The 115343-nt window shown below is 45.6% G+C and carries 121 protein-coding genes (2 of these 121 running past the window's edge); 39 read left to right on the top strand and 82 right to left on the bottom strand.

Annotated elements, in window-relative coordinates; genetic code table 11:
- A protein-coding gene (locus tag L4C42_RS04470; RefSeq protein WP_429759508.1) for a bifunctional NUDIX hydrolase/phosphatase PAP2 family protein crosses the window boundary here: on the bottom strand, positions 1 to 192 show its 5' end (the start). Its footprint begins 1350 nt before the window's first position; only the first 192 of its 1542 coding nucleotides appear in the window; it begins with the start codon at positions 190 to 192; its stop codon lies off the left edge, out of view.
- Positions 193 to 205: 13 nt separating this feature from the next.
- Positions 206 to 724: a GNAT family N-acetyltransferase gene (locus L4C42_RS04465; RefSeq protein WP_418642195.1), complete on the bottom strand. Its 519-nt coding sequence runs from the start codon at positions 722 to 724 to the stop codon at positions 206 to 208.
- Positions 725 to 894: 170 nt separating this feature from the next.
- Here L4C42_RS04465 and L4C42_RS04460 point away from each other — a divergent pair, with 170 nt between their 5' ends.
- Entirely contained in the window at positions 895 to 1230 is a 336-nt protein-coding gene (locus tag L4C42_RS04460; RefSeq protein ID WP_353496262.1) for a hypothetical protein, read from the top strand.
- A 24-nt stretch (positions 1231 to 1254) separates the two neighbouring features.
- Here the strand turns inward: L4C42_RS04460 and L4C42_RS04455 are convergent, their stop codons facing one another.
- The 6 genes from L4C42_RS04455 to L4C42_RS04430 form a co-directional block, all read right to left on the bottom strand.
- Complete coding sequence (locus L4C42_RS04455) at positions 1255 to 3135, bottom strand: propionyl-CoA synthetase (RefSeq protein WP_353496263.1); 1881 nt, start codon at positions 3133 to 3135, stop codon at positions 1255 to 1257.
- Positions 3136 to 3175: 40 nt separating this feature from the next.
- Positions 3176 to 4369: a 2-methylaconitate cis-trans isomerase PrpF gene (prpF, locus tag L4C42_RS04450; protein WP_429759505.1), complete on the bottom strand. Its 1194-nt coding sequence runs from the start codon at positions 4367 to 4369 to the stop codon at positions 3176 to 3178.
- An 11-nt stretch (positions 4370 to 4380) separates the two neighbouring features.
- Complete coding sequence (gene acnD / locus L4C42_RS04445; protein ID WP_353496265.1) at positions 4381 to 6975, bottom strand: Fe/S-dependent 2-methylisocitrate dehydratase AcnD; 2595 nt, start codon at positions 6973 to 6975, stop codon at positions 4381 to 4383.
- A gap of 20 nt (positions 6976 to 6995) precedes the next feature.
- Positions 6996 to 8126 (bottom strand): bifunctional 2-methylcitrate synthase/citrate synthase, encoded by a 1131-nt coding sequence (gene prpC, locus L4C42_RS04440; RefSeq protein ID WP_429759503.1) that lies wholly within the window; start codon positions 8124 to 8126, stop codon positions 6996 to 6998.
- Between the two features lie 112 nt (positions 8127 to 8238).
- Positions 8239 to 9156 (bottom strand): methylisocitrate lyase, encoded by a 918-nt coding sequence (gene prpB / locus L4C42_RS04435; RefSeq protein ID WP_353496267.1) that lies wholly within the window; start codon positions 9154 to 9156, stop codon positions 8239 to 8241.
- 67 nt (positions 9157 to 9223) lie between these two features.
- Positions 9224 to 9916: a GntR family transcriptional regulator gene (locus L4C42_RS04430; RefSeq protein ID WP_353496268.1), complete on the bottom strand. Its 693-nt coding sequence runs from the start codon at positions 9914 to 9916 to the stop codon at positions 9224 to 9226.
- A 295-nt stretch (positions 9917 to 10211) separates the two neighbouring features.
- Here L4C42_RS04430 and L4C42_RS04425 point away from each other — a divergent pair, with 295 nt between their 5' ends.
- From L4C42_RS04425 to L4C42_RS04415, 3 genes are all read left to right on the top strand, one after another.
- The gene (locus L4C42_RS04425; protein ID WP_353496269.1) at positions 10212 to 11186 is read left to right on the top strand and encodes a tripartite tricarboxylate transporter substrate binding protein; all 975 of its coding nucleotides are present in this window, start codon (positions 10212 to 10214) and stop codon (positions 11184 to 11186) included.
- A gap of 258 nt (positions 11187 to 11444) precedes the next feature.
- Positions 11445 to 11942 (top strand): tripartite tricarboxylate transporter TctB family protein, encoded by a 498-nt coding sequence (locus tag L4C42_RS04420; RefSeq protein WP_353496270.1) that lies wholly within the window; start codon positions 11445 to 11447, stop codon positions 11940 to 11942.
- Between the two features lie 9 nt (positions 11943 to 11951).
- Entirely contained in the window at positions 11952 to 13478 is a 1527-nt protein-coding gene (locus L4C42_RS04415; protein WP_353496271.1) for a tripartite tricarboxylate transporter permease, read from the top strand.
- A gap of 231 nt (positions 13479 to 13709) precedes the next feature.
- Here the strand turns inward: L4C42_RS04415 and L4C42_RS04410 are convergent, their stop codons facing one another.
- Together L4C42_RS04410 and L4C42_RS04405 are read right to left on the bottom strand one after the other, a co-directional pair.
- Positions 13710 to 14396, bottom strand: coding sequence for a DUF977 family protein (locus L4C42_RS04410; protein ID WP_429759500.1), 687 nt, complete (start codon positions 14394 to 14396; stop codon positions 13710 to 13712).
- A complete protein-coding gene (locus L4C42_RS04405) occupies positions 14393 to 16012 on the bottom strand; it encodes an ATP-binding protein (RefSeq protein WP_353496273.1) in 1620 nt (539 codons plus the stop codon). Before L4C42_RS04405 ends, L4C42_RS04410 begins: the two co-directional genes overlap by 4 nt.
- 383 nt (positions 16013 to 16395) lie before the next feature.
- Between L4C42_RS04405 and L4C42_RS04400 the strand changes: the two genes are divergently transcribed.
- The 5 genes from L4C42_RS04400 to L4C42_RS04380 all read left to right on the top strand — a co-directional run bounded on the left by L4C42_RS04400 (position 16396) and on the right by L4C42_RS04380 (position 21629).
- A complete protein-coding gene (locus L4C42_RS04400; RefSeq protein ID WP_429759498.1) occupies positions 16396 to 16635 on the top strand; it encodes a cation transporter in 240 nt (79 codons plus the stop codon).
- Between the two features lie 254 nt (positions 16636 to 16889).
- Positions 16890 to 18287 carry a TolC family protein gene (locus L4C42_RS04395; protein ID WP_418642278.1) on the top strand — a complete coding sequence of 466 codons (1398 nt, stop codon included), beginning with the start codon at positions 16890 to 16892 and terminating at the stop codon, positions 18285 to 18287.
- Complete coding sequence (locus tag L4C42_RS04390) at positions 18284 to 19255, top strand: HlyD family secretion protein (RefSeq protein ID WP_429759496.1); 972 nt, start codon at positions 18284 to 18286, stop codon at positions 19253 to 19255. The genes L4C42_RS04395 and L4C42_RS04390 overlap by 4 nt, the downstream gene beginning before the upstream one ends.
- An 8-nt stretch (positions 19256 to 19263) precedes the next feature.
- Positions 19264 to 20493, top strand: a complete 1230-nt coding sequence (locus L4C42_RS04385) for an ABC transporter permease (RefSeq protein WP_429759494.1) — start codon at positions 19264 to 19266, stop codon at positions 20491 to 20493.
- The gene (locus L4C42_RS04380; protein WP_353496278.1) at positions 20490 to 21629 is read left to right on the top strand and encodes an ABC transporter permease; all 1140 of its coding nucleotides are present in this window, start codon (positions 20490 to 20492) and stop codon (positions 21627 to 21629) included. Before L4C42_RS04385 ends, L4C42_RS04380 begins: the two co-directional genes overlap by 4 nt.
- A gap of 100 nt (positions 21630 to 21729) precedes the next feature.
- Here L4C42_RS04380 and L4C42_RS04375 read toward each other — a convergent pair whose 3' ends face one another.
- From L4C42_RS04375 to L4C42_RS04345, 7 genes are all read right to left on the bottom strand, one after another.
- Positions 21730 to 23031: a dicarboxylate/amino acid:cation symporter gene (locus L4C42_RS04375; protein WP_042499845.1), complete on the bottom strand. Its 1302-nt coding sequence runs from the start codon at positions 23029 to 23031 to the stop codon at positions 21730 to 21732.
- A 343-nt stretch (positions 23032 to 23374) separates the two neighbouring features.
- Positions 23375 to 23992 carry an FKBP-type peptidyl-prolyl cis-trans isomerase N-terminal domain-containing protein gene (locus L4C42_RS04370; protein ID WP_429759491.1) on the bottom strand — a complete coding sequence of 206 codons (618 nt, stop codon included), beginning with the start codon at positions 23990 to 23992 and terminating at the stop codon, positions 23375 to 23377.
- A 120-nt stretch (positions 23993 to 24112) separates the two neighbouring features.
- Complete coding sequence (gene phaC, locus L4C42_RS04365) at positions 24113 to 25939, bottom strand: class I poly(R)-hydroxyalkanoic acid synthase (protein WP_353496280.1); 1827 nt, start codon at positions 25937 to 25939, stop codon at positions 24113 to 24115.
- A gap of 98 nt (positions 25940 to 26037) precedes the next feature.
- Positions 26038 to 26385, bottom strand: coding sequence for a phasin family protein (locus tag L4C42_RS04360; protein WP_418642189.1), 348 nt, complete (start codon positions 26383 to 26385; stop codon positions 26038 to 26040).
- 78 nt (positions 26386 to 26463) lie between these two features.
- Positions 26464 to 27669 carry an acetyl-CoA C-acetyltransferase gene (locus L4C42_RS04355; RefSeq protein WP_353496282.1) on the bottom strand — a complete coding sequence of 402 codons (1206 nt, stop codon included), beginning with the start codon at positions 27667 to 27669 and terminating at the stop codon, positions 26464 to 26466.
- Positions 27670 to 27687: 18 nt separating this feature from the next.
- On the bottom strand, positions 27688 to 28428 hold the full coding sequence (locus tag L4C42_RS04350; RefSeq protein WP_112460850.1) for an SDR family oxidoreductase: 741 nt from the start codon (positions 28426 to 28428) through the stop codon (positions 27688 to 27690).
- 1024 nt (positions 28429 to 29452) lie between these two features.
- Positions 29453 to 31096 carry a methyl-accepting chemotaxis protein gene (locus tag L4C42_RS04345; RefSeq protein ID WP_429759487.1) on the bottom strand — a complete coding sequence of 548 codons (1644 nt, stop codon included), beginning with the start codon at positions 31094 to 31096 and terminating at the stop codon, positions 29453 to 29455.
- Positions 31097 to 31340: 244 nt separating this feature from the next.
- Between L4C42_RS04345 and L4C42_RS04340 the strand changes: the two genes are divergently transcribed.
- Positions 31341 to 33851 (top strand): ATP-binding protein, encoded by a 2511-nt coding sequence (locus L4C42_RS04340; protein ID WP_429759485.1) that lies wholly within the window; start codon positions 31341 to 31343, stop codon positions 33849 to 33851.
- Positions 33852 to 33948: 97 nt separating this feature from the next.
- Here L4C42_RS04340 and L4C42_RS04335 read toward each other — a convergent pair whose 3' ends face one another.
- Positions 33949 to 35769, bottom strand: coding sequence for a PhoX family protein (locus L4C42_RS04335; RefSeq protein WP_429759585.1), 1821 nt, complete (start codon positions 35767 to 35769; stop codon positions 33949 to 33951).
- A 252-nt stretch (positions 35770 to 36021) separates the two neighbouring features.
- Between L4C42_RS04335 and ggt the strand changes: the two genes are divergently transcribed.
- Positions 36022 to 37779 carry a gamma-glutamyltransferase gene (ggt, locus tag L4C42_RS04330; RefSeq protein WP_429759483.1) on the top strand — a complete coding sequence of 586 codons (1758 nt, stop codon included), beginning with the start codon at positions 36022 to 36024 and terminating at the stop codon, positions 37777 to 37779.
- A 16-nt stretch (positions 37780 to 37795) separates the two neighbouring features.
- Here ggt and L4C42_RS04325 read toward each other — a convergent pair whose 3' ends face one another.
- Both L4C42_RS04325 and L4C42_RS04320 read right to left on the bottom strand, forming a co-directional pair.
- Positions 37796 to 38329 carry a GNAT family N-acetyltransferase gene (locus L4C42_RS04325; RefSeq protein ID WP_429759481.1) on the bottom strand — a complete coding sequence of 178 codons (534 nt, stop codon included), beginning with the start codon at positions 38327 to 38329 and terminating at the stop codon, positions 37796 to 37798.
- A gap of 52 nt (positions 38330 to 38381) precedes the next feature.
- Positions 38382 to 38720, bottom strand: coding sequence for a zinc ribbon domain-containing protein YjdM (locus L4C42_RS04320; RefSeq protein ID WP_112460837.1), 339 nt, complete (start codon positions 38718 to 38720; stop codon positions 38382 to 38384).
- A gap of 247 nt (positions 38721 to 38967) precedes the next feature.
- Here L4C42_RS04320 and L4C42_RS04315 point away from each other — a divergent pair, with 247 nt between their 5' ends.
- On the top strand, positions 38968 to 39441 hold the full coding sequence (locus L4C42_RS04315; protein WP_353496287.1) for a peroxiredoxin: 474 nt from the start codon (positions 38968 to 38970) through the stop codon (positions 39439 to 39441).
- Positions 39442 to 39484: 43 nt separating this feature from the next.
- Here the strand turns inward: L4C42_RS04315 and L4C42_RS04310 are convergent, their stop codons facing one another.
- From L4C42_RS04310 to L4C42_RS04215, 20 genes are all read right to left on the bottom strand, one after another.
- A complete protein-coding gene (locus L4C42_RS04310) occupies positions 39485 to 39634 on the bottom strand; it encodes a hypothetical protein (RefSeq protein WP_429759479.1) in 150 nt (49 codons plus the stop codon).
- 70 nt (positions 39635 to 39704) lie between these two features.
- On the bottom strand, positions 39705 to 40259 hold the full coding sequence (locus L4C42_RS04305) for a nucleotidyltransferase family protein (RefSeq protein ID WP_429759477.1): 555 nt from the start codon (positions 40257 to 40259) through the stop codon (positions 39705 to 39707).
- Between the two features lie 29 nt (positions 40260 to 40288).
- Complete coding sequence (locus tag L4C42_RS04300) at positions 40289 to 40894, bottom strand: LysE family translocator (protein WP_429759475.1); 606 nt, start codon at positions 40892 to 40894, stop codon at positions 40289 to 40291.
- Positions 40891 to 41430, bottom strand: a complete 540-nt coding sequence (locus tag L4C42_RS04295; RefSeq protein ID WP_429759473.1) for a DinB family protein — start codon at positions 41428 to 41430, stop codon at positions 40891 to 40893. Before L4C42_RS04295 ends, L4C42_RS04300 begins: the two co-directional genes overlap by 4 nt.
- A 27-nt stretch (positions 41431 to 41457) precedes the next feature.
- Entirely contained in the window at positions 41458 to 42057 is a 600-nt protein-coding gene (locus tag L4C42_RS04290) for an HAD family hydrolase (protein ID WP_429759471.1), read from the bottom strand.
- A gap of 3 nt (positions 42058 to 42060) precedes the next feature.
- Positions 42061 to 42474, bottom strand: a complete 414-nt coding sequence (locus tag L4C42_RS04285) for a GNAT family N-acetyltransferase (RefSeq protein ID WP_429759469.1) — start codon at positions 42472 to 42474, stop codon at positions 42061 to 42063.
- Between the two features lie 113 nt (positions 42475 to 42587).
- Entirely contained in the window at positions 42588 to 43049 is a 462-nt protein-coding gene (locus L4C42_RS04280) for a RidA family protein (RefSeq protein ID WP_429759467.1), read from the bottom strand.
- A 22-nt stretch (positions 43050 to 43071) separates the two neighbouring features.
- Positions 43072 to 43635 (bottom strand): pyridoxamine 5'-phosphate oxidase family protein, encoded by a 564-nt coding sequence (locus tag L4C42_RS04275; RefSeq protein ID WP_429759465.1) that lies wholly within the window; start codon positions 43633 to 43635, stop codon positions 43072 to 43074.
- A gap of 244 nt (positions 43636 to 43879) precedes the next feature.
- Positions 43880 to 44629, bottom strand: a complete 750-nt coding sequence (locus tag L4C42_RS04270; protein WP_429759463.1) for a class I SAM-dependent methyltransferase — start codon at positions 44627 to 44629, stop codon at positions 43880 to 43882.
- On the bottom strand, positions 44610 to 45215 hold the full coding sequence (locus tag L4C42_RS04265; RefSeq protein ID WP_429759461.1) for a hypothetical protein: 606 nt from the start codon (positions 45213 to 45215) through the stop codon (positions 44610 to 44612). Before L4C42_RS04265 ends, L4C42_RS04270 begins: the two co-directional genes overlap by 20 nt.
- 283 nt (positions 45216 to 45498) lie before the next feature.
- A complete protein-coding gene (locus L4C42_RS04260) occupies positions 45499 to 45738 on the bottom strand; it encodes a hypothetical protein (protein WP_429759459.1) in 240 nt (79 codons plus the stop codon).
- 174 nt (positions 45739 to 45912) lie between these two features.
- On the bottom strand, positions 45913 to 46155 hold the full coding sequence (locus tag L4C42_RS04255; RefSeq protein ID WP_353496297.1) for a hypothetical protein: 243 nt from the start codon (positions 46153 to 46155) through the stop codon (positions 45913 to 45915).
- Between the two features lie 86 nt (positions 46156 to 46241).
- A complete protein-coding gene (locus L4C42_RS04250; protein WP_429759583.1) occupies positions 46242 to 47024 on the bottom strand; it encodes an aminoglycoside phosphotransferase family protein in 783 nt (260 codons plus the stop codon).
- A 53-nt stretch (positions 47025 to 47077) separates the two neighbouring features.
- Positions 47078 to 47305, bottom strand: coding sequence for a hypothetical protein (locus L4C42_RS04245; RefSeq protein WP_429759457.1), 228 nt, complete (start codon positions 47303 to 47305; stop codon positions 47078 to 47080).
- A 123-nt stretch (positions 47306 to 47428) separates the two neighbouring features.
- Positions 47429 to 47920 (bottom strand): GNAT family N-acetyltransferase, encoded by a 492-nt coding sequence (locus tag L4C42_RS04240; RefSeq protein WP_353496299.1) that lies wholly within the window; start codon positions 47918 to 47920, stop codon positions 47429 to 47431.
- 25 nt (positions 47921 to 47945) lie between these two features.
- Positions 47946 to 48278, bottom strand: coding sequence for a GNAT family N-acetyltransferase (locus L4C42_RS04235; protein WP_429759454.1), 333 nt, complete (start codon positions 48276 to 48278; stop codon positions 47946 to 47948).
- Between the two features lie 21 nt (positions 48279 to 48299).
- Positions 48300 to 48713, bottom strand: coding sequence for a GNAT family N-acetyltransferase (locus L4C42_RS04230; protein WP_429759452.1), 414 nt, complete (start codon positions 48711 to 48713; stop codon positions 48300 to 48302).
- 225 nt (positions 48714 to 48938) lie between these two features.
- Entirely contained in the window at positions 48939 to 49361 is a 423-nt protein-coding gene (locus L4C42_RS04225; protein ID WP_353496302.1) for a GNAT family N-acetyltransferase, read from the bottom strand.
- Positions 49362 to 49430: 69 nt separating this feature from the next.
- Complete coding sequence (locus L4C42_RS04220) at positions 49431 to 49904, bottom strand: GNAT family N-acetyltransferase (RefSeq protein WP_353496303.1); 474 nt, start codon at positions 49902 to 49904, stop codon at positions 49431 to 49433.
- Positions 49905 to 49955: 51 nt separating this feature from the next.
- The gene (locus L4C42_RS04215) at positions 49956 to 50342 is read right to left on the bottom strand and encodes a VOC family protein (protein ID WP_429759449.1); all 387 of its coding nucleotides are present in this window, start codon (positions 50340 to 50342) and stop codon (positions 49956 to 49958) included.
- A 218-nt stretch (positions 50343 to 50560) separates the two neighbouring features.
- On the opposite strand from L4C42_RS04215, the gene L4C42_RS04210 reads away from it, so the two are divergent.
- Positions 50561 to 50839, top strand: a complete 279-nt coding sequence (locus L4C42_RS04210) for a type II toxin-antitoxin system RelE/ParE family toxin (protein ID WP_353496305.1) — start codon at positions 50561 to 50563, stop codon at positions 50837 to 50839.
- 132 nt (positions 50840 to 50971) lie between these two features.
- Here the strand turns inward: L4C42_RS04210 and L4C42_RS04205 are convergent, their stop codons facing one another.
- The 4 genes from L4C42_RS04205 to L4C42_RS04190 all read right to left on the bottom strand — a co-directional run bounded on the left by L4C42_RS04205 (position 50972) and on the right by L4C42_RS04190 (position 54060).
- Positions 50972 to 51451: a hypothetical protein gene (locus L4C42_RS04205; RefSeq protein ID WP_429759447.1), complete on the bottom strand. Its 480-nt coding sequence runs from the start codon at positions 51449 to 51451 to the stop codon at positions 50972 to 50974.
- Positions 51452 to 51610: 159 nt separating this feature from the next.
- Positions 51611 to 51964, bottom strand: coding sequence for a DUF6404 family protein (locus L4C42_RS04200; protein WP_005448142.1), 354 nt, complete (start codon positions 51962 to 51964; stop codon positions 51611 to 51613).
- Positions 51965 to 52118: 154 nt separating this feature from the next.
- On the bottom strand, positions 52119 to 52265 hold the full coding sequence (locus L4C42_RS04195) for a hypothetical protein (protein ID WP_429759444.1): 147 nt from the start codon (positions 52263 to 52265) through the stop codon (positions 52119 to 52121).
- Positions 52266 to 53394: 1129 nt separating this feature from the next.
- Positions 53395 to 54060, bottom strand: a complete 666-nt coding sequence (locus L4C42_RS04190; RefSeq protein WP_429759442.1) for a M15 family metallopeptidase — start codon at positions 54058 to 54060, stop codon at positions 53395 to 53397.
- Positions 54061 to 54275: 215 nt separating this feature from the next.
- On the opposite strand from L4C42_RS04190, the gene L4C42_RS04185 reads away from it, so the two are divergent.
- Both L4C42_RS04185 and L4C42_RS04180 read left to right on the top strand, forming a co-directional pair.
- Positions 54276 to 54524, top strand: a complete 249-nt coding sequence (locus L4C42_RS04185; RefSeq protein WP_429759440.1) for a type II toxin-antitoxin system Phd/YefM family antitoxin — start codon at positions 54276 to 54278, stop codon at positions 54522 to 54524.
- A complete protein-coding gene (locus L4C42_RS04180; protein ID WP_005377002.1) occupies positions 54514 to 54804 on the top strand; it encodes a type II toxin-antitoxin system RelE family toxin in 291 nt (96 codons plus the stop codon). Before L4C42_RS04185 ends, L4C42_RS04180 begins: the two co-directional genes overlap by 11 nt.
- Positions 54805 to 54926: 122 nt before the next feature.
- Here L4C42_RS04180 and L4C42_RS04175 read toward each other — a convergent pair whose 3' ends face one another.
- The 7 genes from L4C42_RS04175 to L4C42_RS04145 all read right to left on the bottom strand — a co-directional run bounded on the left by L4C42_RS04175 (position 54927) and on the right by L4C42_RS04145 (position 59709).
- On the bottom strand, positions 54927 to 55214 hold the full coding sequence (locus L4C42_RS04175; RefSeq protein ID WP_418642181.1) for a hypothetical protein: 288 nt from the start codon (positions 55212 to 55214) through the stop codon (positions 54927 to 54929).
- A 564-nt stretch (positions 55215 to 55778) separates the two neighbouring features.
- A complete protein-coding gene (locus tag L4C42_RS04170) occupies positions 55779 to 56654 on the bottom strand; it encodes a toll/interleukin-1 receptor domain-containing protein (RefSeq protein WP_429759429.1) in 876 nt (291 codons plus the stop codon).
- 171 nt (positions 56655 to 56825) lie between these two features.
- The gene (locus L4C42_RS04165; protein WP_429759427.1) at positions 56826 to 57044 is read right to left on the bottom strand and encodes a DUF6500 family protein; all 219 of its coding nucleotides are present in this window, start codon (positions 57042 to 57044) and stop codon (positions 56826 to 56828) included.
- Positions 57045 to 57250: 206 nt separating this feature from the next.
- Positions 57251 to 57616 carry a GFA family protein gene (locus L4C42_RS04160; RefSeq protein ID WP_489686897.1) on the bottom strand — a complete coding sequence of 122 codons (366 nt, stop codon included), beginning with the start codon at positions 57614 to 57616 and terminating at the stop codon, positions 57251 to 57253.
- Between the two features lie 145 nt (positions 57617 to 57761).
- A complete protein-coding gene (locus L4C42_RS04155) occupies positions 57762 to 58295 on the bottom strand; it encodes a GNAT family N-acetyltransferase (protein WP_112462965.1) in 534 nt (177 codons plus the stop codon).
- 143 nt (positions 58296 to 58438) lie between these two features.
- The gene (locus L4C42_RS04150) at positions 58439 to 58984 is read right to left on the bottom strand and encodes a GNAT family N-acetyltransferase (RefSeq protein ID WP_429759579.1); all 546 of its coding nucleotides are present in this window, start codon (positions 58982 to 58984) and stop codon (positions 58439 to 58441) included.
- An 83-nt stretch (positions 58985 to 59067) separates the two neighbouring features.
- Positions 59068 to 59709 (bottom strand): hypothetical protein, encoded by a 642-nt coding sequence (locus tag L4C42_RS04145; protein WP_429759425.1) that lies wholly within the window; start codon positions 59707 to 59709, stop codon positions 59068 to 59070.
- 1112 nt (positions 59710 to 60821) lie between these two features.
- On the opposite strand from L4C42_RS04145, the gene L4C42_RS04140 reads away from it, so the two are divergent.
- Positions 60822 to 61787, top strand: a complete 966-nt coding sequence (locus L4C42_RS04140) for an integron integrase (RefSeq protein ID WP_429759423.1) — start codon at positions 60822 to 60824, stop codon at positions 61785 to 61787.
- A gap of 54 nt (positions 61788 to 61841) precedes the next feature.
- On the opposite strand, the gene rplT is transcribed toward L4C42_RS04140, so the two are convergent.
- From rplT to L4C42_RS04090, 10 genes are all read right to left on the bottom strand, one after another.
- A complete protein-coding gene (rplT, locus tag L4C42_RS04135) occupies positions 61842 to 62195 on the bottom strand; it encodes a 50S ribosomal protein L20 (RefSeq protein ID WP_004401084.1) in 354 nt (117 codons plus the stop codon).
- Between the two features lie 41 nt (positions 62196 to 62236).
- Positions 62237 to 62431 carry a 50S ribosomal protein L35 gene (gene rpmI, locus L4C42_RS04130; RefSeq protein ID WP_019275792.1) on the bottom strand — a complete coding sequence of 65 codons (195 nt, stop codon included), beginning with the start codon at positions 62429 to 62431 and terminating at the stop codon, positions 62237 to 62239.
- Between the two features lie 104 nt (positions 62432 to 62535).
- Entirely contained in the window at positions 62536 to 63087 is a 552-nt protein-coding gene (gene infC, locus L4C42_RS04125) for a translation initiation factor IF-3 (protein ID WP_103879584.1), read from the bottom strand.
- Positions 63088 to 63090: 3 nt separating this feature from the next.
- Positions 63091 to 65016 (bottom strand): threonine--tRNA ligase, encoded by a 1926-nt coding sequence (gene thrS, locus L4C42_RS04120; RefSeq protein WP_353496329.1) that lies wholly within the window; start codon positions 65014 to 65016, stop codon positions 63091 to 63093.
- A 196-nt stretch (positions 65017 to 65212) separates the two neighbouring features.
- Complete coding sequence (locus tag L4C42_RS04115; RefSeq protein WP_418642168.1) at positions 65213 to 65647, bottom strand: ATP-binding protein; 435 nt, start codon at positions 65645 to 65647, stop codon at positions 65213 to 65215.
- Positions 65640 to 66845, bottom strand: a complete 1206-nt coding sequence (locus L4C42_RS04110) for a PP2C family protein-serine/threonine phosphatase (RefSeq protein ID WP_353496331.1) — start codon at positions 66843 to 66845, stop codon at positions 65640 to 65642. The genes L4C42_RS04115 and L4C42_RS04110 overlap by 8 nt, the downstream gene beginning before the upstream one ends.
- A gap of 149 nt (positions 66846 to 66994) precedes the next feature.
- Positions 66995 to 67492: a hypothetical protein gene (locus L4C42_RS04105; RefSeq protein ID WP_353496332.1), complete on the bottom strand. Its 498-nt coding sequence runs from the start codon at positions 67490 to 67492 to the stop codon at positions 66995 to 66997.
- A 157-nt stretch (positions 67493 to 67649) separates the two neighbouring features.
- Positions 67650 to 68819 carry a phosphoglycerate dehydrogenase gene (locus L4C42_RS04100; protein ID WP_429759416.1) on the bottom strand — a complete coding sequence of 390 codons (1170 nt, stop codon included), beginning with the start codon at positions 68817 to 68819 and terminating at the stop codon, positions 67650 to 67652.
- 124 nt (positions 68820 to 68943) lie between these two features.
- Complete coding sequence (locus L4C42_RS04095; protein WP_353496334.1) at positions 68944 to 70059, bottom strand: phosphoserine transaminase; 1116 nt, start codon at positions 70057 to 70059, stop codon at positions 68944 to 68946.
- 170 nt (positions 70060 to 70229) lie between these two features.
- Positions 70230 to 71462, bottom strand: coding sequence for a DUF819 family protein (locus L4C42_RS04090; RefSeq protein ID WP_429759414.1), 1233 nt, complete (start codon positions 71460 to 71462; stop codon positions 70230 to 70232).
- A gap of 562 nt (positions 71463 to 72024) precedes the next feature.
- Between L4C42_RS04090 and L4C42_RS04085 the strand changes: the two genes are divergently transcribed.
- From L4C42_RS04085 to L4C42_RS04055, 7 genes are all read left to right on the top strand, one after another.
- A complete protein-coding gene (locus L4C42_RS04085; protein ID WP_418642160.1) occupies positions 72025 to 72213 on the top strand; it encodes a hypothetical protein in 189 nt (62 codons plus the stop codon).
- 190 nt (positions 72214 to 72403) lie between these two features.
- Entirely contained in the window at positions 72404 to 73141 is a 738-nt protein-coding gene (locus L4C42_RS04080; RefSeq protein ID WP_418642159.1) for a GntR family transcriptional regulator, read from the top strand.
- A gap of 355 nt (positions 73142 to 73496) precedes the next feature.
- On the top strand, positions 73497 to 74885 hold the full coding sequence (gene xdhA, locus L4C42_RS04075; RefSeq protein WP_418642276.1) for a xanthine dehydrogenase small subunit: 1389 nt from the start codon (positions 73497 to 73499) through the stop codon (positions 74883 to 74885).
- Entirely contained in the window at positions 74878 to 77268 is a 2391-nt protein-coding gene (xdhB, locus tag L4C42_RS04070) for a xanthine dehydrogenase molybdopterin binding subunit (protein ID WP_353496339.1), read from the top strand. Before xdhA ends, xdhB begins: the two co-directional genes overlap by 8 nt.
- A 12-nt stretch (positions 77269 to 77280) precedes the next feature.
- Positions 77281 to 78123: a xanthine dehydrogenase accessory protein XdhC gene (xdhC, locus tag L4C42_RS04065; protein ID WP_353496340.1), complete on the top strand. Its 843-nt coding sequence runs from the start codon at positions 77281 to 77283 to the stop codon at positions 78121 to 78123.
- A gap of 64 nt (positions 78124 to 78187) precedes the next feature.
- Positions 78188 to 79522 (top strand): guanine deaminase, encoded by a 1335-nt coding sequence (gene guaD / locus L4C42_RS04060; RefSeq protein WP_418642158.1) that lies wholly within the window; start codon positions 78188 to 78190, stop codon positions 79520 to 79522.
- Between the two features lie 546 nt (positions 79523 to 80068).
- A complete protein-coding gene (locus tag L4C42_RS04055; protein WP_353496341.1) occupies positions 80069 to 80431 on the top strand; it encodes a YgiW/YdeI family stress tolerance OB fold protein in 363 nt (120 codons plus the stop codon).
- Between the two features lie 13 nt (positions 80432 to 80444).
- On the opposite strand, the gene L4C42_RS04050 is transcribed toward L4C42_RS04055, so the two are convergent.
- Positions 80445 to 80915: a DMT family transporter gene (locus tag L4C42_RS04050; protein WP_353496342.1), complete on the bottom strand. Its 471-nt coding sequence runs from the start codon at positions 80913 to 80915 to the stop codon at positions 80445 to 80447.
- A 101-nt stretch (positions 80916 to 81016) separates the two neighbouring features.
- Here L4C42_RS04050 and L4C42_RS04045 point away from each other — a divergent pair, with 101 nt between their 5' ends.
- Positions 81017 to 81955 carry a 2-dehydropantoate 2-reductase gene (locus L4C42_RS04045; RefSeq protein WP_429759409.1) on the top strand — a complete coding sequence of 313 codons (939 nt, stop codon included), beginning with the start codon at positions 81017 to 81019 and terminating at the stop codon, positions 81953 to 81955.
- A 64-nt stretch (positions 81956 to 82019) separates the two neighbouring features.
- Here the strand turns inward: L4C42_RS04045 and L4C42_RS04040 are convergent, their stop codons facing one another.
- The 5 genes from L4C42_RS04040 to puuE all read right to left on the bottom strand — a co-directional run bounded on the left by L4C42_RS04040 (position 82020) and on the right by puuE (position 86410).
- Positions 82020 to 83288, bottom strand: coding sequence for a urate hydroxylase PuuD (locus L4C42_RS04040; protein WP_353496344.1), 1269 nt, complete (start codon positions 83286 to 83288; stop codon positions 82020 to 82022).
- A 21-nt stretch (positions 83289 to 83309) separates the two neighbouring features.
- Positions 83310 to 83879, bottom strand: coding sequence for an ureidoglycolate lyase (locus L4C42_RS04035; RefSeq protein WP_429759407.1), 570 nt, complete (start codon positions 83877 to 83879; stop codon positions 83310 to 83312).
- 20 nt (positions 83880 to 83899) lie between these two features.
- Positions 83900 to 84886, bottom strand: a complete 987-nt coding sequence (gene alc / locus L4C42_RS04030) for an allantoicase (RefSeq protein WP_418642156.1) — start codon at positions 84884 to 84886, stop codon at positions 83900 to 83902.
- Positions 84887 to 84953: 67 nt separating this feature from the next.
- Complete coding sequence (uraD, locus tag L4C42_RS04025) at positions 84954 to 85469, bottom strand: 2-oxo-4-hydroxy-4-carboxy-5-ureidoimidazoline decarboxylase (RefSeq protein WP_353496346.1); 516 nt, start codon at positions 85467 to 85469, stop codon at positions 84954 to 84956.
- Positions 85470 to 85492: 23 nt separating this feature from the next.
- Complete coding sequence (gene puuE, locus L4C42_RS04020) at positions 85493 to 86410, bottom strand: allantoinase PuuE (RefSeq protein WP_353496347.1); 918 nt, start codon at positions 86408 to 86410, stop codon at positions 85493 to 85495.
- A gap of 357 nt (positions 86411 to 86767) precedes the next feature.
- Between puuE and uraH the strand changes: the two genes are divergently transcribed.
- Together uraH and L4C42_RS04010 are read left to right on the top strand one after the other, a co-directional pair.
- Positions 86768 to 87121 (top strand): hydroxyisourate hydrolase, encoded by a 354-nt coding sequence (uraH, locus tag L4C42_RS04015; RefSeq protein ID WP_353496348.1) that lies wholly within the window; start codon positions 86768 to 86770, stop codon positions 87119 to 87121.
- 233 nt (positions 87122 to 87354) lie between these two features.
- On the top strand, positions 87355 to 88698 hold the full coding sequence (locus L4C42_RS04010) for an NCS2 family permease (protein WP_353496349.1): 1344 nt from the start codon (positions 87355 to 87357) through the stop codon (positions 88696 to 88698).
- 145 nt (positions 88699 to 88843) lie between these two features.
- On the opposite strand, the gene L4C42_RS04005 is transcribed toward L4C42_RS04010, so the two are convergent.
- The 4 genes from L4C42_RS04005 to gcl all read right to left on the bottom strand — a co-directional run bounded on the left by L4C42_RS04005 (position 88844) and on the right by gcl (position 93237).
- Positions 88844 to 89455 (bottom strand): TetR/AcrR family transcriptional regulator, encoded by a 612-nt coding sequence (locus tag L4C42_RS04005; RefSeq protein ID WP_353496350.1) that lies wholly within the window; start codon positions 89453 to 89455, stop codon positions 88844 to 88846.
- 266 nt (positions 89456 to 89721) lie between these two features.
- Positions 89722 to 90615 (bottom strand): 2-hydroxy-3-oxopropionate reductase, encoded by an 894-nt coding sequence (locus L4C42_RS04000; protein WP_353496351.1) that lies wholly within the window; start codon positions 90613 to 90615, stop codon positions 89722 to 89724.
- A gap of 22 nt (positions 90616 to 90637) precedes the next feature.
- Positions 90638 to 91417 carry a hydroxypyruvate isomerase gene (hyi, locus tag L4C42_RS03995; protein WP_353496352.1) on the bottom strand — a complete coding sequence of 260 codons (780 nt, stop codon included), beginning with the start codon at positions 91415 to 91417 and terminating at the stop codon, positions 90638 to 90640.
- Between the two features lie 35 nt (positions 91418 to 91452).
- A complete protein-coding gene (gene gcl / locus L4C42_RS03990) occupies positions 91453 to 93237 on the bottom strand; it encodes a glyoxylate carboligase (RefSeq protein ID WP_353496353.1) in 1785 nt (594 codons plus the stop codon).
- A gap of 329 nt (positions 93238 to 93566) precedes the next feature.
- Here gcl and aceB point away from each other — a divergent pair, with 329 nt between their 5' ends.
- Both aceB and L4C42_RS03980 read left to right on the top strand, forming a co-directional pair.
- On the top strand, positions 93567 to 95165 hold the full coding sequence (gene aceB / locus L4C42_RS03985; protein WP_429759576.1) for a malate synthase A: 1599 nt from the start codon (positions 93567 to 93569) through the stop codon (positions 95163 to 95165).
- A gap of 83 nt (positions 95166 to 95248) precedes the next feature.
- Positions 95249 to 95686: a GlcG/HbpS family heme-binding protein gene (locus L4C42_RS03980; protein ID WP_353496354.1), complete on the top strand. Its 438-nt coding sequence runs from the start codon at positions 95249 to 95251 to the stop codon at positions 95684 to 95686.
- A 72-nt stretch (positions 95687 to 95758) separates the two neighbouring features.
- Here the strand turns inward: L4C42_RS03980 and L4C42_RS03975 are convergent, their stop codons facing one another.
- A complete protein-coding gene (locus tag L4C42_RS03975) occupies positions 95759 to 96241 on the bottom strand; it encodes a MarR family winged helix-turn-helix transcriptional regulator (RefSeq protein WP_042499692.1) in 483 nt (160 codons plus the stop codon).
- A gap of 131 nt (positions 96242 to 96372) precedes the next feature.
- Between L4C42_RS03975 and L4C42_RS03970 the strand changes: the two genes are divergently transcribed.
- From L4C42_RS03970 to L4C42_RS03960, 3 genes are all read left to right on the top strand, one after another.
- A complete protein-coding gene (locus L4C42_RS03970; protein ID WP_353496355.1) occupies positions 96373 to 97269 on the top strand; it encodes a DMT family transporter in 897 nt (298 codons plus the stop codon).
- Positions 97270 to 97354: 85 nt separating this feature from the next.
- A complete protein-coding gene (locus L4C42_RS03965) occupies positions 97355 to 97585 on the top strand; it encodes a glutaredoxin family protein (protein ID WP_353496356.1) in 231 nt (76 codons plus the stop codon).
- Between the two features lie 62 nt (positions 97586 to 97647).
- Positions 97648 to 98394 (top strand): hypothetical protein, encoded by a 747-nt coding sequence (locus L4C42_RS03960; protein ID WP_429759401.1) that lies wholly within the window; start codon positions 97648 to 97650, stop codon positions 98392 to 98394.
- Here the strand turns inward: L4C42_RS03960 and L4C42_RS03955 are convergent.
- On the bottom strand, positions 98363 to 99247 hold the full coding sequence (locus L4C42_RS03955) for a LysR family transcriptional regulator (RefSeq protein WP_353498700.1): 885 nt from the start codon (positions 99245 to 99247) through the stop codon (positions 98363 to 98365). The genes L4C42_RS03960 and L4C42_RS03955 overlap by 32 nt on opposite strands.
- A 105-nt stretch (positions 99248 to 99352) precedes the next feature.
- Here L4C42_RS03955 and L4C42_RS03950 point away from each other — a divergent pair, with 105 nt between their 5' ends.
- From L4C42_RS03950 to L4C42_RS03930, 5 genes are all read left to right on the top strand, one after another.
- Positions 99353 to 100567 (top strand): MFS transporter, encoded by a 1215-nt coding sequence (locus L4C42_RS03950; RefSeq protein ID WP_429759399.1) that lies wholly within the window; start codon positions 99353 to 99355, stop codon positions 100565 to 100567.
- A 90-nt stretch (positions 100568 to 100657) separates the two neighbouring features.
- A complete protein-coding gene (locus L4C42_RS03945; RefSeq protein WP_353496359.1) occupies positions 100658 to 101218 on the top strand; it encodes a DUF1415 domain-containing protein in 561 nt (186 codons plus the stop codon).
- A gap of 123 nt (positions 101219 to 101341) precedes the next feature.
- Positions 101342 to 101491: a hypothetical protein gene (locus L4C42_RS03940; RefSeq protein ID WP_353496360.1), complete on the top strand. Its 150-nt coding sequence runs from the start codon at positions 101342 to 101344 to the stop codon at positions 101489 to 101491.
- Between the two features lie 191 nt (positions 101492 to 101682).
- The gene (locus tag L4C42_RS03935) at positions 101683 to 101943 is read left to right on the top strand and encodes a hypothetical protein (protein ID WP_353496361.1); all 261 of its coding nucleotides are present in this window, start codon (positions 101683 to 101685) and stop codon (positions 101941 to 101943) included.
- A 351-nt stretch (positions 101944 to 102294) separates the two neighbouring features.
- Positions 102295 to 102867, top strand: coding sequence for a nucleoside triphosphate pyrophosphohydrolase family protein (locus tag L4C42_RS03930; protein WP_429759396.1), 573 nt, complete (start codon positions 102295 to 102297; stop codon positions 102865 to 102867).
- 74 nt (positions 102868 to 102941) lie between these two features.
- Here L4C42_RS03930 and btuD read toward each other — a convergent pair whose 3' ends face one another.
- The 9 genes from btuD to L4C42_RS03885 all read right to left on the bottom strand — a co-directional run bounded on the left by btuD (position 102942) and on the right by L4C42_RS03885 (position 111494).
- Positions 102942 to 103715 (bottom strand): vitamin B12 ABC transporter ATP-binding protein BtuD, encoded by a 774-nt coding sequence (gene btuD, locus L4C42_RS03925; protein WP_418642154.1) that lies wholly within the window; start codon positions 103713 to 103715, stop codon positions 102942 to 102944.
- Positions 103699 to 104697, bottom strand: a complete 999-nt coding sequence (gene btuC / locus L4C42_RS03920) for a vitamin B12 ABC transporter permease BtuC (RefSeq protein WP_353496363.1) — start codon at positions 104695 to 104697, stop codon at positions 103699 to 103701. Before btuC ends, btuD begins: the two co-directional genes overlap by 17 nt.
- A gap of 45 nt (positions 104698 to 104742) precedes the next feature.
- Positions 104743 to 105771, bottom strand: coding sequence for a succinylglutamate desuccinylase (locus L4C42_RS03915; protein WP_353496364.1), 1029 nt, complete (start codon positions 105769 to 105771; stop codon positions 104743 to 104745).
- 194 nt (positions 105772 to 105965) lie between these two features.
- A complete protein-coding gene (locus tag L4C42_RS03910; protein WP_353496365.1) occupies positions 105966 to 107762 on the bottom strand; it encodes a M3 family oligoendopeptidase in 1797 nt (598 codons plus the stop codon).
- 146 nt (positions 107763 to 107908) lie between these two features.
- The gene (locus L4C42_RS03905) at positions 107909 to 108532 is read right to left on the bottom strand and encodes a histidine phosphatase family protein (RefSeq protein WP_353496366.1); all 624 of its coding nucleotides are present in this window, start codon (positions 108530 to 108532) and stop codon (positions 107909 to 107911) included.
- Positions 108529 to 109095: a bifunctional adenosylcobinamide kinase/adenosylcobinamide-phosphate guanylyltransferase gene (gene cobU, locus L4C42_RS03900; RefSeq protein ID WP_353496367.1), complete on the bottom strand. Its 567-nt coding sequence runs from the start codon at positions 109093 to 109095 to the stop codon at positions 108529 to 108531. Before cobU ends, L4C42_RS03905 begins: the two co-directional genes overlap by 4 nt.
- A 10-nt stretch (positions 109096 to 109105) precedes the next feature.
- Positions 109106 to 109888, bottom strand: coding sequence for an adenosylcobinamide-GDP ribazoletransferase (locus tag L4C42_RS03895; RefSeq protein ID WP_353496368.1), 783 nt, complete (start codon positions 109886 to 109888; stop codon positions 109106 to 109108).
- The gene (gene cobT, locus L4C42_RS03890; RefSeq protein WP_418642274.1) at positions 109885 to 110913 is read right to left on the bottom strand and encodes a nicotinate-nucleotide--dimethylbenzimidazole phosphoribosyltransferase; all 1029 of its coding nucleotides are present in this window, start codon (positions 110911 to 110913) and stop codon (positions 109885 to 109887) included. Before cobT ends, L4C42_RS03895 begins: the two co-directional genes overlap by 4 nt.
- A gap of 290 nt (positions 110914 to 111203) precedes the next feature.
- Positions 111204 to 111494: a hypothetical protein gene (locus tag L4C42_RS03885; protein ID WP_353496369.1), complete on the bottom strand. Its 291-nt coding sequence runs from the start codon at positions 111492 to 111494 to the stop codon at positions 111204 to 111206.
- Between the two features lie 727 nt (positions 111495 to 112221).
- Between L4C42_RS03885 and L4C42_RS03880 the strand changes: the two genes are divergently transcribed.
- The 3 genes from L4C42_RS03880 to L4C42_RS03870 all read left to right on the top strand — a co-directional run.
- On the top strand, positions 112222 to 113106 hold the full coding sequence (locus tag L4C42_RS03880) for a sigma-70 family RNA polymerase sigma factor (protein ID WP_429759391.1): 885 nt from the start codon (positions 112222 to 112224) through the stop codon (positions 113104 to 113106).
- Between the two features lie 85 nt (positions 113107 to 113191).
- On the top strand, positions 113192 to 113875 hold the full coding sequence (locus L4C42_RS03875) for a Rossmann-fold NAD(P)-binding domain-containing protein (RefSeq protein ID WP_353496371.1): 684 nt from the start codon (positions 113192 to 113194) through the stop codon (positions 113873 to 113875).
- Between the two features lie 167 nt (positions 113876 to 114042).
- Positions 114043 to 115343, top strand: the 5' portion of a protein-coding gene (locus L4C42_RS03870) for an L-cystine transporter (RefSeq protein ID WP_353496372.1). Its footprint extends 67 nt past the window's final position; 1301 of the gene's 1368 nt are visible here — the first part of the coding sequence; the start codon lies at positions 114043 to 114045; the stop codon falls past the right edge of the window.

Below are 115343 nucleotides of genomic sequence, written 5' to 3'. Positions count from 1 at the left end.
CAAAGACCCGCGAATAGAAGGTGCAAGTGGTGCTAGCGGCAATGGGTTTTGACTGGCTTTAGGTACGGCTTGCCCTATCGCTCCCTTAGTAGATAGCTCGGGAGATGATACTGAAGATGCAGCGAAACTCAGATTTGCAGTAAAAAGCGCAAGCAAGCACAAAAAAAACCAATGGCTCAACAATTGAGTCACGAATAATCCTAATTTATATTTTTTTTCTAAGACAATGAATATGAGGGAAAAATCCCTGCTTTTTATAGAGATTCAACGCTGACTGATTGAAATCCCACACTTCAACCATAAGCTGCGTTGCACCGAGCTGTTCTAGGCGTATTTGCGCCTCGATAAGTAACGCCTCAGCGATACCGTGTTGTCTCCACGATGGCGTCACAAACAGCTCATCGATATTGCCGACGAAACACGGCTTGCTAATGGGTGAAGTCAGTTCACAAAATTGAGCGGTAACGAAGCCGACAATCTTTGGGTCGTCACTTTTAGTTATAGAGGATGCAGCAACAATATTTTTTGCGGTTGCAACCAACACCAAGCAATCGGGTGAATCCAAATAGCGAGCGATACTTTTTTCTTGTTGCACTTCATCCGCGGATTTGAAGTCTGTCGGTACCGCACTATGGTGGTGATTATGTAATTCAAACATTAAATCATTAAGAATATCGAGATCTTGAATAGTCGCAGAACGAAGTGAGATGCGAGGTGAAGTCATCGGTATACGCTCGATTTAGTGGTTAAACAAACAGGTCACAAATGTGCGCATAGTGTGAGGGTTTTGTCAGGGATGTGCAAATAAAAAAACCTAACAATTGGGCGCGCCCGTCAAGCTTAGGGAAATTCTCACTATACTTGGGTATATATATAAAATTAAAAGGATTGGTTATGACACTTTCTCGTTTTTGGTTACTTGCCGCTATGCTTCCCACCGCAACCCTGAGCGCTGAACTACCGTTAAAATGCCATTTAGACACATCGGCTGATCAGTTTTGGTTCTACCAAGACCAGCTCGTCTTCAAGAGTAACCAATTTATTATTTTTCAGAACTTCAAAGGCCGTGTAGTCACTCAAGTAGACGTTAAAACTGGAAAGTTCAGCCGTACCACCCACATTGGCGAACCTTTTGTCCCAAAGTATCAAATGTTATTTGGCACATGCGAAGAACCGAACCATGTCCTAAAAATGTGGCACATGAGTTCGGTTCAAATGGATGAGAGGTAGTTTCCTAGCTCTCTAATTTACTGATTAACTCGGATGAAGCGCTTTTTCAATCTCAGATAGGCTCGAAGGATCATCTATCGTTGAAGGCACCGTGTAGGTTTCACCATCAGCGATTTGCCTAATAACGCGACGTAAGATCTTACCTGAGCGTGTTTTTGGCAGTCTGTCGACAACCAGTGCATGTTTAAAGCACGCTACAGCACCGATTTCGGAACGCACTTTACCAACAAGCTCATTTTCAAGCGCCCCACTGTCCACTTTCACGCCGTCTTTAAGCACCACAAGACCCAGTGGTAGCTGACCTTTTAAGTCATCATGGACACCGACAACGGCACATTCGGCAATCGCTGGATGACCACCAACAATCTCTTCCATTTCGCCGGTTGAGAGGCGATGCCCTGCCACATTAATCACATCATCTACCCTACCCATGATAAACAAGTAACCATCTTCATCGAGATAGCCGCCGTCACCCGAGACGTAGTAACCTTCAAATTGACTTAGGTAACCAGAATCAAATCTATCGTGATTGCGCCATACCGTGGTTAGACAGCTTGGTGGAAGTGGGCGTTTTAGTGACACAAAACCTTGCTGATTGGCACCAACAGGCTCTCCTAACTCATTCAAGATTTCGACTTTAAAACCAGGACTTGGCATGGTTGAAGAGCCTGCTTTAATTGGCATGGACTCGAGCCCCACAGGATTCGATGAGATTGCCCATCCTGTTTCTGTCTGCCACCAGTGGTCAATCACAGGTTTGTTGGTGTGGCTTTGTACCCACTCTAAGGTTGGAGGATCGAGTCGCTCGCCAGCCATAAAGATGCTGTCTAAGGTGCTTAAATCATACTTATTTAGCTCTAGGCCTTCAGAGTCTTCTTTTTTAATCGCTCGAAACGCAGTCGGAGCAGAAAACAGCACCTTCACCTGATACTCTTCACAAACGCGCCAAAACGCACCCGGATCTGGTGTTCGTACCGGTTTGCCTTCAAACAAGATTGACGTACAGCCATGAATCAGCGGCGCATAAACAATGTAAGAGTGCCCCACTACCCAACCAACATCGGATGCTGCCCAAAACACCCCATCAGTTGGCATGTTGTAGATGGCATTCATGGAGTATTTCATCGCCACAGCATGACCGCCATTATCGCGTACCACTCCTTTCGGTTTACCCGTTGTGCCAGAGGTATACAGTATATAAAGGGGATCGGTAGCTAATACAGGGACACAAGCATGAGGTAGAGCGCGTTCATATTGCTCTGCCCAATCAAGATCGCGCTCTTGGTTTAGCTCAGCTAAGCACTGCGGTCGTTGTAGCACCAGTACCTTATCTGGTTTCCAGCGGCTATCCATTATGGCCTGATCCACCAGCGGTTTGTATGGCAAAACCTTGTTGATCTCGATGCCACAAGACGCGGTCATAATGACCTTAGGCTCGGCATCTTCAATTCGAACTGCCAGTTCGTTGGGTGCAAAACCGCCAAATACCACAGAGTGAATGGCACCAAGACGGGCACACGCTAGCATTGCCATCGCCGCCTCTGGGATCATCGGCATATAGATAATGACCCTATCGCCTTTCATCACGCCTTGCGATGCAAGCATTCCTGCAATCTTCGCCACCTTGTCACGCATTACATTGTAGCTATAACGCTCTTTAATCCCTGTAACAGGTGAGTCATAAATCAGCGCGGTATTGTCACCTCGGCCTTGTTCACAGTGATAATCCAAAGCTAGCCATGCGGTATTCATGACGCCATCAGGAAACCAGCGTTCAATGCCGTTGTCGTCTTTCGCTAAGATGGTTTTCGGCGCTTCAAACCAATCAATCTTTTCCGCTTGATGCTGCCAGAAGGATTCCGGTTGTTGCTCTGCCCATTGGTACTCTTTTTGATATGCAGACATAATGCGTCCTCCAATATGTCTTAAATAGTTTGAAACGTCGTTAACTCGCTATTTCATCGTTGAGCAAGGTATCCGACGGTACACGCACCCAGCCTTCCATAAGGATCCGCGCACTTCGACTCATAATGGCTCTTTCGACCGTCCAGCCTTGCTCAGACTGGGAAGCCACAGCACCCACCTTGAGCGTTCCCGACGGGTGCCCAAAGGTCACTCCTTCACGAGCGCCACCGCCCGCGGCCATATTGACCACCGTACCTTCTACGCTCGAAGCGCATGCGATAGCAACGGCTGCCGTTCCCATCATGGCGTGATGAAGCTTACCCATCGACATTGCTCTTACTAATAGGTCAACGTCTGCTGTCTCGATAGTTTTGTTGCTTGAAGAGCGATAAGGTTTAGGTTTAGAAACAAAGGCAACTTTGGGGGTGTGCTGGCGAGTTGCCGCTTGCTCAATATCGTCAATTAATCCCATTTTTAATGCCCCATGAGCACGAATGGTTTCGAACTTTTCAAGCCAGTCAGCATCACTATTGATGTCTTCTTGCAGCTCAGTACCTTCCAGACCAAGTTCGGCAGCATCGATAAAGATCGTTGGAATGCCCGCGTTGATCATCGTGGCATTGAACACGCCAACGTCCGGCACATGAAGGTCATCGACCAAGTTCCCCGTTGGAAACATCGAGCCTCCACTGCTGCTCGGGTCAACAAACTCCACTGCAATTTCAGCCGCAGGAAATGTGACGCCGTCGAGAAGGAAATCGCCAAGCTCTTGGACTTCTCCATCCACCATCAGCACTTTAGCCACAATGGTTTTCTCGATGTTGGCTTGCCAGATCTTAATCTCTGCTATGCCATTTTCAGGCAGCACGCTTGGATCAATTAAGCCACTATGAATGGCAAACGGCGCTACTGCAGCTGATAGGTTTCCGCAGTTGCCGCTCCAATCGACAAACGCCTTATCAATGGCGACTTGACCGAATAAGTAATCGATGTGATGGTCAGGGCGGCTACTTGTCGACACAATCACCGTTTTACTGGTGCTCGATGTTGCCCCTCCCATACCATCAATCTGCTTGGCATAGGGATCAGGGCTGCCGATGACACGCATCAACAGTTGGTCACGAACTACGCCGGGCTGCTTTGCTGCTTCTGGCAAATCTTCGAGGCTAAAGAACACTCCTTTACTCGTCCCACCGCGCATATAACTGGCAGGCACCTTGATTTGTTTGCTCATGCTACGTCCCCCTATTTCGCGAGAAAGTCTTGTGCGAATCGCTGCAGTACACCGCCAGAAGAATAAACGGCAACCTCGTCTTCAGTGTCTAGTCGGCAAGTCACCGCAATATCGAGCTTCTCACCATTGGCGCGCGTGACCACTAGGGCTAAATCACAGCCGGGGGCAATATCGCCCACGACATCGTAAGTTTCAGTGCCATCTAGACCTAAGATGTTTCTATCGGTGCCGGCTTTGAATTGCAGTGGTAATACACCCATACCAACGAGATTCGTCCTGTGTATTCGCTCGAATCCCTCGGCAACGATTGCCTCGACACCCGCTAGGCGAACCCCCTTAGCTGCCCAATCTCGTGAAGAGCCTTGTCCATAATCCGCACCAGCGACAATGATCAAAGGCTGCTGACGCTGCATGTAGGTTTCAATCGCTTCCCACATGCGCGTGACCTTGCCTTCTGGTTCAATTCGAGCCAATGAGCCTTGAACAACATTGCCATTTTCCGTGACCATTTCATTGAACAGTTTGGGGTTGGCAAAGGTTGCTCGCTGAGCAGTTAAGTGATCCCCGCGATGGGTCGCATAGGAGTTGTAGTCTTCCTCGGGTACGCCCATGCTAGTGAGGTACTCCCCTGCGGCACTGGACGCTAAGATAGCGTTAGATGGCGACAAATGGTCAGTGGTAATGTTATCTCCGAGAATGGCTAGCGGTCTCATGCCGCTCAGTGTTCGAGGCTTAGCCAGCGCTCCTTCCCAATATGGTGGTCTGCGAATGTAGGTGCTCATCTCACGCCAATCATAGAGTGGACTGGAGCTTACTGCTTCATCGTTTAGCTTGAACATTTGCAGGTAGACTTGATTGAACTGTTCTGGCTTAACGTGCGCATTAACGACCGCATCGATTTCTTCATCGCTTGGCCAGATATCATTGAGGTAGATAGGCTTGCCTTCGGCATCAACACCCAGCGAATCTCGCTCGATATCAAAACGAATCGTTCCCGCTATCGCATAAGCAACCACTAGAGGTGGTGATGCTAGAAATGCTTGCTTCGCATAAGGGTGAATACGTCCGTCAAAGTTACGGTTGCCTGATAACACTGCGGTTGTATACAAGTCGTTGTCGATGATTTCTTTTTGGATCTCAGGGTCAAGCGCACCACTCATGCCGTTACAGGTCGTGCACGCGTACGCAACAATGCCAAAGCCAAGCTTCTCGAGTTCTGGCAGCAATCCCGACTCTTGCAAGTAGAGCTTGGCAACCTTAGAACCCGGCGCAAACGAGGATTTCACCCAAGGCTTGCGCACCAAACCTAACTCGTTAGCTTTTTTGGCAATCAATCCAGCAGCTACCACATTTCGCGGGTTACTGGTATTGGTACAGGATGTGATAGCGGCAATGATTACTGCGCCATCCGGCATGGTGTCAGATTTTTGCTCCCACGTACCAGCAATGCCCTGCTCGCTAAGCTGCGCGGTGGGTAATCGGCGATGAGGGTTAGACGGCCCGGCCAAGGTGCGCTCAACGCTTGATAAATCAAACTCCAGCACGCGTTCGTATTCTGCGTTAACCAACTCATCAGCCCAAAGCCCGGTTTGTTTGGCGTATTGTTCCACCAATCTAACTTGTACATCCTCGCGGCCAGTGAGTTTTAGGTAGTTGATGGTCTGCTCGTCGATGTAAAACATACCCGCCGATGCGCCGTATTCAGGCGTCATGTTCGAGATTGTTGCACGGTCACCAATGGTTAGCTGTTTGGTGCCCTCGCCAAAAAATTCCAGATAACTAGACACCACTTTTTGACTGCGCAAAAACTCGGTTAATGCGAGCACAATATCGGTCGCGGTAATACCCGGTTGACGCTCTCCTGTGAGCTTAACACCGACAATATCCGGTAAGCGCATCATTGAGGGTCTACCCAGCATGACCGTTTCTGCCTCAAGACCACCGACACCAATGGCTATCACGCCTAGCGCATCTACATGAGGCGTATGGCTGTCCGTGCCGACACAGGTATCAGGAAACGCGACGCCGTTTTTCACTTGTACCACTGGGGATAATTTCTCAAGGTTGATCTGGTGCATAATGCCGTTACCAGCCGGCACCACACTGACATTCTCGAACGCGGTTTTACACCACTCAATAAAGTGGAAACGGTCTTCATTACGGCGCTCTTCAACGGCGCGGTTTTTTTCAAAAGCATCCGGGTCAAAGCCAGCATGCTCAACAGCGAGGGAGTGATCAACAATTAGCTGAGTCTCTACCACTGGGTTTACCGCAGCCGGATCGCCCCCTTGCAGTGCGATAGCATCACGTAGACCCGCTAAGTCTACCAATGCGGTCTGTCCCAAAATATCGTGGCATACCACGCGCGCTGGGTACCAAGGGAAATCTTTATCACGTTTTCGATAAATCAGCTGAGACAAGCACGCTTCTAGCTCAGACGGCTCGCAGCGGTGCACTAAGTTCTCAGCCAGTACTTTCGCCGTGTAAGGCAAGCGCTCAAAAGCGCCTGGCTCAATATCATTAACGGCCGCTTGCGCATCAAAGTAATCAAGCTGAGTGCCAAGAAGCGGTTTGCGATATTGATAATTCATAGTGTTATTCGACATATTCACATCCTTCCCTAGCACTAATCACGCGCTTCGATCGGCGTCCACTCTCTAGCCTCAGAACCATCATAATCAGCACTAGGGCGAATGATGCGGTTGTTAGCACGCTGCTCATAAACGTGTGCAGCCCAGCCTGTTAAACGGCTCATTACAAAAATGGGGGTAAATAGCTTAGTTGGGATATCCATGAAGTGATAAGCAGAGGCGTGGAAGAAGTCCGCATTACAGAACAGCCCCTTTTCACGCTTCATTACCGATTCAACACGCACAGAAACGTCATAGAGGTAAGTATCACCGACCGTCTCAGACAGCTCTTTTGACCAGCGCTTAATCAGCGCGTTACGCGGATCGCTTTCCCTATAGATGGCATGACCAAAGCCCATGATTTTGTCTTTATTCGCAAGCATCTGCATGATGTTCGCCTCTGCTTCATCGGCAGTTCTCCAATCTTGGATCATGTCCATTGCTGCTTCGTTAGCACCACCGTGAAGTGGTCCTCGAAGCGTACCGATAGCGGCAGTGATACACGAATGAATGTCGGATAGTGTGGAAGCGCAGACTCGCGCTGCAAAGGTAGAGGCATTAAACTCATGCTCGGCGTAAAGAATGAGTGAGCAATGCATGACTTGCTTGTGAAGTGCAGATGGTGCTTTATCGGTAAGCATTTTCAAAAAGTAGCCACCGATGCAATCTTCACTTTGATCTTCGGTATCGATGCGCACGCCATCATGACTAAATCGATACCAATAACAGATGATCGCCGGAAACAACGCAAGCATTCGCTCTGTCGCTTGTTGTTGCTGGGAAAAGTCCAGCTCTTGTTCAAGATTACCCAATACCGAACAGCCAGTTCGCATCACATCCATTGGATGCGCATCGGCTGGGATTAACTCAAGCGCTTGTTTCAGCGCCTCAGGCAGACCGCGAAGCCCGACAAGGATTGTTTTGTAATCATCCAACTCCTTTTGATTGGGTAGATGTCCACGCAGCAGCAAATGCGCGACTTCTTCGAACTGGGCATTGTTTGCCAGATCGGTAATGTCATAACCTCGATAGGTTAACCCGGTTCCAGATTGACCTACAGTACATAGCGATGTGGTACCTGCACTTTGGCCTCGTAGACCTGCTCCACCAATGGCTGAATTTGGCATATTGAACTCCTTTTCCCGCATGTCGCCCTTTCTGGGTCTTTTATAGCGGCGTTTCGTTATTGGATTAAATGTGTCTTTCTAATTTTTGGCGTTTCGATTTTTAACGGACAAATCAAGATTTGTTGTCAGCAAACAGCTGATCCAATTTGTCTTCGTAACTGTGATAATTCAGATGCTCATAGAGCTCTGCGCGGGTTTGCATTTGCGATGTCAACGCTTCTTGATTGCCCTCGGTGAGCAAGTGCTGGTAAACGTTCTCTGCAGCTTTGTTCATCGCTCTAAAGGCTGATAATGGGTAGAGAACCATATCCACACCGACACGGGCGAGTTCTTCGCAACCAAATAATGGCGTCTGCCCAAACTCAGTGATGTTGGCAAGAATAGGTACATCTTTGCCCGTCGCGCTTGAAAGTGCTGATTTGAACTGTTTGTAGTGGTCTAGCGAAGTCATCGCTTCAGGGAAGATCATATCTGCACCCGCTTCCACACACGCAATAGCGCGCTCAATGGCGTTATCCATCCCCTCTACGGCAAGTGCATCCGTACGCGCCATGATGACAAAGCTTGGATCGGTTTTGGCATCTACAGCGGCTTTTACGCGATCAACCATCTCTTGTTGAGTAACAATCGCTTTATTGGGTCTGTGGCCGCAGCGTTTTTGAGCTACTTGGTCTTCAATATGAACAGCGGCAGCACCTGCTTTTTCCATCGCTTTGATAGTGCGTGCAATGTTGAAAGCACCGCCAAAGCCTGTGTCAATATCCACCAGCAATGGCAAATCACAAGCGTTAGTAATCCTCTCTACATCCACTAACACATCGTTGAGCGTTGTAATGCCAAGATCTGGTAGACCGTAAGATGCGTTGGCAATGCCGCCACCAGAAAGATAGATAGCTTGATGGCCGACATTCTTCGCCATCATCGCGCAGTACGGATTAACCGTGCCCACAACTTGAAGCGGACTGCCATTAGTGACCGCGTCACGAAATCGTTGCCCTGGGGATAATAGTTGAACTGGTGAAGATGACATACGTGTCTCCTTGTCCGTTTGTTTTTGTGTGCTCATGGCTTGCTATGAAACTCAGGCACATCGATATTCACGTCATTGAATTAAGATTTTGTTCTATCAGGGCTTTGCTTCTTGAAATGTGTCTTCTCATCAATAGCTCGGCCAATTCCTGGTCACGATTTTTAATCGCATCCAAGATAAATAAGTGTTCTTTCAGCGCAGCCTCTGGTCTTGATTGGGTTCGTGGCGACTGATAACGGTACATGCGTAGCAAGTGGTAAAGTTCATTGCAAAGCAAATGAACCAGTTGGCTATTTTGACTCGCTTTAATAATTCGATAATGAAAGTCAAAATCACCGTGCTGATGAAAGTAAGAGGCGCCAGCGACTTCATCAATATGCTCGGAGTGGCGAGCCAATAAGCCTTCTAGCTCCGCTAGTTCTTCATCACTAATATGTGCAGCTGCTAGGCGAGCCGCCATACCTTCCAACGCTTCTCGAACCGAATACAGCTCAACGAGTTTTTGCTGACTCAGTGTGATAACTCGCGCTCCTACATGAGGGATTCGCTCAATCAGCCCCAACCCTTCGAGTCTCATGATCGCTTCTCTAAGCGGGCCTCGGCTGACCTCAAATCGCTTAGCAAGCTCTGGCTCAGAGATCTTACTGCCAGACTCAATTCGCCCTTCGACGATTTCCTCTATTAGTTGCTCTGTTAAATTTTCGGATTTCGTTGCCTCTTTAGAAGCGGCCACATCACCGATCGCAAACTCTACACTCATCTCTACACTTACCCACTCGCTCAACAATATTGTTGACAATAAATAGTAACTGATGACTATTTAAGCAACTCAGCGTCTAAATATCAATCATATTGTCGACAATGTAGACTAATGTCTAACGTTAACGTCAAGCTGTGAACTTTATGAACAAAATTGAGCTAATGCACTTTATCCTCAATATCGACGCTTTATTGAAGAGTCATTAACAATTACGTAACCTTTCGACTAACCCAAAGAGGTCACGCCAGATCCCTCCAAGCTGGCAGACAATAAAGTCAACATAAGGAACGTGAACATGTTTAACGCATTGAAACCTACCCTCGCGGCGTCTATCGTCGCTGCTACTCTCTCTTTTGGCAGCTATGCTGCGGATCTGGATAAGATTCACTTCTTGATCCCTGGCGGCGCTGGTGGTGGTTGGGATATGACCGCACGTGGCACGGGTGATGTGTTAGTGAAAGCAGAGATTGTCGACAATGTCTCTTTCCAAAACTTATCCGGTGGTGGCGGCGGCAAAGCCATTGCTCACTTAATTGAAACTGCAGAGCGTCAAGAAGATACCTTGATGGTTAATTCCACCCCGATTGTGGTTCGCTCACTCACTGGTGTATTCCCACAGTCTTTCCGCGATCTAACACCTGTTGCTGCGACTATTGCTGACTACGGTGCGATTGTCGCGCATGCGGATTCTCCCTATAACACGTGGGAAGATGTGGTCGCTGACTTCAAAGAAAACCCACGTAAAGTCAAAATCGCTGGTGGCTCGGCACGAGGTAGTATGGATCACTTAGTTGTCGCTGCTGCGTTTAAAGGCGAAGGTTTTGATGCTAAGAAAGTTCGTTACATCGCTTATGATGCAGGTGGCAAAGCCATGGCTGCGCTACTTTCTGGTGAAACACAGTTGTTGTCGACCGGTCTTGGTGAAGTGCTTGAGATGTCTAAGTCTGGACAAGTAAAGGTACTTGCCGTTACTGCTCCCAAACGCCTTGAAGCCGCTCCACACATTCCAACGCTAACGGAATATGGTAACGAAACCGTATTTGCTAACTGGCGTGGTTTCTTCGCCGCACCTGGCGCAAGTGAAGAAAAAGTCAAAGAGTGGAACGCTGCGCTGACCAAAATGTACAGCACCGATGAGTGGGCAGTAGTACGTGACCGCAATGGTTGGATTGACAACTACAAACCTGATCAAGACTTCTACAAATTCCTAGAAGACCAAGAGAAGCAAATGGGTGCGCTCATGACTGAGCTTGGTTTCCTTAATAACTAACAGTAACGGAGGGGTTCGCCCCTCCTCGATTCAAATACGTTACGTATATTCAACGTACACCAATTTTCGCCGTATATAAGCGACAATCTCGACTCCTTCAATTCTGGATTGTTCACGTTAGTAGTACTGACCCCTTAATCTCCTGGGGAAAGATTTATTCGGGTAAACGCTCTTTGTCCTGAGGCAATTTGCCCACTTGGTCGCCGCTCATCGACCCTTATATACGGTCTTTTCTTTATTCACTATTTGGAGTGAGTTATGTCCAATTTCACCTCTAAGCTGTTCACGAAAGAGAACTTGCTGTCTCGTGATCGTGTAGGTGCAATGATATTTTTGATCCTGTGTTTGTGCTACGGCTACCAAACATCGCTGATCCCAATGTTTCCAGGTGACGAATACGAACCCTTCACCGCACGTACCTTGCCTACTATCTTAACGTTTGTCGGCGTTGGCCTCTCTATTTTACTGCTGATTACCGGCCAGCCAGACAAAAAAAATGCTGACGAGCAACGCTTCAACTGGAAACTACTCATTGGCTTTTTAGTCTTGATGGCTGGATACGGGTTGGGATTAACCTATCTGGGATTTGTACTCGCGACAAGCTTCTTCCTTTTGGCAGGGTTCTATCTGTTGGGCGAGCGTCGCAAAGCAGTATTGTTTGGCGCTTCATTCCCTTTTGTTATCGCATTTTATCTATTACTCACTCAAGGTTTGGAAATCTACCTTGAGCCCGGGCTCATCTTTACGATCTGGTAGGACACCATTATGTTAGACGGAATTTTACAAGGCCTTTCCACGGCCGTGATGCCAATGAACATCATGATGGTGATCGTTGGCTGTTTTGTCGGTACCTTTATCGGCATGCTCCCAGGACTCGGCCCGATTTCAGCTATCGCGCTGATGATCCCTATCACATACGGACTTGACCCTTCATCGGGACTCATTCTCATGGCAGGCGTGTATTATGGCGCCGTTTTTGGCGGTTCAACCTCCTCCATTTTGATTAATGCCCCTGGCTGTTCGTCGACAGTGGTCACTGCTTTCGATGGCTATCCTATGGCGCAAAAAGGTCAAGCGGGTAAAGCATTGGCGCTTGCTGCTTACTCCTCATTCACGGGTGGTACATTATCCGCCATTATGTTGCTGTTTGCTGCTCCAGCATTGGCAAAAGTCTCTCTGAGTTTTCAGTCTTCCGACTATTTTGCACTGATGCTGCTTGGTCTATCTGCCGTTGCAGCGTTCGCTGGCAAAGGCCAAGTGCTGAAAGCTTGGATGATGGTGGTACTCGGACTGATGCTGTCTACAGTGGGGATCGACAAAGGCGTTGGCGTTGAGCGTTTTACCTTTGGTCTGACTGATCTTATGGATGGTTTTAGCTTCCTGTTGCTCGCAATGGCGACATTTGCGCTTGGCGAAACCTTGATGGGTATCCTAAAGCCAGAACAAGATACACGCCAAGATGAACAGAATAAGCTCAGTGACATCGGTAGCATGAAAATTACCAAAGAAGAGGTCAAAGAAGTCGCGCCTGTTTCTATTCGCTCATCTATTCTTGGCTTCTTTACAGGCGTCCTTCCGGGTGCTGGTGCAACAATCGCTGCGTTTCTCTCATACGGTATGGAGCGTAACCTTGCGCCAAAAGAGAAACGTGAAGAGTTTGGTAAAGGCAGTATTCGCGGCTTAGTCGCTCCCGAATCGGCCAACAATGCTGCGTCTAGTGGCTCATTCGTTCCACTGCTAACACTCGGTATTCCGGGTTCAGGTACAACCGCAATTATGCTGGGTGCACTGATCGCTTATGGTATTCAACCTGGCCCACGATTGTTTGTAGAACACCCCGATGTCTTCTGGTCAGTCATCATTTCGATGTACTTTGGTAACATTGTGCTAGTGATTTTGAATCTACCTTTGATTCCTTATATCTCTAAGCTGTTAGCGGTTCCAAGAACCGTGCTGCTTCCAATGATTTTATTCTTCTCTATCACTGGTGTTTATCTCGTTTCATTCAACACTATGGATGTCTTTATCATGCTGTTGATTGCAATGGGTGCGATAGCACTAAGACTGGCTAACTTCCCGCTTGCCCCGCTACTACTCGGCTTTATACTTGGTGGCTTGATGGAAGAGAACCTTCGACGTGCGCTTATGATTAGTGATGGTGAACTAAGCTTCTTATGGGAGCGCCCTATTACGCTTACCTTTACTGTGTTGGCTGTGCTGGTGTTAATCGGGCCGTCCATTTTCTCGTTGATGAAGAAGTGGTTCCATCAGCCGAAGAAGGTTGAGTCTTAATAGTACGCTTCGCCAATGGAAACATAAGCGATGCGTAGCAAGCCCTTAGCTCCTCCCCTTTATAAGGGGAGGCTGGGAGGGGTGCTCTTTTGCTCTATAGCCTTTTTAAGTTACTAGTAAAGAGTCAAGAGCACCCCCTCTAACTCCCCCTTATAAAGGGGGAGAACTACAGGCTAGCGTCTATCGCCGCTTCGCCTGAGATTATATTACCGATGCATAGCGAGCCTATTACTAACAATGCCTCCGATAACAACGCTCCGGCCTACCCACCGACCCATAACTCACATCAGCCTCAAGCTCTCCAGTACCAACCAAAAACTCCAAATACCGCCTTGCCGTCGTTCGACTCGCACCAATGCTATCCCCTGCCTCATCCGCAGTAAAACGGCTATCTTGTTTAAACAGGCCGCGAATTTTCTCCAAGGTAACACCATCAACCCCTTTCGGCAGGCGTACTTCAGAATTGCTCTCCGCACTATTGTTCTGCTGCATCATTTCATCAACGAGGGATTGATTAAGATCGTCAGCATGATGAAGCTGCTCTGTACGTTTTTGATACTTTTTAAGCGCCGCCTCCAACCTTGGGAACATGACCGGCTTTAGTAGATAGTCGATCACACCACCGCGCATCGCATGCTGCAAGGTCTCGACATCTCGCGCAGCGGTAATCAAAATCACATCGCACTCTTGGTTAAGACTGCGAATATGACCAAGTATTTCAATCCCGGTGCCATCTGGTAAATATACATCCAGCATCACCAAGTCAGGTTCCAATACTTCAAGCTGCATCTCTGCTTCTAGTTTTGAGGTAGCAATACCTACGACCTCGAAACCGCCAATCTGCTCTAAATAGCGACGATGTAGCTCTGCGATCTTGAGATCGTCTTCTATTATCATGACTCGAGTAAAGTCATTCATACTAGTCCATCCTTCGGAATGTATACGGTAACACGGGTTCCCATGGTGTTGTTGTCTACCATCTCTAACTGCCCTTGATAACGCTCCGTCAGCTGTTTGACCAAAAACAAACCCACACCTCGATTTTGGGCTGATTTACTTGAAACTCCGCGGGTGGTTAAGGCATCAACATCAAGGTGCTGTGGCAGCCCACAGCCACTATCGGTAACCTCTAGGATGACTTCGTTACCAAAATCACTGACCGATACGTCGACTTTTGAGCGCTCTGCTCGCTGATTCGGGGTTTGCTTGATAGCAGATAAGCTTGCCTCAAACGCGTTGTCGATCAAGTTACCCAATATGGTCACCAGGTCGTCAGCATTGATGCTGTCAGCCAAAGGTTCCAATCGAGATTCTTCATCAACAGTCAACGTCAAACCTAACTCACGAGCTCGCTCGGTTTTGCCCAATAACATTCCTGCTATCAGAGGGTCTTTGACTGTCTCTCTTAAAAATTCTATTAGGGATTGATAGTGCGCAGTTTCTTGTCCAATTAGGTTTTGTACTGCATCCACTTCACCCATTTGCACCAAACCACTAATCGTATTGAGTTTGTTGCGATGTTCATGAGTTTGTGAGCGCAGCATCTCTGCATAAGCTTTGGTTTGCGACAGTTGGTCAGTCAGCTCACTAATTTCATCCCTGCGACGGAAACTTGAAACGGCGCCAACCACCTTATTCTCAACAACAATTGGGCTTCTATTTGCAACGATACGCTGTTGATTGAGATAGAGTTCTATGTCGTGATCCGCCTCTTGATTATCAATCAACGACTGGAGATCGGAATTAGGTAGCGCTTTACTCAGCGGTTGGTTAAGCACCTTCCCTTTATCCAACCCTAAGATGTCACAAGCACTGGTATTGATGGAACGCAGCACCCCATTAGTATCGATACTGATGACCCCTTCTTTAATGGTACTCATGGTCACATCGAGTTCACCATATAAGCGGCCTATCTCTTCCGGTTCAAAGCCGAGAATAGCTTTTTGAAAACGTCTGGAAATGAAGTACGAAACAATCGCATTGGCTATGAGCACTAATACCGCCATTCCTAATAAGAACAGCAAGTAAGGCTCAATGCGATCTTGCAGTCTATCTAACAAATAACCGACAGAAACTACACCAATAATGTTACCGTCTTGATCAAATACAGCCGCTTTGCCGCGAACGGATTTACCTAGCGAGCCTTCTGCAAAGGACACATACGACTGACCGTGAACCAGAGCCTGGTCGTTGTCGCCCCCTTTCATAGGCAGGCCAATACGCTCATCCACTGGGTGTATTAAACGGATGCCTTGCTTGTCACCAATCACAATAAACGCCGCGCCGATCATCTCAGTGAGGCCACGATAGCGATCTTGCATAAGCGAAGCCGTGTCGTACTCAATCATGTGGATAACAGCAGAAGACTGAGCAAGAAATGTCGCCACGCCTTTGGCCTTCAAGCCCACTTCCTGCTCTTGAGATTGTTTAATATAGCTAAAGCCTGCGAGCGTTAAGACAAGCAACTGCAACAATCCCGACACTGTCATGATGATCAGCATTCGGTATCGAAAACTTATCTGGTTCCATTTCATTTACACACTCCCCCAAACGGCAATGTAACAGTATTGCAATATGCCAGCATCCATACCGAGAGCGAACTGTGAACTGCCCAACTGTTTTGACATGGTTATCATTGTGTTGTCTATTTTTACATCAGTTTACACACTCGTGATGTTGCAATCGTGTTCATTCTGTAACCTGACTAAGATCACACCGTTTTTAGGTTAAATTTAGAACTCTTGACTACCTCTTTCGTATAGTATGAAAGGTGCCTCAGTACAAAGCAGAAGAACAAGCATGTATTTATGCCCAAGACTCTAATCATACTGGTTGGCGCAACAACAAAAACAATAAGCAATGAAGCAGTAGTACCCGTAACTAATAGCAATATTAGGTATCTGATAAGGGAATTATTATGGAACGTGACTGTTTTGGAATTTGCCTTGATAAGGCTTTGCTGTCGCAACACCGACGAGCCACCTTTACTCACGTAAGGGCTTATCACACTGCCACCTCTTTGGAAGACGATTTGGAGCAAGACGTTGTCGTCTCGTTCTCATCGCCTCAAATGTCAGGCAACGAAGTACTTAAGGTGCTGAAACAATCAAAACACTTGTTGTGGCGAGCGGGCTATCTTTGCCCTTCTCATGACTAGTGTAGTAACGAGCATCTAACGGTAACTAACAACAATAGCTAGGTAAAAAGCAACATCTCCCCAGATGTTGCTTTTTTTTCGCCCCTTCAACACACATTAATAAATACTGAAAAACAAACACATAGATGCGTAGTTTTCGCCAAAGCATCTATAGTTAAGTTATTGCACACCATTTTATTAGAGCATATACTCTAGAAAGATTTTATAAACACCTGTTTGGAGCATTCATGAAGATCAAGTCCCTGCCATTGGTCATGGGCGTTTTACTAGGATCACTTTCATTTAGTACCGTAGCCGCAGAGGTCTCTTTTGATGAAGCATGGCAATTGCTTCAGCAGAACAACAACTCCCTAGCGGCTCAACGTGCTAATGTTGAGCGATATGGCCATTTAAAAGACGCTTCAAGCAGTCTCAACCTCCCTAAAGTAACGGTGGGAGCAAACTATACGCGCCTTGACCAAGACGTCACGCTGAGCGGCCAACAGTTCGCAGACAGTTTGAGTGGCGTACCTAATATTCCCATCCCTGGTTTGGGGCAGGCTCTTGGTAATTTGCTTGGTGGCGTGACTTCTACCCTAGAGCACAAAGACATTTTCAGTTCCTCTATTCGTGCTGTCTGGCCTATCTTCACCGGTGGTCGTATTACGGCTGCACAAACTGCGGCTGAAGGTAAACAAGAAGAAGCACAGAGCCAGCTCGCGATGGAAGTCCAAGCGCGATATGAAGATCTCAGTAAATACTATTTCAGTGTCATTTTGGCCAAAAACGTCGTCGATACACGTGTGGCGGTTGAAAAAGGGCTGACTAAGCATCGCGACTTTGCCCTAAAGATGGAAGAACAAGGACAAATCGCCCGAGTGGAGCGCCTCCAAGCAGAAGCTTCATTGGATAAAGCGGTCGTTGAGCGTAAAAAAGCCGAACATAGTCTAAACATTGCTCAAGCGGCATTGACTCAAGTACTTGGGCAAATCGAGAAAGTCGAACCACGTGATGAACTTTTCATTAACCGAACTTTGCCACCGCTGGATGCTTTTATCGACCAAACACTTGATACCTACCCTGGCCTTGCGATTCTCGATGCCAAAGAGAAGCAAGCCAGCAGCTTAATCAAAGCTGAAAAAGGTAAATACTACCCAGAAGTCTATGCGTACGGTGACTACAGTCTCTATCACGGTGACTCTTTAACTAGTCAGCTTAAACCTGATTGGCTGGTTGGCATTGGCGTCAGCGTGCCACTACTGGAAAACTCTGGCCGTAGCGAGCAAATGAAAGCAGCCGGTAGCGCCGTCTCTCAAGTACAGTTTTTGCGTAAGCAAGCTCGCCAAGATTTGAGCGTGTTGGTTGAAAAAACCTATCTTGAAGCACAGCAAGCCCTTGATGAAGTTCAAGGGCTAAATTCCAGCATCAAACTGGCGCAAGAAAATCTGAAGCTGCGTCAAAAAGCCTTCTCTCAAGGGCTAGGCCGCTCTCTCGATGTGGTTGATGCAGAGCTCTACTTGGCCAGTATCAAAACTCAACAAGACGCAGCGAGTTTTCAATATCTGCTGTCTTTAAACAAACTGCTCGCGCTTTCTAGCGAGATGAACAATTTCTCCAGCTACAAATACAACGCTATCACCCCTGCCCAATTACGATCTGAGGATGCATCATGAACAAGGTAAAACCCACTTTAGTTACACTAGGCACCGTTGCCGTTATTGGTTGGGTTGGCTATAAGTTTTTCGATGCTTACCAAGCCCCGGCAATGCATATTCAAGGCCAAATAGAGTCACAGCAATACAGCATTTCATCAAAAGTACCTGGTCGTATCGATGACGTACTCGTCCGAAAAGGTGACGATGTCACTGAAGGTCAGCTCATCTTCACTATCCACAGCCCGGAAATTGAAGCTAAGCTGGAACAAGCGGTTGCAGGCGAAAAAGCCGCTGGTGCTCTCGCAAAAGAAGCAGAAATTGGCGCGAGACAACAACAAATTAAAGCCGCAGAAGACCAATGGCGTAAAGCGAAGGCCGCTGCTTCGCTAATGGAAAAGACCTACCTTCGTGTTAACAACCTCTATAAAGATGGCGTTGTGGCCGAGCAAAAGCGTGATGAAGCGCTAACCCAATGGCAAGCAGCGAAATACACTGAAAGCGCAGCGTTTCAAATGTTCCAAATGACCAAAGAAGGCGCACGAGACGAAACCAAACTTGCAGCGGCAGAAAAAGCACGTATGGCGGCTGGCGCAGTTGCGGAAGTGGAAGCGTATGCTGCCGATACTAAAATCCACTCGTGGTTTGACGGTGAAGTTTCGCAAGTGCTCCTACATAGTGGTGAGCTTGCCCCGCAAGGTTTCCCTGTAGTGACTGTTATTGATACCAAAGATACTTGGGCTGTGCTCAATGTTCGTGAAGATGCGCTGCGCCAGTTTGAAAAAGGCAGCGAGTTTGACGCTTACGTCCCTGCTTTAGACGATACAATCACTTTTAAAGTCACTCATGTGGCAGTGATGGGCGATTTTGCAACTTGGCGTTCTACCGATGCCACGCAAGGGTTTGACCTTCGTACGTTTGAAGTAGAAGCTCGTCCGGTGGATGAGGCTCCGCTTCGAATGGGTATGAGCTTGGTTGTGGAACTATAGGAACAACTATGCCACAAGAATCATCCCATACTTCAGCTAAAACCCTAGAGCAAACTCACGCTCTAGGGAAGATAGCCACAAGGCGAAAGTTGGTCAAAAGCCATTTTCGGAGTCAGTGGCATCTACTTAGGCACGACAAATGGTTATTGTCGTGCCTTACTTGGCTGCCCATCGTTTTGTGTTTATCCATCTACTGGATATTCTCTCAAGGGATAGCACATAGCCTTCCTATTGGCGTTGTCGACCTTAGCCAAAGTACACTGTCACAAAGACTTGTCCGTAATTATGATGCGACGTCGATGTTAAGCGTCGATCATCAATACAGCGACATAGGCCAAGCCAAGACAGCAATGATAGACGGCGATATCTACGCCATTTTGTACATTCCACATGGCTTTGATAAGTCGGTAATGAAATCTATGCCGCCGCAAGTAACGCTGTTTTATAACAGTCAATATATCTTGGTTGGTCGGCTAATTAATTCTGCCGCACTGCAGGCGCAAGGGACATTCAACGCACAGGTCGAAGTGGTTAAAGCGCTTACCAAAGGCAATACCACTAGCGCCGCTGCAGTGGGTAAAGCCGTTTCGGTAAGAACGCAAATCACGCCGCTGTTCAATAAAGGCATGAACTACGCTCAGTTCTTAGTGACGGCAATTGTGCCAGCCATTTGGCAAATCGCTATAGTCTCCTTTACGGTATTAGTGCTCAGTGCCAACTATCGAGTCGCCGGAATTAAACCTTGGCTTGGCGAAACCAAACTGGTTCGTCACCTTGCAGCGACACTGATGCCCTACTTTGTTTGGTTCTCTACGCTCGGGTTTGCCTTCTTGATTTGGTTCTATGACATCATTGGCTGGCCGATGGAAGGGAGCTGGATAGTGCTGATCATCGCGCAATTGGTCACAACGGTTGCTTGCATGATCATGGGCGCGCTGTTCTTTTTCCTTACCTGTGATGCGGCTCGTGCGATGAGCTTTGCGGGCGCGTTTACGGCACCTAGTTTTGCTTTTATGGGTATCACTTTTCCTGCCACTGACATGAGCCCACTGGCGTTGTTCTGGCGTGAGCTTCTACCCATCAGCCACTATATTGAGGTTCAAGTAAGCCAAGCAAGCTACGGCGTACATGCTGCTCAATCTCTGGTGCATCTGGCTCCAATGTTGGGCTATGTACTACCTCTTGCGCTTACCGTGTTACTGATCAAAAAGCATCTCAGTAAGGAGTTGTCAGCATGACATTACTGGAGCACATCAAGCTCGAACTTCGCGCTATTTTAACCAATCCAGTCGTGGTATTGACTGTGTTCGGTGGCGTGATTTTTTACTCGTTCCTATACCCACTTCCCTACAGCCACCAAACGCCGCGTGAGCAGCCTATCTCAGTGGTCAACCTCGATAAAAGCCAAACCAGTTACCAGCTTGAACGAATGGTAGACGCTACTCCGAACGTCCATGTCGTCCAGCGTGACTACACAATAGAAGCCGCTAAACAGGCCTTTCTAAAAGGTGAAATTACTGGCTTTTTGGTGATCCCCGAGCACTTTTATAAAAATTTGATGCTCGGTAAAAGCCCTGTGCTGGCCTACGCTGGTGACGCGTCACTCTTCCTAGTTTACGGGACGGTTGTTGAAGGTTTGGCACAAGCCGGCGGTACGTTGGCCGCCAAAGCTAAGGTCTCTAAATTACTTATTGATGGTGTGCCGCTCGAACTGGCTAGTGAGCAATATTCGGCAACTAAGCTGAATTCTAAGCCCACGTTCAACCCTCGGATGGGATATGTCGATTACGTCGTGCCTGCGGTATTTGTCCTAATTCTTCAACAAACACTGGCTATGGCATCGGGTTTGGTTGGCGGTACACAGCGCCAAGGTAAAGGATATTGGAGCCTACGCCCTGTATTGAGCGTCGTCTTAGTGCGAACTTTAGTGCTCACCGCTATCTATTACTTGCTTGGTATGTTTTATTTCGGTGCCAGCTTCGATATGTACGGGATCAGTAAGCTCGCCAACCCGTTTGAAATGCTGACGTTGATGCTACCTTTCTTTTTGACGTCTTGCTTTATCGGCATTTTTCTTGGTGCCATCACGCCAAGGCGAGAGCTGGTTACCGTGCTGGTACTCATCAGCTCGATGCCTCTTATCTTCTCTGCGGGCTTTATATGGCCAGTAGAAATGTTACCTGTACCGATGCAGTGGTTTGCAGCGTTATTCCCTACTCAGGCTGCTATCAGTGGCTTTTTGAAGCTAAATCAAATGGGTGCCGAATGGTACCAGATTCGAGAGCATTGGAATCATCTGTGGTTACTAGCTGCGGTTTGGGGTGCACTCGCCACTTACTGCTTTAGTAAGTACCGTAGCCAACCTACTGGCTAAGATAAAATAGTGACAATAACAAAAGGGGTCAGCGCATATAGCGCTGACCCCTTTTTGATTTTTATCGCTTATTGACTCTGTAGTTTATTGATTTAGAAACTTAGCTACGCGCCAACTCCACTTTTTCTTCTTTCTCACCTGCAGCTGGGTCATTGAATTTCTCAAGATCCAATGCACCTTCTGACTTAGCAACAATACAAGTTACTGCACTGTCACCAGTGATATTTACAGCAGTACGAATCATATCAAGTAGACGGTCAACACCCATGATTAGTGCAATACCTTCAAGCGGCAGACCGACTTGGTTAAGTACCATAGCTAGCATGATAAGACCTACGCCAGGGACACCTGCAGTACCGATTGATGCTAGCGTTGCCGTTAGAATCACTGTCAGGTAATCACCCATAGTTAGATCGATGTTGAATGCCTGAGCAATAAATGCAGTCGCAACACCTTGCATGATAGCCGTACCATCCATGTTGATGGTCGCGCCAAGAGGAATGGTGAAAGACGATACTTTATTGTCTACACCCAAACGGTTTTGCGCAGTTTCCATCGTCACAGGGATGGTTGCGTTTGATGATGCGGTCGAGAACGCAAACATCACCGCATCTTCCATCTTCTTAAGGAAGGTGATTGGGCTTAGTCCAGTGAAAGACTTAAGCATCACGCTGTAAGTAACCAAACCATGTAGCAGTAGTGTCGCTGTAAGCACTAGGAAGTACTCAGCTAGATTTAAAATGGCACCCAAGCCAAGACCTGTGAACAATTTTGCCATTAGGAAGAACACACCGTATGGGGCGATATTCATCAATAGCGCAACAAGCTTCATGATAACGTCATTCAGGTCGCGGAATGTCGCAGCAATGCGCTCACCTGGCTCACCAGCTGCACTGATCGCGATACCGAATAGCACGGCAAACACGATAACTTGAAGGGTCTTACCTTCAGCCATTGCGCTGATTGGGTTCGTTGGGAACATATCAATGATGACTTGACCCAGCGATGGCGCTTCTGTCGCCGCAAATGAACTTGCTGCAGTTAGGTCAGCGCCCGCACCTGGCTGGAATACCGTGCCCATAGTCAATGCCAGTGTAATGGCAACTGCTGTGGTAGCGACGTAGAATAGAACTGTCTTTCCACCTAAACGGCCTAGAGTGGTGACATCTTTAAGAGAGCTGGTGCCGCATACAAGCGATACGAAAACCAGTGGAACAACGAGCATTTTCAAGCTGGCGATAAAGACTTGACCACCAACCTCAAAAAGGCCGTTTACAATGTAAGCGTCTACAAATCCGTTCTCAGCAAATAGACCTCGAATAGCGAAGCCCGTCAAAATACCTGCAACCATACCGATAATCACGCGACTCGTCAGTGACATTGGTTTCTTGGCATTAGTCATAATTACTCCTTTTTTTATATTGCTTGTTGATGGAGACATCAAAAGCCGGAGCAGATTAGCAGTACCCTTTAGGCGATTAGAATCACAAATTTGTTTTCCGATCACACGACGTGACACAGATCACCAAACTTGTTATAAAACGCAAGCCACAACCAACATAAAACCCACAAAATGGTCACACAATAAGTTAAAATACAACTTTTGATAACTTATTGAGCATTATATTCTTTTCATCTTCAGATAAGTTTTATTTATAACTAAAGATTATGTAAAAATTGAATGTCAGCCAAAACGAAAAGGCCAGCATTAAATGCTGGCCTTGTTAGCTACATAGACGTTTATACTATTGTGCCTTTATCGACTCTAACTTGATATCAAAGATAACCGCAGTTTCCGCTGGAACCGTCGGGTGAGCGTCTTCTTGGTACGCAAGATGCGCGGGTACGTAAAGGCGCCAAGTCGCTCCAACTGGCATTTCTTTGAGTGCGACAATCCACGCAACAGGCGCTTGATGCAGCATGACACTCATCGGCTCAGGAAGATGAGCTGACCCATCCACCTGCTGACCATTCAAAAGCCAAGTTTTATGACGAATAAGGAACTGGCTGCTAGGATCAGATTCTTGTCGCTCTCCACCCTCATCAATGATCTCAATTTGAATGCCAGAGCTGTGAATCGTCACTTGTTCACGGGCGGCGTTACGCTCAAAGAATGTTGCTTCAAACTGTTGTTTTTGCTCAACATGCTCAGCTTGCGCTCGTTTGCGTTGCTCTTCCATTTCCTTTTTCAGCGCTTCCGCTTCACTAGGGTCAAAAGGCCATGGCTTTTGCATAAACGATTCCATGATCGCTTCTTGAATGATCTTGATGTTCATTTTTGGAAATGATTTTTGAGCAAGCTCTTTAGCAATTTCTCGGCCGTAGATATAGCTTACTTTTTGTTCTAGTGTTTCGATTTCCATAACAACCTCTTGGATTCTGGTTATGGGGTTATGATACGTATCAACCCAGAAAAGAAAAGTATGTTACGGATACTCGAAATCATCAGAAAAAGCTAAGGGCCACAATGGACCCTTAATGATTTACGCTGTTTGAGATTCAGATGCACCTGACTCGGTTTGCTCATTCACATCAATGGACTCGATGATTGGCAGGGTTTGAGCAACGTACTCACCTGGTGCCGCACCCAGAACTGGATAGTCATCATTGCCTACTGGGAATGGGTCAACTTGTTCTTCTGGAATGTATTGAGCAAGCCACTCATTCCAGTGTAACCACCAAGACCCTTTGTGATGATCGGCATTATTAATCCACTCTTCCGCTGACTCATCCAGCGTTGAGTTTGTCCAAAAGCCATACTTCTCTTTTTTGGGATGATTAACGATACCGGCGATATGCCCTGACTCACCAAGCACAAAAGTCTTGTTGCCACCCATTTTCAAAGCACCGCGATACGTGCCTTGCCACAGAGCAATATGGTCTTCTTTTGTAGAGATGAAATAGCTTGGAATACGAATCTTATCTAGGTCAATCCAAACACCGCCAATTTTAACCCCTTTGTCTGCAATCAACTTATTCTCTAAGTACAGCTGGCGTAGTAAGAAGTTGTGCGTAGCTGCAGCAACGTTCGTACTATCACTGTTCCAGTACAACAAATCAAAATCGACTGGGCTATTTCCCTTGAGATAGTTATCAACGTAGTAATTCCAGTACAAACTGTTCTCACGCAGTAGACTGAAGGTCACACTCAATGAGCGGCCGTCCATGTAACCCAGAGAATTATTCTGAAGTTCTATCGCACGAATAATAGTATCGTTGATGTAGGCACCGACTTCACCAGGCTGGCTGAAGTCTAGTAACGTCGTAAAGAAAGACGCTGATACAATGCGCTTCTTCATACGTTTAGCGGCATAGTAAGCCACGGTAGACGCCAACACCGTGCCACCAATACAGTAGCCCGCAGCATTGATCTGATCTTTACCTGTAATCGACTCAATCGCCGCTACCGCTTTGACAACCCCTTCCGTCACATAGTCGCCAAATTCTACTTTAGCTTGTGATGGACCAGGGTTTCGCCAAGACATCATAAACACCGAATGACCTTGCTCTAGAAGCCATTTCACCATCGAGTTTTTCTCACGAAGATCGAGGATGTAATACTTATTAATGAACGGCGGAACGATCAGTAGCGGTGTTGCATTCACCTTTTCAGTCAGCGGGCGGTATTGAATAAGCTCAAACAACTCATTTTTAAATACCACATCTCCAGACGTGTTCGCGACATGCTCACCAACCTGGAACGCTTCTGTATTCGTCATGCGAATTTTCAGTACATCCGCGCTCGCTTCCATGTCCTCCTGAAACTGCTGTAAACCTGCAAGCAAGTTTTCACCGTTTTGCTCAAGCGTAAGCTTTAGAAGCTCTGGGTTGGTTGCGATAAAGTTGGTTGGCGATAGTGCGTTTAAAGTTTGACGGGAGAAGAACGTGAGACGCTCTTTGATTTTCTCGTCCACACCTTCAACGGAGTTGATAGTGTCGAGGTACGTTTTACTGAATAAAACGTAAGACTGTTTGATGAAGTTGTAAAACGCTTCTTCTTTCCACGCGTCGTCTTGGAATCGACGATCGCCTTTTTCAACGTCAACAACTTGTTCTTTACTGGATTGCAGCGCGACACGCTGCCATATTTCGAGTTGCTGCATCCACCACTTGGTTTGCATATCCAACATAGCGGCGGGTTGCTTGGATGCCTTGTCCATAAACTCTGCAGTGTCCTCAGCATTGAGTTCCTGCATCGCTTTTGTCAGAGGGCTATTTACGGCTGCCTTGCCTTGCTCGAAGTCTTTCCACCATTGCTGGTTGCTCTCCTGCAGTTTCACAAGGTAGTCCGAAAAGAAGTTTTGGAACATAGCTAAAACCCTTTTCTTGGAAACAAAAAAAGGTTGCGGGAACGAGTGCCCCCGCAACCCTCTATCTATATAGGTACTGAATCTACCTAAAACTGATATTAAGCCGGTGTGCTCGCTTTAACAGCGTCAGTAGTGATAGTTTCTAGGTCTTCTTTGAACTCTTTTGCTACTTGCTGAAGCTTGTTGCTGTCATCCATCATTTGTTGTGACAGACGAGACATCGTGCTCAGTTGCTGGCTGTTGAAAACCGCCAGAGATGAAACATCTTTAATTTCTGTTGCCGCTTTCATTTGGCTAACACCCAACTCGCTGTATGCACGCATAGCATTTAGTTGAAGTTCAGTGAGTGTTTCAACATTTTTTGTCATGAGCTTGTTGAACTTTGCGTAAGGTTCAAACGTTTTTTCAGACTGCTCGTTGATTACTTTGAAAATATCCGTGTACATAATCATTTCTCCTAAGAAATATACATTCCAGTTTCTAGATCAAATCTATCCCAGTTAGTTGGGCTTCCGACAACACAATTAACAGCGCTTAACAACGACTGCAGTTCCCATGCCACCACCAATACATAAAGAGGCGACACCTAGATCTTTATTTTCTCGTAGCATCTCGTGAATCAAAGTCACGATGATGCGGTTACCTGAAGCACCCAGAGGATGCCCTAACGCAATCGCGCCCCCATTTGGGTTTGCACGTTGCAAAATTGACTCTGCACAAACGCCGTGTTCAGAGGCTAAGTTACGAATAACACCAAGGGCTTGTGCCGCAAATGCTTCGTTTAGCTCAAACACATTCACATCAGAAATTGTCAGCTCAGCTTTGGCTAATGCACTGGTCACCGCTTGCACCGGACCTAAGCCCATCACTTGAGGATCTAGACCTGTTTGAGCACTCGCCAGCAGTTCGCAAAGTGGTGTCAAACCCAAACGATTTACCGCAGATTCTGACGCTACAACCAGAGCACTTGCACCATCATTGATCCCAGATGCATTACCAGCGGTCACTGACCCTTCACGGTCAAATGCAGGTCTTAGCTTGGCAAGACCTTCCATTGTTGCATCCAATTTTGGATACTCATCCGTAGCAAACTCAACCACATTACGACGGACTTTGACTTCTACAGGGACAATCTCTTGTTCAAACTTACCCGCTTCGATAGCTGCGACTGCTTTTTGCTGACTGCTTAGCGCATAAGCGTCTTGATCATCGCGTGATATATCGACTTGCTTTGCGATGTTCTCTGCCGTCACACCCATGTGATAAGCATTGAAAACATCCGTCAAACCATCCGAGACCAACAGGTCTTTTGCAGTCATGTCACCCATTTTGTGACCACTGCGCGCTGTCGGCGGCATCGCAAAAGGTATTTGTGACATCACTTCAACACCCGCCGCAACAACCACATCGGCTTCACCAGCTTTAATATGAGAAGCAGCATCCATTAAGGTTTTCATTCCACTGCCGCACACCATATTTAACGTATAAGCTGGAACTTGTGCCGGAATACCTGCTTTAATTGAAGCTTGACGACCAATGCCCATTCCTTGATTTGCACTGACCACATTACCAACAATAACTTCATCAATGTCTTCGACTGATATCGCGGTTGACTCCAGTGCGCCTTTTATTGCCGCCGCCGCTAAGTCACCTGCTGATATATTTTTAAGGGTACCGCCAAAACTACCAATTGCAGTTCGTTTTGCTGCAACTATAAATACTTTTTCCATTGTTATCCCTTATTAGCCTTACGCCATGTATAAGCCGCCATTAATAGCGATTGTTTCACCCGTAATATAACCCGCTTCTTCACTTGCCAAATAAGCAACTGATGCGGCAATTTCTTCTGGTTTAGCTAAACGCTTTAATGGAATAGTACTCTTAATTGAATCCAATACTTCTTCACGCATAGCTTCAACCATAGGAGTACCTGTATAACCAGGAGCCACAACATTCGCGGTCACACCAGAACGAGCACCTTCCGCAGCCAAAGCTTTAGTAAAACCAATCATGCCCGCTTTCGCTGCGGCATAGTTGGTCTGACCAAACTGACCTTTTTGTCCGTTGACAGATGAAATGTTAATGACACGACCATTACCTTTTTCGCACATGGCCGCAAAGAGAGGTTGTGTAACGTTAAACACGCTATTTAGGTTGGTATTGATGACATCAAACCAGCTGTCTGAGGTCATTTTTTTGAACTGGCCATCGCGAGTAATACCGGCATTGTTTACAACAAGGTCAAAAGTACCTTCTTCTTGTTGCAGCAATCCTAGTTTTTCCTTGCACTCCTCGGTATTCGTCACATCGAGTTCGAACAAACGAACCTGATCTTCTGTAAAGCCTTTTTCATCAAACCAGCGCTTAGCACACTCATAGTTCCCTGTGCTGTACGTTGCAATGAGACGATAATCTTGCTGAACAAGTTTCGAAGAGATAGCAGAACCAATTCCGCCTTTTGATCCCGTAATTATTGCGAGCTTTTTCATTGGTGACTCCATTCCTAGCAACTAGCTTTATTAGCTATTTTTTTAAAATTATAAATAAGACGACTTAGTACGCTTTTTTACTTAGCTGAGCTGACTTTTATTATTGAAATTACATAGCTTTTATTACGATTTAAGTTTTAAATATAAATTTAAAGGAATCTTAATATTTCACCATCGAATATTTAAGTAACACGCCATAAAGTTGATCGCCATCACAAATGATAATGTAACTGACAACAAACAATGTAAACAAACATTAAAATCATCCACAACAACGCAACCCACTGATTTGGCGAATTAATTTATTTAATCGACACTTCTATAAACAAATTCTAACAATCAAATGCGCACTAAAAAAGTGCACTCACTTGTGAATTAAGTATCAACATAATAGCGTATTTTTGAATGCTAACTATCAGTTAATTTTATTAACTCCCTGAAATGCCACAGTATTAAAATAGAGCCAATAATTTAATACATCACACAATCGCAACATTAGTTAACATAAAAACAACACCCACCCCATAACAAGTCGCAATACGTCTCATTGTGGTGCTTTGCAAAATAACGTGAGCAAATTCACCCACAAAAGGCAAGGTCAATCAGAGAGGAAACTTTAGAGGATAGTCGCAATTACAAATATGTACAGAGATTGGCCATCTACACGTCAAGGTAGATAACCAATTCTTTTGGAGAACCACAGATAGTAATTGTGACCGATGGTCACTAAATGTCCAACAAACGCATTTGAGCTTGATTGAGTCTTAGTGCTGTATGCGGTAGCAACCATTTCTTTTGATCTTGCTGTTGAATGCCGTCACGTGAGACATAAAGGCCGTGTAGCACCCGTCTTCTAGTACCGACATGGTTTATGGGAGGGGTGCTATTTTTCTCTTAAACCACTAATAAAAAAGAAAAAAGAGCATAAGAGCACCCCCTCTAGCTCCCCCTTATAAAGGGGGAGAACTACTTGGCTCGCTACGCATCGCCCTATGTTTCAATTAAACGTCCCAATACGTCCTTTCTAAACCCTAAACTGCCCCACCACATCATCCAAACTCTGGCAACGCTGCTCAAGGCCAACACAAGACGCTTCCGCACGCTTAATAATCTCTGCCATTTTATGGCTGTCTTCAGCGATTTTTTGAATACTCGCGTTTAGCTCACCACTTACCGAAGTTTGTTGCGATGCCGCCGTGGCAATGTGCGTGTTCATCTCGTTGATAATGCCGACTGAGCTTGAGATCTCGCCTAGAGCAGTCGACGCGCTTTGTACCAATGAAATTGTTTTCTCGCTCGTTGAACGGCTGGATTCCATGGCATGAACCACAACGCTGGTACCTTCTTGAAGCCGCTCAATCATAGTTTGAATATCACCGGTGCTTTCTTGAGTTTTACTCGCCAAAGAGCGAACCTCGTCAGCTACTACCGCAAATCCACGTCCCTGTTCACCTGCACGTGCAGCTTCGATTGCAGCGTTAAGCGCAAGCAAGTTGGTTTGTTCGGCAATACCACGGATAACATCAAGCACAGAGACAATATTGGTCACATCTTGATTCAGTCGTTGAACACTTTCTTCAGCAGCGGAAATTTCTGTTGCTAGCCCTTGAATAGAAGTTACCGTATCACCTATATCCTGATTCGCCACAGCGGCTTCTTCAGAGCTTCTGTCCGTCGCCTGTGCCGCTTCTTGCGCATTTTGACTGACGTTCTCACTGGTCACACGCATTTCGTTAATGGCAGTCGCCACCATGTCACTTTCTTGCTGCTGAGATTGAGAAGATTCGGTGATTTCAGACGCTAGTGTAATTAAATCTTGAGTTTGTTGTCTGACTTGCGAGGTAGACTCAATGACTTCCGTCACGGTAGTTTGAATTTTGCCTACAAACAGATTAAATGACTGACCCAATCGGCCAATTTCATCAAAGGAAGTCACATCAACACGACGTGTCAGGTCGCCTTCGCCTGAGGCTATATCAGCCATTGATTGCTCAAGACGCTGGATTGGACTCACGATCAAACGCGTCACCCAAGCGGCCAGTGCCAGTGCAATCACAATCGCCACTAGTGTACCCACTTCAATAGCAAATTCAGCTTCTTTGACCGCTTTATCGCTATCAACGCGTGCTTGATCTTGGAGCCTCTCCATTTCATCAAGAATGACTTTCAAGTCACTTCTCATAGTCGTGAACAAGTCTACCAATCGACCTTTATCTTGAGAGAAAGCTGCCATAGAATGCTCATGATCAGCAAACATCGCTTCATAGCCGGCAACAAACTGCTTAGTGTTGCTCAGCAGCGTGTCCAAGTACGGCTGGAAACGTGAATCAAGAATACCTTGATCGATAAGCTGCTGAACAATTTCAACCCTTGGCACCGCGTTGTAAGCATTATCTTCAAATTCAAATTTTTGCTTATCAAACTCAACAGGGTCGCCATTAGCAACGAGCATCGCATAGCTTGCGCCCACAACTTGGTAGTAGTCGCGATAGGCATCTTCTAGAGAGTTCATGACCGGGGTGATTTGATCGTTGAGCTGATCATTAATCACTGCTTGTTTGTTAAACAGCAACACGTTGTAAATTGCGAGACCACTAAAAATTACCGCCATTAACAGCACGGGCAACAGCATTTTTAGCCTTAGGCTGGTATTATCAAACCATTGCATACATTACTCCAATTATTAGACTTAACTTTATTTTTATTTCTCTGTTATCGCCTAATAATTGACGACCTTTAGAACATAGCGTGCCCTATGTTAGATTAGTCGCACTTATTTATGAAAACATAAGGATAATCCGACAACTAACCGTCTGATTTATAAATAGCTCTCATTGAATGTTTCATTTTCGTTACACCCTACAATGCGCTAAACTGGAACCTGTTTGCGGTTATTACACGGATGTTGAGTTATGCCAGACCGTCGTTCAGACACCTCTCAATCCCTACGAAAGATTCTAATATCAGGTGGTTGCGCCATTATGGTGCTGCTTGCGATTTTCTTCTACAGCGAACGCTCATTTGATCAAACCAAACAGCAACTCATCGGGCTCCAAAAAGATGTACTAAAAGCGGCAAACTCAATGCTTATGATGCGCCGTCATGAGAAGGACTTTATTGCGAGAGTTGAAAATCAATATGTCGAAAAAATGGAGTCTGAGTACCAAAGCATTCTGTCCCAAATTGGACAAATCAATACAGGAGTGATGGAATCTGGCATCAACATTGATTACAACGGACAACAAGCACTCGCCAATGTAGACGCGTATACCCAACGATTTTTCAAACTCGGAGAGTTAGTGGTAGTCATTCATGGCGCAGACCAAGGACAAGGTCTGATTACGCATTTTAAAGATAAGGTTCTTGCGCTCGAACACGCGCTCATTCGCGCCAATTCAAATAACGTCGACCAGATAGCACTTGTCACCAAAGACCTCATGTACCAATTCTTCAGCGATCTTGACCCTAGCATTTTGCCGCGCATCGACCGCAATCTCGCACAGCTTCAGCAAGCGATGACTCAAGAGCAGCTAGACTTTGAAACCTTTAGCCAATTTCAAGAATTCCGACTTGCCTTTTACGCGTTGCAAAGTGCCTATGAAGAGTTTGGCTACACACATCAGCAAGGCGAACTTGGCAAACTAAGAGCCACCATCCACCAGTTGGAGCAATCACTCAATAGCTTGTTTAATGATTTACCGCCATTAATTACGGCCAAGCTCAGCGACTATGAATCCTATCGCATCCTGTCGGCGATTGCTTTGGTCACCGCTATAATCTTAGTCCTTCTTAGTGTTACGCAGCGAGTGACTGCACTTGAGAAGCAACTCATCCAAGCACGTAAGGACGAAGCGCAAGCTAGCAAGGCGAAGAGCGCCTTTCTTGCCAATATGTCCCATGAAATTCGTACTCCGCTTAACGGCATATTGGGAATGACAGAGATACTTTCTGATACTAAGTTATCCGCTAGCCAAAAGGACTACCTAGAGACCATTAACGCGTCTTCACAAACTCTGTTGATGTTGATTAATGACATTCTCGATCTATCCAAAATTGAATCTGGGCACCTTGAGGTTTGCCCTCACACCACAGCCATCAAAGAAACTATTTATGATACTGCCGCTCTTATAGCTCCCAAAGCGCAGAAAAAGTCACTGGATATCATTATCGACATAGACCCAGACGTGCCTGATTACGTTCAAGCGGATGAGCAAAAGGTGCGTCAGACCCTGATGAATCTGGCATCCAACGCAATCAAGTTTACCGATACTGGGAGCATCTCCTTTGCGTTAAAAGCCATTCAATCCAGTGACACTGAGGTCTCCATCGGTTTTAGCGTCAAAGACACTGGCATTGGTATTGACCTAGAAAAGCAGCGCCACGTATTCGAAGAGTTCAAGCAAGAAGATGCAGATACGTCTAAGCACTATGGTGGAACCGGTCTGGGTCTCGCCATCTGTGCAAAAATGGTTGAGATGATGGGCGGCGAGATTGAGCTTCAATCTAAGAAAGGTTCTGGTAGCCAGTTTAGTTTCACATTGACTTTCAAGCGTGATGACCATGAAGTTAAAAACGAAGATAGTTTGAGCATCGCCTATATTTCTCAAAAGCCGAGTTCCTTACTTACTAACGAGTTACAACGCTTTGGTTGTAACTTAATTCAACTCTCCGATGTACGCGACGAACTCTTCCATCTCAGCACAACAACCATCATTATTTCAGATGACGCACAACATCTTGCTGGGCTACAAAAAGCAGGTGCCCCTTGTCGTTTAGTGTTGCTGCGTGATAATAAGCAAGGGCAAGAAAACTCAGATATCAACGTCGATGGCTACCTGACCGTCCCGCTTTTCGGCAAAAGGATGATGAACACGCTTCGACAGATTGCAGCCGACTCCAGGGAAAACGTTAGTTCTAACAAATGTACCAGCGACAACGCTGATGATTGTAGTACAACCGTTGTTACTACCGCCGCCGAGAGTGAGAACACTTCAGCGGCTGACACATCAACAGAAAACAATGAAGAGCTAAACAGACGCCACTTCAAAATTTTGGTGGTTGAAGATAATAAGGTGAATCAGCAAATTGTCAGCCTTAATTTAAAGAGGTTGTCTATTGACTTTGTCATTGCTAATAATGGACAAGAAGCCGTCGATATTTATCAGCATCAACACGACTCTATTGGCCTTATCCTTATGGACTGCATGATGCCTGTACTGGACGGTTTTGAAGCAACGAAAGCCATTCGAGATTATGAAAAGAGTGAGGGAATTAAACAGACTCACATCATCGCACTGACCGCATCCGTACTCGACGATGACATTAAACGATGTTACGACAGTGGTATGGATGACTATCTGCCTAAACCATTTAAGCGCGATATCCTTATGGAAAAGCTCGATGCTCGTATTCAAGCCTCTTAAAACTTAATTAAGATGCTTGAATACCTAAAGTAGGCACAATCGTTAAAACTAAAAAGGGAGGCGAACATCGCCTCCCTTGCCGTTTACTAGTAGGTCACTATGCACCAATCACGCCACCATCTTTACGTGTAATCATCACCACCGATGAACGCGGCACTGCATTCCCACCTTCAGGGAAATGCGAAGGCGCTAGATCTTCACCTGGGTGCTGAACGCCAACAAACATGGTTTTGTAGTCGGGCGAGAAGGTCAAGCCAGTGATCTCACACGCAATAGGCCCGGTTAAGAAACGGCGGATTTCGCCCGTCGCTGGATCGCTACACAACATTTGGTTGTTACCCATACCTGCAAAGTCACCTTTGTTTGAGTACTTACCATCTGTTTGTATCCACAAACGACCTGATTTATCAAAACCAATGCCGTCTGGGCTGTTAAACATGTTGTCTTTGTTGATGTTGTCCGTGCCTGCCATCAAGCCAGACTTGTGGACTTCTGGATTACCCGCAATCACATAAATGTCCCACTCAAAGGTATCTGACGTATGATTCCCTGCTGTAGGGTTCCAGCGGACAATATGCCCATAAGGATTTTTTTCTCGCGGGTTAACCGCATTGATCGGCTGCGACTCTTTAACACCACGATATTTGTTGTTGGTAAGTGTACAGAACACTGACAGATTGTCAGGGTGGACGGTTACCCACTCTGGGCGATCCATTGTCGTCGCACCGACTTGCGTTGCAGCCATACGAGCAAAAACCATTACTGACGCCGCATCCGGAAAGCCATTCTCTGGCGTTAAGCCATTTTTGCCCCAAGTCAGTTCAAGCCACTGACCTTTACCTTTGAGTTCACCTTGCGTGCCTTCAAACTTAGCAACATACAATGTGCCCTCTTCCAATAGGTCACGATTCGATTCTGCACCTTCAACATACTTATTCTTAGAAACGAACTTGTATAGGTGCTCGCCGCGTTCATCATCACCCAGATACACCACAACATGGCCATCACCGTTGACAGTTAGCGCCGCATTTTCATGCTTAAATCGGCCTAGTGCACTGCGTTTTTTCGGTGTTGAATTAGGATTCATCGGATCAATTTCAACAACCCAACCGTGACGGTGAGGTTCATTTGGCTCTTTGCCCATGTCAAAACGAGCATCGTGCTTGTACCAATCGTAACCACGATCTTTCGTGTTTAGCCCATAACGTGCATAGCTTTCACCAAGCTCCGTGCCTTTAGTATCGGCAAAATAACCATTGAAGTTTTCTTCACAAGTAAGGTATGTACCCCATGGCGTTTGGCCATTCGCACAGTTGTTAAATGTACCTAGAATCTTCTTGCCTGATTTGTCTGCGCTTGTCTTTAGTAAGTCATGACCCGCGGCAACGCCTGTCATTTCCATCTCAGTATACGCGGTCACGCGTCGGTTAAGACGCCCGTCTAGGTTTACTTGCCACTGACCAAAGTTCTTTTTAAGTTCAATGACAGATACGCCGTGTGCTGCTTGCGCTTTGCGAGCATCATCGGCAGTAATACTTTTACCTTGGTGAGGATACAAATATTCGTTATTGGTGTACTCGTTATTGACCACCAACACTGCGCGATCATTATCAATTAAGAAAAATGTCATGCCATCATTGTTGTCACCAAACTGCATTTCTTGTGCTTTGGAGTCATTGTTCTGACTGAATGCAGGCGCGCCATTTTTAATCGCATCTCCCCATGAAATAAGCACGTTCGCTTGGTAACCTTCTGGAACCGTGACAGCGTCTGAAGTTGAAATCGGAATAGCATCAAAACCCATCAAAGCAGACGACGCTGGTTTTACACTTGCTACCGCTTGACTTAAAGGCGTAGCAGCAAAAAAACCAACGGTGGCAGCCGCTCCAGTCCCTTTTAGAAAACCTCGGCGCGACATCGCTGCATCGACAAACTTATTAAATTCTGGTTCTTGATCGAGTGGACGCTGATCATCGTCGTAATTAAATTGGCTCACGTTGACTTCCTTTTATACTAAACTTCGTAACTGGTAAGTTACTGTAATAATTTACGCACAATAATGATCCAGAGTCATGACAAACGCGTTACATTTCGTTGGCAAATAGATGTCAGTAACGTATTTTTATACCTTAAGCATTCAGTCAAAATTCCACATCTATAAGGATAGTTTATGGCGCATCAGCTAAAGCGGCTTGTCCCCCTTGTGACCTTATTTACTTCCCTCTCGGCTTTCGCAAATTCTCAAGCCACAGATGCATTTGCTCCAGAAATCGCCACTGGTTTAGACAAGAAATCACTCGTCGTCAGTCAAGATTGGATGGTGACAGCCGCGAACCCCACAGCAACTAATGCAGGTGCTAAGGTGCTTGAACAAGGTGGCAACGCCATTGATGCGATGGTCGCCATTCAACTTATGCTCGGGCTTGTTGAGCCTCAATCGAGCGGCATTGGTGGCGGGTCTTTTTTGGTGTATTGGGATAGCAAACAATCAAAGCTAACTACTTATGATGGCCGAGAAACGGCGCCAGCTGCCGTCGATGGCGATCTATTTATTGGCGAAGATGGCAAACCGATGGGCTTTTTTGACGCCGTCGTTGGTGGTCGATCGGTGGGCACGCCTGGCACCGTAAAACTACTCTGGGACGTACATCAGAAATACGGTAAGTTGGATTGGAACCAAATCATCGAACCTATTGCAGAGCAAGCAGAACAAGGCTTCGTGATTAGTGCCCGACTCGCCAAACTGATAGCAAATGATGTTACCTTTCTTGGCAAGCATCCTGATACTGCTCGCTATTTCTTGCAAAGTGACGGCTCACCGAAAATGGAAGGCACGCTACTCAAGAACCCACAATATGCAGAAACTCTGCGACTCATGGCGGCTAAAGGTAGTGATGGCTTCTACAAAGGCGCCGTGGCCGAATCTATGATTAATGCTGTTAAAAGTCAGTCGAAGACCAATCCTGGGCTGTTAACGCACGACGATCTAACTCGCTATCAAGTTGCTGAGCGCAGCGCAGTCTGTGCACCTTATAAACAGTTCGATATTTGTGGAATGGGTTCACCGAGTAGTGGCGCATTGACACTCGGACAAATTATGATGCTCACCGAACCACATAAGCTCGATAGACTCGGCAGTGACAACCCGGTGAGTTGGCAGATTTTAGCCGACGCTTCAAGGCTCGCCTTTGCTGACCGTGGTTTATTTATGGCGGACAGCGATTTTGTTGATGTGCCTGTAGCGGGCTTACTTGATTCCAACTATATGCGCTCACGCAGCGAACTCATTACACCAAACCGTGCGTTGGGATCAGTGGCAGCCGGTACTCCACCTTCTGTTAATACAAGCAGCCTTTCGGCCGATCAAAGTCTTGAGCTACCTTCAACGACTCACTTTAATGTGGTCGATAGCGAAGGCAATGTAGTATCGATAACATCTTCCATCGAGAATGTGTTTGGTTCACGAGTCATGGCTAGCGGCTTTCTGCTCAACAATGAACTTACCGATTTTTCATTCGTGGCCGAAAGCAACGGCAAACCCGTTGCCAATCGCGTAGAGCCTAACAAACGACCTCGCTCATCAATGGCACCCACTATTGTCATGGAGCAAGGAAAGCCTTACATGGCCATTGGCTCACCGGGCGGAAGCCGCATCATAGGCTATGTCGCTCAAACTCTGATAGCGCATTTAGATTGGGGGATGACTATTCAACAAGCGATAGATCAACCGAGAATGATCAATCGATTTGGTGAAATGGATATTGAAGTCAATACACCGCTGGCAGAGTACGCACAGCAGTTTGAGAAGATGGGCTTTAAAGTTAAAGCTCGTGAACTCAACTCAGGTTTGCACGCGATTAGGATTACTTCTGAGGGGCTTGAAGGAGCGGCCGATCCGCGAAGAGAAGGTATCGCTGTCGGGAAATGATGTATTGAGCGTTATGTTAAGGCGTTAACAAGCATTCGAACTGAGCTAGATGCAATGTTCTACCATTGACTCGCACTGGTTCAGTTCGTTCCGATACCTTATTGAAACCTGACTTTTCTAATACTCGTGCCGACGCAGGATTGTTAGTCGCGGCTTTCGCATAGACAAGCTGCACACCGTAATCTTTATGAAGAAGTTGCATCACTCTAGCAACCGCAAAAGAAGCGACGCCTTGTTGTTGGTAGTCTTCCGCTACTCGATAGCCTAACTCACACTCTCTAGAAGCGCACGCTCTATGAGTGGACTCCCCTGCAGTCAGTTGGGTCGCATTTATCCGCGCAATAATTTTGTCCGAGTCAACAACAACAAAAAATAGACTGGTTTCCTGCTCATGTTCGTCAAGTAGTCCTTGCTGAGCCTGACAGAACGAAACGAAATTAGAGTAGCTAGCAGGCCTTGCTGGAACAAACTGTTCAAACCAGGCTTTGTTCTCTTGTTCAAAATCGAACAACGCATCGAAATGCTGTGTATTGAGTCGCTCTACATCCATTTCTGCTACTCCACATCTCAATAAGCGCTAATAGCACCTTGGCTTCGTTTTTTTAGCTGGCTTTTTTAACGAACTTAGCGGTGATCATCATTTCACCCGCACCGTCAACTTTGCAATCCAGCTGATGGTCTTTGCCCTCAACGATACGCCTTACCACCGCTTTGGTGCCGATTTTTAACACCAGCGAGCTACCTTTGACTTTCAAATCTTTGGCTAACGTGACACGGTCACCTTCTTCAAGCTTTGTGCCGTTCGCATCTTTGATGTTCAGTTCACTATCCTCTGCAAGCTCTACAGGATTCCACTCATGAGCACATTCAGGACAAATCAATTGGTTTTGGTCTTGATAGACATATTCAGACTGGCAATTTGGACAAGGAGGCAACGACATAACTTCATCAATTCTTTAGCAAATAATGCGGGGCATTCTGCCTTATTACCAGTTACCTGTCGACCTTCTCCCCCTATCAAGCAACTCAGAAAGAATAGCTCCAACAGCTATTTTCTATTGGAACCGGATCCGCTTCACAGTTATCGCGTACCAAGTCTGGTGTGACGAACTACACTGGATTCAGCTTCGTACTCTATATAGCCCCTGCGGGGAACTATCGTTAGAACAAACAACAAGGAACCACGTTATGATTCAACAAGGTCAAACATTACCCGCCTCGACGCTAAGTGAACTCACATCTGATGGCATGGTTAACCATGAAGTAGAAACCCTATTTAAAGATAAGAAAGTCGTTTTATTTGCCGTTCCGGGTGCGTTTACACCAACCTGTTCGGAAGCGCATTTACCAGGATTTATTGTTCTAGCTGATAAATTAAAAGAGAAAGGCGTGGATTTAATTTGCTGCGTTTCAGTTAATGACGCGTTTGTGATGAAGGCATGGGGCGACTCCCAAAATGCCAGTGAACTGATGATGCTCGCTGATGGCGATGGCGCATTCACCAAAGCCATTGGCCTAGATATGGATACCGCTTCGTTTGGTGGAGTCCGCTCTCAGCGCTACGCAATGATTGTTGATAACGGTGTGGTAACCCAACTCAATGTCGAAGCACCGAGCCAGTTTGAAGTCAGCACCGCTGAGGCCATTCTAAAAGCGCTTTAATCCTTACATGCACATGATGGTGAGCCTCTACCAAGCGGGCTTTCTACCAAGGGATGCTCACCAGCATGGCAATTAAAACGCCCGCCGAAAAGCTTGGCCAATGAAATCGATTGTCTTGGGCTTTGTAGTACTCTCGGTGAAGCTCTTCTTGAAACGTTTTTATCGCAAGTGTTTTATCGTAGTTGTTTTGCATAACCTACCCTCTTTAGTTTTCCCTAAATACAGGCTAAGCGTAAAACCTCAAGTTACATTGAGGTCAACAACTAATTTTCATTCATTTTGCTTGTGATCACCTGAAGCTGCGGCCAATGCGTCAGCCATCGCTTTTCTTCAACTCGTTGCAGAAAAATGCGTCTGTCTCTTTTGGGATTGTGAGTAATCTGGCCAGAGAGAAGCGTTTCAAAACCAAATGCAGCGATACATTCAAACTCATTCTCAGCAAGCTTTCTTATGCCTACTGCCGTCTCTTTTTCCGGCCAGAAACTCATCGCATGTAATGTGCTTGTGTAAGAGCCATCACCGTTTCTTTGGTGCATTAAAGCTTGGTTGCGAACTTGCCATTCAAGTTGCGGCATCGCTGTAGAAAGCTGATGCTGATAATCAAGGTAAGCGTTGGGATTGGACTCACGTTCGTCAAAATAGATAACGTCGATATCATTGAGAGGCGTTGCAACAGGCTTATTATGTAAATGATCCCAAACTAGATTTCTTAAAAATCCAGCGGCGACATAACACTGAGGCAAATCTAGCCTACGGACTTGCTCTAATACCGACAGTCTTATCGGATCTTGCTTAATAAGATCAAGTATTTGCTGCATTGAGTAGTCCTAGCATGTGACGGAGCGCGCTATTGTTTCACCACAAGTAAAACTCCGCAAGAAGCGAAAATGCCACTAGAGAGTTTACTCAAACAGCGACTTGAGCGCCTACTTTTCAGTTGATCACGCATTGCGGTAGCAAAGCCAGCATAAAATGTCAGCACGCCACCCACAGCGAACATCGAAAGCATATAGATAGTGGCACTATCAACGATTGTTAGCGAACTAAGATCAACGAATGCAGGAAGAAAGCCCATGTAAAATAAAATGGCTTTGGGGTTGGAAAGCGTCATCACTAAGCCTGTCAACACACTGGAACCTGACCCCTCTGCACCACTTTGCTCAGTATTAGGATTCGAATGCCAAACCTTCCATGCCATCCATATTAGGTAGGACGCTCCAATATACTTCAAAATTGCAGCGAACTCGCCTAAGAGTGAGGCTAATGTCGTTAGCCCAAGTAGCGCCAAACTAATCAAGACTATGTCCGCGATAATCACACCGACTACCACCAGCACCCCTTGTGCCATGCCACTCGACAAACTCCTAGAGACGACAGCTAAAACACTAGGCCCCGGAATGGCGGCGGAAAGTGCCAAAGCAAAGAATAGAGCGAATGATGAAGCGAGGGTCATAATACCGTCTCCGGAACAATCATCGGCAAATCAGTACAACCAAAATCTAAGCCTATTTGACTCAATAAACAGGTAAGTTGGCCTCTATGATGAGTTTGATGATTAAAGATATGCTGGCAAAACTGAGCGACTGTTCGCTCCATCAGTACGCCTTCTGTCGTGGTGTAGCGAACAAGTCGTTGGCAAGATTCATGCGTAAGCTGACGAGTGACATCGATATAAATGTCATCGACAGTGCTTCTTAAAGATTTTAAATGTTCGATATCTTTCACAAAGGTATCGTGGATCGATTTGGATGTAGGGAGATTGGCTAGCCTATCCTCCGCGACATCAACACACTGGTTGGCGACCAAGCGTTGTAACATGATCAGATCACCAAACAATATGTGGTTCCAATGCGCCATAATCGACGTAAAAAATGCACCGCGATCTTGGTGAAGCTCTTCATCTGTCAACGTTTCGCATGCTTTTATCAATTGCTGATTCATTCGCTGGTTGTACAGTGCTAACACTCTAAAATTAGCTGCAATGTCCATAGAGCCTCCTTGCTCTCCCGTAATACACTATTGAGTAATTTCTTGCCCTTGGTAGTACTTAACGTCGGCAAGTTCCAGCATCGGCAGGTCTTCTGGGGTATCGCCATAGGCGTAAATTTTGCCAAACTGGGTGATATCTAGTGAAGATTTTAGAAACTTCACCTTACGCTCTTCGCTGCAATCCCCTTGGACATAACGCCCGGTATACCGACTACCTCTCACCTCTAATTGGCTGCAAATTAATTTCACGCCGTGTTGGTCACACCAAGTTCGAAGGTAAGGGTCTAGTGATGCTGAGACGACAATGACCTCATCGCCTTGCCGCTGATGCCAGTGGATCTTGTCGACCATTTCTGGTCTTGTTACCTTATTTAAATACTCTCGATTAAAGTGACGAGCACTGGCAATCACATCGCTTTGTTTCCGGTGCCAATAGGTGACTTTCGATAAAATGGGTCGTGTTTTACTCGCAGGCAACCAACCTATTTTGTAGAGAGCAATCACCGGCCACAATATACAAAGCCCAATGACAATTCGTTGCTTGGAAGATGCGTAAAACAAAAAAGCGGTAAACGTATCCTCAGTGGTAATAGTGCCATCGAAATCAAATAGTGCTAGATTCGCCACGGCTCACACCAATCGTTTAGTAAAGTAATGCTTACTGTGATTCGATGGGTAGTTTTCTAACGTCATATGACACTTATATCCATGCTTTTCATAGAACGCTTTTGCTTGAAAACTAAAGGTATCAAGCAACACTGAGTGACACCCTACCTCTTTAGCATTGGATTCCACACGCGATAACAACTCGCTACCAACTCCTGTGCCGCGAATTGACTCATCAACCCAGAGAAATTGAATAGACAGCCAATCTCCAATGATTTCTGCGGTGATTCCGGCCTTCTTCTTTCCTTGCTCAGTGACATAAAACGCGACCTTGTCATGGCACACTGCACCCAAAAAAGGTCGGTTGTGTTCGACTAGCCCCTGCCGTATCTCACTAATGTCGGCATCAGTAGGATCGAGATCGATTTCATAGTTCATAGATATTCCAATACCTAGTGCTTGAGCCAAGCTGGGAAGATTTCATTTTACCGGGTCGATGTTAACTTCTGTATTTCATGCCCGTTCAGACTCAAACAATAATAACAGCACCCTCAAGAGTAAACCTCAAAAATAGAATCAATAATGATTGGTAAATTGCCTCTCAAAGACTGCGCGCCAAAAACCGAACGAGCATGAACCCCTTTATCTCCAAACACTTCTGCCATCAAGTCCGAACAGCCATCTAGGACTTTAGGGTGTTGTTCAAACGTCTCTGTGGCATTAACAAATCCTTGAAGCTTGACCACTCTGGCAACTCTATCAAGGCTACCTAATTCAAGTTTCACCGCAGCCAGTATGTCTAGTCCTGTCACCTTCGCAAACTCATATCCTTGCTCAGTCGTATATTCTCGACCGAGTTTACCTTTAGGGACATCATTTAGACCTGCTACGGGGCCTTTTCCAGACACATACAAAAGATTTCCGGTACGGACACAGTTGCAATAGCTGCCTTGAGGATCACTCGCTGTAGGGAGAACGAGTTCGAGTTCAGCCATTCTACTTTCGATAGACATAAATTTTCCTTTAGTGCACAAGCTACTCTTGTTTTAATCCAGCTCGTTCTACAATCTCGGACTCAAAACCATCAATACTTTGCTGATTTTTCTTTCGCCAATAATTCTCGATACCCTCAGAACCAAGTCTATCCGCCCACTTATCCAAGTCATCTCGATCGCCTTCATATTGATAGTACGGGACTGACATACCACAAGATGCCTGAACGAGATCTATATCAAGAATGAAGATTTGCCTGTTGGAATGACTATGAGGAAATAGAGGCGCGTAATCGTTCCAACGCTCATCATTAATATGAAGCGCTTCTGCTTGCCCGTAAGTTCTCAAAATCAAAGGGGCACCTTCGAATGCACAAAACATCAGCGTCATACGGCTATTAAGAAGAACATGAGCGGCAGATTCATTGCCACTTCCTGTTAAATTCAGCCAAGCGATCTGTTTGTTGTTAATGACTCGAAGTGAGTCTCCCCCCTTCGGTGACAAATTTACTGTGCCACTCTCAGCCGCCGTTGCCACAAAATAGATTTTCTGCGACTCAATAAACTCAACGTGCTTTTGTGTTAGCTCACTAGATTTCTTTCCCATAACTCTGAATTCCCTGTGCCAAACTAATTTTTGTTTTTCCCAACCAAACCGATGTCACTATCATCGAGTTTAGCTTGAGTTTCTATATCCAAGTATTCAACCAGTTGAATCAATAAATGTAACCTTTAACAAGACTAATTTTTGAACTGCCTCGGGAAGTTAACAGAAGATTTAACATGTAATCGAAAACACTACACGTCGAGATTAAACGGGGGGCGATACTCTTCGCGTGGGGAAACTAGTTTCATGTACAATCCTTTTTCTTCACTATACAAACTACAGTGCGAGTATCATTAAAGAATTCTAATTTGCTCCAATCTGAATAGATCTCTACTAATTCAAGACCTGCCATAGTCAGACAATTACGAATTTCTTCAATAGAGCGATATCTTAACTCGATGGTGGTTTTGCGAGTATCGCTATGCTCATAATCACGTTGAATATCATAAATAACGGTATTCTTAATACTTTCATGTGCTCTTTGAACGCCCCTCACCTGAACCTGTTCCCCCCCGGACGTTAAATAACTGTCGCTATAGGTAGAAGAATCGGCTCGACTTAGCCCACGAAGGCGCGTATCAAACACAAATAAACTCTCATCTTTCATATGGCAACGAATACTTTTCAGCATCGCAAGACAGTCTTCGTCAGTGAGAAACGCTTGAAAGGCATTTCCAGTCATAACGACTAAGTCAAAGTCAACGTCCAAAGCAAAATCAGTTGCATCAGCGTGTATAAATTTAACATTCGAGTGAGCCGACTTCAGCCTAGCGTGATCCAGCATAGGTTCGGATATATCTATACCCACCACACAATCAAGCCAATTGGACATCTCTATCGTCAAAAGTCCTGTCCCACAGCAAACATCTAGAGATGTTTTAAAGTTGAATCGCTCTACTAACGACTTCAAAAATGCCAGCTCTTCATCGTACAATTCACTATATTGGTCATCGTACTCAGCGCCAGACCAGAACTCACTTTGACTTTGTTTCATTCACCGCTCCAGAAACCACTTCGGCATTTTTAACTCCTATCTTGCTATGCCTTACCCAACGCACTATCGCAACAACCACAAACGCGAGTAAAAAGATCCAATACAACATTCCAAGCATACTCTTGGTTACGGTAAACATTGAGGCAGTCTCGGCCATCAACGGAGTCACATCCTCATAGCTCGATAGCATCAACCAAATACTGATGTTTTCTAGGTAGTCGGCAACTGCAGAGAGTACAGGCAACATTGCCAACCATTGCCATACGCCATTGGTAATTCCGCATTTCGTAAGAAGCCAGACAAACAAAAGGTAATAAGTCATCGCAAACATTGCCGGATAGATCATATCCAGTGCTAGCTGAGTTAAATAGAATGCACGCCCTTCACCGCCAAGTGCGGCCAACAAGGTCATAGCTTGATCGTAACTGTAACCCATTGGTGACATATCAAATATTGGCAACCCAGAGGAGTACTCCATTAATGTGGGTATGGTATAGCCCAGCATTAATGCATAGATCAAATTAGTTACGATTAATAGAGCGATTATCTGCCTTCCTGATGGCAGCTTTGGTAAATAACGTATCATGGTTCTTCCTTGTTCACCGTGTATCTTGACCCCATTTCGAGGTATCTCATGCGATGCGGATATTCAATCAGTTGACAAGCAAGTTGTAACTACACTAAGTGAGGATTTTTGAAGTGACTCTAGAATAGAGCAAAGATATGCCGTACTCGCTATCAGAACTTGGACAATACAGACTTTAGTTGGAAGGATTAAAACTTCGAGGATTATACCAATCTTGTTTATGACGGAGGCGGCAAGTGGTATCGCCACCTCAAAGAGATCTATGTCGTTATTTCTATAGCGACTATTGAAGTTCTGTCGCTTGATTTTCTACTTTTTTGTTTCCGCAAAAGGTACACGTAAGTACCAGCTCTTGCTCATCCAGTTTTTTAAGTGCCATATCTGTGTTTTCACCTATTAGCAGAGTCTCAACGACGCACTTCTTTACCCCACCCCAGAATGTATTGGGATAGTTATCTTTTGCCTCTTGAAGATGCTGTTTATGTTGAGTAACTTGACTGCACTTTTTACAATAGCTTTCCATATAGTCCGCCTTTGGTTAATTATCTCGCCAAGACTAACCAAGCACAGAACTTGTGAAAACACTCAATAATAAATTTTATGCAAAAATGTAACCACAATGTGAAGTAAGTAGTCAACACTCCGGCCATTAACAAATTTGATAGTTATATATGGCCGGAGAATTGACTACTATTTGCTATTTGCTTCGGTGATAGCCAGGAGTAATAAAAGGCCCCAACAACATGTTAAGCTTTTTGAAAAAGCCTTGATGCTCTTCTTTAAAAATCGTTTCTGCTTCTTGAGCGCTATCGGCACTAATGATCAAAGACTGTTCAATAAACCCCTGTTCAATCAACTGACTTGCCTCTTGCTTATAGGTCTCAGAACTTGTCTCTAAGTAGGTATATCCGCCATCTTTCGTAAAGAACTTAAACTCCATGAATCCCCCCAAATAGTGTCAATTCAGTACTGACGCTAACAGCTAGATTTAAGGATAGGATATTAATTTTCCCACGATACGAGTCATCACACATCCGCGACTAAAGTCTTTGCAATAATATTTTCATTCTCTTTCAGATAGGCAATATCTGAAAGGTAGGCAAGATGATGACCGTCGTTGATATTCTCAAGAAAAGCCTGATTACCTTGATTTGCTTGTGTATGCATGAAATCTACTAACGCCTGAATTCGATTCACCATTACCTCGACTAAACACAGCCTCAACTCAACACCTAAGCTGTAGGCATCACAAAACAACTTTGCTCTCTGCATCTGAATCTGTAAATCACCGAATGCATCATCGCTGTGAGTTTTGAAAGGTGCCCAAGTATAAACGGCGTAGGCGATGTCCCAAATCCTAGAGCCTGGGTGCGCGGTATCAAAATCAAATACCCCGACTACCGAGGGTCCATTCAAGGCAACGTTGTATGGCGCAAAGTCTCCATGACAAATAACCTCTATCGGTTCTATCGTAGGTAGCATCCAACGCATAGTACTCACGTCTGCGGTCTCAACTAAACTGCTTGATGCATCATGATACGCTCGCAACAGTTGTGCCGCTGAAGCGAGTGCATCAGATAAGGCAATATCACCCTCAAGAGGGAAGTTCGTCGTTTCGCCTGGCACAAACGACAAAATTTCATTACCGTTTTCGTCAAAACCAAAAGACTTGGGTGCGGCTGAAAACCCGACGCGTTCTAGATGATTCAGTAATGTATGAACCGCTGGCGACCAAGGGCCAGCCGGCCTCAGGACTTTATCTTCCTTTCGATAGATGGCAGCACCTCTGCCACCGGATAATTCCTCTATCAAGTTCAACGCTCCCTACATAAATCTGATAGTTAACTAAATATCTACTGCTGCTACTCTGGACAGTACTTGTTAAACATCACGCAGCAGGTTAGGACAAAAGCTAAAAATAAACTCACGCCCCAAAGACCATCGCTATAAAACGACATCTCGCCTTCGAACCATACCCTAAGACCAATGTTAAACAACTCGCCATTAATACCAAGCACCAATACTGATGCCGCGAAATATCGAACAAACTCGATTGTGAGCCGTTTCGTCGTTTCTAGATGCTTAGCCAATGTCTATTCCTTATAGTGGCTATTCGAGGATGACAAACCGTAAACTGGGGGTTAATGTTCTTTAGCGTAATGGTTACTTTGCCACAAAGGCATGTCGCTGATTGGCTCATATCAACCTCCTTGTTATTTGATCGGATTTCGCTTTTTGACATACTTAAAGGCGCGAAACTCGTTATTTGGAACGGCTGCACTTTCACTGATTTTCACGTAGCCGAGTTTTTCATAGAAATGCTGGTTTCTGTATGACTTGGCAGGTGTCAGCAATTTGAAGCCAATAGCATTGAGGTAGTTCTCTTCCAACTCTGTCATCACCCATGAACCGATTTGGTTGCCTTGGAAGCTCGATGCCACAAACACATACTTAATCTCCACCAGCTCATCACTATCAAGCTCAGCACACAAACCACCGACTAACTGCTCCTGCCATATGATGAGAAAGAAGTTACCAGCATTGATTTGAGATTCTCTCCATTCAATAGATTCTATGTTTGGTGGGTAAGACCCGTATTTACGTTTATCTTCTTCGAAAGCATCGAGTGCGCAGCTTTGCAGGTTTCTAGCATCAACTATGGATGCTAATTTAAGGTTTATGTGCTCCACGATCCATTCTCCCATGGTTTTCTGCCAATACTTTCAATACCTATGGCGCAATTTGCAAAGTCATTGGCACAAATCGGATCCCATTAAATTCTGACTCAGGTCCTGTAGCAACAAAACCATGCTTCTCATAGAAACTCATCGCGTTGACTGAAGAACGTAGACTGGCTTCTGCCACATCTGTGCTGCTCAACAAGTGAGATAAAATAAAGTGTCCAACTCCCGTTCCCTGTGATTGTTTAGAGACAAATAAATGTGTTAGAAATTCATTCTGTCCTTGCGTATTGAGGAGAGGTAATACATCAAGGGTCGCAACCTCTTTGACCAATGCATGTATGCTACTCAAATCATTTTTTGAAACAATTTGCGCTTCCATACTTCCCCATGCTCGTCATCTTCATGACATCGTGAAAGCCATAATTTTATGGATTGAATCTGAACTCGCGTCAATTTCAACCCACTCCATGGCTTGATAGAATTCTGGAATGTCTGTGTATGCCAGAGTTTGAGGTTGTCCCAACGCCATCACTTTTTGAGTAGCGAGCTCAACAAGTTGTTTCGCGGGACCTTTTTTACGAAATTCGGGTAAGACATACAGTGCATTTATCCATATCACCGACTTACGAGTCAAAGGGTGTGGATAATGCGTAAAAGCAATACCTGCGACAGGCTTGTTATCGACTACGACAGCTATCGGCTGTGGTAACTGAACGCTATAGTTATCGAAGGAAAAGTCCGGCCATTGCACCTTAAAGAGCCTTTCGACACCAAAGAAATATTTAGAATCTGGCTCACACTGGACTATGTTCATACCGCCTCGCTTCTTCGTGCACCTGATTAATCAAAGCTCATCCAACGTACTTGAGATCAAAGCAGAGTCTAGATAAGCCCTTACCTTTATCAGCCTTCCATGACCAAATTCACATACCCAACAATACCGGTTGTTAAAAGGTCGACCGGACTTGGTATATGAATCGGCCACGAGCTTCACAGCAACGCTCGAACCATATAGACTTCTTACTCTTTGCCTAGAGGTCTAGTTACGCATATACACAAAGTGCTCATCTTGGTTGACAACCGTAAAGCCAAATCTCTCATACAAGCTATGTACTTGATTACCTTTAAGGTAACAAAGATGGATAGTTTTCGAGCGAGATCGCGCAATACAAGCTTTCATGACAGCGCTTCCAATACCCATACCTTGATAGTCGGGCAACAAGAAGAAACGGCCGAAGTAGTAACCATCAGGTTGTACTTCGAATAGATAACTACCTATCCTTTTCCCATCAAGTTCGATTATTGTTGGCTTAGCTTCGTTCCACTCTTGTTCGTGTAATTGGCGCTGAGTTGTTTCATCCCAACCAAAGACTCTAACCACCGCGTCATACTCAGCGGCTTTCTTGAGTTCAAAAAGAAACTCAAAGTCATCATGAGAGGCCGCTCTCTCTTTGTACTTCATGCGCCAGATGATTCCCTTGTTTTCATTTTAAACAACTCTACACGCTACCTTCAATTGCGATTGCTACCCTCACATTACCCAACGAAAGTACGGCCTCTGTCCGTCCAAACGTTCCACCTCCGCTCCGAGCCTTTTATAGAACTCATGGGCTTTGTTATTGTGGGGACTAGCAGTCCACGAGATGTGGGAAACAGATGATGACATTGCTTGAGATTGTAAGGCCAACATTAGCTTATGACCGTGACCGTTTGATCTTTGATTTTCTGCCACTAAGAGATCATCAAGCCAGATGGAAGGCTCTCCACTAAAAGAAGAATATCGGTAGTGGAATAAGGCAAAGCCTAAGACGTCGTTGTCCTGCTCCAATAATAAAGCGTGCGCAAATGGATAATCACCAAACAAAGTGCGTTCAATTTTCTCAACAGTCGTAGAGATTTCACCACTAAAGCCCTTCATAGCACGGTCAAACTCCGCTTTTTGCTCGATAAGGCTCAACAGCGTACTTGCGTCACTCTTAATCGCACTCCTTACGATCACAATCATCTCCCTACCTAGAACCAATTGGTCAATATCAATCCATTTGTTAAGTGTTAGTTAGGCGCTAGCCTCAAGCTTCCAAGGTGGGTTCAACCGATTTTCTCCCGCCCAATACAGCTTAATTTTGTTGCCTGATGGATCTGTCAACGCGGCTTCTTCCCAAAGGTAAGTTTGCATAGTGATATCTTGTGTAAACTTGATGCCCGCCGCCTTTAGATCAGCGACCAATTGATGCAGGTTTTCATGCTCAAAGTAAACGACTCCACGGCAATCTAGGCCTTGTTTTTCTGTGTCTAAATAAACAGAAAACGTAGCGTCGCCATCAGGAAACGAAAAGCGAGCATAATGACCGTTACCAACAATTTGAGTCAACCCCAGTTTCTTATAAAACTCGACCGCCAACTTTATATCGTGAACGGCTAATGTAACCTGGTTTAGATTCATGTACTTTCCTTGTTTTATTTTTCACCGCTAACACCTAACTCAGCAAATTTAGCATCCGGGTCTTTCATTACATCTTCCAATAGTTGTTTTCTGCGATCAAATTCTAAGAAAAACCGCGCTATACAACAAACGCTACCAAACTAAATCGCCTAAAGCAGTAGTAGATTTTTCGCACTAATGATTAGACCATCTCCAACACACGCATATCGAGGTAAGCAATGATTTTGTGGGAAGAAGAGTCACTTAAGGATCGTGAAAACATCTTGGAGTTTCTCTATGACTTCAACCCTGATGCGGCAGAGAAAACTGACAACCTCATCGAAGCAAAAGTAGAAAATTCGCTAGAGCAGCCACTTATGAGTGTGCAGCGAGACGGTATTCGTGGGCGACTACATATAATTGCTGAGATTTTGATGGTCGTCTCCTATTGGATCGAAGGCGACATTATCCGAATTATGCGCGTGCTCCACCAGAAACAAAAATTTCCCATGGATTGATTGCTTCCCCTGGGGAACTAACGCATTGTTAAGTAGCAGCTAACTACAACTGCACTCAAAAAAACCACCGTAATCACTAAACTCAATTCAAACCAAAATCGCCAACTGTTAGCTGTCTGCTTGAACAATTTGTTAGGGGGATGTTTTCGCCATACTCTTAGCTACATCAAAAAAATCTGTATCCAATGCAAATGTTTCTGTCATTAGGTCAGACGTGACAGATGTCCAAAGGAGTTCCCTTTGAACCAACGACTCTATCGCAGGAGTAGACAGGTCTAATTCGTTAATTTGACGAAATGTTAAAGCTGTACCACCAGATTCCGTAAAGGCTCGAATAACTCTCAACTCCTCTTTACTCAAGCGCTGAAACACATCTACTAACTGCTTATGTTGAAGGTTATTTGTTATCTTTACTTTTGATCGTTCATTCAGTGCTGTAGCGACTATACGAGCAACAGGGAAGATTATGATTAACGAGAAAAAAGCAATAACCCAATCATCTGAATACAAGTAACTAGCTAGCCCAAAAGCTCCGGATAAAGAAGTAGCTATGCCCCTTCCAAAATCATTTTCGCTGTAAACCTTATCTAGCCACTTATCAATTGATTCCATTTACTTTCTCCATAATTGATAAAGCCCCCTAACGCCCTGTTAAGGGGTGAGCAACGCAATACCGAAGTCGCCGCATACCACCCTAAACACTAAAATCAACGCATAATGAAAATGCCACGCGTTGCGAATCCCTCTTGAACAGTTTGTTAGGTTTTGGGCTTATTCTCCCAATGAACCCCAATCTGTTAGATTTAATTGCTTGCGCCTAATGTAGTAGAAGGTTGCCATAACTAAACCAAACAATGCGCCAGTAAGTAACGAGATATAAACCGCTTCTAAAACTGGTTTGCCTAGCTCGTCCCACACAAGAAACCATTGGAAGATTCCCCAAACAGGAGCAAAGAAAGCCACACAAAGCATAACGTTTGCAAAAAAACTCTGATAATAAGGCGGCGGAAAACATAGTCCGAGTTTACGTAACAACCTTACAAGTGGAGGATTGTAGTTCGACTTCCAAACACCTTTGTCACTTAACTCTTTGTGCGCAAGTTGTAGCTTCGTTTCATAATCCATGATCCAAATTCCTCGAATTCGATGTTTCCCGCGGAGAAACCTAACGCCTTGCTAAGTTGCAGCTAACGACCATAACACTAGAGCAAAGCCACGTAATCACTGAACTCAACCAAACCAAAATCGCCGAGCGTTAGCTGTCTGCTTGAGCAATTTGTTAGCTTTTTTGTGCGATGCCGCCAACGTTTGCCACCAAGATTTCAAAGAAACGCTCCAAAGCCGACCCCACCGATGTACCAAATGCAGAAGCATTGAACTTTCCACCAACTTGCTGCCAAAGATGACGACACTTAAAGTCACTCACGGATCTTGCACTCAAGCTGACAGCCAAGAATGCCATGCCCAACAGTTAATTGATGGTTGTTCCAAGCAAAAGAAGCAGCACGTTCGATGTACCGGCTTGGCACTGACGTTCAGGTGTAAAGCTAGAGCGATGAACACCAACTCCAATGAACTTAACCGAGAAAGCTAACGCCTTGCTAAGTTGCAGCTAACTACCACCACACCCAAACAAAGCCACCATAATCACTAAACCCAATTCAAACCAAAATCGCCAACTGTTAGCTGTCTGCTTGAGCAATTTGTTAGCTTTTTTCGTGCGATGCTGCCAACGTTTGGCACCAAGATTTCAAAGAAACGCTCCAAAGCCGACACCACCGATGTACCAAATGCAGAAGCATTGAACTTTCCACCAACTTGCTGCCAAAGATGGCGACACTTAAAGGCAACTCACGGCTCTTGCACTCAAGTTGACAGCTAAGAATGCCATGTCCAACAGTGAATTGATGGTTGTTCCAAGCAAAAGAAACAGCGTGCTCGATTTAACGATTTGGCACTGACGAGCAGGTGTAAAGCTAGAACGATGAACCCCTACTCCAATGAACTGAACCGAGAAAGCTAACGCCTTGTTAAGTAGCAGCTAACTACAACGACACTCAAACAAAGCCACCATAATCACTAAACTCAATTCAAACCAAAACCGCCGACTGTTAGCTGTCTGCTTGAACAATTTGTTAGCACACTACTCACCGCACTGACTTTTCTTTCTCGCACGCTACCGCTAGTTGACTATTACAACTTGGTAGCAACTCTCACTACGATGAAAGCGATATTCAACCAGTTGAAAGTACATTTGTAACGTTGGAGAGCGATAAACTTTGAGGTAGGTCGAGATTTATAAAGTACGGAAGGGGTTTTTAAGTAAAGCTATTGATTTAATTAGAATTAATGAGAAGTAAAATGGGACTTCAAACTTCATGGCAGCACTGGGTTGAATTACACCATGAGTAAGAAAACTAGTGCGCTAACGCCCGCTTAAGTTGTGAGTTACGCACCACTGAAGCTAAATTTTAAACCGTAATCACGCAAACCAAAATTAACACCAAAACCGCCAAGCGTTACGAATCGACTTGAAGCGTTTGTTATGCACGTGCTCACCTTACACTCGCATAGTAGGCATGAGGATGACCAGTTAAACACGCCCAATATTGATCACCGTATGAAAAATGCCACCATTCCCTTGAGTAGTTCACGAAACCCGCGCTAGACATAACAGAAACCAACATCGCTCTGTTTTTACTAGCTACTGGTGACAAGCAACTTATGTGTGTTTCACACAAAGAAGGATCAACCGAAATCCAGTCTTTAATTTCCATACCAAAATCGATAACACGACCTTTGAAATCTACTATTTCAATATCGACCGCGCCTCCTGAACTGTGAGGAGGGAACAAAGGATCACCTTCAAAAGTTTTAGTTGGAGCTACTAGTTGCGCAGCAATGAGATAAGCTTCATGTTGAGTAAATTTGGGATTGCTCGCAACGACTCGCTGCAGTTGCTGCTGAAACAGCGACTCCTGAAACTTTGGAGAGCGATAGCCTTCATACAACCTAAACCTTAAACCAGAAGGGAGCTCTTTTTCTGCTTGCACTAGTCTTTCCAAAACGCCCTTCCGCACTAGATGATAGCAATCTTTAGTTTCTGGGCTTTCTGGTGGTGAACCATAGTTGAGGTGCCCAAATACAGAAACAAGCTCTTCATCAATGCTTGCAATTGGCATCGCTACTACTTCTGGGGACGAAATATCTATATGATTCAAGTGTTCTCCCAAATGGCAGTTTCCAGAAAGTGCATAACGCCACGTTAAGTGGTGAGCAACGCTACCACTGCACTCAAGACATTATGCCATAAACACTGATGCATATCTTTAAACTGAAACCGCCAAGCGTTGGGAATCCGTCTTAAACGCCTTGTTATACTGCTTTGTTGAGACTAGAATGACCAGTATAAAGACCACTTAAGAGACCTATTGGTATGACTACTAGAATATTAGCTGATGTTGCAGCAAGCATTACAGAGCTAAAAGCTAACCCTATGAAAGTTGCTAGCAGTGCTTATGGCGAACCAGTCGCTGTCCTCAACCGAAATGAACCAGCCTTTTATTGTGTTCCAGCTGAAGCTTATGAAATGATGATGGATCGACTAGAAGATCTTGAACTCATTTCTATTGTAAAAGAGCGTGAATCTGAAGAGAGTATCTCGGTAAACATTGATGACTTATAAACTCGATTTCAAAAAGAGTGCATTGAAAGAGTGGAAGAAACTAGGCTCGACACTACAGCAACAGTTTAAGAAGAAGCTAATTGAGCGTTTGGATAACCCTCATGTCCCAGCCTCAAAACTTTCTGGTGCTGACAATATGTATAAGATCAAGCTACGCCAATCTGGTTACCGATTGGTCTACAAAGTTGAAGATGATGTCATCATTGTGACCGTCTTAGCTGTAGGAAAGCGTGAAAGAAGCGATGTTTATCGAAAAGCCATGAAAAGGCTAGATGACTGATTGCAGTATAACGCCTTGTTAAGTAGCAGCTAACTACCACTGCACTCAAACAAAACCACCGTAATCACACAACTCAACCAAACCAAAATCGCCAAACGTTAGCTGTCTGCTTGAACAATTTGTTATGTGTGTTTTTCAAACTTTGCGATATGACGTTTATACTTTTTCTCACGCCACCACCAGATTAAGAAACTAAGAGGAAATGCACCAACTGACGCCCAGCAACCACTTACTAGTAAATCGGTAGTCTGAGTCCAGCTCCAAGCTGTATCAGATATAAATATGGAATCTATACTTCGCCCTATCATTACACCCAAAATAGCAGGAACAGATGTACGAACAGCAAACTTAAAACTGCCCTTTTCTCGTTCGAATTTCCAACTAGATAATTCGTCATCTGGGTCTTTCATCATCTCCCCCATGGGATAATTACCAAAACACATAACGCCCTGCTAAGTGGCGCTAACGATTAACTTTCCAAGCGCACTTAACTTCAAACCAAAACCGCCAAGCTTATGGCGTCCACTTAAGCAGTTTGTTAGCTTTTTCGTGCGATAATGCCTGCGTTGCTCACCAAGGTTTTGAAGTAACGCTCTCCCCTCAAAACCAATGACCAACATGACGGGACAACGTTGAACTGTCCAAAGATTCATAGCTCGTGTTGACGAAACTCAGAGGCAACTCAAAGTTTGCCACTTAGCCAACAACCACATACGCCAATTTTCAATTAAGCGTAAATAACTCAATAGCAAAGAAAAAGCACGCGAGATATAAAAGGTTGCCACTAAAGAACTGGTGTATAGCTAGAGCGATGAACCCGTACACCAATAAACTAAACCGTGAAAGCTAACGCCCTGTTAAGTAGCAGCTAACTACCACTGCACCCAAACAAAGCCACCGTAATCACTAAACCCTACCAAACCAAAATCGCCAAACGTTAGCTGTCTGCTTGAACAATTTGTTATGCGATTGGACTACTGTCCATAGTATTTAGCACTGAAACCGACAGAAATAGGCGCTTCGTCATATTGGCAAGAAACTCCTACTTTTAATTGTCTACGATGGTCGTAGTAAGTGTGATAATGAGTTTGCTTTCGAGCTAGTTCTAACTCCGAAAGACTTAGACTCAAAGAGCCCAATATGGATTCTGAATCAAACTCTTGATGCTGATAATGAGGGGCTGTTCTCTTGATACTAACCTCAACGTAACTTACAAAATTACCCTCAGCTTCCAAAAGCATTTCGCACTCATCACTTTCTACTATGATGTTACCAACTTCATTAGCCAAACCACCTGTAGCAGTTTCAGCTTTATTAATTTGCATACCAATATACTGATATGGACGATGAAAGGGAGAACTTAATAATGGGAGGTTATAAAATATTGCTTTATCAATTGCAGTTCCTAAATGACCCGCAGCAAAGTCATCATTCATTGCGTTTTTGTTGAATACCACACCGATGTCTTTAACTAGCGTCTTAAACGATTCAACATAGGAGCTTTCGTCCATGAAATTTCCATATAGCTTTCCAACAAGTAACCCAGGCGGTTCACAGTCTTTCAGCATGATCGGTAACACTTTAATTGGCTTACCCGCGATTTGATAATTCATTGCCACATCGAGCTCATTCACAACCCATGGAGCATTAATCGAATTAGGGGACAAAATAACCGCGAAGTATGCTACGTTATCAATGCCCTCGCGAATTTTCTGAATCAAAGAATCGCCAATCTTCATTTCAGCTTCATCGAGCCAGCATTTTACATTGTGGTTTTCTAGATCTCGAGCCAACTTTCTCACAAACTCTTTGTCTGCGTGATTGTGACTTAAAAAAACACTCGTAATCAATTTAATACTCCTTTACTAAAAAATCGCATAACGCCTTGTTAAGTAGCAGCTAACTAACACTACACTCAAACAAAGCCACCATAATCACTACAACTCAATTCAAACCAAAATCGCCGACTGTTAGCTGTCTGCTTGAACAATTTGTTATGGCTTGGACTCTCAGCAATTGCATTACTGCCCTGCCTCAACCATTGCCTTTATCTTCTTGGCTTTCTCGAAGTGATCAAGCTTGTGCTCTTGTATCCACCACGTCGCCGCTTCCATAAGCAAATCAGGGTCATCATTTTTGTTGGCGAAAAACGCGTAGAACGAAACGCCTACGTTATCGCCTTTTTGTTCTAGTTTCTTTTGGCAAACATCTAAGACTTTTCGCCTCAAAGAATCACGCATAATTGAAAACCTTAAAAAATAATAAATGACTTACATCGAGTAACGTTTGATTGATGTATGAGGCTCCTATTGAAGCTAACTTTCGAGAGCCATAACGCCTTGTTAAGTAGCAGCTAACCATCACTGCACTCCAACGAAACCACCGTAATCACTAAACTCAACCAAACCAAAATCGCCAACTGTTAGCTGTCTGCTTGAACAATTTGTTAGCGCACTGACCAACACACCGCCGTTTCTGTAAAAATTTCATGTATCTCACTAGGAGAATAGCTGCCATCCAATGTAGCTAGTGTTACTGAAACTCTATCTGGATATCTCCGGCTATCAGACCACTCTATATTTGAGCCACACGTTCTACAGAATTTACGAGTAACGTGTGCAGAGGAACTATATTCTGTAATTTCAGTCAGCCCTGAGATATAACGCAGGTCATTTTTAGGGATGGTCACATAAGTAGCGAATGCTGAACCATGGAGTTTTTGACACATCTTGCAGTGACAATGAGAAGCTCGAAAAGGCTCAGTTAACAACTCATATTGAACCGCACCACATTGGCAGCTACCTTTAATCAAACTACATACCTCCTAGTTGTATGATTGTGCGCTAACGCCTTGCTAAGTTGCAGCTAACGAATACAACACTCAAGCAAAGCCACGTAATCACTGAACTCAACCAAACCAAAATCGCCGAACGTTAGCTGTCTGCTTAAGCAATTTGTTATATGCCCGACCACTCATGTGAAAGAACCGACATTTGGACTTTGTCGAAGAACTCTCCGTTGCGAAAACCCGATTGACGTTTAACACCTTCGTGTTGGTATCCAGCTTTCTCATATGCTCGGATAGCTGATGGATTTACAGAAAAAGCTGTTAGTTCAATGCGATGAAGCCCTAACGAGTTGAAGCCGTAATCTGTGATAACCTTAGTTACCTCTGTTCCTATCCCTTTGCCCCAATATGCTTTATCACCAATAAGAATAAAGTACTCCCCACTACGATTGAGTGAACTAATCGACGCAATGCCAGCATACCCAATGAGCTTACCTGTTTCATTACAGCAAATACCATAAGACACTGTTTTCGAGGACTCATTAATAGTCAAAAGCCACTTTGAGATATCAGCTTTTGATTTTGGATAAGCATAAGATGACAGGCTAAATTGTGTAACTTCCTTATCACAAGCCCATACGTAAAAATCTTCAACGTCTTCAACTTCAAGTGGTCTCAGATTAATTACACTTGATTCAATCAATTTTATTCCTCTGAACTAAAATGGCATATAACGCCTTGTTAAGTAGCAGCTAACTACCACTACACTCAAACAAACCTACCGTAATCACTAAACTAAATTCAAACCAAAATCGCCGACTGTTAGCTGTCTGCTTGAACAATTTGTTATGTGCGTTCTAACGTGAAAAGAAGTATATCTTCACCCATAAACTTACCGTTACGCGCTACGATTGATTCATTGAACTCAAAGCCATTTTTAAGTAAAACTTTTTTTGAACCTGTATTACGAGCTAAACACCCGCTACTGAACTTCTCAATACCCAAACTAGCGGCAATTTCGATTACTTTTTTTACCGCTTGTGTGCCGATTCCTTTTCCATGGAAATCAGCTCGAATCCAGTAATCTACGCTTGCTCGCTTGTCTTTTATTGAAAGGTTATTGAGTGTAATAAGACCGGAAAAGTCACCATCGTTCTCGATTACGAAAACTTTTACTCGATTGCTTTTGATGAGCGGAAGAACATGCGCAAACCAAGCTTTGGCACCATCTGGAGGATAAGGTGACGGTACGTTACTCATCTTACCAATTTCAGGATTTGAAGCGTGAGACTGAATACTCAACAAATCACTTTCTTTTAGTTCTCTCAGATGTATCAATTTTAAAATTCCCTTGAGCACATAACGCCTTGTTAAGTAGCAGCTAACTGCCACTGCACCCAAACAAAGCCACCGTAATCACTAAACTCAATTCAAACCAAAATCGCCTAACGTTAGCTGTCTGCTTGAACAATTTGTTATGTTAACGAACCCAACCAACTAAAAAATTTTGATATCCCACCAAAAAATTCAGCTAATTGCGCAAGTAAAAAAACTAGTATTGCCTTAATACCAAATACCGCTTCCAATACAGTCATTGCTGTTAACACCAATATATAGTTATTAGTTTTAGACTGTAATGTGGCTAACTTTCCTTCAATATAAAAAGATGTACCCCACTTATTTTTTGTGTCGTAAACCTCATCCTGTTTTAGAGCTAAGTCGTATTGATAAGTTTGGACTTCTTGGTCATCTGCATCGGAAACCAAGTCAACACCTAACCACCCACCTCCATCAAGATTAAATGAACAAGCTGTTACTTCGACTTTCGCTGTGCCTTTAGGGTTTATTGCGGGTATTTGGATGTCATGATTAACTGTTTGATGCACATTATGTCCTAAAAATTCAAACTTTACATTTTGAACACTTGCCCCTTTAAAGGTCTTATTGGACAAATTAGTTACAACCAAATGTGCTTGATACACAATTCCTTGAACCACAGTTAGAGATGCACCTTTTGGTTTTATCCTACTTCTTTTCAATGGTTTAAATTTTAATTCCACCCTGAGATCAATGATACTTTTAGGAGGCGGGAGTTGCTTTGATTCTTCCGTTTTCAATTTTTCACCTCATCCAATTAGTTAACATAACGCCCTGCTAAGTGGCGCTGACGATTAACTTACCAAGCGCACTTAACTTCAAACCAAAACCGCCAAGCTTATAGCGTCCACTTAAGCAGTTTGTTAGCTTTTTCGTGTGATAATGCCTGCGTTGCTCACCAAGGTTTTGAAGTAACGCTCTACCCTCAAAACCAATGACCAACATGACGGGACAGCATTGAACTGTCCAAAGATTCATAGCTCGTGTTGACGAAACTCAGAGGCAACTCAAATTTTGCCACTTAGCCAACAACCACATATGCCAATTTTCAATTAAGCGTAAATAACTCAATAGCAAAGAAAAAGCATGCGAGAGATAAAGGTTGCCACTAAAGAACAGGTGTAAAGCTAGAACGATGAACCCGTACACCAATAAATTAAACCGTGAAAGCTAACGCTTTACTAAGCGGCGCTTGCGACTAACTAACCAAGCGCATGCAACTCCAAACCAAAACCGCCAAGCGTATGGCGTCCGCTTGAGTAACTTGTTAGAAACTCACTCGCTGTGAACGAACGTCTTACAACACTGACAAAGCAACTACTGCCGTTAAACTCAAAGCAACTGGGTTGCTGCACGTTGCTCTTAACCAGAGCATACTTTCAACATTGTTTACACTTGAGGTTTGCTAGAACAAGCCACCCGTATAACTCTCGGTGAAGGTAATTGCCACTAGAACAACGAGTTGGATGTGACCAAATACAATAGGATATTACCCTTGCGCCAAAACTAAATGGCGACAACACCAAAGAAACTGCGATGACCAACACGAATTTGATGCTTAGATTGTGCTCACCGCTTCAGCGAACGACGAACCAGTTACTACCATTTGCTTTATGTTCCAGCAACCTTTCTAACATATATTAGGCCGCACCACGCGCCTATAACTCCCCCCACGCTACCGCCCCTGCTTCAGAACAGTAAAATACCAATTTAACATGAACATCCAATGCAATCAGTTCCTTACGTCACCTCTTAATGTGACATCACTCACGATAAGCAACATTATGCTTATATAACTTCCTGCATACCCTAAAATCAAAGATACTGTTTATTCATACATATTTTATTTACTATGAAATCACTTTATCTCTTACACATCTCTGAATACATGTACACCAGGCAGTACGCAAAGCGAACGATTGAAGCGTACTTATATTGGATTAAGCGATTCATCATTTTTCATGGTATGAAGCACCCTAGAGACATAGGCTCTGAGGAAGTCGAGGCTTACCTTACTTTTCTAGCGACAAAATTACACCTAGCCCCAAAGACACAGAAACTCGCACTAAATGCTCTGCACTTCTTGTATAAAGAAATACAAAAAACACCCTTAGACAAGGAACTGAAGTTTAAGCGTTCAGTCCAGGAGACCAAGCTGCCGGTAGTTTTAACTAAACAAGAAGTATCTCAATTAATTAAATGCACAAATCCTAATTTATTACTACCGATGCAACTTATGTATGGTTCCGGGTTGCGTGTAATGGAATGCGTGAGGCTAAGAGTCAACGATGTTGATTTTGATTATGGCGCTTTGCGTGTATGGCAAGGAAAAGGGGCTAAGAACAGAGTGGTCACCCTTGCCAATGAACTGCGTGGTTCGCTGGAGGAGCAAATTAATAGGGCGAGAAACTATTATCAAATGGACTATCGAACACAGGGGTACGCCGGTGTCTATCTACCGCATGCTTTAACGAGAAAATATCCAAATGCACATCTTGATTTCGGTTGGCACTATTTATTTCCTTCGGCCAAGTTAAGTGAGGATCCAAGGAGCAACTTGCTTCGAAGGCAGCATGTACACCCTTCGACTTTGCAAAGAGCTGTCAGAGCAGCGGCTAAAAAGGCGAACTTAAGTAAAACCGTCACATGTCATACGCTGCGTCATTCTTTCGCGACACACTTACTGGAAAGCGGAGCCGATATTCGCACTGTTCAAGAGCAGCTCGGCCATAACGACGTGAAGACCACACAAATATACACTCATGTGCTAAACAGAGGGGCAAGCGGGGTTACCAGTCCACTATCTAGTATTCTATAGATACACAAAAAAGGAGAGCTTACGCTCTCCTTTTACATAGACCTAAACTGCTAATTAAAGAGCAGCTTTCGCTTTTTCAACTAGAACTGCAAATGCAGCTTTGTCGAATACCGCGATGTCAGCAAGGATCTTACGGTCGATCTCGATAGATGCTTTCTTAAGACCGTTGATGAAACGGCTGTAAGATAGACCATTTTGACGAGATGCCGCGTTGATACGTGCAATCCACAGTTGACGGAATTGACGTTTCTTGTTGCGACGGTCACGGTAAGCGTATTGACCAGCTTTAGTAACTGCTTGGAAAGCTACGCGGTAAACACGTGAACGTGCACCGTAGTAACCTTTAGCTTGTTTTAGAACTTTCTTATGACGTGCACGAGCTTGTACACCACGTTTTACGCGAGGCATTATGTCTCTCCTAAACTAAACGATTGATAAACTAAAAAGAATTAAGCGTATGGCATCATACGAACAACTGCAGCCACTTCACACTTAGGAAGGATTGCATTTGGACGTAGCTGACGCTTGTTCTTAGTAGTACGCTTAGTCAGAATGTGACGTTTTGTAGCGTGCTTAAATTTAATACCACCAGCAGTTTTCTTAAAACGCTTAGCAGCACCTTTGTTGGTTTTCATCTTAGGCATGATGAATAACTCCGCATTGTTGAGTTGTTAAACAATTGTAATTAGGGCGAACAAAACCCAGCCATTCAAGAACGGTTAGGTTTTCTTACTTGTAAAGCCGTTAATTACTTCTTCTTAGGGGCCAATACCATGATCATTTGGCGGCCTTCGATCTTAGTCGGGAAAGACTCTACTACAGCTAAATCTACAGTATCTTCTTTCAGACGGTTAAGAACGTCGACACCAATGTCTTGGTGAGCCATTTCGCGGCCACGGAAGCGAATTGTTACCTTCACTTTGTTGCCGTCTTCTAGGAAACGCGTCAGGTTGCGTAGTTTTACCTGATAGTCTCCAATATCAGTTCCAGGACGGAATTTTACTTCCTTAATCTGAATCTGCTTTTGCTTCTTCTTCTGCTCTTTCGCAGCTTTGCTCTTCTCGAAGAGGAACTTGCCATAGTCCATCACACGACAAACTGGTGGCTCGGCGTTAGGGCTGATCTCTACGAGATCCATACCAGCTTCTACAGCGGCATCCAGTGCTTCTTGAATCGATACGATACCGACAGGTTCACCATCTGCGCCAGTTAAACGAACTTCACGAACGCCACGAATTTCACCGTTCAAACGGTGCTGGTTTTGTTTGGCCGGTTGTTGGCCACGTCTTCCGCCTTTAATAGCTTATTCCTCCAGATTGAGCTTACGGCTTGAAACTTCGGTTTGGATGTATGAAATGAGGTCATCCACTTTAAATTTACCGAGGTCTTTACCTTTGCGTGTACGTACTGCAATTTCGCCGGCTTCCATTTCTTGGTCACCACAAACAAGCATGTACGGGATACGCTTCAAAGTATGTTCGCGGATTTTAAAGCCAATCTTCTCATTTCTCAAGTCCGCTTTGGCTCTAATTCCACTTTTTTGCAGTTTTTGTGTTACTTCTTGAACATAATCAGACTGTTTGTCAGTGATATTCATGATAACAGCTTGTTCTGGCGACAACCACGTTGGGAAGAAGCCAGCGTATTCTTCGATAAGAATACCGATGAAACGCTCAAGAGAACCTAGAATTGCGCGGTGAATCATAACAGGAACTTGACGTTCGTTGTTTTCATCCACGTAAGTTGCACCTAGACGACCCGGTAGGTTGAAGTCTAGCTGAACTGTACCACATTGCCATGCGCGATCTAGGCAGTCGTATAGAGTGAATTCGATCTTAGGACCATAGAACGCACCCTCACCCTCTTGAATCTCGAATGGAATGTCCATCGCTTCAAGAGATTGTTTGAGCGCTTCTTCAGAGCGATCCCAGATTTCATCGCTACCAACACGCTTTTCTGGGCGAGTTGACAGTTTTACTACGATATTGTCGAAACCGAATGTGTTGTACGTATCGTACACCATCTTGATGCAAGATGTTACTTCATCTTGAATTTGGCTTTCAGTACAGAAGATGTGAGCATCATCCTGAGTAAAGCCACGTACACGCATAATGCCGTGCAGTGCACCTGATGGTTCGTTACGGTGACATGAGCCAAACTCAGCCATACGTAGCGGTAGATCACGGTACGATTTTAGACCTTGGTTAAAGATCTGTACGTGACCTGGACAGTTCATCGGCTTAATAGCATATTCACGGTTCTCTGAAGACGTCGTGAACATCGCATCAGCGTATTTGTCCCAGTGACCAGAACGCTCCCAAAGAACGCGATCCATCATAAGCGGACCTTTGACTTCTTGGTAGTCATATTCTGTCAGTTTTTCACGAATGAATACTTCTAAGTCACGGAATACAGACCAACCGTTGTGGTGCCAGAACACCATACCCGGTGCTTCTTGCTGCATGTGGAATAGATCCAACTGCTTACCAATTTTACGGTGGTCACGCTTTGCAGCTTCCTCTAGGCGAGTTAGGTGCGCCTTGAGAGCCTTCTTATCGTGAAACGCAGTGCCGTAGATACGTTGCAGCATCTTGTTGTCACTGTTACCACGCCAATATGCGCCAGCAACGTTCAGCAGTTTAAAGTGCTGACAGAAGCTCATGTTTGGCACATGAGGGCCACGACACATATCGATGTATTCTTCGTGATGGTATAGGCCTGGACGGTCGTCTTTAGAAACGTTCTCGTCAAGGATTTCCATCTTGTATGTTTCGTCGCGACTTTCGAATGTGTCGCGCGCTTCCTGCCAGCTAACCTTTTTCTTGATAACTTGATACTTGGTTTTTGCTAGCTCTTTCATGCGCTTTTCGATTTTTTCCACGTCTTCCATAGTGAGAGACTGGTCTAAATCAACGTCATAGTAGAAACCGCTGTCGATCGTTGGACCGATCGCCATTTTGACGTCTGGGTATAGCTGCTTAATCGCGTGACCAAGCAAGTGAGCACATGAGTGACGAACGATCTCAAGACCATCTTCGTCTTTTACTGTGATGATTTCTAAGCTCGCGTCATTTTCAATCAGATCGCACGCATCAACACGCTCGCCATCTACACGACCAGCGATGGTTGCTTTCGCAAGACCAGGACCGATAGATAGAGCAACATCCATAGTGGATACTGGGTTATCAAATTGACGTTGGCTACCGTCAGGAAGAGTAATTACAGGCATATAAAGTCCTATTACAGTGGTCTTGCACACCAAGCAAGACATGCTTTATTGTCTGGCAATTGAGTTGATAATAATTGCCGCGTTTTCATATGAATGGTTGCCTTTTTTGATGCAAATACGGATGCACCATCCAAAGCAAGCGGCCATTTTAACCAATGCGTACGAAATAACAATCGTAATTTCATAAACTATGAAGTCAGGGAAGAAGTTTGATGAGCCTAAATCTGGTCACGCCATTGTTTTCACTAACAGTGACGTCATCCATCAACGCATTGAGAATGTAGAAGCCGCGGCCCGAAGTGGCCCAGCTTAACGGATCGTCTAGATCTAGCTCTTGAAGCTGTGCACTCAACATTTCATTCATAACGTCAGACTCTAAAGATAAACCTTCGTGGTTGATTGTTATCTCTATTTGTTTGGCAGCGACACGGCAGCCGACTTCAATCACTTTGCCGTCTTTCTCTTGATACCCATGCTCGTAAACATTGTTCGCCAACTCTACCACACACAATTCAAGATCATGAATAATAGGTGTTTGAACGCCCTGCTGCCCCCAAAATTCCAACAGCGCAGTGGCTATCTCTCTTGACGCGTCAGTCGATGATTCAAACTTCCTAAGAAATCTAGTCATTACCTTCCCCGCTTCGACGCACGGCCAACAAACTAACATCATCATCGAACTCTTGGCTTCCTATCATCGTTTTTACCTGCTGCATTACCAGCGACGGCTTGTCCTGCATCACAGCTCCGCGAGTAGAAGCAATCAAGTTCTCTAACGTCTCTTCCCCAAGCATCTCATCATCCATCTGCGCTTCAGTGATGCCATCAGTATAAAACCAAACTTCATCACCCTGTTCTAAGACCAGAGAAGTCGACTCATACGTTGCAAAGTCAAACATACCAATCACAAACCCACTCTCTCCTATCCTCTCAATCGAGCCTGACGACGCCTCCACTTTAATGAGTGGAGGATGACCGGCAAACGCAACATCTAGCTCACCGGTTTTTCTATCAAGCACCGCGTAAACCATAGTGGCGTACAAACCATGGTTGTCATTGATGGTGTAAGTTCTATTGAGGGATGCCAATACGTCACACGCTTTTCTTACTTGACGTTTTCCTTGGAGATCCGTGTACATAGTCGCGGAATCGCCTTGTAAGGTATTTAAAGTATGGTGAATAGAGAAAGAAAGCAGTGCCGATGCGACGCCATGTCCAGAAACATCAAAAATATAAAACGCAGCATAGCGGTCATCAAGCTCAATACAGCCTAACATGTCACCGCCAATCGCCGCTGATGGTTGGTGAACATAGGCCAGTTCGATATCAGAATACGCTCTTTTGATAGGCAGCAGCTTACCAATCAAATCACTCGCAACCATGAGGTCGCTATTGATTTGTGCGTAGGCCGTATTGAGGGCATGGTTTTTCTCAACCAGCTGATTATGCAAATCAAGCGTTCGAAATCCCGCTTTAATTCGCGCATCAAGCTCATCTACAGGCGTATTTTTAGCAACGAAATCATCGGCTCCAGCGTTAATACCGAGCGTTATCGACTTATGATCGTCTTGAGATGAAAGTAATACAAAAAACAGATAGCGATTGTAGTCGTTGGACTTCACTGACTGGCAGAGTTCGACGCCGTCCATATTGGGCATCACCCAATCACTGACAACAAACTGAATATGCTCATGTTTTTCAAGCAGCGATAGCGCTTCAATACCATCACACGCCACTATAATCTCATAGCCGCGTTTTTCGAGCAGTAAACGCAACCTTGCGCGCATGACAGCATCGTCTTCGACCAGCAGAATCGAATACTTTCGCAAAGAAGAGAGAGTACGGCTCGTTAAAATAACGCCACCTAAATTTTAAAGGACTGTTATTTCAAGAATAGTTGGCTCAAATAAAAAAACAACACCATGAGTGAGTCATGATGTTGTTACTATCCAATATGTTAGCTTGCGCTAGAAAAGTATTATGACTGCAGCGCCAACAGATCTGGACGCTTAGTGCACAAAGAAACTGTACTGACTACATTGAGCCCTTCTAGCTCACAGGCTTGAACGCATAAATCAATATTGCTATCACTGGCAACGACAACCACATTGCGGCCGATTGAGCGCTCTAAAACTTGTTGTGCCGTTTCACAATGTGATGCATTCACATCCATTGGTAGAGTACTTACCGCCGATTGACGAGACACACTCAAGTCGGCAATCGTGGCATCGCAGTACACATCCAAAAACGAATAAGACTCACAAAACTCACGCTTAATTGCCGCGAACATTTCAAGTTCGTGCAGTGAAGCTTGTGAAGAGAACACCACCACGCTATGAGCATTCATTGGCTCACCGACAACGGACACAGACGTAGGGAGAGAAAGCGCGTTGGTCATCATTGAAGTGCGAGATGCCTCCAATTGATCAGAAAAAGAAGAACCAACGAGAGAAGAACCGATTTGATACGTTTGCATAGCAACACCTATTTGTTGAGTGTGCCATCCATAGAGTTATGTACATCCTTTGATACGGGAATAATAACAAAATTATATAATTAAATCCCTTCTCATTAACGCCCTGCGTCACAACAATGTAACGCTGGGCGTCAAATTTACTTATGGTAACGAATACCTATAGTGCTCTCACATTAAACACATGCTCGACACCACTGATCGCCGATAACAACTCGTCAGTCGGCTGATTCTCGATATCCAAAATGGTATACGCCACTTCGTCACGGCTCTTGTTAAGCATATCCAACACGTTAATATTAAGATCGGCCAATAGAGAGAGCACCGTACCCAGCACCTTAGGGACGTTGTCGTTGGCAAATGTGATCCTGTAGCCCTCGGCTCGCTCTAGGGTAATCTGAGGAAAGTTGACTGAGTTGGTAATGTTGCCGTTCTCCAAAAAATCAATGAGCTGCATTGCCCCCATCACAGCGCAGTTTTCTTCCGCTTCTGCCGTTGACGCACCGATATGCGGCATCAGAATGACTCCCTCTCGCCCTATCAAAGATGGCGTTGGAAAATCGGTTACATACTGCCCAACTTGACCATTTTCAAGCGCGGTAACGACCGCATCAGTATCAACGATTTCTTTACGAGCAAAATTCAGTAGCACTAGGCCAGGTTTGGCCGCAGCCAATAACTCGCTGCTAATCAATCCGATAGTGGCAGGTAGCGCAGGAACATGTACGGTGACAAAGTCACATTTACTAATCAGTGATTGCAAGTTTTCAGCACGTTGAATACGGCTCGACAAGCGCCACGCAGCCTCAACACTCAGCGCAGAGTCAAACCCAATGACCTCCATGCCTAAATCAATCGCCGTGTTCGCTACTGAAGCACCTATTGCCCCCAAGCCAATAACACCCAGCGTCTTACCTTTGATCTCAGATCCAGAGAAGCGCTTTTTCTCTTTTTCTAACAGCTTGTCCATCGCCGTCGCGTCAGAAAGTTCAGTGAGAGACTGGGAGTACTGCATACCACCACAAACATCACGCGCAGAGAGCAACAAACCTGTTAATACTAATTCTTTAACGGCATTCGCATTGGCACCCGGTGTATTAAACACCACAATGCCATTTTCGGTGCAGGCCTGGATAGGAATGTTGTTCACCCCCGCCCCGCAGCGCGCAATGGCTTTGACACTCGGTGCAATCGGTTCATCATGCAGTTTTTGGCTTCTTAAAAGAATCGCGTCAGGCGTACTAAACTCGCTCGAGACTTCGTAAATATCACGAGAAAATTTATCTAGTCCTTTATTCGCAATCGCGTTGTAGGTTTTTATTTGTTTCATTATTGGTTCCACTTTAAGTTGAAAATCCTTTTCTACCCATCAGTGCACTTTACTCGTCCCAATACTGGCGTTTTTTTGTTGTGCCAGAGACAACAAAGCACCTGATAAGCAGGTGCTTTGTTCTTTATTTAGTGACTTCTGCGTAAGCCCAATCTAGCCAAGGTAGCAATGCTTCAATATCCGCAGCCTCGACCGTGGCACCCGCCCATATCCTTAAGCCGGCCGGCGCATCACGATACGCACCAATGTCATAAGCGACTTGCTCTTCATCAAGCAGCTTAATCAGCGCTTTTACCTGCTCTTCCGTCGCATCTAGTGTCAAACACACGCTTGTGTTAGAGCGCTGATCAGGCTGTTTCGCTAAAAATTGAATCCAATCTCGTGATTCAACAAAATTGGTCAGTACCGTTAGGTTGGCTTGAGACTTCTCAATTGCCGCGTCTACACCGCCAATTCCATCAACCCAATCTAGCGCATCAATGTAATCCACCACACACAGCATGGAAGGCGTATTAATGGTGGCACCTTTGAAAATGCCTTCGATTAACTTGCCGCCTTTCGTCATACGGAAGATCTTCGGTAGAGGCCATGAAGGCGTGTAGCTCTCAAGGCGCTCTACCGCTTTGGGACTCAACACAATCACGCCGTGACCGCCCTCCCCACCTAGCACTTTCTGCCAGCTGTAGGTCACCACATCGAGTTTTTCCCAAGGCATTGGCATTGCAAAAACCGCTGAGGTTGCATCACAAATCGTTAAACCTTCGCGCTCTTCACTAATCCAATCACCATTAGGTACTTTTACGCCAGACGTAGTACCGTTCCAAGTAAACACAGCGTCATGGCTTGGATTAGCCAAAGATAAATCTGGCAGCTCACCGTAATCGGCCAGATAGCTGTTCACATCATCTAACTTCAGCTGCTTAGTGATATCAGTTAACCAACCAGAACCAAATGATTCCCAGTGGAAAACATCGACTGGACGTGCACCTAGCATCGACCACATCACCATTTCCATCGCACCTGTATCAGAGCCTGCAACAATACCAACGCGGTAGTCATCAGGAATGCCTAAAATTGCTTTGGTTTTTGCGATAGATTCAGCCAGCACCGCTTTACCTAATGATGAGCGGTGACTGCGACCCAGTGAGGCGGTATCTAAACTTGATAACTGATAACCAGGGCGCTTGCTGCAAGGCCCAGATGAGAAATTGGGATTAGCGGGTTTAATTTGCGGTTTCATTTGGCTTCCTGCCTGTAACTAATTGAATAACTATTCAACACCTTGTCTGAAAAATAGCCGAAACGCAAGCCCACAAAAGGTAAAACACGATGCTACCAATGATTTTAACGCATAAAAAAAGCAGCACCCAAAGGCGCTGCTTTTACAACTTAATGATGAGTGGCAGCTGACTAGCCGACAACACCCACAGCGGCTTGCATAATGATGCCGCAGATATAAGCACCATACGTACCGAGCGCATAGCCTAGTACAGCCATCAAAATACCCACAGGCGCAAGTGACGGGTGGAAAGCAGCCGCTACCACAGGCGCAGATGCTGCACCACCAACGTTTGCTTGGCTACCCACTGCCATAAAGAACAGCGGCGCTTTAATCAGCTTCGCAACGCCAATCATTAGCAGTGCGTGAATCGTCAGCCAAGTGATACCAATAAAGAAATAACCTGGATTGTCAAGAATCGCTGTCACATCCATTTGCATACCAATAGTCGCGACGAGAATGTAGATGAATGCAGAACCGATTTTTGATGCACCCGCATGCTCAAGAGTACGCGCTGACTTGGACGTAGAAGCAATCAGTGCGAACGTAGTCACCAGTACGATTAACCAGAAAAAACCAGATGTTAAGCTGTATTTCTCAAGCTCTGGCGCATTAGTCGCAATCCAAGGAGTAATAAGATCTGAGCCAAAATGCGCCAAACCAGTTAGACCAAACGCAATAGCAACAACTTTCATCATATCCGTTGTTGTAATTGGACGAGAGTTCTCTTCTTCGTACTTCGCTACTGTCTCTTTAAGCTCATCAATGGATGTGGTGTCTGCTTTTAGCCACGCGTCCATTTTCTTCTGACGACCTGCCATAATCAGCAGGATTGCCATCCAAATGTTGGCACAGATAACGTCAACGGTGATCATTGCAGAGAACAACTGGTCACCCACACCAAACACTTCTTTCATCGCCGCTTGGTTAGCACCACCACCAATCCATGAGCCTGCAACGGTAGTAAGGCCGCGCCACACATCACCAGAAACAAGGTCAGGGTTGATGAAATCTAAAATAACAATCGCGGCTGGGCCGCCGATGATAATACCTAGCGTACCCGTCAAGAACATGATGACGGCTTTAGAGCCAAGACCAAAGATCTTCTTAAGATCAGCAGAGACAATGAGCAGCACTAGTGCGCCAGGAAGAAGATAGCGACTTGCAACGAAGTACAAGTTAGACGCCGAGCCATCAATCAAACCAGTAGTATTGAGCAATGACGGTAGAAAGTAACACAGCAACAGGCCAGGGACGACGGAATAGAATTTTTTCCATAGAGGGTTGCTACTGCTTTCAGTAATAAAAACAGCGCCTAGGATAACGGCTAGTAAACCCATAATGACAGCATCATTAGCGATCATGTCGATAAATCTCCTTAACTGATGTCTTCTTGAAACAATTAGACACATTTTCGTAGTTGGCCGAGACTATACCGATAACGCTCGCCTGCCACAAACTTTAACAATCTTTACGCAATAAGCATGAATAATTAACCAGTCATTACGATAGGCAATACTTTACTCATAATGGTAATTTGTGAAAAACATTGTTCAAAAAAACATCTCAACCAACTATTAATCTTTTCTTTCAGTCAGTTAGCGTAAATACCTATACTTTTAACACCTTGATAACCCGCAAAATCAACGGTAGCAAAAAGATAACCAACCAAGTGCAACTCACTGCATCATTTTTGTTAAAGCGGTCAATTTATGTACCCTCACACAATCACAATTGTTTGATCTAAATCACATATCGTAGCCAGGTTTTGCAACTTTTAAGTCAAATTTAACCCAATCATACTTCGCAATTACCCCTCTCGCGGTCTACTGAGTACAAAATTCCAATGATTAACCTCGAATACTGGATCTTTATACAGCCACCGCATATACTGTTTTTACATACAGTAATTCATGAGGTGTAGTTATGTTGCAAGAAAAACTAGAACGCATCAACGAGCTGCGTAAAAAAGCGATGGCCAATCCTGAATTCATGAAATCCGCACAAGCTCATGCTGAAGCATTAGAAACTGAGTATCACCCAGCGCAGCCAAAACGGAGTAAAAAGCCCAAAACCTTATCCGATATCTACCAAGGCTACGATTTCGGCATCTAAAGCAAACTCTATTCGTTTCACAGAAGGAGGGAAATCTCCCCTCCTTCTCACTCAATCAAATCTGTTGATCCCCTCCTTGCTGCCAATATTGCAGGTCGTCTCACAAAACCTGGTCATAGTGGCTATTTGTATACAAAGTGAAGTATTATTGTTTTAACAAGGAACGAAAACTGTAGAGTGCTGTAATCCAATGGGAAACCTGAAAAACTCAGTCAATAAAGGTGTCAAAACCAAAGTCGCAGGACAGACACAAGATGACGTGGTCTATTGCCATATTTTCGATGCTATTCTCGAACAGCGATTGCCACCTGCCACTAAACTCAGTGAAGAGGCATTAGCCGAGATCTTTGGCGTTAGCAGAACCATTATCCGCCGTGCCTTATTAAGGCTATCCATCGAAAAGGTTATCGACATCAAGCCTAACCGAGGTGCGACTGTTTCAGCCCCTTCTGTCGAGGAAGCGAAACAAATATTCAAAGCTCGAGAAGTACTGGAAAACGCAATCATTGAACTGGCTGTTGAGAATGCAACCAAGTTACAAATAGATGAATGTCGAAAGCTAGTAGAAGAAGAAAACCAAGCCTTTGCACAAGATGACTACGGTAAAGGGCTGAGACTTTCCGGTGAGTTCCATATCAAACTCGCAGAAATGGCAGACAATGCTCCCCTATTGGCATTCCAAAGAAGCATCGTATCGCAGTCTTCTCTGCTAATCGCCATGTATGAAACTGGCAACCACTCTAATTGCTCTCAAGATGAACATAGTGAATTGCTCAACGCGATCGAGACTGGTGATAAGCAACAAGCGCTGGATCTAATGGGCGAGCACCTTGAGCATATTCGCTCTAAGCTCAACTTAGATGACAGCACCGCTTCCAATGACCTGCATGTCGTGTTCTCAGATGTTTTGAAGAACAAAGCGAGCTAATTCCGAGGCCAGCATTCAATATGCTGGTCTTTTTACATTCCCTTCTTATCTTGATGAAACGACAATTCAACTGTACTTTGCATCGATGATTTATAGTATCAAACACGCCGTTCTTCGCCTCTCTGCAACCCCCGTCAAACCAACAACCTAGCCCCAATCTCCAATTTGACCTCGATCTCAACCCATTAGAAATGTTGCTAACTTGTAAATTAATAGTTGACCTCGTGGTCAATTTAGCCAATTATTGACCCGAAGGTCAGAAAAATAATTTCAAGAATATACTGTACAAGGAGGTCTCTTGATTACCTTTTTACTCAATCAAGAAATCAGACAGGAAGTAAATGTTTCCCCAAACATGACGGTGCTGAACTATCTGCGCAATCATGTGAATAAAACAGGCACCAAGGAAGGATGCGGTTCTGGTGATTGCGGTGCATGTACCGTGGTTCTCGGTGAGCTCGTCGACGGCAAACTCGAGTATCGCAGCGTTAACTCCTGCCTGACGTTCATTTCTGCTCTTCATGGCAAGCAACTTATCACGGTAGAAGATCTGCAAGCCCGTGATAAATCACTTCACCCAGTTCAACAAGCCATTGTCGACTTTCACGGCTCTCAGTGCGGCTACTGTACGCCTGGATTCATCATGTCGATGTTCGCGCTTACTAAGAACAAGCCGAATGCAAACAAGGCCGATGTGATGGAGTCTCTAGCTGGCAATCTCTGCCGCTGCACGGGTTACCGACCTATCGTCGATTCTGCATTGTCACTGTGTTCGGAACAACAAATCATTGACCAATTTTCAGAGCTTGAACGAGCGACCATCGCTAAACTTGAAAAGATACAAACTGAGGAAGCAAGTCTTAGACTTGGGCACCTTACTGCGTTTTCTCCAAAGAACACTGAAGAGCTTGCCAAACTATATAAAGCTCATCCACAAGCAAAACTGGTTGCCGGTGGTACCGATTTGGCGCTCGAAGTTACCCAATTCCACCGCGAGATAGAAACGCTCATCAGTGTGAATCTAGTGGAAGAGATGAAGGTATGCCAAGAGACAGAAGACAGCCTAGAGATTGGTGCAAACCTGCCAATCAGCGATGCCTATACACTACTAAACAAGCACTACCCCGATTTCGGCGAACTTTTGCACCGCTTCGCCTCTTTGCAAGTTAGAAATCAAGGTACCATAGGTGGCAATATTGCTAACGCTTCTCCTATCGGAGACACACCTCCTCTGCTCATCGCTCTTGATGCAAAAATCCAATTACGCTGCGGTGCTGAAACACGCGTCATGCCCATTGAGGACTACTTCATCAGCTACAAAGTCACCGCGCAGCAACCTAGCGAGTTCATTGAAAAGATAATTATACCTAAGCCATCATCAAGCACATTCCGAGCTTATAAACTCTCGAAACGTCTAGATGACGACATCTCTGCAGTTTGCGGTGCATTCAGTATTGAAGTGAAAGATAACAATGTCGTGAGTGCTCGTATCGCCTTTGGCGGCATGGCTGCAACACCTAAACGAGCAATATCTTGTGAGCAGACGTTGGTCGGACAGCCTTGGAATGAAGAAACCATTGGCAAGGCAATGGAAGCACTTAGTAATGACTTTGAACCCCTTTCGGATTTTCGCGCAAGCCAAACTTACCGAAGCCTCACTGCCGCCAATATGCTCAAGCGCTATTACATCGAAACAAACAACACCAACAACCTGATTGAAACGAGGGTAACATCTTATGTCTAATGTGAATCATCAGCAGCTGACTCACGAAGAGATGGTTGCTATCGTCAAACAAGATCTTAAAACAGGTGTTGGTAAAAGCGTTAAGCACGACAGCGCACCAAAACAAGTGACGGGTGACGCTGTCTATATCGATGACAGACTTGAGTTCCCTAACCAGCTTCATGTCTACGCGCTACTGAGTACGCAAGCACACGCAAAAATCACTAAGATAGACGTCTCTCCTTGTTATGACTTCGCTGGTGTTGCTATTGCGATTACATCCAAAGACGTGCCAGGACAGCTTGATATTGGCGCTATCCTTCCAGGTGATCCTCTGCTTGCCGATGGCATCGTCGAGTACTACGGTCAACCCGTCATCGCAGTGGCGGCGAGCGATCTAGAAACTGCCAGAAAAGCAGCGCACGCAGCCATCGTTGAATACGAACCGCTGCCTGCCATTCTGGATGTCAAAGAAGCACTCGCGAAAAAGCATTTCGTGACAGAAAGCCACCAGCAAAAGCGCGGTGACTCAGTCAAAGCACTTGCCAACGCTAAGCACGTCATCGAGGGTGACATCGAAATTGGCGGTCAAGAACACTTCTACCTCGAAACACAAGTTAGCAGCGTTATGCCAACCGAAGACGGCGGCATGATTGTCTATACCTCTACGCAAAACCCGACAGAGGTGCAAAAGCTGGTCTCTGAGGTACTTGGGGTTGCGATGCACAAAGTCGTTATCGATATGCGCCGCATGGGTGGCGGTTTTGGTGGTAAGGAAACGCAAGCGGCTGCGCCTGCTTGTATGGCGGCAGTTATCGCGCATTTGACAGGTCGACCAACCAAGATGCGACTGCTTCGTAATGAAGATATGACCATGACCGGTAAACGTCACCCATTCTACAACCAATATAAGATTGGGTTTGATGATAATGGCGTGATTCAAGGTGCCGATATTGTTGTCGCGGGTAACTGTGGCTACTCGCCAGATCTTTCGAGCTCGATTGTCGACCGTGCCATGTTCCACTCTGACAATGCTTATTACTTAGGTGATGCGACCGTTACCGGACACCGCTGCAAAACCAATACGGCGTCGAACACCGCTTACCGTGGTTTTGGTGGTCCTCAGGGGATGATGACCATTGAACACATCATGGATGAGATCGCACGCTACCTAAACAAAGACCCGTTAGAAGTCCGTAAAGCCAACTACTACGGCGAAGAAGGTCGAAACGTTACTCACTATTATCAAACCGTAGAAGATAACTTCCTTCCTGAAATCACTGAGCAGTTAGAGCAAAGCAGTGATTACCACGCAAGACGAAAAGAGATCGCTGAGTTCAACAAAAACAGCCCAATTTTGAAAAAGGGATTGTCGATCACGCCCGTCAAATTTGGTATCTCGTTTACCGCCACCTTCCTAAACCAAGCCGGCGCACTTATTCATATCTATACTGATGGCAGTATTCACCTAAACCACGGTGGTACTGAGATGGGTCAAGGTCTGAATATCAAAGTGGCGCAAATCGTTGCAGAGGAGTTTCAAGTAGATGTTGACCGTATCCAAATCACCGCTACCAACACCGACAAGGTGCCGAACACCTCGCCCACGGCGGCCTCATCGGGCGCCGATCTCAACGGTAAAGCCGCACAAAACGCCGCAATAACCATTAAACAGCGTCTGATTGAGTTTGCTTCTTCTCACTTTAAAGTCACCCCTGAAGAAGTGCTGTTTAAAAATGGCATGGTACAAATTCGTGAGCAGATCATGACATTTGCCGACTTTGCAAAACTAGCGTGGATGAACCAAATCTCACTATCGAGCACAGGTTTTTATCGCACGCCTAAAATTTACTATGACCATGAGAAAGCACGTGGCCGCCCATTCTATTACTACGCTTACGGCGCGTCGTGTTCAGAAGTCATCATCGACACCCTCACTGGCGAGTACAAAATCTTGCGCGTGGATATCTTGCATGATGTAGGCGCATCACTGAACCCTGCGATCGATATTGGTCAGGTTGAAGGTGGATTTGTTCAAGGTGTGGGGTGGTTAACAACTGAAGAGCTCGTCTGGAACGAGCAAGGACGATTGATGACCAATGGCCCAGCAAGTTACAAGATCCCAGCCATTGCTGACATGCCTATTGATTTTAGAACGCATCTGCTCGAAAACCGAAGTAACCCTGAAGACACAGTGTTCAACTCCAAAGCGGTGGGTGAACCGCCTTTCATGCTAGGCATGTCGGTATGGAGCGCACTAAAAGACGCCATCTCATATGTCGCCGTTGATGGTGCGATTCCTAAACTGGATACACCAGCAACACCGGAGCGTGTGTTAATGGCGGTACAGGCCGTGACACAAGGACAAAGCGTTAGCACGGCATCCTTCACGGAAACCAATTAACAGGAGGTCACTATGTTTAAGGATAACTGGATTCATGAGCTTGCTAGGCTAGAAGAACAACACGAACCTTGTGTCATGGTGACGGTACTTGAAGATCGCGGCTCCGTGCCGCGAGATGCGGGTACAAAAATGCTAGTAACTCGCGATAACATCATCGCGACCATTGGTGGCGGTCATTTAGAGCATGTCGCCTCTAAAATGGCACGAGAAATGCTTCTTTCTGGAGAGCAAAGCCTCAAAGTAGAAAGGTTTAATTTGGGTGCTCGGTTAGGTCAATGCTGCGGTGGTATGGCAACACTCAGCTTTGAACCCATTGGCACTTCGCAAAAGCATTTGGTACTTTTTGGTGCAGGTCATGTGGCAAAAGCACTGGTTCATATTGTCGCTACCCTGCCCTTTAGAGTAACGTGGATTGATGAGCGTGAGGCGGAATTTCCAGAAAACTTGCCGCAAGGCGTCAACAGGCTCGTTACCGACGATCCGGTGGGCGAAATCGCTCAGATGCCACCAAACAGTTATTACCTAGTGATGACTCACAATCATCAACTCGATTTTGACCTAGCTAAAGCGATTATCAAGCGCGGTGACAGCACTTATTTTGGAATGATTGGATCACTGACCAAGCGTAAAAAGTTTGACTTCCGTTTGGCACAACGTGGCTTTGATCAAGATGAGATCAACACCATGACCTGCCCGATCGGTATCGGAGCAGTCACTGGCAAGCACCCAGCAGAAATTGCAGTCTCGGTTGCTGGTGAGCTGATCTCTCACTATCAAGGTAACGCGATAGAGCAAAAGCGCCCAGCGCACACTCGCCAAGAGCAATCACGCCAAGAACTATACCAAGCAGGCTAAAAAGCCGCGAAAGGATTAAAATAATAATACTGCCCAGAAATTTCAGGCGGAGAAAGGAAGTGTCATGACAACACAACGCAAGGCCTACCGTGCCAGCATTTTACATAGCATTGCTGACCCCAAGGATGTGGGGCTGGAAAACTCATACCAATTTTTTGAAGACGGCATGATCGTCGTAGAAAACGGTCACATCGTCGACATCGGCAGCGCAACCGACATATTGGCTAGACACACAAAGCCAATGAAGATTAGAGCTTATAAAGATAAGCTCATCACCTCCGGCTTTATTGATACTCATATCCACTACCCACAAACCGGAATGATCGCCTCTTATGGGGAACAGCTTTTAGATTGGCTGGAAAACTACACCTTCCCAGAGGAACGTCGTTTTAAGAACCCTATTTACGCGCTTAAAGTCGCCAAACTTTTCTTAGACGAACTCGCCAGTAACGGTACGACCACAGCGCTCGTCTTTGGCACCGTGCACAAAGAATCCGTCGACGTGTTTTTTGGTGAGGCAGAGAGACGTAACCTTCGTATGATTTGTGGCAAAGTATTGATGGATCGGAACGCTCCTGACTACTTGACCGACACACCAGAGTCAGGCTATCAAGCCTCTAAAGAGCTCATTGAGAAATGGCATAATCGAGGTAGGCTTCACTACGCTGTCACGCCGAGATTCGCCCCAACCAGTACACCAGAGCAACTCGCAATGGTTGGTAAACTTCTCGAGGAATACCCAGATGTTTACATGCATACGCACCTCTCTGAAAACAAAAAAGAGATCGAGTGGGTTCTCGACTTGTTCCCAGAGCGAGACAGCTACTTAGATGTTTATGATCACTACGGTCTACTTCATAAACGCTCTGTTTTTGCTCATGGTATCCATTTGTCTGACTGTGAGTGTCAACGACTCGCGGATACTGAGTCCGCTATTGCATTTTGCCCAACATCCAACCTATTTCTCGGTTCCGGCTTATTCAAGCTCAATAAAATGGAAGACAAAGGGATCAGAGTCGGCATGGGAACCGACGTAGGCGCAGGAACAAGTTTCTCTATATTACAAACCATGAGTGAAGCGTATAAGATTATGCAGTTGCAACAGGAAAAACTTCACCCTATTAAATCTTTGTATCTCGCAACACTCGGTGGCGCGAAAGCCCTGCACCTCGAGGACAACATCGGTAACTTAGAGGTAGGTAAAGAAGCAGATTTCGTCGTTCTCGATTTGCATGCTACACAGCTAATGCGCTTCAGAATGAACCAAGCAACGACGCTTGAAGAGAAGCTATTCGTATTAATGAGCCTTGGTGATGATCGAACCGTTTGTGAGACGTATATCTATGGCGACCTTGCCTATGATGCCAAAGGTGAACGTGACAAGCGATTAGTAAGCTAAGCGCAGACAACTGCACTACAACAAATAGTCTCCCTCCATTCCCTCCTTGCCTACACAGGCAAGGGGCTTCTTTAAGCGCCCACCAAGTCTCGAGTAGATTCCTGCCTGCGCAGGCAGGGCTCTTTTTTAAGCGCGCACCAAACCTCAACAAGATTCCTGCCTACGCAGGAATGACGTGATTGGTGAGTTCATCGTAAACCCAATTGTCGTCACCCCTGCGTAGGCAGGGGTCTTTTTAAGCGCACACCAGGCCTCAACAAGATTCCTGCCTGCGCAGGAATGACGGGATTGGTGAGTTCATCGTAACCCCAATTGTCGTCACCCCTGCGTAGGCAGAGGTCTTTTTTAAGCGCGCACCAAGCCTCAACAAGATTCCTGCCTGCGCAGGAATGACGAGGTTTTACCCCGAAAAACAAACTTTTTTAAACTTTTTTAAACTTTTTTCGAATATGAACGAATTCTGAATATTCGTTTCAAGGTTAGTTAATCTAGACAGGCGCATACTGACATCGTCAACTAAACAAAGATGTCTAAATCGAGGTTATCATGAAAAAAGTTATCATCGCTACAGCACTTATCCTAACGTCTGGTTTCGCAGCAGCTAAATCTATGCCTGCTCAAGGCGGTTTTAACGGTCCTGCTCTTGGTGCACAAACGACGGTTGCTCAAGCGCTAGAAGCAAAAGACGACACACCAGTTCAAATTACGGGCAATATTACCCAATCTATTGGTGATGAAGAGTATCAATTCACCGACGGTCAAAACACCATCGTGATTGAAATCGACAACGATGACTGGCGTGGTGTGGATGTAACACCAAACGACAAAGTGATTATTTCTGGTCGTGTAGACAAAGACGCATTTGAAGACACTAAAATTGACGTAAAACGTGTTGCTATCGCGGGTTAATCATTAGAGAAGTTCAACTGCCTTTGCTGGGGTGATAAGCAACCAATATTACCCCAAGCACTATCAATATCGCCCCACCAATCCGCTGGGGCGATAGTTCTATTTTGGGGTAACCCAGAAGTCCATACTGATCGTACAAAAGTGACGCCGTCACTTGACCGCAAACAATCGCTATCGCCAATGCCAACGCGCCTAGTTTGGGCGCTAAGTAGATTGACATCGCTATGTTAAACGCCCCTAAAAACCCTCCTAACCAAGCCCACCATGGCAAGGTTTTTAGGGTTCCATTTGGAAACCAAGGCTTCCCTTCCAACATAACCAGCGTACCCAGTACTAATGTCCCAATAACGAATGAGATAAACGCTGCTTGAAGCGGTGACCCTAATCCAGTACGAAGCTGCGCATTAACACCAGCTTGTGAGGCCAACGTCGTTCCTACCACGACGCTGAGCAAAACAAGAATCACACCAGTAAAATTGGCCACTGTTCATTTCCTTATCACTACACTCTTTCAAGCGTAGCACTTCATTCCCAATTATTTTCCTGTACAGTAATACGAGCACAATTCAAAAATAGGGACATAGGATGAGTAAAAAGGTATTCGCAGTGATTGGGACAGGTGCGATAGGTGGTTATTACGGTGCACGACTCCATCATGGCGGTCACGATGTTCATTTCCTTTTTAATAGCGACTACCAACATGTGATTAATAACGGACTAAAAGTCGACTCTCACTACGGTGACTACTCCATCACTGCCAACGATATCAATGCTTACGAAAAGTCTGCAGATATGCCTAAAGCCGATGTTATTCTCGTCGCACTAAAAACCACCCAAAATCACCTGCTCGAAGCCCTCATTCGTCCTTTATTAAAACCAGACACCTTGGTCATGTTGCTGCAAAATGGTATTGGAGCGGAACAAGAAGTAGCAGAAGCGTTTAACCTCCCATACGTCGGTGGTGGCTTGTGTTTTATCTGTTCAAATAAAGTCGCACCTGGGCACATTGACCACATAGATTATGGCCGCATAACCATCGGCGTATACGGCGAAGATGGAATCGCACCACTGGAATCATTCGCTAAAGACCTAACCGGTTGCAGTGTGGAAGTGGATATAGACCCAAAGATCATGGATGCACGCTGGAAGAAGCTTCTCTGGAACGTACCATTTAATGGCCTGTCAACTGTGCTAGATAGTGACACCGCACAAATAATGGACTGCCAAGAACTGGTCAACCTATCAAAAGACATCATGATGGAAGTACAGCAAGCCGCACAAACCACCGATACTGAAATCCCAACCTCACTCATCGATACCATGCTGGGCAATACCACCAAGATGAAGCCGTATTTAACTAGTATGCTGCTAGACAGGCGCAATGGCCGAGAACTTGAGCTGCAGTATATGTACAAGAATGCGATTGAACTTGGAGCAAAAGGTGGCGTCTCGATGCCAAAGACAACGGCGCTTTATGAACAGTTGTGCTTTATTAACAAGCGTATCGTCTCCACAGTTCAATAGCGCTCGTTTGATAACGTAAAAAAGCCGCTCTATCATTGAGCGGCTTTTTAATTGGTATTAACTTTTATTGCAACTGAGCCCCCTGCTCAACCCATTCTCCAATGAGAGTACGTTCTTCATCGGTCATTTGAGTCAGATTACCCAATGGCATAACTTTGGTCGTGACCGTTTGAGCGACAATACGTGGCACATTCACTTTGATCTCCTCTGGCGTATCGAGTATCACGCCGCCCGGTGCAGTTTGGAATGCGGCGTGTGTTGGCGTTGCCGAGTGACAGACTGAGCAGCGCTCTTGAATCACTTGGTTGATCTGTGAAAAAGGAATGGCGCCATCTGCTGCATGCTGTGAAGCTTGCGCTAACTGATCGTTACTATCCCCGGTTTGTTCAGTTGTGCTTTGCGTTGTCGGAGCTTTTGCCACTGGTGCTGACGACTTATTTGCGTAAGGTGAGCTGACAAAAGCAAGCGTGATCATACCTAGTGCCGCTGCCGGAATCGTCCATGCAAATTTTTGGCTACCGTGGCGCGTATTGAAATAGTGTCTAACCAAAATACTAAACACTGACAAGCCCGCTAGAATCGCCCAGTTGTACTCGTGACCGTAGGTGCTCGGGAAGTGATTACTGATCATAATGAACAGCACAGGCAGCGTTAGGTAGTTATTGTGTCTAGAGCGCAGTAATCCTTTCGCCGGCAATGCTGGGTCAGGCTCTTGGTTGTTTTCAATCGCTTTTACCAAATTACGCTGAGCCGGCATAATAACGAAGAAAACGTTACCGACCATGATAGTACCGATAATCGCACCGACGTGAATATAAGCACCGCGACCACTGAATACCTGACTAAGTCCATACGCAGCTGCCACCAGGCCAACAAACAATACAATGCCTAAGACGATTGGCGTTTTACCTAGAGGGGAGTTACACAAAAGGTTGTAAATGACCCACCCTGCAACCAAAGAGGCCACACCAATCATAATTGCGCTGGTCGAATCGATACCTGAGCCTGGTGCGACTAGGTAGATTTCTGCGTTTAAGTAGTACACCACACCCAAAAGCAGCACACCGGTGATCCAAGTGAAATACGCTTCCCATTTAAACCAGTGTAAGTTTTCTGGCATCTTTGGGGGCGCGAGTTTGTACTTTTCAAGATGGTAAATACCACCACCGTGAATCGCCCAGAGATCGCCCGATAGGCCATCACGTGGATTGCTGCGATTCAAATTATTCTCTAACCATACAAAGTAGAACGACGCACCAATCCATGCGATACCTACTATCATGTGAACCCAACGAATAATCAGGTTCAGCCATTCTGTTACGTGCGGATCCATAACACACTCCTCGTCAGCAGCTTAGACAGAGACTCGCTGCTCATCCTTATCTCGTTGCATCTTATCGGCGAAGCTAGGGAGATCATCAAGGCTTATTTGAATGAGCCCTTCATTGAAAAACACTTCATCGCAATTGTTTCCATCCCCAGCTCTATCGACTATTAAAAACTGGTCTTGGTCTGTAAGAGCCAATACTGGATGATGCCAAACGCCTTTATGGTAATTCACCCCTTGCTTACCGTTGCTGAGAAAAGCACGGCAGTTCGCTAACGACGGGGTATCTCCCTTTGGCGCGACGACGATAAGATACGGTTGTCCAAGTAATGGTATGAATGCTTGCGACCCCAAAGGATGCCTTTCCAGCATTTCAATCGTCAGTGGATACTGCAAAGGCGTCGCTTGAAAGATACTAATGATGGCTCTGCCACCCTGATCTGCCACATCAGCCTCAGCAAGCTTATGATAGCGACGTGTTGACCCGTTATTGATCATAAAGTAGTCGCTATTGTCCACCTCTATCACATCCCCAAACTCGGCAAATGTACGCTTGTCCAGAAGCTCTATTTTGATTCGACGTATACCATTACTCATATAAAATCCCTCTACTAAGTTTAGTCCGCCTTGGTGCCAAAGAGGCGCAAGCGACTAACACCGCCATCAGGGAAAATGTTCAGTCGTACATGGGTGATAGGGCCTATCTCATTTACCTCTGACACAAACTCATGAATAGAGTGCGCATCTAGCTTTTGAGATGGCAGAAGCTCCTTCCAAAACAAACTTTGTGTCGCGACTTGATCGTCGGTGCCACCTTTCACGTAAGCGGCTTGAATAGAGCAGCTATCTGGGTAGTTACCTTTAAAGTGGGCGGTATCCACCACCACGCGTCCGACATTACCGGCATGCCCTAATGCTACGATGACCCAGTCATTGCCCGGCGTTCTTCGGCGTGCGGTCTCCCAACCATCACCCATATTTTCACCGCGACCTGGACCTAAGATGTTCGACTTGTTGCCATAGTGCTCGTCGCTGCATGCTAATGCTCTGCCACCATGTTCTACGCTGGCAAGATCGATTTGTTGCAGTTCATCGATGGCATCCCAATCGACACTCGGTGTGCCATACACACGTAGGCGTGCTACACCGCCATCAGGATAGATATTCAGTCTTACGTGGGTGTAGACTTTTTCACTCGCTATCTCGCTAATATGGTGCTTATCACCAGACAAGCTCTGAGACGGTAAAATCTCTTCCCACTCTTGCGAGTTTGTCGGATCGGCTTCTGGACTGTAAATAGCATCGATTGACGCTGATGGCGGATAGTTACCCGTGAAAAAAGAGGTATCAATATCGATGCCAGCAATGGTGCCGGCTAAACCGAGTTTAACGATACAGTAGTCGTACCCTTCACCACGTTTACGACGGCTCTCCCAGCCATCCATCCATTTACCGTTGTCATCATAGACGCCTTCTTTCCATTGCGGATCTAATCGACTGAGCAATCGGCTCTTGTCTGCGAAAAAGTCATCCGTGGCGTAGAGCGCTTCAGCGCCCAGTTTGTCGTCTGCTAAATTAATGTATTGTTCAATTTTCAAAGACATTTGTTGTCATCCAGTTCAATTATTCAATAAATAATAAAATGAGAGAGATAGCTGCCGTTTCCCTGACTTACATATCTCTTAAGCGAAATAACGCTATCTTGTTGATTTCGTTAAGCGCCGTAACAAACTCAGTTTCACTATCATTGCCTAATCGCTTCTCGAACGACTCAAGAATTTGGTAACGATTGGCTCCCTTGACTGCCATAATGAAGGGAAAGTTGAAGCGACTTTTGTAGCTGTTGTTGTAGGTGGTAAATTTGGCAAACTCTTCCTCTGAACACTGGTCAATTCCGGCACCAGCTTGTTCAGCCGTCGAGGCCGCGGTTAATTCGCCATTTATGGCGGCTCGCCCAGCTAAGTCGGGGTGAGCATTAATCAAATCGAGCTGTTTAGACTCGGCTGCATTTAATAGCGCCATCGACATCTTTAAATGCAGGCTTTCGATATGGTCGTCATCTGGATCAAGTCCTGAATCAAACACAGACTCAGCGACCCAAGAACTATGTTCATAAATATCCGCAAAGCATGAGACAAACTCATCTCGAACCATTTCCGTTGGCTTACAGCTTTTAAATTGCGTCATCACTTTGCTCCTTGTGATTGTTCTTATGGATTCGGGTTGTACGGGTGATGCTGATGCCAGTGTTTCGCTATATCGACCCTACGGCATAGCCATACGTCTTCATGCTGACTGACATAGTCTAAAAAGCGTCGAAGAGACGCAATTCTTCCTGGGCGACCAATCAAACGACAATGTAATCCAACCGACATCATTTTCGGTGCGTGTTCGCCCTCTTCGTATAAGGTGTCAAACGTATCCTTGAGATACTGATAGAACTGCTCACCAGAGTTAAAACCTTGCGTCGTGGCAAAACGCATATCGTTCACATCTAGTGTATAAGGAATCACCAGCTGAGGTCGGCCTGTCTCTGTATGCCAATACGGAAGGTCATCATCGTAAGCATCTGAGTCATACAAGAAGCCACCTTCTTCAGCGACTATCCGGCGAGTATTAGGACCGGTACGTCCGGTGTACCAACCCACAGGGCGCTCACCCGTGACTTCTCTAATAATCGAAATCGCTTTTGCCATGTGATCACGCTCTTCGGATTCATCCATATACTGATAGTCAATCCAGCGATAACCGTGGCTGCAAATCTCGTGCCCAGCCTCCTTCATCGCCTTTGCCACCTCGGGATAGCGCTCAACGGCCATGGCAACAGCAAAAATCGTGAGAGGGATATCGTATTGTTCAAACAATCGAAGCACACGCCAAACACCTGCGCGGCTACCGTATTCGTAGATAGACTCCATGCTGATGTGACGTTCACCTTTTATCGGTGTTGCCGCTGGGATCTCAGAGAGAAATGCTTCCGATTCATCGTCACCGTGCAAAATGCAGCGCTCTCCACCCTCTTCGTAGTTCAATACAAAGGATACGGCGATTCGAGCATTGTTCGGCCACTTGGGGTGTGGAGGGTTGGCTCCATAGCCGATGAGGTTGCGCGAATAGTCCTTATTCATCCACTGACTCCTTTACCATCTCGGTGAACTTGCAACTGCATGTTCAATTACTCATTTCGTTAACTTAATTGTATACAATAATTTATCTTAATGTAAAGATTTTGTTTGTTGAGTTAAATTGTTAGATTAACCCTTATAAAATCAATAATTTAAGTTAAATACCTCTGTTAAACGCTCAGATCTAGTGCACCCTGCACCATCACAAAGCAGAGGAATAGATCAACATTTTTGTAACTCAAAACTTTACTAATCGACTTAATTGTGTACATATTAATATCAGTAAAGGTCTTGGTACGAGCTCGTTGTATACAAGATGGAACGATCAATTAAAGGAGCGTACGAAAGTACGAGAGTGATATGGGAAGACTGACAACACATGTATTGGATACGACCAACGGCGTTCCAGGCGCCGAGATCCAAGTAGAATTGTTTCGTGTACAAGGCGACACTCTTCAGTTCATCAAGCGTGTTTACACCAACTCCGATGGGCGAACTGACTCGCCAATTTTGGAGGGTGAAGCCTTTGTCTCTGGAAAGTATCAGCTCGTGTTCCATGTCGCTTCCTACTACCAAACTAAAGGCATTCAGCTCGATGACATTCCATTCTTGGATGATGTAGTGATCCGATTTGGACTCAATGATGAAGACGCCCACTATCACGTGCCTTTGTTGGTTTCCCCTTACAGTTTTTCGACCTACCGAGGCAGCTAACTCGGTGTCACTCGTCTCTTAAAAGTTGTCAACACAGCTTTGTATGAGCGGCGCATCAATACAATGCGCACAACCAACAAATTGAAATGAACCACCTCTCTCGAGGCATGGCTCTTTGCTTACGCTTATTGTGTCTATGCGGAGTCAGGGGTACTGCTGTTTTCAATTTAAGGATAAGCAATAGTAATTTTACCCACTCAACCTTCAGGGTAATGCGAAAAGGACTTACTCAAATGAATGAAACCAAAGCAGAAGTGCTCAATGAAGCATCCCAAAACGGCCTCTTAGAGCGCTATTTTAAGATCAAACAACACGGTTCAAGTGTTAAAAACGAACTCTTAGGTGGCGTTACCACCTTTGCCACCATGGCCTACATCATCTTTGTAAACCCAAGTATCATGGCCGCATCAGGCATGGATCAAGGGGCGGTATTTGTCGCGACCTGTATAGGCGCAGCAATAGGCTGTTTACTGATGGGCTTGTTTGCCAACTGGCCTGTGGGATTAGCACCAGGCATGGGTCTCAATGCGTTTTTCTCATTTACCGTCGTAAGTGAAATGGGTTATAGCTGGGAAGTGGCGCTAGGTGCGGTATTTATCTCGGGTGTGTTGTTTGTTGGGATGAGTTTCTACAAGATACGACAATGGATTATTGAGAGTATCCCAGAAAGTCTTCGTTACGCAATGACCGCGGGCGTCGGTCTATTCTTGGGGCTAATTGGTCTTAAAACTGCAGGTATCGTCGTCGAAAACCCAGCAACACTGGTCTCTTTAGGTGATTTTACTAAACCAGACGCGCTGCTAGCAGCTGTGGCGTTTCTGATCATTGCCGTGCTGAGTGAACGCCGCATTTTCGGCGCCGTCCTTATCGGCATTCTAAGTGTCACTATGATCGGCATGATGATGGGAATAGTTCAATACAATGGCTTTTTCTCAGCGCCTCCAAGCATTGCACCAACCTTCCTTGCTATGGATATTACCGGTGCGCTTAATGTCTCTATGGTGAGCGTTATTCTGGCGTTCCTATTCGTCAACATGTTCGATACTGCGGGTACGCTGATGGGCGTGGCTGAGCGTGCAAATCTCGTTAACAAAGAAACCGGTAAAATCGAAGGCTTAAGCAAAGCACTCAAAGCGGACAGTATTTCTAGTGTCGCCGGCGCTTGCGTAGGTTGTCCACCGGTAACCAGTTATGTTGAAAGTGCTGCAGGTGTCGCTGCGGGGGCGAGAACCGGTCTCTCTGCCATTGTCGTTGCTGTACTATTCCTTGCGGCTATTTTCCTATCGCCTCTTGCAGGTATGATCCCCGCTTACGCGACCGCTGGCGCTCTTATTTACGTGGCCTTTGTCATGATGAGCAGTATGCAGCATGTTGATTGGAAAGACTTTACTAACGGTGCACCTGCTGCTATTACCGCACTCATGATGCCGCTGACCTTCTCAATAGCCAATGGTATCGCGCTTGGCTTTATCACCTACACAGTGCTAAAAGTCGCCACTGGTAAAACCAAAGATGTCTCGATCTCAATGTATATCCTGAGCGCCGTGTTCATCGCGAAACTGGTCTTTATTGGCTAAGCTATCGCTTCCAAAAACACGTTTCCACACTCTCATTTCCAGAATGAGATAAACAGAAAAGCAAAAAGCGGCAAACGTAAATTCGTTTGCCGCTTTTCTATGGTTCATCGCGAATTGGTGTAATTCTGTATACCAAAGCCACGAACTAACGGCTTTTCACTCCGCACCCTTGAATCACCATCTTAGTTAGAAACGTCGCCGCCTCGTCAAAATCACTGTCGGTTAGCGCTGGCTTATCGAGTACGCTGCATATCTGCCAGCTAAAGTCCGCATACGTTTGAGTGGACGACCAAATAGCAAACATGAGGTGATGGGGCGGTACGTCATCCATTAGCCCCTGCTCAGCCCAATTGGCGAACTTCTCTAATATAAGTTGTGACTGCTGAAACAGCTTCGAGCGAATACTTTCTGGCAACACCTTAGCACCCGACATCACTTCACTGGCAAATACACGGGACGCGTGCGGGTGGTCTCTGGAAATCATCAGCTTGGTGCGAATGTATTGGGTGAGCGCTTCAACCGGATCATCGAGTTGCTCGATAGGTAATGATGCTTCAAGAAGGGGCTGGGTAACGGTTTCTAGCACCGCATAATAGAGTTTATCTTTAGAGCTGAAGTAATAGAACACATTAGGTTTGGGAATATCCGCCGCCTTGGCGATGTCGACCATTTTTGTCGCCGCATACCCGTGAGTAGCAAACTGCTCACTGGCCACTTCAATGATCAAATCTTGATTCTTCCGTCTAATGCGCGACATGCTTGTCCTTACGATCGTTATTTTATACTTGGTATTTAACCTATCTTAATGAATTTAAATACTAAGTACAAAGCTTGAGATACGTAACTCCGAGCGAGCGCAAGACATAAAAAATCCCGAAGCCAATACCAACTGCGTCTGATTGTTGAAGTTTGAAGCCGTAAACCTCAACGCAGTGGAATAACTTCGGGAACGCGTATAAAAGGAGACAAAACTACGCGATTAAGACGGAAACGTTTTAGATAGGTAACCTGTAATTAATTTACTCAGTCGTTACGAATTGAGTGGCCTGAGCGCATTTCAAGCGCTTTAATGAGCGCTGAATGATCCCAGTTCTCACCACCTTGGTCAGCACACTCATCAAAGAGGGCTTGAGCCGTTTCAGTATTCGGCAATGCAACCCCAAGTTCTTTAGCACCGCTAAGCGCAAGGTTGAGGTCTTTTTGGTGCAGCGCAATTTTAAAGCCCGGATTAAAGCTGCCTTCAATCATTCTTTCGCCGTGAACTTCAAGAATTTTTGAGCTGGCAAAACCACCTAATAAAGCTTGGCGTACCCGAGCTGGATCAGCACCGGCTTTCGAGGCAAACACTAACGCTTCAGATACCGCCTCGATGTTCAGTGCCACAATGATTTGGTTTGCCACTTTGCAGGTTTGTCCTGCACCGCTATCACCCACCAGTGTGATGTTTTTGCCCATGACCTCAAATAGAGGCCTAGCCGCGTCAAAAGCCTGCTGTTCACCACCAACCATGATGCTAAGTGTCGCATTCACAGCGCCCACTTCTCCGCCGGATACTGGTGCATCTAGGTATTGAGCGCCACTCTCCTTAATACGTTTTGCAAAAGATTGCGTCGCTATAGGTGAGATAGAACTCATGTCAATGACCAGCTTGTCTGTACTGCCCGCCAAGCCCGCTTCTACACCATCTGTGTCAAATAGAACGTCTTCAACTTGCGGCGTATTCGGCAACATGAGTATCGTAATGTCCGCAAGTTGCGTTGCCTCTTTCGGTGAGTGACACACAGTAGCACCGCGTGCGACTAGCTCTGCTGGAGGCGGCGTAAAATGATCGGAAAGCACCAACTCATAGCCTGCATTTTGCAAGTTCTTTGCCATTGGCAGTCCCATTATTCCTGTTCCGATAAATGCAACTTTCATAGAATATTCTCCTTAATGTTCTCTATTGCTGAAAAGCGTTTAACCACGATAGTCCTTGGTGAGTGCCCGCTTTCGGTTTGTATTCGCAACCGATCCATCCTTGGTAGCCAAGCTCATCAATGTGTGGCAACAAGAAGTCATAGTTGATTTCGCCGGTACCAGGCTCATGTCGACCTGGGTTATCCGCTAACTGGATATGCGCTATCCTAGAGAGATTGTTTGCAATCGTTGGTGATAGATCGCCCTCCATGATTTGCATGTGGTAGATATCGTATTGAACAAACACATTGTTACTCCCAACTTCAGCAATAACTGACTGAGCTTGCTGTGTTGTGTTCAAGAAGAAACCGGGAATGTCTCGGGTGTTGATTGCTTCAATAACTAAGGTGATGCCCGCTGCCTCTAGCTGCTGAGCGGCATAGCGAAGGTTGATAATGAAGGTCGTGTGCGCGTCTTGTTGCGTCACACCTTGGGGCACAATGCCGGCAAGACAGTTCACTTGTGTGTTCCCTAATACTTTCGCGTACTCAATCGCTTTCGCGACACCGAGTTGAAACTCTTCGATTCGATTCGGGTCAACCGCGATACCTCGGTCGCCGGCATCCCACTCACCAGCAGGTAAGTTGAATAAGACCTGTTGTAGTTTGTTTTCTTCTAGCTTCGTCTTAATGATCTCGACATCAAAATCATACGGAAATAGATATTCAACCCCGCGAAAACCGGCTTGTGCCGCTTGATCAAAACGTTCTAGAAAGTCGTACTCGGTAAACAACATAGATAAGTTGGCAGCAAATTTTAGCATTGCTCTCTCCTTGATAAACGCATTGTGGACAACGGCTACTGTGATGACTTAATTGATGCCATCGAGGTCGGTGCATCATCGTCAGAATCGGCCAATGGCTCGAACTCATTGATTGCGTTGATCTCTGTTCCCATGGAAATGTTAGTCACGCGCTCTAAAATCACTTCGACGACAACCGGTACTTGATGCGCAGCCATTAATGAACGAGCTTCTGTAAAGGCGTCCTGAATTTTTGCAGGATCGGTAACTCGAATCGCTTTACAGCCAAGCCCCTCAACTACTTTCACGTGATCGACACCGTAGCCTTCCAGCTCTGGTGAGTTTTGGTTTTCAAACGCCAGTTGCACGCAATAATCGATATCAAACTGACGTTGTGCTTGGCGTATCAACCCAAGGTAAGAGTTGTTAACCACAACATGGATGTACGGCAGATTAAACTGCGCCCCTACAGCCAACTCCTCAATCATGAATTGGAAATCATAGTCGCCGGAAATCGCGACAACATCGCGCTGCGGATCCGCCACTTTTACACCAAGAGCCGCAGGAATCGTCCAACCTAGCGGCCCTGCTTGTCCGCAGTTAATCCAGTGTCTTGGCTTATAAACATGAAGAAACTGCGCCGCAGCAATCTGAGACAAACCAATCGTGCTGACATAGCAAGTATCTGCACCAAATGCCTGATTCATCTCTTCATACACGCGCATCGGTTTAATCGGTGTGTCGATGAAATGCGTTTTGCGAAGCATGGTGGCTTTACGGTGTTGGCACTGTCCAACCCAAGCTGATCTGTCTGGGAGTATGCCTTTTGCCGCTCGCTCTTTAGCGACATCGACCATCAGCTCAAGCGCCGCTTTGGCATCAGAAACGATACCGAGATCTGGACAGAACACGCGGCCAATCTGCGTGGGTTCAATATCGATATGAACGAATTTTCGACCTTGGGTATAGACGTCTAACGAGCCAGTGTGTCGATTGGCAAAGCGATTTCCGACACCAAATACAAAATCGGAATCAAGCAGCGTTTCATTACCGTAGCGATGTGCCGTTTGTAGCCCAACCATGCCTGCCATGAGTTCATGATCATCAGGAATAGAACCCCACCCCATAAGAGTTGGGATCACAGGCACCCCTGTTAGCTCGGCAAACTGTTTCAACAGCTCAGAGGCTCCCGAGTTAATAACCCCACCGCCTGAGACAATCACCGGTTTGTCCGATGCGGCTAACATGTCCAGCGCTTTCTCGACTTGTTCACGACTAGCGGAAGGTTTAAACGCTGCTAGAGGTTCATAGCTATCAATATCAAATTCAATTTCTGCCAACTGAACATCGAGAGGTAGGTCAATGAGAACTGGACCTGGGCGACCCGAACGCATGATGTGAAAGGCTTTTTGAAATGCGCGTGGCACCTGAGCAGGTTCAAGTACTGTTGTCGCCCACTTAGTCACAGGCTTAGCGATGGATTCGATATCAACGGCCTGAAAGTCTTCCTTATGCAGACGTGCTCTTGGGGCTTGACCCGTGATACATAAAATTGGGATCGAGTCCGCTGACGCGGAATAAAGGCCAGTAATCATATCCGTACCAGCAGGACCCGATGTTCCAATACACACACCGATATTATCTTGGTCAGTGCGCGTAAACCCTTCTGCCATATGCGAGGCACCCTCTACGTGACGTGCCAATACATGCTCTATACCACCCAGCGCTTTCATCGCTGCATACATAGGATTAATAGCAGCGCCTGGTACACCAAAGGCAACGTGCACCCCTTCTTTTTTTAGTACTGCTACTGCTGCTTCTATTGCTTTCATTCTTGCCATTCCAACCCCTCCATTAGATTGTGTACAATTTTCGATCACTTTGTGTACTATGAACCAATTCCGAGCATTCGCAAGTCTTAAATTCACAATATTTTCACATGGAGCTCATGCACTAAGTGGTTACTTACCCCGTATCTACTGAATATAAATACTTTACATAAATTATCTTAACGTAAAAATACTTTCAAAAAACCCACTCGTTAAATTAATGAAAAATAGTCTTTGATCATTTGTAACTTTTCTCATATAAGTAGAAGTAAGATACATCTTTGTATACAAAAAATAATAATATTGTGTAAAGGAGACAGGCAATGGCTGTAATCGAAGGAATGAACACTACCGCTGCAAATCGGTTGAATGTAACAGGCGCGATGAACAATCGTGATTACCAAGCAATACTCAGTGAAGAAGCCGTCGCGTTTCTCTCTACACTTGTAGAGCACTTTGGTGATCGTAGAGATCAACTACTCGCGCAAAGAGACATTAAGCAAGCTGCGTACGATAAGGGAGAGCTGCCTGGATTTCGCAGCGATACTGAGTCGATTCGCAACGACAAAAGCTGGCGCGTGAACCCAATTCCTGAGCCATTGCTGGATCGCCGCGTGGAGATAACCGGGCCGGTCGATCGAAAAATGGTCATTAATGCACTCAACTCCGGCGCCAAAGCATTTATGTGCTGTTTTGAAGACGCCTCTGCACCGACTTGGGCGAATATGATTGAAGGCCAAATCAACCTTAGAGATGCCAACCTGGGTACCATCAGTCATTACGATGAGAATAAAGACAAGGACTACAAGCTAAGTAGCGATCCTGCTCTTCTTATCGCACGCCCAAGAGGCCTACATTTACCGGAAAAATCGATAGTGTTTGATGGCAAACCGATCGCCGGTTGCTTGATGGATTTTGCACTGTATTTCTTCCACAACCATCAATCACGCGCCGACAAAGGGCTTGGTGTGTACTACTACATTCCCAAACTAGAAAGCATGGAAGAAGCCAAATGGTGGGATGATGTCTTCGCATTTACTGAGGCCTATTTTGGTGTTCCTACTGGCACCATCAGAGCCACAGTGCTGATTGAAACGCTCCCTGCGGTATTCCAAATGGACGAGATTTTGTACGCAATGAAAGACCACATTGTTGCTATGAACTGCGGCCGCTGGGACTACATTTTTAGCTACATCAAAACCCTTAAGAATCATCAAGACCGTATTCTGCCAGATCGCCACGGCATAGGTATGGATCAAGCCTTTCTTAATGCCTATAGCCAATTGTTAGTGAGAACTTGTCACGCTCGAGGCGCCCTTGCGATGGGTGGCATGTCGGCCTTTATTCCCGCGAAAGAGCCACAAGAAATGGCTCGCGTCACTGCAAAAGTGATTGAAGACAAACAGCGTGAATCTCAAAACGGCCATGACGGCACTTGGGTTGCACACCCCGCTCTGGTCAACTTAGCCATGTCGACATTTGATGAGCATCTAAAAGGCAAAATTAATCAGCTCGACTTCGTGAGTCCTGATACTGAGATAACTCCAGAAACACTCCTTGAGCCATGCGAAGGAACTCGTGACGAAGCCGGTGTTCGCAAGAACATTCGCATCGCGCTCTATTACATTGAAGCGTGGATCCAAGGCCAAGGCTGCGTCCCTATCTACGGTCTGATGGAAGATGCGGCAACGGCAGAGATCTCCCGAGCCAATATTTGGCAATGGATTCATCACGGGATCACTCTTGATGATGGCCAACCTTTTACCGCAGAGCTCTTTCATACATGGCTCTACCAAGAGCTCAATACCATTCAACAGGAAGTGGGCGATACGCGTTATTATGCCGGGCGCTTTAACGAAACCGCTGACCTTTTCTACGAGCTGTCGACATCTAAACAGTTCGCTAGCTTCCTGACCCTACCTAGCTATTCCCTGCTCTAAGCGTCGATAGTGGGCTAACTTGTTTTGAGGGAGCTCACTATCAATCGGGAAAAGCGCAAGCGACTAGACGACGAGGAAACAACATGGGAAGTTTAACTCTTAACCAAGCACTGACGATTATTGACGCGACCTTCAATGCAGGAAAAAGCCATGAATGCGCACCATTAACTGCGGCAGTACTGGATAGCGGCGGCAAGCTCATCTCTCTGCAGCGCCAAGACGGCTCCAGTATGATGAGGCCAGATATCGCCATAGCTAAAGCTTGGGGGGCACTCGCTCTCGGTTGTTCGTCTAGAAAGTTGGCACAAGATGCCGATGTTAGACCGGCGTTTATCTCTGCAGTGAACGTTTTGGCAGATGGCAACATGGTCCCTGTGCCCGGTGGTCTGCTGATTCGAGACAAGGACAAGCATGTAATTGGCGCAATTGGTGTGAGTGGCGATTTGTCCGATACCGATGAGCGCTGTGCATTAATCGGTATCGCTGCAGCAAACTTGTTTAGTGACGAGCTAGCTGCATAACGCCAATTTACATAAAGACAAAAAAAGAGGTCTATTTTCCTAGACCTCTTTTTCTATTCACATTCACTGATGCTACTCGTATTGGCTCAGCCATACCTTAAGCAGTTGATTGGCTTGTTTCTTCTGCGCCGCTGTCATGGACTTTACTAGACTCTTTTGCACATCGGCATGTTCTTCAATTAACTTATCAATCAGTACAAGGCCGTCTTGGGTTAATTGTACGGTGACACTGCGGCGATCTTCTTTGCTGTGCTCTCTGGAAATTAACCCTTTATTCTCGAGCTTATCGAGGCGGTTCGTCATCGCACCGGATGTGAGCATCATAGTATCAATGAGCTCAGAAGGCGTTAATCGATAAGGCTTACCGCTACGTCGAAGCGTCGCCAACACGTCAAATTCCCCCAGCTTTAGGTCGTACTTCTTGTGCAAATCTGCGACTTTGGTTTCCATATATTTGGCAATGCGCATCAGTCGTCCCATCATTGCCATCGGATCTGTATCCAGCTCTGGCTTTTGTTTTGCCCACTGTTCGACCACTCGATCTATCGCGTCCATTCCAATATGTTCTCGCTGTTTAGTTATAAGAATACAAGGCTCAATAAAACTAGTTTAACATAAAGATACTTTACAGACAGCTCAAAGATGGTTAAAGTGGCGGCAGATATCTTAACGTAAAGATAAATTACATGAACATACTTCTAGCAATGATTCCCGCCTTTTTCTGGGGCACAACCTACGCGGTCACGAAGTTTACCCTTCCTGACTGGCCGCCAATTTTGCTGGGTGCTCTTCGCGCACTGCCAGCAGGTTTGCTATTGCTACTCGTTAAACCGTCATTACCAAAGAAAGGTGAATGGCGAACCTTGTTCATTCTCGGTACGGTAAACATCGCCACCTTCTTCGGCCTTATCTTTGTAATGGCACAAACGTTACCTTCGACCATATCCGGTGTTGGCATGGTGTCTGTACCCGTATTTGCCATGTTGTATCAATGGTTAGTGAACCGCAAACGCCCAAGCTGGTTACAAACGTTAAGTGGATTCGCGTTGGTACTGTTTGCCTTCTTCCTGTTCTCACCGGGCTCGATTTCTCTTAATCCAATTGGCCTTGGTGCCATGCTCGCCGCCATTATGTGTATTGTTGTCGGCAGCGGCATGACTAAAACGCTCGGTAGTCGTATCCATTGGTGGACGATTCTAACTTGGCAGTTGATCTTAGGGGGCGCAGTACTCGGTCTCGCATCCGGTGTCCAAGCAGCGCTTGAACCGCAAATCTATGTATCGGTTATCGACAATTTTTCGACTCAGAACCTAATGGGACTGCTTTGGGTCGTGGGTCTAAATACCGCATTAAGCTACGGTATGTACGTTTGGTTGCTACAACGCATGAGTGTGGTCGACTTTACCTTTGGTGGTATCGCCAACCCTATCGCGGGTATTGTCTGTGGCATGGTGCTACTAGGTGAGTCATTTACGCAAACCCAGTACGCATTGATGATTGGCATGATCATGATGTCTTTGGTTCCGCAAACACTACAAGCGGTTAAACAACACAGATTAGCCAGCTTGGCGAAACAAGGTTAACCAAGCGATTAAAATCGAAAGTGGCTTGAGGTTCTTAGTCGAACTACGTACCATACGGCCACTTTTTCATTACAGCGCGATCAATATGAAACGACTTGTCCTCTACGTTAAAGACAAATGCCCGCATTGCAAAGATGCTCAACGCTACCTAGACAGCAAAGGCTATAAATATCGTCTTACCAACGCAAAAATGCAGCGCGGCCGTAAAGAGCTCGACGCCATTGGTGCCCGTTCATTGCCTGTATTGAAGATTGGTGACCGCTATATGATTGGCTGGAACCCAAACAATTTTGAGAAAATGTATAGCAGCAATTAACTCACGATTTCCTATACTGCCCCTATCTCGCAAAGCAACTCGCTAATCACAAGGGGCATTGGATGTACCATTCTTTTCCAACGCGGTTTCTGACGCGTCTTTTAGGCGTAATATCGATAGCCCTAACAAGCACCTTCACAAGCGCCACCCTCCCCCTTGATGAAGCTCGAATCGCCAATCAACGGCTTTACATGTTGCAGTTCAATGAGGCCAACGATCCGTCGTTAAACTGCTTAGCGATTCAAATCGGCAATAAGACTCTTGTAACCCCTGCGCACTGCTTGGTATCAAAATCAGACGCCACACTCTACCCTTTAAGACACCTTCGTCTTACACCGCTATTTTCCCAAGATGAACGCTATACCTATGCACATGTGGTGTCTGTCACCACCGATCATCACAAGTTGGCACAAGTCACGACTGAGCAAGATTGGGCAATTTTAGAGGTCAACACCGATCTAGGCTGCCACCAGCAATTGCATTCACTGCTGGTGATGCCTAAGCAAGGCTGGCAGTCGGAGCCTGTTCAACTGGCCGTTTGGGACAGGGCTCGCGATGCTCTGTCGGTGGAAACGTGTCTACTTGATTCCAATGAAAACAAACAGCTCACCTTGAGCAATTGCGACGAAATGAGCGAACTCATCGCAGGTACGCCTGTTATCAGCCTCATTGGTGCGACAAACACCTTGATTGGCTTGGTTACCAGCAGTAGTAAACACAATGACAGTACTTATTATCATGTAACACCGATTGAGGCGGCACTGAGCCGGTTAGAGCCTAGTCAGCTCTGTACTGCATCTGCTTTTTAGTAAAGTCGATAAAGCTTCTATCAGCCCGAGATAAATAACCATCTTTACGCCAAGCCAATGCCAAATCGACAAACACTGGCGGTTCAAATGAAATGCCTTTCACTTCTGGCTCGTGTTCCGTCACCAGTTCAAGTAGCGCAGTGATCGCGTATTCATGTTTCACAATAGAGAGGATCATTGGCAACAAATTGGTTTCGAATGAAAACTCGGCCTCAATCTGTCTGCGTTTGCGCTCTTCATCGATAAAGTCTCGATGAAAGTAACCCGGTTTGAACATCACCAGCTCTTCATCAAAAAACTCATCAAAATCTAATGAAGTTCGGCTAGCAAAATGATGATGCTGACTAACGACAGCCACCATTTCAGAGCGAAAAATCTGATCCACTTCGAGATCATCCGGAACGTCTTTGTTTCTGATGACACCGAGATCGATTTCACCACTTAGCAGCATCCGACGAATGTCTTGGGTTCCCGCCTCAACCACCGTCATTTTAAGGTGGGGATAAGCACTTTTAAACGCCATTACGATTTCAGGGAAAAAGTACGACCCCATCATGCTTGGCGTCCCTAATCGAACCTCTCCTTTTAGCAGGCCTTTCATTTCGTCTACGGCAAGCTTGGCATCCTCTATCTGCTGCAACACCTTACGAGCGTGAGGCTCAAGTGCTCGACCTTCTTGAGTGAGACGTACTTGTTTGTCGATTCGAGTGAATAGTTGGATGCCAAGCTGCTGCTCGAATTTACGGATAGAAATACTCAACGCGGGCTGAGCGATCATTACGGCTTGCGCGGCTCGGGTAAAATTTTGGTGGTCGACCACTGCAAGAAAGTGAGTGAGCTGCTTAACGTCCATCATTAATAAAATATATTCAAACCATATTTTTAATATATTTCATTAATCAAAATAGCAATGCTAGTTTGATCACATAGTTAACCATTTTTGCAGTAAGGCTTTACCGTGATTGAATTGCACTCTCCTCAATATCGACGTATTACCCTCGCTCTCGCATTGGGCTCGTTTTTGGTGTTTTGCAATCTTTATGTGTTTCAACCAATCTTGCCTCAGTTAAGTAGTCACTTTGAGGTGTCTGAAACGGAAATCAACTGGGTATTTGCTGCCTCGACTCTCGCACTATCCCTATGCTTGGTTCCTTGGGCAATCACCTCAGAAAGTGTTGGTCGCCGTGCCGTAATGATTGGTGGCCTAATGTCGCTGCCTGCCATCGGTTATGCGATGATGTTAACCGATAGCTTAACCACGATTGTCTTATTGAGAGCTGCGATGGGCGTTGGGCTAGCGGCCTTTGCCTCTGTCGCCGTTGCCTACATGGTAGAAGAACTGTCACCCGATGCGTTCACTAAAGCAATTGGCGGATATATTGCTGCAAATTCACTAGGTGGTATTGCTGGGCGCGTCGCAGGCGGAGTGTTGACCGACTATTTTGACTGGAAAACGGCGGTGTTTGTTATCGCCACTTTCACACTGATTTCTACTTTGGTGGTCATCGCGATGCTACCTAAACAGCAGCACTTTAAACCCGCTCGGGGGCTGTTCTACCATCACAATCGCAGTTTAGTTATCCACATCTCAAACCCAACGATTTGGGTGGCGATGCTCATTGGCGGCATTAACTTTGCGCTGTTCGTCAACCTCTACTCGGTGATGGGATTTCGCTTGGTCGAGGCTCCGCACAACCTACCCATTGCGCTTAGCTCACTCATTTTCCTATGCTATTTAGCGGGGACGGTGTCATCAAAACTCAGCGCAAACTGGCGCAAAAAGTTTCCACCGATTCCAGGAATGGTATTTGGAACCTTGTTGAGCCTACTGGGTATGCTGGTCGCCTTATTTGAATCCATCCCTATGATGCTGCTAGGCCTTCTACTCATCAGTGGCGGCGCATTCTTCACACATACGTTGGCCTATGCATGGGTAAGTCAAAAGGCGACACAAGCAAAAGCGACCGCCACTGCCCTCTATCTGGTGCACTACTACATTGGCGGTAGTTTAGGCGGGTTTTTCTTACTCTATTGTTGGCAGGTGGGTCGATGGCCGGGTGTCGTCGAAGGTGGCGCATTACTCTATGCGGCGCTATTTGGACTTTGCTACAAACTGTATCACATCGACCAGCGCAGCATAGTTGCCGTTAAGCCTATTGACCATCGGTCTTAGTCAATCAATTAGGGCTAGGCAACGAGATTACGTTCGCTATCGCCGCCATAGCAGCATATAATTGCCGTTGTATTAAATATGGTAAATGTTATGTCGTTACGTGAAGAAGTAGTAAAGATTGAACAACAAGTTCAGCAATGGCTAAAGGACGTGGTCATTGGTTTAAACCTATGTCCATTCGCAGCCAAGCCTGAGCGCAATAAGCAGATTAAGACTTTTGTTAGCCTTGCTGACAAAGAAGAAGGCCTGCTAGAAGATATTCTCAGTGAGCTTATGCTGCTTGAACAAACCGATGCGAAAGATCTTGAAACCACACTAGTGGTCGTCCCTAAGATGCTGCATGACTTTGTTGACTACAACTTCTTCATCGACTGGGTCGAAGCCCTCATTAAGCAAAATGACTGGGAAGGTATTTATCAGGTTGCTACCTTCCACCCAAACTATTGCTTTGGTGGAGTCGAGCCTGAAGACCCAGAAAATCTAACCAATCGCTCTCCATACCCAATCTTTCACCTCATCCGTGAAGAGAGCATGGAGCGTGTTCTTAAGCACTACCCTGATCCAGAAGCGATTCCAGACAACAACATTGCGAGGGTCAGTGAACTTGACGAGCACGAGAGAAAACGCCTGTTCCCCTATCTTTTCTCTTAAAACATCGACTGCATAGCGGGTTATTCGCAATAGATCGGCTCAATATTAGGTTGCGATAATGTAGATACTCAATAGCGCCTGTCGCTGCTAAGGTATCGATATTAACCTATTGAGAGCATCACCATGAAACCTTGGATCAAATTTATCCCGCTTTGCCTTTTGGTCGGCTATGTCGTTATTTATGATGTCATCGATCAATACGACCACAGTCAAGCGGCTGAACAGCAAGTTATCGTTTCGCAAACGGTCGCGAAGCAAGCGAGTCCTGAGTAAACACCCACAGAGCAAACTACTCACTCTCTATTTTCCCAGCTTTTGGCAGTCATTCTCGACAATCCCCTACGCGACGAGTAAATCGGCTTAAGTGGGGGAATTGATGGAATTCTTACATTCCTTTACTTCCACAATCACCCCTTGATTGATAGTCTTGTTGAATAATAAACACCGCACAATACGGGTGACCAATGAGTCTAGCACTCACAATTTTTACTAACGTTGGCAAAACTGGTGTCGAGCTGGCCAGTTATCAAGCACCCTCTGCAACACGCGCTGTCGATATCTGGGACAAGATACCCAGTGCTTCAGAAGTCACTCTGCATTACTTAGTGATTATGGAAGGCAGCAATCATATCGACAGCAAATTTATCGATACTCGTTACGTTGGACAGTTGCTTGAGATGTGGGGACAGTTTGATACGTTTTATCAACAGTTCCAAGAAAACTAGTTCCAAGAAAACTGTTAAAAGGCCACCTCGAAAGGTGGCCTTTAAATACGACGACTCGGGACCCTAATCCGAAACGACGTTTTCCAAAAAGTACGTGTACTCTTTGAAACTGTTGGCATGATGACACAAACGATTAGGTCATCACCCAAATAGACGTATTGGCGATATTAACAATTCAGTCAACCACTTGAATAGTTTAAGAATCCTACCTTTATTCGTGCCTAAAAACAATATCAGAGTAAAAGACTGACCGGTGTTCGATATTCGAGTCTCAAGAAAATGACCATCGGTGTAGCGCATAAACCTCTGCTCTGATAGGATCTCGTTACCAATTATCAATCAGCAAAATCGATGAAACTAACCAAACTTACCCAACCGATCTTTGATCACCTATACCGCGATATTACCGAGTTCCGTACTACGTTTGATCTTCCCGTCAATGATGCTAGCTCACTAGATGATGCAGCAGACACGCTACATAACTCACTCGCAATCGAAGAAATGACAGAGCTTGCAGAAGCGGACTCGAAAGTTGAACAAGCGGACGCAATCATCGATTCAGTGTATGTCTTGATGGGTCGTTTGGTTCATCTTGGCGACAGCAAAGTAGAAGACAACGTTGCGATCAGCTACCTAATTGAACTGCTTCTGCACGTTGCAGCAAACCGCGACATCGACTTCATCAAATGCTGGGATGAAATTCACTCAAGCAACATGAGCAAAGTATGCCGCAACGAAAAAGAGTACCAAGAAACAGAAGCACACTACGCTGAGCAAGGCATCAAGCTGATGGCCGTCACTAAAGGCGAATACATTATCGCTAAATGCGCAGAAGACTTCGTTTCAGAAGCGAAGACTATCCGTAGAGGTAAAGTGTTAAAGTCGGTCTACTACCGCCCTGCGGACTTATCACCGCTTGTATAAAACCTTTTAAAGAAACGGCCTCATCAGAGGCCGTTTTTCATCGTATAGATTTTCCAATCACCTAAATTTTAGCTTCATTCATTGAAGATCAATAACGGCTTGCCGTTCACTTCTATCTTGCTGACCGAGGTTTGATACACGGATTCAATATTCTCCGGCGTCAATACTTCATCGCCCGTCCCGACGGCTTCAACGACACCATTGTTGAGCATTACCACATGATCCGCACGTCTTAGCGTGGTATTTAAATCATGGTTTGCCACCACGACTGAAAGCCCTTGAGACGTCACTAGCTCAATTAACTGATTGAGATATTTCTCTTGCCCAACGTCCAGTGGCGCCGCTGGCTCATCAAGAATCAAGACTTTAGAATGAGGGTTCAATGGGCGCCAGATCTGCAAGCAACATGCAGCGAGTCTGACTCGCTGCCACTCACCACCCGACAAATGATGCACCGTTCTCGACAGCATGGTATCGAGCTTCAAAAGAGCGGTGATATCAGAGATTGCCTGGTTCAGGGTTGCTTCACTAATCTTTCCTCTGGAGCCATTCTGATCATTGGGAATGGATAACGAGAGATACTGATACACCGGCATGTTAAAGGCAGGCCGCGCAGCCTGTGGCAAATACGCGCGTATTGTCGCCATATCAGGGAGTGACATCTCGGCCAAGTCCATGCCAGCAATCTCCACCTGACCGTTGTAATCAAGCACACCAGCTAGTGCAGCGAGCAAGGTACTCTTGCCACTACCATTTGGACCGATGACATGGGTAAGCTGCCCTTCTGGAAATGAAAGGCTAGCGGGCAAAAGTCGAGTACCAATGGCGAGGTTATGAACTTGAATCATGGTTTCTAAGAAGCATCCAAATAAACACAGGAGCACCGATAGTCGTCGTCATGACGCCAACAGGCAGCTCTGCGGAGTCTAGCACCGTTCTCGCCAAGATATCAGATATCACCAACAAGGCTGCTCCGGTCAGCGCTGACAACGGCAGCAAGTATCGATTCTCAGTACCAAACGCCAAGCGCAAAAGGTGTGGCACGACCAAACCAACAAAGCTGATAACACCGCCAAGAGCCACAGAGCCACCCACCAACAGAGAGACGGCGAGTATTAGCTGCCAACGAATGCGAAGTACATCGATACCGAGTTGCTTAGCGTGGATTTCCCCCACCATTAGCTTATCGAGCGTTGCGCCTTTGCTGCACAGCCAAATAGCCACAGGAATCATAGCAATGGTGAGTGTGTGCTGATACCAACTCACGCCACCAACACTACCCATGAGCCAATACATGAGCTGGCGAATGCTTAAATCATCGCTAAAGTAAAATGCCCACGTCACCACAGCACCGGACAAAATACCTAATGCCACCCCGACTAACAGTAAGCGAGTCGTGGTCAGCCGCATAGTTTTTGCCATCGAGACAAGAATAAGCGTAAAACCAAGCGCTCCAAGAACGCCGGCGAGCATAAATCCTAACGGCGTCGCAGCAGCCGGGAAAGCAAACAACACCAGCACCATGCCCAAACTGGCACCACCGGAAATACCGAGCACACCCGGTTCGGCCAACACATTACCCAATAGAACTTGAAGCGAAGCACCAGAGAGTGCCAGCGCAGCGCCTATCGCGGCAGCGGCAAATAGCCTAGGCATACGCAGATCGTAAAGAAGACGAGACTCTAGCGCCGATTGCGGAGAAAAAGGATTGATAAATACTTCGCCAACAGAGAGATGAAGTAGCGCACAAGTAAATAAGACGCCTGACATCACTATCATTAGGATGTGCCAGCGTCTTTGGTTTTGATTCAGTAACTGATTGAATTCCATTAGGGAAGCATAACAGCCGCGCTCAAGAACGCCACTGATTTTCTATTAATCGTAGACCAGTTGGTCATCCTCATAGCGAGTTGCCACTTTAACCACCATTAGAGCCGCTCTTTGCCCTATCACCACTTTGCGATTTGGGAATACAATCGCTTCGTGATCGTTTTTCGCCATCAACGGCTTATCTCCATCATGACCGAATACTTCCCCATGCTTAAACTCCGTGAAGTTCTCGACATCATCGTCAAACAAGAAGTCGAAGTCGTCATGGTGACGAACAACGGTGCGAGAAACGCGATAGATGATCGGCGTCTTGGCCAAGTGTTCAGGCTTCTCAGCAGCCAGCAAGTCTCTAGTCGCTAAATCAAATGCCAGCAATTTGGTCAGATCGTTCTCGCCAATGCGAGCCACGCGACCTAACTCCATTGTCAGCGCCTGTGCACCGTAGTTCTCGGCTGAGAACCAACTGAAGGTACTAGACGGAGCGTTAGACAGCAGCACAGCGTCCATATGAGCGCTGGACACATAGTCAAACAAGGCTTTACTGCGCACAGCATGGCGCGTCTTAGGACTCACCACAAAAGAATAGTGCTTAGACTCTCGGATAGCGCAATGCAGGTCAAGGTGCCAACGACGCGCAACGGCCGTGTCTTGATAGAAGTCGTTCACAAGTTTTTTAAGGTGCTTTGCTATCGCGACTTCGCGGTTCACAGTGCCCTCTTTATTACCGAAAAGGCGGTTCAGATTCTCATCGATAAAACGCGTGTGACGGTTGGTGGCTTCTGGGTGTGCGATGATAAACAAACAACGCGCCTTGAGCTTTAAAAAACCCGATTCAATATCGTCAACGATCTTATCGACTAACTCCATTGGCGCAGTCTCATCACCGTGGATCCCACAAGAGATGATGATGTGCTCACTGTCCTCGTCAAGCTCACAAGGTGTGATTTCCAATACACCACGATAGCGGTGATCGAACTTTACTCCGTCGTCGGTAGTTTTTGATATTGCGGTGAATTCAGTTTCGGTTTCTAAAGTATCTTTTAGAAATGACTGGCGAAAAAACGATTTCGTCATGCGCTGCTCCCTATCTAACAGCGGTATGGTAATGAAACAAGAGAGAAAATTATACGAATATGATCGCGTTTATCGAAGTAAGTCGCGTTACTTGGGGAGAAAAACTCCAAACTGTTCAAAAAACAGGCCACCTAAAGCCAGTTTGCCCCCACCAGCAGTAAAACCTTAATACTGGTGAGGGCTAAGCAGTGCTATCAACCAACCTCGTTGAGAAGTGCCTCAAACTCATCAACTTTCATCGATAAGCTTTGCATACTTTGTTCCCAAAACTCCGATTGCGTGAGATCTTTGTTCATGTGTTTAAACACCACATCTTCCGCAAGATGCGAACCAGTATCTCGAAGTAGCGCCACGTAATCAGGATAGAAAGACTCTCCTTTTTGCTCACGCTGCGCATACACCCCCTGACTAAACAAGTAGCCAAACAAGTACGGGTAGTTGTAGAAGCTCAGTTCAGAAATACTAAAGTGCAGTTTACTCGCCCAGAAGTAAGGGTCTGTGCCCTCCATCGAATCACCGTACCACTCTGACCATGTTGTCGACATCAGCTCGCATAGCTGATCCGCATCGACCTCACTCTCCTGACGCGCTTGATAGAACGCTTTTTCAAACTCAAAACGAACCGGAATATTAATGGTAAGTGCATAAGCAGACGACAACTCTTCCCACAACATTTCCAGCTTTTCTTCACTGGTTTTTGCTTGCTCCAGCAAATAATCGCGCACGATATTTTCAGCAAAGATAGAGGCGGTTTCCGCCAGGGTCATTGGATAGCTAGTGCGACATAGCGGCAGGTCTCGCATCACCCAATTGTGGAATGCATGGCCTAGTTCGTGAGCAAGCGTCAGCAGATCAGAGCGGCTGCCACCCCAAGTCATGAACACAAGAGGTGTACGAGTGGCGGCCAACTGCGTGCAGTAAGCGCCAAGGCGACGGTTTTCTGATGGCTGAGCATCTATCCAACCGTTATCGACCATAGTTTGTACAAACTCAGCCATCTCTGGATTCACTTGCTCAAAGGCACATTTTATCACTTCAATGCCTTCTGGAAACTCGTAGACTTTGGCTTCGCCGTTGCCTAATGGCGGCATAGCAGCAAGGTGGTTCCACGGCGTCATACTTGGCAAGCCATGGACTTTCGCCATCAACTTACCCGCTTTTTGACCGATAACACGATGGCTTTTTGCCACCGACATCATTGCTTCTAAGGTCTCACGTTGAATGCGATTCGCTCTGAGGCTTGGGTCGAGAAAGTGCTCTTCGCTATTCTGAGAGCGCTTTTTTCCCTCATTATGACGCCAGCCAGCAAGCGCATTCACGATGGCTGCAAAAGAAGTGTCGTTGGCCTTCATTGCCGCTTGAATCCCTTTCCAAGCCGCTTCTTGTTTTGCAAACTCGCCACCATACAAAAGGCTTGCTGCCGCTGAGAAGCCTAACGTTTCTTTGCCCTGCTCCGTTTCAATAGCGATGCTAAGTGAGCCAGTAATGTTGTCATAGAGGCGTCCCCACGCGTCGCGGCCATCAACCTGCATTGCCGACAGCAACTGCTCTTCAGCAATGCTGAGTTGAGTCTGTGCCTTGCGCTGTAGAAGTTCGATTTGAAAACCTTGCCCCGCTACAGAAGGGTTATCATGATCGAGGACTTGCCGAATAAAGGATACGTCTGCAAACGCCAGAACATTTTCATAAGGGCTGAATGCTTGCTCCAACTCCGAGCTCAATTGAGACAAACGACCAATCAACTGTTTAGCTTGCGTGTTTTGGGCATTGGTCGAGGCATGGCAGTTTGCCAGAGTGCTTACCGTATTGAGCAAGGTGCTCGCCGCTTCCATGGTCTGAATAGCGTTTTGCATCGCAACCACGTGCTGACGTTCTTCTTGATGATGAGTCAGTAATGAAATCGAGCGTTGAATCAGCTCAATGTCTTGTTCAACCTTGGGGTCATTCAATCCTTGATAGGCAATCGATAAATCCCAAACCGCGTTTTTCATAAGCTTTCCCTAGTAGATCGTTATGTGATTGTGCATATAGCAGTACAATACGAACTAATATGGAGACAGCATCATCAAGTTTCAATGCTTAATAATTTTCAATCAGTTAGGAAGATCGTGTGGTATTGGATAAGGTGGTTTCAGATTCAACCCATCAACGTAAAAGAAGCGATAGGCTGCCCAATCACCTTAACATTGATCATCATCGGGTAGCGAGAGTCAAACTGCAGATGTGTCACGGTCGCATTGCCAATCGCAAGCGCCGCGTAAAGCTTAGGGTTGCGCCAATCAAGGCCGAGCACATCGGCTAGAATTTGGCGAATAACCCCGCCGTGACAGACAAGAAGGGTGTGTTGATTGGTTTGAATTAGCTGCTGCCAAGCCTTACTCACTCGAAGGTGAAAATCATCAAGCGTTTCTGCATTGGGTAACTGGCATGTTGCGGGTGTTGACCAGAACGGCTCTAACGTTTGCCACTCCTTTTTTGACATACGATCAAAAGGCACGCCATCGTAATCACCAAAGTCCATTTCAGCGAATGCGGGTTCGATGCTAAGTTCGATGCCAGATTGTTCGCTGAATGGTTTTGCAAGGTTCATGCACCGCGACAGTGGTGAGCTAATGACTCGACTTACGTTAAGTGATTCACTCAATAAAGCTTGTAGCGCTTGGTTATTTTGCTCAGCCTTCACACCAACATCGGTATGGCCATAAAGGGCAGCGGCACCATCAACTTTTGCGTGACGCAGTAAAAACACGTTCACTTTCATTGAGCAGCCCCCTTTAACACCAAGGGCAATCCTGCCGCCACCAGAGTCACTTGCTGCGCAATAGCAGCGACGCGCTGATTCATTCTTCCGGCATTGTCGACAAACAAACGCGAAACTTCGCCTAACGGCACCACGCCAAGGCCAACTTCATTGGATACCAAAATAATGTAGGCTTCACAACGTTCTAGGCTTTCGACTAACGATGCAATAGCGCGCTCAATCTCTCGCTCTACATCACCCCCGTTCTGCTGTGCATAATAGATGACATTGTTGAGCCACAAGGTTAAGCATTCAACTAAAACTACATCACGACTAGACAACGCCATTAGTGTCGCTGATAGATCTAGAGGAACTTCCCACTCTGTCCACCCGTCACCGCGCTGCTGCTGATGATGAGCGATACGTTGCTGCATTTCCTCATCCAGCGGCTCAGAGGTTGCTAGATAATGTTTGGTCATGCCACACTGACTACGACCACCCGACTCACATAACGAAAAGACTCTTTGCTCAGCAAAGCGCGACTTACCAGAACGGGCGCCGCCCAACACTAACTCCACCGTCATCGCTATCTCACTACACCATCAAAACCAATAACATGAGTACGTAGGTCATTAGCTCAACCAACTGTTGAGCTGCACCTAAGCAGTCACCGGTAAAACCACCTAAACGTGCCAGAAGCCATTTCGTAAATACCAATCGAAATACCAAGGCAAAAGCAATTAGAATTGCTGCCAACGTCATGTCGTACATCAAGGCAGGTAACACGCCACACAGTGCCAAAAATACAAGTTCACCTGGAGTCTGTGTATTGGCAAGGGGTTTACTCTTACTCCCTTTCGGATCGGACACATAAGGCATCGCGGAAATAAGTGAAGCGGCAACGGCGCGACTAAACGCGTAACCGATAACGAAAACGGCAAATAGGTTAGCTTGTGTGAAAAGCTCTACCAAAGTGGCATATTTCAAAAGCAGAGCCATGACTAGGGTCGACACGCCGTAAGTGCCAAGGCGACTGTCTTTCATGATCTCGAGGCGGCGCTCTTGCGTCATCCCTCCGCCAATACCGTCTGCCATGTCTGCGAGCCCATCTTCGTGAAACGCACCTGTGAGCAGCAGGCTAAACACCATGGTAAGGACTATCGCGATACTGGCTGGCAAGAGCTCGCTAACAACCGTGAAAAACCCACCGCATAAGGCACCCAATAACACGCCAACCAAAGCAAAATAGCGCCCTGCTCTATTCATTCTTTCATTAGAATATGGGATGTTGGCTGGTATCGGCAGCCTTGAGAAAAAACTCAGTGCCAAACAGAACAGTTGCCACTGGTAGCGCCAAAACGATGCTCGCTCACTCACACTGTTACCCCTGCACTCTCAAAGCTCACCATTTCATTGTAAAACTCAACCGCGCAACGAATGAGAGGTAGCGCCAAGGCTGCTCCCGTACCCTCACCAAGACGCATGGACAAATCAAGTAGCGGAGAAGCGTTAAGCTCATCCAAAACAAAACGATGCGCACCTTCATTTGAGACATGAGAGAAAATCAGATACTCGCGTACTGCTGGTTCAAGCTTGCACGCGGCTAACGCGGCAACTGATACAATAAAGCCATCGACAAGTACCGGAACCTGCTGCTTGCTCGCTTGCAAAAACGCGCCAACCATGTGAACAATTTCAAACCCACCTAACTGCGCTAGAACCGTCATCACATCTCGTTCATCAAAGCGAGATAACGCTTGTTCAACCAAAGCCGTCTTTCTCACCAGTTGCTCTGGATTGATACCGGTACCAAGACCTACACTTTCAGCCACCGAAAGATCGGTCAACGCAGAAAGCAGTGCTGATGCCGAACTTGTATTGCCTATCCCCATCTCACCAAAAATCAACAGATCAGCTCCATCCGCCACGCACTGACTCACCACCGTTCTTCCACCCTCTAAACCTTGCGCGAGTTGAGATGGACTCATTGAAGGCTGAGTAGAAAAGTCCTCGGTTCCACAGCCAAGACGACTTAGTATCAATTGAGAAGACGGCGTATCAGTAGCCGCTAGCATGCCACAGTCGACCACTTGAAAATCAATATTGTTCACTCGACAAAAACAATTGATCGCTGCACCACCGGCAAGAAAGTTTGTGACCATCTGCTGCGTTACCGCACTTGGCGCAATACTAACGCCCTGCTCTGCGATACCGTGATCGCCTGCGAACACCACCACCTTAGGGTTGGACAGGGCTATTTTATTTACAAACTGACCAGAAGAGTGACTTTGAATTTTGGCGAGCTGCGCGGCGACGTTCTCTAACTCACCAAGAGCACCAAGAGGTTTAGTTTTTTGATCGATATGATTTTGAATCTGAGGGTCAAATTGATTGCTTAGCATTGTGTCCATTTCGCTATATCTGTCTCAAGCCGGTTTGTCTCAAGCAAGTTTTGCTCTCGCCTGAACCTTAATGGTTTTTTGCTAGTGTACGCGTGTCGGGCTTTCAAACCAAATGAAGTTATATCTGTAAGTGCATGAAAAGAAATCAATAGCAGAGAGACAGGAGTGGATTAAATAACGAGGTTAAAGAGTAAGCGACCAACAGCGGCGATTATCGAGAATCGATAGCAAGGCTAGATTGCTAGACGTTTGGGTTAGTAGCTTACTCACATAAAACACTAAATCTAAAACTAAACCGCTTCCTCTTCGCGTAACTCTGAAAACAAGATCGCCAAACCGTCATCAGAGACTCGAGGCTTTGCCAGATTACACGTTTTACAGCACTCCTTATCCATTTTGCAGTGCTGCCCCATCAATAAGCTATCTAAATTACGAGTGCCCGCTTTGCAGTCCAACTCTAGTGACTTAAAAATACGACAATCATTGCTTTCTGGGGAATCAACAAGGCCAATAATTGAAACGCCTTGAGACTTAGCGAGCAACAATAACTCTTCGATCTTTTGTTTGAGTTCTGTATTCATCCTGTTGTGTCCAAACAATTATTAATTATTCTTAACGCTAGCTTAGACTAAAGTTTAATGAAATGTGTTAATAGCACTCACTATTGTCTAAAAATGATAGAAGACTCGTACTTTCGATTTTGCAATAAATTTATAAATCACACCCTCACTGTAAAGTATTTGTAAAGATGCTAAGTAACAGGCTATTTGTTACATTGATTTTTTGACTTAAAATCACACAAACAAACAATACTTTTAATTACAGTCAAAACCACTATCCATAACATTGCCATGACCTAATATCCGGATTAAATCAGGTAAATCAGTGGATTACTCTGATGCGTATCAAATATATAGTAGCCTCCCCTAAAGTACCATAAGCCAAGCACCCGTAAACTAATTTGAGAAACCTAAGTTTACAATGGCATCAATGATCTTCTTCTATCGCTCTCAAACGCAATTATCATATTTATAAATAGCCGAATAAGCTGTTATTTCAATATGATACAAATCAACGTTTTTATCAGTCAAAAATACAACCATTATAAGAACGATTCTTATTTTCTATAAGTAGCCAAATACTCACCCTAGGATGCGCCAAAATGTTACAAACATGTGCAATTACTTGATAGGCGTACGCTGTTCATTGTTACGTAGTTATAGTAATTTATAGTCTTGACGTGAGCATGTATTCACATCAATTATAAGACTAATAATAAACCAATGACGCAGTTGGTAAGGGGTTAATTTGAAACCTGAAGGAAACCGTGCTCAACGAAGCTCCACACACAAGGACGACACTGCCAATATTGGTACTAGCTACTTTAAACAGGTATCAAACCACAATCTGCTCACCGCCGAAGAAGAAAGGCTCATAGCACGTAAGGCTCGTACGGGCGATGATGAAGCAAGGCAGCGTTTGATTAACGCCAATTTACGCCTGGTCATCAAAACTGCAAAACGCTACGCCAATCGAGGACTCGACTTTTATGACCTCATTAACGAAGGCAACATTGGCCTCATTCAGGCTGTCGATAAATTTGACCCTGAACTTGGCTACCGCTTTTCAACCTACGCTGTTTGGTGGATCCAACAATCTATAGACCGCGCTATTATGAACCAAGGGCGCACTATCCGCGTTCCCGTTCATGTAACCAAACAAATTCGTGAATGCAGCAAGGCTGCCCATCAACTTCGAAGAGAAGGCAAACATGAACCTACCTTTGCAGAAATCGCGGAGAAAACCGGCCGCTCTGCAGGCGAGGTAAGTAAATTACTTAAGCTGTCAGAACAATCTCTATCTCTCGACAATGGTTGGGATGATGATGGTGACAAAAAAGATCACTTGCAGACTATCGATGACGATGACGTTTTTGAACTACCAGAACGTGACATTGTCACACAGAACTTAAACAAAGAATTGGTTAGCCTAGTTGATGGTCTGCCAGATAAACATAAGACCATTCTATACCACCGTTTCGGCCTTCTTGATGATGAGCCTAAAACACTAGAAGAAGTGGGCAGTATTGTTGGCGTGACACGCGAACGAGTGCGACAAATTCAGAAAGTGGCAATGGAAACGCTTCGAGAGAAGTTAAGAAAACAGGATTTAACGGCGGCGGAAATCGATTAGTTTCAGCTATATGTCTATGTAATCACAACACGTTAGCCAGATTTTGACTATAGTCCCACTACATCTTGATGAGTGGGACTTTTTTATGCAGCACAGCTACAACGCGATTATTGCCGGAAGCTCAGGACTGGTTGGTAGTAAATTGCTTTCCTTACTTGAGGAAACGTCGCATATCGATACTGTTTACGCACTGTGCCGCGCCCCGCTTGAAAGTACTCATCATAAAACACACCAAATCATGGACGGCGCGCTTAGGATCACCGATTGGGATGATACCCATCCTACCCCAACCCTTGGCTTTATCTGTCTGGGTACCACCTTAAAAAAAGCTGGCAGTAAAGCCGCATTGGAAAAGATCGACCTCGACTTGGTCTGCGACGTTGCTCAAACCATGAAGATGGTTGGCGTTAAACGTATCGCTATCGTGTCGAGTTTAGGCGCTTCACCTCGCTCCCTGTCTCACTACTTAAAATGCAAAGGCAAAGTGGAACAGCGCATCAATCAAATGGGCTTTGAGCATGTCGTCTTTGTCAGGCCAGGCCCACTGGCAGGGCGTGAAATCGACACTCGCAGCGACGAAGTATTGGTGCAAAAACTCTTCACGCTGATCTCCCCTATTATGATCGGCTCACTGCGCGCCTTCACTCCAATCCCTGCAGAGCTTGTTGCAAAAGCCATGCTATACAGTGTATTACAGCCTAACAATGCCAAATCCGTCGCATACAACTCAGCAAACATGCGCGATCTACTGAGCGAATACGCCAACTGACTCGCAAAATATTTCTAACAATCTCGCTCTATATAACTTACACCTCTAAGTAATAACTTTTACTTATTGTCATCTGTGCACTGCAAGCGTTACTTTAGCCATCCACACTTCCATTTCCCACACCTTATGTGGGGACTTCGTCAGTTGAAAAAAAAAGGACTCTTTATATGTCAATTGCGGTTATCGCGTCGCTCGCGGTATTTTTAGGCATTCTTTATTTCTTATACGGACAGCAGCAAAAAAGCCACACACTCTCTCGCTTAGTTCTTTTCGGATTGGTTTTGGGTAGCGCATTTGGTCTTGGCCTACAGCTTCTGCTTGGTGAAGGTCATGCAGCTATTGGCGGTACTCTAGAGTGGGTCAATGTTGTCGGTCGCGGCTATGTTGGTCTTCTGAAGATGATCATCATGCCACTTGTACTAGTCTCTATGATTGCAGCAGTAGTGAAGCTTGAAAAAGGCGGCTCACTAGGCAAAATCAGTGGTCTGACAATCTCCATTCTTCTGGCGACAACCGCTATCTCTGCACTCATTGGCATTGTTGTCACCCAAGCCTTTGGTTTAAGTGCCGAAGGACTGACTGAAGGCGCGCGTGAAACGGCTCGTATCGCTGTTCTTGAAAACCGTGTTGGTAGCGTGAGTGATCTAACCATCCCACAAATGCTGGTTAGCTTCATTCCAACGAATCCTTTTGCTGATCTGACGGGTTCACGCTCAACGTCTATTATCGCCGTTGTTATCTTCGGTGTTCTCACCGGCATCGCAGCACGTAAAGTGATGGCCGAAAAAGAAGAGCTAGAATCACCAATTCGCACCTTTGTTGAAGCAACTCAGTCTATCGTTATGCGTCTGGTTAAGATGATCATGGCACTAACGCCATACGGCATCGCGGCTCTGATGGCAAAAGTAGTAGCAACATCAAGCGCTGGCGATATTCTTAACCTTCTAGGTTTCATCGTTGCATCTTACCTAGCTATCTTCTTAATGTTTGTTGTTCACGGCCTACTGGTTTCACTTGTTGGTGTGAGCCCGAAAGAGTACTTCCAAAAAATCTGGCCTGTACTGACTTTCGCATTCTCATCTCGAAGCTCAGCGGCAACGATTCCTTTGAACGTGGAAGCTCAGGTGACAAAACTCAATGTGCCACCAGCGATTGCAAACCTTTCAGCTTCATTTGGTGCCACAATCGGCCAAAATGGCTGTGCAGGCATCTACCCTGCTATGCTAGCAGTCATGGTCGCGCCTTCGGTTGGTATCGATCCAATGGACTTTAACTTCATTCTTTCGTTGATTGCTATCATTACCATCAGTTCATTTGGTATTGCAGGCGTTGGCGGCGGCGCAACCTTTGCTGCGCTCATCGTACTACCTGCTATGGGGCTTCCAGTTACGATTGCTGCTCTATTGATTTCAATCGAGCCACTGATTGATATGGCACGTACGGCACTAAACGTATCAGGCGCCATGAC

It is taken from the genome of Vibrio wakamikoensis, from assembly GCF_050337275.1.
Classification (GTDB): Bacteria; Pseudomonadota; Gammaproteobacteria; order Enterobacterales; family Vibrionaceae; genus Vibrio; species Vibrio chaetopteri.
Note: the sequence above shows the minus strand (reverse complement) of the source record. Positions and strands in the feature narration are given on the sequence as shown.

Coding starts and splice junctions, on each gene's coding strand:
- L4C42_RS04465 (WP_418642195.1), bottom strand. CDS start 724: ATGACTTCACCTCGCATCTCACTTCGTTCTGCGACTATTCAAGATCTC.
- L4C42_RS04460 (WP_353496262.1), top strand. CDS start 895: ATGACACTTTCTCGTTTTTGGTTACTTGCCGCTATGCTTCCCACCGCA.
- L4C42_RS04455 (WP_353496263.1), bottom strand. CDS start 3,135: ATGTCTGCATATCAAAAAGAGTACCAATGGGCAGAGCAACAACCGGAA.
- prpF (WP_429759505.1), bottom strand. CDS start 4,369: ATGAGCAAACAAATCAAGGTGCCTGCCAGTTATATGCGCGGTGGGACG.
- acnD (WP_353496265.1), bottom strand. CDS start 6,975: ATGTCGAATAACACTATGAATTATCAATATCGCAAACCGCTTCTTGGC.
- prpC (WP_429759503.1), bottom strand. CDS start 8,126: ATGCCAAATTCAGCCATTGGTGGAGCAGGTCTACGAGGCCAAAGTGCA.
- prpB (WP_353496267.1), bottom strand. CDS start 9,156: ATGTCATCTTCACCAGTTCAACTATTATCCCCAGGGCAACGATTTCGT.
- L4C42_RS04430 (WP_353496268.1), bottom strand. CDS start 9,916: ATGAGTGTAGAGTTTGCGATCGGTGATGTGGCCGCTTCTAAAGAGGCA.
- L4C42_RS04425 (WP_353496269.1), top strand. CDS start 10,212: ATGTTTAACGCATTGAAACCTACCCTCGCGGCGTCTATCGTCGCTGCT.
- L4C42_RS04420 (WP_353496270.1), top strand. CDS start 11,445: ATGTCCAATTTCACCTCTAAGCTGTTCACGAAAGAGAACTTGCTGTCT.
- L4C42_RS04415 (WP_353496271.1), top strand. CDS start 11,952: ATGTTAGACGGAATTTTACAAGGCCTTTCCACGGCCGTGATGCCAATG.
- L4C42_RS04410 (WP_429759500.1), bottom strand. CDS start 14,396: ATGAATGACTTTACTCGAGTCATGATAATAGAAGACGATCTCAAGATC.
- L4C42_RS04405 (WP_353496273.1), bottom strand. CDS start 16,012: ATGAAATGGAACCAGATAAGTTTTCGATACCGAATGCTGATCATCATG.
- L4C42_RS04400 (WP_429759498.1), top strand. CDS start 16,396: ATGGAACGTGACTGTTTTGGAATTTGCCTTGATAAGGCTTTGCTGTCG.
- L4C42_RS04395 (WP_418642278.1), top strand. CDS start 16,890: ATGGGCGTTTTACTAGGATCACTTTCATTTAGTACCGTAGCCGCAGAG.
- L4C42_RS04390 (WP_429759496.1), top strand. CDS start 18,284: ATGAACAAGGTAAAACCCACTTTAGTTACACTAGGCACCGTTGCCGTT.
- L4C42_RS04385 (WP_429759494.1), top strand. CDS start 19,264: ATGCCACAAGAATCATCCCATACTTCAGCTAAAACCCTAGAGCAAACT.
- L4C42_RS04380 (WP_353496278.1), top strand. CDS start 20,490: ATGACATTACTGGAGCACATCAAGCTCGAACTTCGCGCTATTTTAACC.
- L4C42_RS04375 (WP_042499845.1), bottom strand. CDS start 23,031: ATGACTAATGCCAAGAAACCAATGTCACTGACGAGTCGCGTGATTATC.
- L4C42_RS04370 (WP_429759491.1), bottom strand. CDS start 23,992: ATGGAAATCGAAACACTAGAACAAAAAGTAAGCTATATCTACGGCCGA.
- phaC (WP_353496280.1), bottom strand. CDS start 25,939: ATGTTCCAAAACTTCTTTTCGGACTACCTTGTGAAACTGCAGGAGAGC.
- L4C42_RS04360 (WP_418642189.1), bottom strand. CDS start 26,385: ATGTACACGGATATTTTCAAAGTAATCAACGAGCAGTCTGAAAAAACG.
- L4C42_RS04355 (WP_353496282.1), bottom strand. CDS start 27,669: ATGGAAAAAGTATTTATAGTTGCAGCAAAACGAACTGCAATTGGTAGT.
- L4C42_RS04350 (WP_112460850.1), bottom strand. CDS start 28,428: ATGAAAAAGCTCGCAATAATTACGGGATCAAAAGGCGGAATTGGTTCT.
- L4C42_RS04345 (WP_429759487.1), bottom strand. CDS start 31,096: ATGCAATGGTTTGATAATACCAGCCTAAGGCTAAAAATGCTGTTGCCC.
- L4C42_RS04340 (WP_429759485.1), top strand. CDS start 31,341: ATGCCAGACCGTCGTTCAGACACCTCTCAATCCCTACGAAAGATTCTA.
- L4C42_RS04335 (WP_429759585.1), bottom strand. CDS start 35,769: ATGTCGCGCCGAGGTTTTCTAAAAGGGACTGGAGCGGCTGCCACCGTT.
- ggt (WP_429759483.1), top strand. CDS start 36,022: ATGGCGCATCAGCTAAAGCGGCTTGTCCCCCTTGTGACCTTATTTACT.
- L4C42_RS04325 (WP_429759481.1), bottom strand. CDS start 38,329: ATGGATGTAGAGCGACTCAATACACAGCATTTCGATGCGTTGTTCGAT.
- L4C42_RS04320 (WP_112460837.1), bottom strand. CDS start 38,720: ATGTCGTTGCCTCCTTGTCCAAATTGCCAGTCTGAATATGTCTATCAA.
- L4C42_RS04315 (WP_353496287.1), top strand. CDS start 38,968: ATGATTCAACAAGGTCAAACATTACCCGCCTCGACGCTAAGTGAACTC.
- L4C42_RS04310 (WP_429759479.1), bottom strand. CDS start 39,634: ATGCAAAACAACTACGATAAAACACTTGCGATAAAAACGTTTCAAGAA.
- L4C42_RS04305 (WP_429759477.1), bottom strand. CDS start 40,259: ATGCAGCAAATACTTGATCTTATTAAGCAAGATCCGATAAGACTGTCG.
- L4C42_RS04300 (WP_429759475.1), bottom strand. CDS start 40,894: ATGACCCTCGCTTCATCATTCGCTCTATTCTTTGCTTTGGCACTTTCC.
- L4C42_RS04295 (WP_429759473.1), bottom strand. CDS start 41,430: ATGGACATTGCAGCTAATTTTAGAGTGTTAGCACTGTACAACCAGCGA.
- L4C42_RS04285 (WP_429759469.1), bottom strand. CDS start 42,474: ATGAACTATGAAATCGATCTCGATCCTACTGATGCCGACATTAGTGAG.
- L4C42_RS04280 (WP_429759467.1), bottom strand. CDS start 43,049: ATGTCTATCGAAAGTAGAATGGCTGAACTCGAACTCGTTCTCCCTACA.
- L4C42_RS04275 (WP_429759465.1), bottom strand. CDS start 43,635: ATGGGAAAGAAATCTAGTGAGCTAACACAAAAGCACGTTGAGTTTATT.
- L4C42_RS04270 (WP_429759463.1), bottom strand. CDS start 44,629: ATGAAACAAAGTCAAAGTGAGTTCTGGTCTGGCGCTGAGTACGATGAC.
- L4C42_RS04265 (WP_429759461.1), bottom strand. CDS start 45,215: ATGATACGTTATTTACCAAAGCTGCCATCAGGAAGGCAGATAATCGCT.
- L4C42_RS04260 (WP_429759459.1), bottom strand. CDS start 45,738: ATGGAAAGCTATTGTAAAAAGTGCAGTCAAGTTACTCAACATAAACAG.
- L4C42_RS04255 (WP_353496297.1), bottom strand. CDS start 46,155: ATGGAGTTTAAGTTCTTTACGAAAGATGGCGGATATACCTACTTAGAG.
- L4C42_RS04240 (WP_353496299.1), bottom strand. CDS start 47,920: ATGGGAGAATGGATCGTGGAGCACATAAACCTTAAATTAGCATCCATA.
- L4C42_RS04235 (WP_429759454.1), bottom strand. CDS start 48,278: ATGGAAGCGCAAATTGTTTCAAAAAATGATTTGAGTAGCATACATGCA.
- L4C42_RS04230 (WP_429759452.1), bottom strand. CDS start 48,713: ATGAACATAGTCCAGTGTGAGCCAGATTCTAAATATTTCTTTGGTGTC.
- L4C42_RS04225 (WP_353496302.1), bottom strand. CDS start 49,361: ATGAAGTACAAAGAGAGAGCGGCCTCTCATGATGACTTTGAGTTTCTT.
- L4C42_RS04220 (WP_353496303.1), bottom strand. CDS start 49,904: ATGATTGTGATCGTAAGGAGTGCGATTAAGAGTGACGCAAGTACGCTG.
- L4C42_RS04215 (WP_429759449.1), bottom strand. CDS start 50,342: ATGAATCTAAACCAGGTTACATTAGCCGTTCACGATATAAAGTTGGCG.
- L4C42_RS04210 (WP_353496305.1), top strand. CDS start 50,561: ATGATTTTGTGGGAAGAAGAGTCACTTAAGGATCGTGAAAACATCTTG.
- L4C42_RS04205 (WP_429759447.1), bottom strand. CDS start 51,451: ATGGAATCAATTGATAAGTGGCTAGATAAGGTTTACAGCGAAAATGAT.
- L4C42_RS04200 (WP_005448142.1), bottom strand. CDS start 51,964: ATGGATTATGAAACGAAGCTACAACTTGCGCACAAAGAGTTAAGTGAC.
- L4C42_RS04185 (WP_429759440.1), top strand. CDS start 54,276: ATGACTACTAGAATATTAGCTGATGTTGCAGCAAGCATTACAGAGCTA.
- L4C42_RS04180 (WP_005377002.1), top strand. CDS start 54,514: ATGACTTATAAACTCGATTTCAAAAAGAGTGCATTGAAAGAGTGGAAG.
- L4C42_RS04175 (WP_418642181.1), bottom strand. CDS start 55,214: ATGAAAGACCCAGATGACGAATTATCTAGTTGGAAATTCGAACGAGAA.
- L4C42_RS04165 (WP_429759427.1), bottom strand. CDS start 57,044: ATGCGTGATTCTTTGAGGCGAAAAGTCTTAGATGTTTGCCAAAAGAAA.
- L4C42_RS04140 (WP_429759423.1), top strand. CDS start 60,822: ATGAAATCACTTTATCTCTTACACATCTCTGAATACATGTACACCAGG.
- rplT (WP_004401084.1), bottom strand. CDS start 62,195: ATGCCTCGCGTAAAACGTGGTGTACAAGCTCGTGCACGTCATAAGAAA.
- rpmI (WP_019275792.1), bottom strand. CDS start 62,431: ATGCCTAAGATGAAAACCAACAAAGGTGCTGCTAAGCGTTTTAAGAAA.
- thrS (WP_353496329.1), bottom strand. CDS start 65,016: ATGCCTGTAATTACTCTTCCTGACGGTAGCCAACGTCAATTTGATAAC.
- L4C42_RS04115 (WP_418642168.1), bottom strand. CDS start 65,647: ATGACTAGATTTCTTAGGAAGTTTGAATCATCGACTGACGCGTCAAGA.
- L4C42_RS04105 (WP_353496332.1), bottom strand. CDS start 67,492: ATGCAAACGTATCAAATCGGTTCTTCTCTCGTTGGTTCTTCTTTTTCT.
- L4C42_RS04100 (WP_429759416.1), bottom strand. CDS start 68,819: ATGAAACAAATAAAAACCTACAACGCGATTGCGAATAAAGGACTAGAT.
- L4C42_RS04095 (WP_353496334.1), bottom strand. CDS start 70,059: ATGAAACCGCAAATTAAACCCGCTAATCCCAATTTCTCATCTGGGCCT.
- L4C42_RS04090 (WP_429759414.1), bottom strand. CDS start 71,462: ATGATCGCTAATGATGCTGTCATTATGGGTTTACTAGCCGTTATCCTA.
- L4C42_RS04085 (WP_418642160.1), top strand. CDS start 72,025: ATGTTGCAAGAAAAACTAGAACGCATCAACGAGCTGCGTAAAAAAGCG.
- L4C42_RS04080 (WP_418642159.1), top strand. CDS start 72,404: ATGGGAAACCTGAAAAACTCAGTCAATAAAGGTGTCAAAACCAAAGTC.
- xdhA (WP_418642276.1), top strand. CDS start 73,497: ATGACGGTGCTGAACTATCTGCGCAATCATGTGAATAAAACAGGCACC.
- xdhB (WP_353496339.1), top strand. CDS start 74,878: ATGTCTAATGTGAATCATCAGCAGCTGACTCACGAAGAGATGGTTGCT.
- xdhC (WP_353496340.1), top strand. CDS start 77,281: ATGTTTAAGGATAACTGGATTCATGAGCTTGCTAGGCTAGAAGAACAA.
- guaD (WP_418642158.1), top strand. CDS start 78,188: ATGACAACACAACGCAAGGCCTACCGTGCCAGCATTTTACATAGCATT.
- L4C42_RS04055 (WP_353496341.1), top strand. CDS start 80,069: ATGAAAAAAGTTATCATCGCTACAGCACTTATCCTAACGTCTGGTTTC.
- L4C42_RS04045 (WP_429759409.1), top strand. CDS start 81,017: ATGAGTAAAAAGGTATTCGCAGTGATTGGGACAGGTGCGATAGGTGGT.
- L4C42_RS04040 (WP_353496344.1), bottom strand. CDS start 83,288: ATGGATCCGCACGTAACAGAATGGCTGAACCTGATTATTCGTTGGGTT.
- L4C42_RS04035 (WP_429759407.1), bottom strand. CDS start 83,879: ATGAGTAATGGTATACGTCGAATCAAAATAGAGCTTCTGGACAAGCGT.
- alc (WP_418642156.1), bottom strand. CDS start 84,886: ATGTCTTTGAAAATTGAACAATACATTAATTTAGCAGACGACAAACTG.
- uraD (WP_353496346.1), bottom strand. CDS start 85,469: ATGACGCAATTTAAAAGCTGTAAGCCAACGGAAATGGTTCGAGATGAG.
- puuE (WP_353496347.1), bottom strand. CDS start 86,410: ATGAATAAGGACTATTCGCGCAACCTCATCGGCTATGGAGCCAACCCT.
- uraH (WP_353496348.1), top strand. CDS start 86,768: ATGGGAAGACTGACAACACATGTATTGGATACGACCAACGGCGTTCCA.
- L4C42_RS04010 (WP_353496349.1), top strand. CDS start 87,355: ATGAATGAAACCAAAGCAGAAGTGCTCAATGAAGCATCCCAAAACGGC.
- L4C42_RS04005 (WP_353496350.1), bottom strand. CDS start 89,455: ATGTCGCGCATTAGACGGAAGAATCAAGATTTGATCATTGAAGTGGCC.
- L4C42_RS04000 (WP_353496351.1), bottom strand. CDS start 90,615: ATGAAAGTTGCATTTATCGGAACAGGAATAATGGGACTGCCAATGGCA.
- hyi (WP_353496352.1), bottom strand. CDS start 91,417: ATGCTAAAATTTGCTGCCAACTTATCTATGTTGTTTACCGAGTACGAC.
- gcl (WP_353496353.1), bottom strand. CDS start 93,237: ATGGCAAGAATGAAAGCAATAGAAGCAGCAGTAGCAGTACTAAAAAAA.
- aceB (WP_429759576.1), top strand. CDS start 93,567: ATGAACACTACCGCTGCAAATCGGTTGAATGTAACAGGCGCGATGAAC.
- L4C42_RS03980 (WP_353496354.1), top strand. CDS start 95,249: ATGGGAAGTTTAACTCTTAACCAAGCACTGACGATTATTGACGCGACC.
- L4C42_RS03975 (WP_042499692.1), bottom strand. CDS start 96,241: ATGGACGCGATAGATCGAGTGGTCGAACAGTGGGCAAAACAAAAGCCA.
- L4C42_RS03970 (WP_353496355.1), top strand. CDS start 96,373: ATGAACATACTTCTAGCAATGATTCCCGCCTTTTTCTGGGGCACAACC.
- L4C42_RS03965 (WP_353496356.1), top strand. CDS start 97,355: ATGAAACGACTTGTCCTCTACGTTAAAGACAAATGCCCGCATTGCAAA.
- L4C42_RS03960 (WP_429759401.1), top strand. CDS start 97,648: ATGTACCATTCTTTTCCAACGCGGTTTCTGACGCGTCTTTTAGGCGTA.
- L4C42_RS03955 (WP_353498700.1), bottom strand. CDS start 99,247: ATGGACGTTAAGCAGCTCACTCACTTTCTTGCAGTGGTCGACCACCAA.
- L4C42_RS03945 (WP_353496359.1), top strand. CDS start 100,658: ATGTCGTTACGTGAAGAAGTAGTAAAGATTGAACAACAAGTTCAGCAA.
- L4C42_RS03940 (WP_353496360.1), top strand. CDS start 101,342: ATGAAACCTTGGATCAAATTTATCCCGCTTTGCCTTTTGGTCGGCTAT.
- L4C42_RS03935 (WP_353496361.1), top strand. CDS start 101,683: ATGAGTCTAGCACTCACAATTTTTACTAACGTTGGCAAAACTGGTGTC.
- L4C42_RS03930 (WP_429759396.1), top strand. CDS start 102,295: ATGAAACTAACCAAACTTACCCAACCGATCTTTGATCACCTATACCGC.
- btuD (WP_418642154.1), bottom strand. CDS start 103,715: ATGATTCAAGTTCATAACCTCGCCATTGGTACTCGACTTTTGCCCGCT.
- btuC (WP_353496363.1), bottom strand. CDS start 104,697: ATGGAATTCAATCAGTTACTGAATCAAAACCAAAGACGCTGGCACATC.
- L4C42_RS03915 (WP_353496364.1), bottom strand. CDS start 105,771: ATGACGAAATCGTTTTTTCGCCAGTCATTTCTAAAAGATACTTTAGAA.
- L4C42_RS03910 (WP_353496365.1), bottom strand. CDS start 107,762: ATGAAAAACGCGGTTTGGGATTTATCGATTGCCTATCAAGGATTGAAT.
- L4C42_RS03905 (WP_353496366.1), bottom strand. CDS start 108,532: ATGAAAGTGAACGTGTTTTTACTGCGTCACGCAAAAGTTGATGGTGCC.
- cobU (WP_353496367.1), bottom strand. CDS start 109,095: ATGACGGTGGAGTTAGTGTTGGGCGGCGCCCGTTCTGGTAAGTCGCGC.
- cobT (WP_418642274.1), bottom strand. CDS start 110,913: ATGCTAAGCAATCAATTTGACCCTCAGATTCAAAATCATATCGATCAA.
- L4C42_RS03885 (WP_353496369.1), bottom strand. CDS start 111,494: ATGAATACAGAACTCAAACAAAAGATCGAAGAGTTATTGTTGCTCGCT.
- L4C42_RS03875 (WP_353496371.1), top strand. CDS start 113,192: ATGCAGCACAGCTACAACGCGATTATTGCCGGAAGCTCAGGACTGGTT.